Annotated in this window: 108 protein-coding genes and 2 pseudogenes (1 of these 110 running past the window's edge); 49 read left to right on the top strand and 61 right to left on the bottom strand. The window is 38.4% G+C overall.

Going from position 1 to position 115,343, the window contains the following annotated elements; genetic code table 11:
* From surA1 to AC056_RS15485, 3 genes are all read right to left on the bottom strand, one after another.
* Positions 1 to 264: the 5' portion of a surface antigen protein 1 gene (gene surA1 / locus AC056_RS15495; RefSeq protein WP_004702331.1), read on the bottom strand. It extends 54 nt beyond the left edge of the window; the window shows 264 of its 318 coding nt (coding positions 1–264); it begins with the start codon at positions 262 to 264; its stop codon lies beyond the left edge, outside the window.
* A gap of 104 nt (positions 265 to 368) precedes the next feature.
* Positions 369 to 584 carry a hypothetical protein gene (locus AC056_RS15490; RefSeq protein WP_077164121.1) on the bottom strand — a complete coding sequence of 72 codons (216 nt, stop codon included), beginning with the start codon at positions 582 to 584 and terminating at the stop codon, positions 369 to 371.
* 285 nt (positions 585 to 869) lie between these two features.
* The gene (locus AC056_RS15485; RefSeq protein WP_077164120.1) at positions 870 to 1,349 is read right to left on the bottom strand and encodes a CinA family protein; all 480 of its coding nucleotides are present in this window, start codon (positions 1,347 to 1,349) and stop codon (positions 870 to 872) included.
* Positions 1,350 to 1,660: 311 nt separating this feature from the next.
* Here AC056_RS15485 and AC056_RS15480 point away from each other — a divergent pair, with 311 nt between their 5' ends.
* Positions 1,661 to 3,070 (top strand): iron-containing redox enzyme family protein, encoded by a 1,410-nt coding sequence (locus AC056_RS15480; RefSeq protein ID WP_077164119.1) that lies wholly within the window; start codon positions 1,661 to 1,663, stop codon positions 3,068 to 3,070.
* 53 nt (positions 3,071 to 3,123) lie between these two features.
* Positions 3,124 to 5,268: a catalase HPII gene (katE, locus tag AC056_RS15475; protein WP_077164118.1), complete on the top strand. Its 2,145-nt coding sequence runs from the start codon at positions 3,124 to 3,126 to the stop codon at positions 5,266 to 5,268.
* A gap of 172 nt (positions 5,269 to 5,440) precedes the next feature.
* Here the strand turns inward: katE and AC056_RS15470 are convergent, their stop codons facing one another.
* Entirely contained in the window at positions 5,441 to 5,677 is a 237-nt protein-coding gene (locus AC056_RS15470) for a hypothetical protein (protein ID WP_077164117.1), read from the bottom strand.
* 283 nt (positions 5,678 to 5,960) lie between these two features.
* Between AC056_RS15470 and AC056_RS15465 the strand changes: the two genes are divergently transcribed.
* On the top strand, positions 5,961 to 6,572 hold the full coding sequence (locus AC056_RS15465; RefSeq protein ID WP_077164116.1) for a LexA family protein: 612 nt from the start codon (positions 5,961 to 5,963) through the stop codon (positions 6,570 to 6,572).
* Positions 6,573 to 6,643: 71 nt separating this feature from the next.
* Here the strand turns inward: AC056_RS15465 and AC056_RS15460 are convergent, their stop codons facing one another.
* Positions 6,644 to 7,255: a LysE family translocator gene (locus AC056_RS15460; RefSeq protein WP_077164115.1), complete on the bottom strand. Its 612-nt coding sequence runs from the start codon at positions 7,253 to 7,255 to the stop codon at positions 6,644 to 6,646.
* 156 nt (positions 7,256 to 7,411) lie between these two features.
* Between AC056_RS15460 and AC056_RS15455 the strand changes: the two genes are divergently transcribed.
* Positions 7,412 to 7,867: an Lrp/AsnC family transcriptional regulator gene (locus AC056_RS15455; RefSeq protein WP_000376211.1), complete on the top strand. Its 456-nt coding sequence runs from the start codon at positions 7,412 to 7,414 to the stop codon at positions 7,865 to 7,867.
* A gap of 56 nt (positions 7,868 to 7,923) precedes the next feature.
* Here AC056_RS15455 and AC056_RS15450 read toward each other — a convergent pair whose 3' ends face one another.
* A complete protein-coding gene (locus AC056_RS15450; protein ID WP_077164114.1) occupies positions 7,924 to 9,540 on the bottom strand; it encodes a purine-cytosine permease family protein in 1,617 nt (538 codons plus the stop codon).
* A gap of 195 nt (positions 9,541 to 9,735) precedes the next feature.
* Between AC056_RS15450 and AC056_RS15445 the strand changes: the two genes are divergently transcribed.
* From AC056_RS15445 to AC056_RS15435, 3 genes are all read left to right on the top strand, one after another.
* Positions 9,736 to 13,200 carry an ATP-binding protein gene (locus AC056_RS15445; RefSeq protein WP_077164113.1) on the top strand — a complete coding sequence of 1,155 codons (3,465 nt, stop codon included), beginning with the start codon at positions 9,736 to 9,738 and terminating at the stop codon, positions 13,198 to 13,200.
* A complete protein-coding gene (locus AC056_RS15440) occupies positions 13,197 to 14,156 on the top strand; it encodes a response regulator transcription factor (protein WP_077164112.1) in 960 nt (319 codons plus the stop codon). The genes AC056_RS15445 and AC056_RS15440 overlap by 4 nt, the downstream gene beginning before the upstream one ends.
* A gap of 143 nt (positions 14,157 to 14,299) precedes the next feature.
* A complete protein-coding gene (locus AC056_RS15435) occupies positions 14,300 to 14,584 on the top strand; it encodes a GNAT family N-acetyltransferase (protein ID WP_001025680.1) in 285 nt (94 codons plus the stop codon).
* A gap of 106 nt (positions 14,585 to 14,690) precedes the next feature.
* Here the strand turns inward: AC056_RS15435 and AC056_RS15430 are convergent, their stop codons facing one another.
* The gene (locus AC056_RS15430) at positions 14,691 to 14,804 is read right to left on the bottom strand and encodes a hypothetical protein (protein ID WP_014206469.1); all 114 of its coding nucleotides are present in this window, start codon (positions 14,802 to 14,804) and stop codon (positions 14,691 to 14,693) included.
* Between the two features lie 64 nt (positions 14,805 to 14,868).
* On the opposite strand from AC056_RS15430, the gene AC056_RS15425 reads away from it, so the two are divergent.
* From AC056_RS15425 to AC056_RS15405, 5 genes are all read left to right on the top strand, one after another.
* On the top strand, positions 14,869 to 15,528 hold the full coding sequence (locus AC056_RS15425; protein ID WP_213033505.1) for an amino acid ABC transporter permease: 660 nt from the start codon (positions 14,869 to 14,871) through the stop codon (positions 15,526 to 15,528).
* Entirely contained in the window at positions 15,518 to 16,183 is a 666-nt protein-coding gene (locus AC056_RS15420; protein WP_077164111.1) for an amino acid ABC transporter permease, read from the top strand. The genes AC056_RS15425 and AC056_RS15420 overlap by 11 nt, the downstream gene beginning before the upstream one ends.
* A gap of 2 nt (positions 16,184 to 16,185) precedes the next feature.
* Positions 16,186 to 16,917, top strand: coding sequence for an amino acid ABC transporter ATP-binding protein (locus AC056_RS15415; protein WP_001130360.1), 732 nt, complete (start codon positions 16,186 to 16,188; stop codon positions 16,915 to 16,917).
* Between the two features lie 30 nt (positions 16,918 to 16,947).
* The gene (locus AC056_RS15410; RefSeq protein ID WP_077164110.1) at positions 16,948 to 17,808 is read left to right on the top strand and encodes a transporter substrate-binding domain-containing protein; all 861 of its coding nucleotides are present in this window, start codon (positions 16,948 to 16,950) and stop codon (positions 17,806 to 17,808) included.
* 82 nt (positions 17,809 to 17,890) lie between these two features.
* Complete coding sequence (locus AC056_RS15405) at positions 17,891 to 18,757, top strand: cysteine ABC transporter substrate-binding protein (RefSeq protein ID WP_077164109.1); 867 nt, start codon at positions 17,891 to 17,893, stop codon at positions 18,755 to 18,757.
* Positions 18,758 to 18,794: 37 nt separating this feature from the next.
* Here the strand turns inward: AC056_RS15405 and AC056_RS19915 are convergent.
* Positions 18,795 to 18,915 (bottom strand): annotated as a pseudogene (locus tag AC056_RS19915) (hypothetical protein).
* A gap of 76 nt (positions 18,916 to 18,991) precedes the next feature.
* On the bottom strand, positions 18,992 to 19,927 hold the full coding sequence (locus AC056_RS15395) for a LysR family transcriptional regulator (protein WP_002156361.1): 936 nt from the start codon (positions 19,925 to 19,927) through the stop codon (positions 18,992 to 18,994).
* A gap of 91 nt (positions 19,928 to 20,018) precedes the next feature.
* Between AC056_RS15395 and AC056_RS15390 the strand changes: the two genes are divergently transcribed.
* The gene (locus AC056_RS15390) at positions 20,019 to 20,657 is read left to right on the top strand and encodes a LysE family translocator (protein WP_077164108.1); all 639 of its coding nucleotides are present in this window, start codon (positions 20,019 to 20,021) and stop codon (positions 20,655 to 20,657) included.
* A 467-nt stretch (positions 20,658 to 21,124) separates the two neighbouring features.
* Here AC056_RS15390 and AC056_RS15385 read toward each other — a convergent pair whose 3' ends face one another.
* From AC056_RS15385 to AC056_RS15365, 5 genes are all read right to left on the bottom strand, one after another.
* Positions 21,125 to 23,086 carry a family 2A encapsulin nanocompartment cargo protein cysteine desulfurase gene (locus AC056_RS15385; RefSeq protein WP_077164107.1) on the bottom strand — a complete coding sequence of 654 codons (1,962 nt, stop codon included), beginning with the start codon at positions 23,084 to 23,086 and terminating at the stop codon, positions 21,125 to 21,127.
* Positions 23,061 to 23,993, bottom strand: coding sequence for a family 2A encapsulin nanocompartment shell protein (locus AC056_RS15380; protein WP_001107602.1), 933 nt, complete (start codon positions 23,991 to 23,993; stop codon positions 23,061 to 23,063). The genes AC056_RS15385 and AC056_RS15380 overlap by 26 nt, the downstream gene beginning before the upstream one ends.
* Before the next feature lie 235 nt (positions 23,994 to 24,228).
* Positions 24,229 to 25,170, bottom strand: coding sequence for a serine O-acetyltransferase EpsC (epsC, locus tag AC056_RS15375; protein WP_077164106.1), 942 nt, complete (start codon positions 25,168 to 25,170; stop codon positions 24,229 to 24,231).
* Between the two features lie 18 nt (positions 25,171 to 25,188).
* Positions 25,189 to 25,698, bottom strand: a complete 510-nt coding sequence (locus AC056_RS15370) for a rhodanese-like domain-containing protein (protein ID WP_077164105.1) — start codon at positions 25,696 to 25,698, stop codon at positions 25,189 to 25,191.
* A gap of 238 nt (positions 25,699 to 25,936) precedes the next feature.
* The gene (locus AC056_RS15365) at positions 25,937 to 26,674 is read right to left on the bottom strand and encodes an SDR family oxidoreductase (protein ID WP_077164104.1); all 738 of its coding nucleotides are present in this window, start codon (positions 26,672 to 26,674) and stop codon (positions 25,937 to 25,939) included.
* A 125-nt stretch (positions 26,675 to 26,799) separates the two neighbouring features.
* Here AC056_RS15365 and AC056_RS15360 point away from each other — a divergent pair, with 125 nt between their 5' ends.
* Positions 26,800 to 27,720, top strand: a complete 921-nt coding sequence (locus tag AC056_RS15360) for a LysR family transcriptional regulator (RefSeq protein ID WP_077164103.1) — start codon at positions 26,800 to 26,802, stop codon at positions 27,718 to 27,720.
* Between the two features lie 37 nt (positions 27,721 to 27,757).
* Here AC056_RS15360 and yghU read toward each other — a convergent pair whose 3' ends face one another.
* The 3 genes from yghU to AC056_RS15345 form a co-directional block, all read right to left on the bottom strand.
* Positions 27,758 to 28,618: a glutathione-dependent disulfide-bond oxidoreductase gene (gene yghU, locus AC056_RS15355; protein WP_077164102.1), complete on the bottom strand. Its 861-nt coding sequence runs from the start codon at positions 28,616 to 28,618 to the stop codon at positions 27,758 to 27,760.
* A gap of 33 nt (positions 28,619 to 28,651) precedes the next feature.
* Positions 28,652 to 29,278: a glutathione transferase gene (gene yfcF / locus AC056_RS15350; RefSeq protein WP_077164101.1), complete on the bottom strand. Its 627-nt coding sequence runs from the start codon at positions 29,276 to 29,278 to the stop codon at positions 28,652 to 28,654.
* Positions 29,279 to 29,398: 120 nt separating this feature from the next.
* Positions 29,399 to 30,304 carry a LysR family transcriptional regulator gene (locus AC056_RS15345; RefSeq protein ID WP_077164100.1) on the bottom strand — a complete coding sequence of 302 codons (906 nt, stop codon included), beginning with the start codon at positions 30,302 to 30,304 and terminating at the stop codon, positions 29,399 to 29,401.
* Positions 30,305 to 30,414: 110 nt separating this feature from the next.
* Here AC056_RS15345 and AC056_RS15340 point away from each other — a divergent pair, with 110 nt between their 5' ends.
* Positions 30,415 to 30,846 (top strand): CidA/LrgA family protein, encoded by a 432-nt coding sequence (locus AC056_RS15340; RefSeq protein WP_213033504.1) that lies wholly within the window; start codon positions 30,415 to 30,417, stop codon positions 30,844 to 30,846.
* 12 nt (positions 30,847 to 30,858) lie between these two features.
* On the top strand, positions 30,859 to 31,548 hold the full coding sequence (locus AC056_RS15335) for an LrgB family protein (RefSeq protein ID WP_077164099.1): 690 nt from the start codon (positions 30,859 to 30,861) through the stop codon (positions 31,546 to 31,548).
* A gap of 7 nt (positions 31,549 to 31,555) precedes the next feature.
* Here AC056_RS15335 and AC056_RS15330 read toward each other — a convergent pair whose 3' ends face one another.
* Entirely contained in the window at positions 31,556 to 33,046 is a 1,491-nt protein-coding gene (locus tag AC056_RS15330) for a PLP-dependent aminotransferase family protein (protein ID WP_077164098.1), read from the bottom strand.
* Between the two features lie 114 nt (positions 33,047 to 33,160).
* Between AC056_RS15330 and AC056_RS15325 the strand changes: the two genes are divergently transcribed.
* Both AC056_RS15325 and AC056_RS15320 read left to right on the top strand, forming a co-directional pair.
* Entirely contained in the window at positions 33,161 to 33,796 is a 636-nt protein-coding gene (locus AC056_RS15325; protein WP_077164097.1) for an FMN-binding negative transcriptional regulator, read from the top strand.
* 42 nt (positions 33,797 to 33,838) lie between these two features.
* On the top strand, positions 33,839 to 34,432 hold the full coding sequence (locus AC056_RS15320; RefSeq protein ID WP_077164096.1) for a GNAT family N-acetyltransferase: 594 nt from the start codon (positions 33,839 to 33,841) through the stop codon (positions 34,430 to 34,432).
* Positions 34,433 to 34,435: 3 nt separating this feature from the next.
* On the opposite strand, the gene AC056_RS15315 is transcribed toward AC056_RS15320, so the two are convergent.
* The 7 genes from AC056_RS15315 to AC056_RS15285 form a co-directional block, all read right to left on the bottom strand.
* The gene (locus AC056_RS15315; protein ID WP_077164095.1) at positions 34,436 to 35,428 is read right to left on the bottom strand and encodes an AraC family transcriptional regulator; all 993 of its coding nucleotides are present in this window, start codon (positions 35,426 to 35,428) and stop codon (positions 34,436 to 34,438) included.
* 39 nt (positions 35,429 to 35,467) lie between these two features.
* Positions 35,468 to 36,298 (bottom strand): oxidoreductase, encoded by an 831-nt coding sequence (locus tag AC056_RS15310; protein ID WP_077164094.1) that lies wholly within the window; start codon positions 36,296 to 36,298, stop codon positions 35,468 to 35,470.
* 160 nt (positions 36,299 to 36,458) lie between these two features.
* A complete protein-coding gene (locus tag AC056_RS15305) occupies positions 36,459 to 37,646 on the bottom strand; it encodes an MFS transporter (RefSeq protein WP_077164093.1) in 1,188 nt (395 codons plus the stop codon).
* 297 nt (positions 37,647 to 37,943) lie between these two features.
* On the bottom strand, positions 37,944 to 39,362 hold the full coding sequence (locus AC056_RS15300) for a PLP-dependent aminotransferase family protein (protein ID WP_077164092.1): 1,419 nt from the start codon (positions 39,360 to 39,362) through the stop codon (positions 37,944 to 37,946).
* A 93-nt stretch (positions 39,363 to 39,455) separates the two neighbouring features.
* Positions 39,456 to 39,590: a hypothetical protein gene (locus tag AC056_RS15295; RefSeq protein ID WP_023274259.1), complete on the bottom strand. Its 135-nt coding sequence runs from the start codon at positions 39,588 to 39,590 to the stop codon at positions 39,456 to 39,458.
* Positions 39,591 to 39,604: 14 nt separating this feature from the next.
* Entirely contained in the window at positions 39,605 to 40,612 is a 1,008-nt protein-coding gene (gene cydB / locus AC056_RS15290; protein WP_077164091.1) for a cytochrome d ubiquinol oxidase subunit II, read from the bottom strand.
* Positions 40,605 to 42,050: a cytochrome ubiquinol oxidase subunit I gene (locus tag AC056_RS15285; RefSeq protein ID WP_077164090.1), complete on the bottom strand. Its 1,446-nt coding sequence runs from the start codon at positions 42,048 to 42,050 to the stop codon at positions 40,605 to 40,607. The genes cydB and AC056_RS15285 overlap by 8 nt, the downstream gene beginning before the upstream one ends.
* Before the next feature lie 653 nt (positions 42,051 to 42,703).
* On the opposite strand from AC056_RS15285, the gene AC056_RS15275 reads away from it, so the two are divergent.
* The 4 genes from AC056_RS15275 to AC056_RS15260 all read left to right on the top strand — a co-directional run bounded on the left by AC056_RS15275 (position 42,704) and on the right by AC056_RS15260 (position 48,166).
* Positions 42,704 to 43,522, top strand: coding sequence for a hypothetical protein (locus tag AC056_RS15275; protein WP_077164088.1), 819 nt, complete (start codon positions 42,704 to 42,706; stop codon positions 43,520 to 43,522).
* Positions 43,523 to 43,640: 118 nt separating this feature from the next.
* Positions 43,641 to 44,936, top strand: a complete 1,296-nt coding sequence (locus AC056_RS15270) for an acyl-CoA dehydrogenase family protein (RefSeq protein ID WP_077164087.1) — start codon at positions 43,641 to 43,643, stop codon at positions 44,934 to 44,936.
* Positions 44,937 to 45,112: 176 nt separating this feature from the next.
* Complete coding sequence (locus tag AC056_RS15265; protein WP_077164086.1) at positions 45,113 to 46,504, top strand: LLM class flavin-dependent oxidoreductase; 1,392 nt, start codon at positions 45,113 to 45,115, stop codon at positions 46,502 to 46,504.
* A 195-nt stretch (positions 46,505 to 46,699) separates the two neighbouring features.
* The gene (locus tag AC056_RS15260) at positions 46,700 to 48,166 is read left to right on the top strand and encodes an MFS transporter (RefSeq protein WP_077164085.1); all 1,467 of its coding nucleotides are present in this window, start codon (positions 46,700 to 46,702) and stop codon (positions 48,164 to 48,166) included.
* 60 nt (positions 48,167 to 48,226) lie between these two features.
* On the opposite strand, the gene AC056_RS15255 is transcribed toward AC056_RS15260, so the two are convergent.
* Positions 48,227 to 49,411: a hypothetical protein gene (locus AC056_RS15255; RefSeq protein ID WP_077164084.1), complete on the bottom strand. Its 1,185-nt coding sequence runs from the start codon at positions 49,409 to 49,411 to the stop codon at positions 48,227 to 48,229.
* A gap of 443 nt (positions 49,412 to 49,854) precedes the next feature.
* Here AC056_RS15255 and tauA point away from each other — a divergent pair, with 443 nt between their 5' ends.
* From tauA to tauD, 4 genes are read left to right on the top strand one after another with little or no spacing between them, the layout of a single operon-like run.
* A complete protein-coding gene (gene tauA / locus AC056_RS15250; protein WP_077164083.1) occupies positions 49,855 to 50,895 on the top strand; it encodes a taurine ABC transporter substrate-binding protein in 1,041 nt (346 codons plus the stop codon).
* A gap of 9 nt (positions 50,896 to 50,904) precedes the next feature.
* Positions 50,905 to 51,699, top strand: coding sequence for a taurine ABC transporter ATP-binding protein (locus tag AC056_RS15245; RefSeq protein ID WP_077164082.1), 795 nt, complete (start codon positions 50,905 to 50,907; stop codon positions 51,697 to 51,699).
* Positions 51,696 to 52,565 carry a taurine ABC transporter permease TauC gene (gene tauC / locus AC056_RS15240; protein WP_022574940.1) on the top strand — a complete coding sequence of 290 codons (870 nt, stop codon included), beginning with the start codon at positions 51,696 to 51,698 and terminating at the stop codon, positions 52,563 to 52,565. The genes AC056_RS15245 and tauC overlap by 4 nt, the downstream gene beginning before the upstream one ends.
* Before the next feature lie 8 nt (positions 52,566 to 52,573).
* Positions 52,574 to 53,455, top strand: a complete 882-nt coding sequence (tauD, locus tag AC056_RS15235) for a taurine dioxygenase (protein WP_077164081.1) — start codon at positions 52,574 to 52,576, stop codon at positions 53,453 to 53,455.
* A 69-nt stretch (positions 53,456 to 53,524) separates the two neighbouring features.
* On the opposite strand, the gene AC056_RS15230 is transcribed toward tauD, so the two are convergent.
* Together AC056_RS15230 and AC056_RS15225 are read right to left on the bottom strand one after the other, a co-directional pair.
* Entirely contained in the window at positions 53,525 to 54,259 is a 735-nt protein-coding gene (locus AC056_RS15230) for an aspartate/glutamate racemase family protein (RefSeq protein WP_077164080.1), read from the bottom strand.
* Complete coding sequence (locus tag AC056_RS15225) at positions 54,256 to 55,725, bottom strand: NCS1 family nucleobase:cation symporter-1 (protein WP_077164079.1); 1,470 nt, start codon at positions 55,723 to 55,725, stop codon at positions 54,256 to 54,258. The genes AC056_RS15230 and AC056_RS15225 overlap by 4 nt, the downstream gene beginning before the upstream one ends.
* A gap of 396 nt (positions 55,726 to 56,121) precedes the next feature.
* Here AC056_RS15225 and AC056_RS15220 point away from each other — a divergent pair, with 396 nt between their 5' ends.
* Positions 56,122 to 56,862, top strand: coding sequence for a GntR family transcriptional regulator (locus AC056_RS15220; RefSeq protein ID WP_077164078.1), 741 nt, complete (start codon positions 56,122 to 56,124; stop codon positions 56,860 to 56,862).
* Between the two features lie 49 nt (positions 56,863 to 56,911).
* On the opposite strand, the gene AC056_RS15215 is transcribed toward AC056_RS15220, so the two are convergent.
* The gene (locus AC056_RS15215) at positions 56,912 to 57,802 is read right to left on the bottom strand and encodes a LysR family transcriptional regulator (protein ID WP_077164077.1); all 891 of its coding nucleotides are present in this window, start codon (positions 57,800 to 57,802) and stop codon (positions 56,912 to 56,914) included.
* A 200-nt stretch (positions 57,803 to 58,002) separates the two neighbouring features.
* Here AC056_RS15215 and AC056_RS15210 point away from each other — a divergent pair, with 200 nt between their 5' ends.
* The 3 genes from AC056_RS15210 (at position 58,003) to AC056_RS15200 (ending at position 60,891) form a co-directional block, all read left to right on the top strand.
* Positions 58,003 to 58,689 carry a hydrolase gene (locus tag AC056_RS15210; protein ID WP_019458906.1) on the top strand — a complete coding sequence of 229 codons (687 nt, stop codon included), beginning with the start codon at positions 58,003 to 58,005 and terminating at the stop codon, positions 58,687 to 58,689.
* 109 nt (positions 58,690 to 58,798) lie between these two features.
* Complete coding sequence (locus tag AC056_RS15205; protein WP_077164076.1) at positions 58,799 to 60,673, top strand: amidohydrolase; 1,875 nt, start codon at positions 58,799 to 58,801, stop codon at positions 60,671 to 60,673.
* A 56-nt stretch (positions 60,674 to 60,729) separates the two neighbouring features.
* The gene (locus AC056_RS15200) at positions 60,730 to 60,891 is read left to right on the top strand and encodes a DUF1427 family protein (RefSeq protein ID WP_000784879.1); all 162 of its coding nucleotides are present in this window, start codon (positions 60,730 to 60,732) and stop codon (positions 60,889 to 60,891) included.
* A 67-nt stretch (positions 60,892 to 60,958) separates the two neighbouring features.
* On the opposite strand, the gene arsC is transcribed toward AC056_RS15200, so the two are convergent.
* Positions 60,959 to 61,387, bottom strand: coding sequence for an arsenate reductase (glutaredoxin) (gene arsC, locus AC056_RS15195; protein WP_077164075.1), 429 nt, complete (start codon positions 61,385 to 61,387; stop codon positions 60,959 to 60,961).
* An 84-nt stretch (positions 61,388 to 61,471) separates the two neighbouring features.
* Between arsC and AC056_RS15190 the strand changes: the two genes are divergently transcribed.
* The 3 genes and pseudogenes from AC056_RS15190 to arsH all read left to right on the top strand — a co-directional run bounded on the left by AC056_RS15190 (position 61,472) and on the right by arsH (position 63,648).
* The gene (locus tag AC056_RS15190; RefSeq protein WP_077164074.1) at positions 61,472 to 61,801 is read left to right on the top strand and encodes an ArsR/SmtB family transcription factor; all 330 of its coding nucleotides are present in this window, start codon (positions 61,472 to 61,474) and stop codon (positions 61,799 to 61,801) included.
* Between the two features lie 100 nt (positions 61,802 to 61,901).
* A complete protein-coding gene (arsB, locus tag AC056_RS15185; RefSeq protein WP_077164073.1) occupies positions 61,902 to 62,948 on the top strand; it encodes an ACR3 family arsenite efflux transporter in 1,047 nt (348 codons plus the stop codon).
* Positions 62,935 to 63,648: pseudogene (gene arsH / locus AC056_RS15180) on the top strand (arsenical resistance protein ArsH). The gene arsB and the pseudogene arsH overlap by 14 nt, the downstream one beginning before the upstream one ends.
* 57 nt (positions 63,649 to 63,705) lie before the next feature.
* Here the strand turns inward: arsH and AC056_RS15175 are convergent.
* The gene (locus tag AC056_RS15175; protein ID WP_019458912.1) at positions 63,706 to 64,608 is read right to left on the bottom strand and encodes a LysR family transcriptional regulator; all 903 of its coding nucleotides are present in this window, start codon (positions 64,606 to 64,608) and stop codon (positions 63,706 to 63,708) included.
* 101 nt (positions 64,609 to 64,709) lie between these two features.
* Between AC056_RS15175 and AC056_RS15170 the strand changes: the two genes are divergently transcribed.
* From AC056_RS15170 to ahpF, 3 genes are all read left to right on the top strand, one after another.
* Positions 64,710 to 65,270, top strand: a complete 561-nt coding sequence (locus AC056_RS15170; RefSeq protein ID WP_019458913.1) for a chromate transporter — start codon at positions 64,710 to 64,712, stop codon at positions 65,268 to 65,270.
* Positions 65,270 to 65,791 (top strand): chromate transporter, encoded by a 522-nt coding sequence (locus AC056_RS15165; RefSeq protein ID WP_004702206.1) that lies wholly within the window; start codon positions 65,270 to 65,272, stop codon positions 65,789 to 65,791. The genes AC056_RS15170 and AC056_RS15165 overlap by 1 nt, the downstream gene beginning before the upstream one ends.
* Positions 65,792 to 65,965: 174 nt before the next feature.
* Positions 65,966 to 67,531, top strand: a complete 1,566-nt coding sequence (gene ahpF / locus AC056_RS15160; protein ID WP_077164072.1) for an alkyl hydroperoxide reductase subunit F — start codon at positions 65,966 to 65,968, stop codon at positions 67,529 to 67,531.
* Positions 67,532 to 67,586: 55 nt separating this feature from the next.
* Here ahpF and AC056_RS15155 read toward each other — a convergent pair whose 3' ends face one another.
* The 8 genes from AC056_RS15155 to AC056_RS15120 all read right to left on the bottom strand — a co-directional run bounded on the left by AC056_RS15155 (position 67,587) and on the right by AC056_RS15120 (position 81,146).
* The gene (locus tag AC056_RS15155) at positions 67,587 to 69,593 is read right to left on the bottom strand and encodes an esterase/lipase family protein (RefSeq protein WP_077164071.1); all 2,007 of its coding nucleotides are present in this window, start codon (positions 69,591 to 69,593) and stop codon (positions 67,587 to 67,589) included.
* A gap of 113 nt (positions 69,594 to 69,706) precedes the next feature.
* On the bottom strand, positions 69,707 to 70,648 hold the full coding sequence (locus AC056_RS15150) for an ABUW_2363 family tetratricopeptide repeat lipoprotein (protein WP_004702201.1): 942 nt from the start codon (positions 70,646 to 70,648) through the stop codon (positions 69,707 to 69,709).
* Positions 70,649 to 70,753: 105 nt separating this feature from the next.
* The gene (gene cysE / locus AC056_RS15145) at positions 70,754 to 71,569 is read right to left on the bottom strand and encodes a serine O-acetyltransferase (protein ID WP_004702199.1); all 816 of its coding nucleotides are present in this window, start codon (positions 71,567 to 71,569) and stop codon (positions 70,754 to 70,756) included.
* Positions 71,562 to 72,401: an RNA methyltransferase gene (locus AC056_RS15140; RefSeq protein ID WP_077164070.1), complete on the bottom strand. Its 840-nt coding sequence runs from the start codon at positions 72,399 to 72,401 to the stop codon at positions 71,562 to 71,564. The genes cysE and AC056_RS15140 overlap by 8 nt, the downstream gene beginning before the upstream one ends.
* 14 nt (positions 72,402 to 72,415) lie before the next feature.
* Complete coding sequence (dnaE, locus tag AC056_RS15135; protein ID WP_077164069.1) at positions 72,416 to 75,979, bottom strand: DNA polymerase III subunit alpha; 3,564 nt, start codon at positions 75,977 to 75,979, stop codon at positions 72,416 to 72,418.
* Between the two features lie 213 nt (positions 75,980 to 76,192).
* Positions 76,193 to 77,260 carry a type II asparaginase gene (locus AC056_RS15130; protein WP_049065923.1) on the bottom strand — a complete coding sequence of 356 codons (1,068 nt, stop codon included), beginning with the start codon at positions 77,258 to 77,260 and terminating at the stop codon, positions 76,193 to 76,195.
* Positions 77,261 to 77,944: 684 nt separating this feature from the next.
* Complete coding sequence (locus AC056_RS15125) at positions 77,945 to 79,252, bottom strand: dicarboxylate/amino acid:cation symporter (RefSeq protein ID WP_077164068.1); 1,308 nt, start codon at positions 79,250 to 79,252, stop codon at positions 77,945 to 77,947.
* Between the two features lie 463 nt (positions 79,253 to 79,715).
* Positions 79,716 to 81,146, bottom strand: coding sequence for a pyridoxal phosphate-dependent aminotransferase (locus AC056_RS15120; protein ID WP_004702188.1), 1,431 nt, complete (start codon positions 81,144 to 81,146; stop codon positions 79,716 to 79,718).
* Between the two features lie 240 nt (positions 81,147 to 81,386).
* Here AC056_RS15120 and msrB point away from each other — a divergent pair, with 240 nt between their 5' ends.
* The 4 genes from msrB to AC056_RS15100 all read left to right on the top strand — a co-directional run bounded on the left by msrB (position 81,387) and on the right by AC056_RS15100 (position 83,830).
* Complete coding sequence (gene msrB / locus AC056_RS15115; RefSeq protein ID WP_004702186.1) at positions 81,387 to 81,806, top strand: peptide-methionine (R)-S-oxide reductase MsrB; 420 nt, start codon at positions 81,387 to 81,389, stop codon at positions 81,804 to 81,806.
* Positions 81,803 to 82,288, top strand: coding sequence for a glutathione peroxidase (locus AC056_RS15110; protein WP_004702185.1), 486 nt, complete (start codon positions 81,803 to 81,805; stop codon positions 82,286 to 82,288). The genes msrB and AC056_RS15110 overlap by 4 nt, the downstream gene beginning before the upstream one ends.
* On the top strand, positions 82,288 to 83,133 hold the full coding sequence (locus AC056_RS15105) for an AraC family transcriptional regulator (RefSeq protein WP_100291060.1): 846 nt from the start codon (positions 82,288 to 82,290) through the stop codon (positions 83,131 to 83,133). Before AC056_RS15110 ends, AC056_RS15105 begins: the two co-directional genes overlap by 1 nt.
* A 64-nt stretch (positions 83,134 to 83,197) precedes the next feature.
* Positions 83,198 to 83,830 carry a LysE family translocator gene (locus AC056_RS15100; protein ID WP_077164066.1) on the top strand — a complete coding sequence of 211 codons (633 nt, stop codon included), beginning with the start codon at positions 83,198 to 83,200 and terminating at the stop codon, positions 83,828 to 83,830.
* A gap of 60 nt (positions 83,831 to 83,890) precedes the next feature.
* Here the strand turns inward: AC056_RS15100 and dapC are convergent, their stop codons facing one another.
* The 6 genes from dapC to AC056_RS15070 all read right to left on the bottom strand — a co-directional run bounded on the left by dapC (position 83,891) and on the right by AC056_RS15070 (position 90,680).
* Positions 83,891 to 85,060 carry a succinyldiaminopimelate transaminase gene (dapC, locus tag AC056_RS15095; RefSeq protein ID WP_077164243.1) on the bottom strand — a complete coding sequence of 390 codons (1,170 nt, stop codon included), beginning with the start codon at positions 85,058 to 85,060 and terminating at the stop codon, positions 83,891 to 83,893.
* A gap of 25 nt (positions 85,061 to 85,085) precedes the next feature.
* A complete protein-coding gene (glnD, locus tag AC056_RS15090; protein ID WP_004702176.1) occupies positions 85,086 to 87,749 on the bottom strand; it encodes a [protein-PII] uridylyltransferase in 2,664 nt (887 codons plus the stop codon).
* Between the two features lie 27 nt (positions 87,750 to 87,776).
* Entirely contained in the window at positions 87,777 to 88,994 is a 1,218-nt protein-coding gene (gene purT / locus AC056_RS15085; protein ID WP_077164065.1) for a formate-dependent phosphoribosylglycinamide formyltransferase, read from the bottom strand.
* A 102-nt stretch (positions 88,995 to 89,096) separates the two neighbouring features.
* Positions 89,097 to 89,486 carry a tautomerase family protein gene (locus AC056_RS15080; protein WP_077164064.1) on the bottom strand — a complete coding sequence of 130 codons (390 nt, stop codon included), beginning with the start codon at positions 89,484 to 89,486 and terminating at the stop codon, positions 89,097 to 89,099.
* 128 nt (positions 89,487 to 89,614) lie between these two features.
* Positions 89,615 to 89,956 (bottom strand): L-valine transporter subunit YgaH, encoded by a 342-nt coding sequence (gene ygaH, locus AC056_RS15075; RefSeq protein WP_004702171.1) that lies wholly within the window; start codon positions 89,954 to 89,956, stop codon positions 89,615 to 89,617.
* Position 89,957: 1 nt separating this feature from the next.
* Positions 89,958 to 90,680 (bottom strand): AzlC family ABC transporter permease, encoded by a 723-nt coding sequence (locus tag AC056_RS15070; RefSeq protein WP_077164242.1) that lies wholly within the window; start codon positions 90,678 to 90,680, stop codon positions 89,958 to 89,960.
* Between the two features lie 119 nt (positions 90,681 to 90,799).
* Between AC056_RS15070 and AC056_RS15065 the strand changes: the two genes are divergently transcribed.
* Positions 90,800 to 91,267, top strand: a complete 468-nt coding sequence (locus tag AC056_RS15065; protein ID WP_077164063.1) for a hypothetical protein — start codon at positions 90,800 to 90,802, stop codon at positions 91,265 to 91,267.
* Between the two features lie 62 nt (positions 91,268 to 91,329).
* On the opposite strand, the gene AC056_RS15060 is transcribed toward AC056_RS15065, so the two are convergent.
* Positions 91,330 to 91,626: a hypothetical protein gene (locus AC056_RS15060; protein ID WP_004702158.1), complete on the bottom strand. Its 297-nt coding sequence runs from the start codon at positions 91,624 to 91,626 to the stop codon at positions 91,330 to 91,332.
* A gap of 171 nt (positions 91,627 to 91,797) precedes the next feature.
* A complete protein-coding gene (locus tag AC056_RS15055) occupies positions 91,798 to 92,505 on the bottom strand; it encodes a Crp/Fnr family transcriptional regulator (protein ID WP_077164062.1) in 708 nt (235 codons plus the stop codon).
* 91 nt (positions 92,506 to 92,596) lie between these two features.
* On the opposite strand from AC056_RS15055, the gene AC056_RS15050 reads away from it, so the two are divergent.
* Positions 92,597 to 93,121, top strand: a complete 525-nt coding sequence (locus AC056_RS15050) for a DUF962 domain-containing protein (protein ID WP_077164061.1) — start codon at positions 92,597 to 92,599, stop codon at positions 93,119 to 93,121.
* Between the two features lie 41 nt (positions 93,122 to 93,162).
* Here AC056_RS15050 and ychF read toward each other — a convergent pair whose 3' ends face one another.
* From ychF to AC056_RS15010, 8 genes are all read right to left on the bottom strand, one after another.
* The gene (gene ychF / locus AC056_RS15045) at positions 93,163 to 94,254 is read right to left on the bottom strand and encodes a redox-regulated ATPase YchF (protein ID WP_004642544.1); all 1,092 of its coding nucleotides are present in this window, start codon (positions 94,252 to 94,254) and stop codon (positions 93,163 to 93,165) included.
* A 93-nt stretch (positions 94,255 to 94,347) separates the two neighbouring features.
* Complete coding sequence (locus tag AC056_RS15040) at positions 94,348 to 95,007, bottom strand: methionine ABC transporter permease (protein WP_077164060.1); 660 nt, start codon at positions 95,005 to 95,007, stop codon at positions 94,348 to 94,350.
* The gene (locus AC056_RS15035; RefSeq protein WP_077164059.1) at positions 94,988 to 96,064 is read right to left on the bottom strand and encodes a methionine ABC transporter ATP-binding protein; all 1,077 of its coding nucleotides are present in this window, start codon (positions 96,062 to 96,064) and stop codon (positions 94,988 to 94,990) included. The genes AC056_RS15040 and AC056_RS15035 overlap by 20 nt, the downstream gene beginning before the upstream one ends.
* Before the next feature lie 5 nt (positions 96,065 to 96,069).
* Entirely contained in the window at positions 96,070 to 96,903 is an 834-nt protein-coding gene (locus AC056_RS15030) for a MetQ/NlpA family ABC transporter substrate-binding protein (protein WP_077164058.1), read from the bottom strand.
* 13 nt (positions 96,904 to 96,916) lie between these two features.
* Positions 96,917 to 97,747 (bottom strand): MetQ/NlpA family ABC transporter substrate-binding protein, encoded by an 831-nt coding sequence (locus AC056_RS15025; RefSeq protein WP_077164057.1) that lies wholly within the window; start codon positions 97,745 to 97,747, stop codon positions 96,917 to 96,919.
* Between the two features lie 14 nt (positions 97,748 to 97,761).
* A complete protein-coding gene (locus tag AC056_RS15020) occupies positions 97,762 to 99,174 on the bottom strand; it encodes an LLM class flavin-dependent oxidoreductase (RefSeq protein ID WP_077164056.1) in 1,413 nt (470 codons plus the stop codon).
* Positions 99,174 to 100,397 (bottom strand): SfnB family sulfur acquisition oxidoreductase, encoded by a 1,224-nt coding sequence (locus AC056_RS15015; RefSeq protein ID WP_039252783.1) that lies wholly within the window; start codon positions 100,395 to 100,397, stop codon positions 99,174 to 99,176. Before AC056_RS15015 ends, AC056_RS15020 begins: the two co-directional genes overlap by 1 nt.
* 12 nt (positions 100,398 to 100,409) lie before the next feature.
* Positions 100,410 to 101,645 carry an SfnB family sulfur acquisition oxidoreductase gene (locus tag AC056_RS15010; protein WP_077164055.1) on the bottom strand — a complete coding sequence of 412 codons (1,236 nt, stop codon included), beginning with the start codon at positions 101,643 to 101,645 and terminating at the stop codon, positions 100,410 to 100,412.
* Between the two features lie 345 nt (positions 101,646 to 101,990).
* Here AC056_RS15010 and AC056_RS15005 point away from each other — a divergent pair, with 345 nt between their 5' ends.
* The 5 genes from AC056_RS15005 (at position 101,991) to AC056_RS14985 (ending at position 106,562) form a co-directional block, all read left to right on the top strand.
* Positions 101,991 to 102,755: a glutathione S-transferase family protein gene (locus AC056_RS15005; RefSeq protein WP_039252787.1), complete on the top strand. Its 765-nt coding sequence runs from the start codon at positions 101,991 to 101,993 to the stop codon at positions 102,753 to 102,755.
* 540 nt (positions 102,756 to 103,295) lie between these two features.
* Positions 103,296 to 104,189: an amino acid ABC transporter substrate-binding protein gene (locus AC056_RS15000; RefSeq protein WP_004702139.1), complete on the top strand. Its 894-nt coding sequence runs from the start codon at positions 103,296 to 103,298 to the stop codon at positions 104,187 to 104,189.
* Between the two features lie 93 nt (positions 104,190 to 104,282).
* The gene (locus AC056_RS14995; protein ID WP_077164054.1) at positions 104,283 to 105,125 is read left to right on the top strand and encodes an amino acid ABC transporter permease; all 843 of its coding nucleotides are present in this window, start codon (positions 104,283 to 104,285) and stop codon (positions 105,123 to 105,125) included.
* Positions 105,126 to 105,127: 2 nt separating this feature from the next.
* Positions 105,128 to 105,805: an amino acid ABC transporter permease gene (locus AC056_RS14990; protein WP_004702135.1), complete on the top strand. Its 678-nt coding sequence runs from the start codon at positions 105,128 to 105,130 to the stop codon at positions 105,803 to 105,805.
* A gap of 13 nt (positions 105,806 to 105,818) precedes the next feature.
* On the top strand, positions 105,819 to 106,562 hold the full coding sequence (locus AC056_RS14985) for an amino acid ABC transporter ATP-binding protein (RefSeq protein WP_019458936.1): 744 nt from the start codon (positions 105,819 to 105,821) through the stop codon (positions 106,560 to 106,562).
* 51 nt (positions 106,563 to 106,613) lie between these two features.
* On the opposite strand, the gene AC056_RS14980 is transcribed toward AC056_RS14985, so the two are convergent.
* A complete protein-coding gene (locus AC056_RS14980) occupies positions 106,614 to 107,930 on the bottom strand; it encodes a DcaP family trimeric outer membrane transporter (protein WP_191105350.1) in 1,317 nt (438 codons plus the stop codon).
* A gap of 348 nt (positions 107,931 to 108,278) precedes the next feature.
* Here AC056_RS14980 and AC056_RS14975 point away from each other — a divergent pair, with 348 nt between their 5' ends.
* On the top strand, positions 108,279 to 108,749 hold the full coding sequence (locus AC056_RS14975) for an Lrp/AsnC family transcriptional regulator (RefSeq protein ID WP_002050132.1): 471 nt from the start codon (positions 108,279 to 108,281) through the stop codon (positions 108,747 to 108,749).
* A gap of 43 nt (positions 108,750 to 108,792) precedes the next feature.
* On the opposite strand, the gene AC056_RS14970 is transcribed toward AC056_RS14975, so the two are convergent.
* The 3 genes from AC056_RS14970 to AC056_RS14960 all read right to left on the bottom strand — a co-directional run bounded on the left by AC056_RS14970 (position 108,793) and on the right by AC056_RS14960 (position 111,006).
* Entirely contained in the window at positions 108,793 to 109,542 is a 750-nt protein-coding gene (locus AC056_RS14970; protein ID WP_004702129.1) for a YebC/PmpR family DNA-binding transcriptional regulator, read from the bottom strand.
* 162 nt (positions 109,543 to 109,704) lie between these two features.
* A complete protein-coding gene (locus tag AC056_RS14965; protein WP_039252793.1) occupies positions 109,705 to 110,250 on the bottom strand; it encodes a 1-acyl-sn-glycerol-3-phosphate acyltransferase in 546 nt (181 codons plus the stop codon).
* Between the two features lie 192 nt (positions 110,251 to 110,442).
* Positions 110,443 to 111,006: a TetR/AcrR family transcriptional regulator gene (locus AC056_RS14960; protein ID WP_077164052.1), complete on the bottom strand. Its 564-nt coding sequence runs from the start codon at positions 111,004 to 111,006 to the stop codon at positions 110,443 to 110,445.
* Between the two features lie 276 nt (positions 111,007 to 111,282).
* Between AC056_RS14960 and AC056_RS14955 the strand changes: the two genes are divergently transcribed.
* Positions 111,283 to 112,146 (top strand): iron-containing redox enzyme family protein, encoded by an 864-nt coding sequence (locus AC056_RS14955; protein ID WP_077164051.1) that lies wholly within the window; start codon positions 111,283 to 111,285, stop codon positions 112,144 to 112,146.
* A 506-nt stretch (positions 112,147 to 112,652) separates the two neighbouring features.
* Here AC056_RS14955 and AC056_RS14950 read toward each other — a convergent pair.
* Together AC056_RS14950 and AC056_RS14945 are read right to left on the bottom strand one after the other, a co-directional pair.
* Positions 112,653 to 113,369: a helix-turn-helix transcriptional regulator gene (locus tag AC056_RS14950; protein ID WP_077164050.1), complete on the bottom strand. Its 717-nt coding sequence runs from the start codon at positions 113,367 to 113,369 to the stop codon at positions 112,653 to 112,655.
* A gap of 418 nt (positions 113,370 to 113,787) precedes the next feature.
* Positions 113,788 to 114,195, bottom strand: a complete 408-nt coding sequence (locus AC056_RS14945; RefSeq protein WP_031944963.1) for a hypothetical protein — start codon at positions 114,193 to 114,195, stop codon at positions 113,788 to 113,790.
* Positions 114,196 to 115,343 lie beyond the last annotated feature (1,148 nt).

Here is a 115,343-nt window from a genome sequence, read left to right as displayed (position 1 = left end):
GCGAGACTCAGCTTTGAGTTCTTCCCATTTCTTCTGCAAACTACTTTCCATGTCTTCAAACTGAGTTCCTTCCTTAGATTCAGAACGAGCCCGATGACCAAGTTCATAAGCTGTAGAAAAGTCACGATCATAATCTAGATCTGGTGTTGTTAATTGCGCTTCTTGGTAATAAGGTCGGGTAAGATAGCTTTCACGCCAGCGCGAGTCAGAATAGTTATGATCGCCAGCTACTAGTTGAGCATGATCTGTATTTTGATCTGTCATCAGAATTCCCTCATATTTTATTAAATTTTATGCTTATATTAAATTTAGGAAGGTGAGTTCACCTTCCTAAATGATTGACCGCATCAAAGAACAACTACAAACGATTAACGTTGTTGGTTGTTATTTGAATTTTGTTGGCCAGAATCTTTTTGGTTAGATCCTTGTTGTTGGCCGCGGTTATCATTTTGCTGTTGCTGCTGATTATTGCGTTGTTGATCGTTTTGCTGTTGGTTACCGTGTTGTTGTTGATTACGGTTGTCATTTTGCTGTTGTTGTTGCTGATTATTGCGTTGATTTGCTTGATTATTAGTAGTGCTCATTTTTTAATACCTCATATCAATTATGACGATGTGTTTTATCTGAGAGCTTCAGATAGGGTTATTAAAACATGTAGCTTTTAAATGTGTAGGGTAGGGGTGTTACCCCATATTTAAATGTAAATTTAAAAGTTATCAATTTTAAATAACTTGCTGATTTTTAGTGAATGTGATTTTTAGTCATAAACATTATTAATATGAATGTTTAAAAAATTACATTTCAGCACGTAATATTTAAGAAAGATAATAAATATTTAAAAATATATATTTGTTAACTTTTTATATAATTTAAGAGGCTTTTTCATCTAATATAATAAGTTTTATATATTGAGTAATATAGTGCGTCAACTTTCTAATTTTTAAAAAGGCTGGTCCTTTTAAAACGCGTCTAAAATTATAAAAATTATTTTTATAATATATTGAATAAAAGAAGGTTCCTACAGTTTTTTCCTTTGTTTCAGAACCCCCTTTTTTTAAGAGGCCTGTGCAGGCAACATATAGGTCAGCATGCAAAAGTTCCTTTCCTTTATTAATCATTTCAACAGTCACTTGCATTGATTCGGCAGTATATTTTTCAATAAGTTGCTCTGAAATATGCAGGGTGTTTTCGTTTAATCGAAGATCATAACTTACAAGACTACCTATAAGGATATCTCCTGAATAAGGACTCAAAGAAAAACGATAAGCAAAATAGCCAGCAGAAGCGCTTTCAAAAAAAGCAATTTTGATTTTCTTATCTGCTAATAATTTACAACATGAATTAAACATTCTAATTCTCCCTTTAATTATTTTTTAAATGTTATAGAACTATTTGAAATTTTGATTCGTTATTTTTAATGGTTTACTTTTGATGGTTAAATTAATGTAAATTTAGATTAATTTTTGCAAATTTTATATAAAAACAGTGGCTTAAATAATTCTAAAAGTTTAAATGTAATTTTACGTGAATTTGTATATGTTTGAATTTTTTGATTTATGTGGTTTATCTTAATTTTTAATAACGCAAAATAACAAACTTAAAACTTGATTATAGTTCGGGTGACGTATGGTAATTGATATCTCACAAACGGAGAATGAAAATGCCTGTTGTAGTGAAAGAAAGATTATTAGACTTATTACAAGATAATCAAAAAAATTATTATGAATTGTTTGTTTTTTTTCTTGATCCTGATGTTTCAAGTTTTGAGAAAGAGAAAAAGGCAAGAGATTTACTGATTAAAGAGATTGAAAAATTAGAGATAGAGGAAATAGATTTTCCTTCAGATATCAATTCGATTAAAACATGGTGTGAGAACGATAATAAAAAAAATTGTCAGGAATTTCAGGCATATTTAAACCGTAGACAAGCTGGTCAAGATAGAGAGTATTTTCAGAATGTTGCTCAGGCGTTTGAATTTCTCATAAAAGTATCGCCGACTAAAAAGGTCGATGGTGCATGGTTATATAGCTCAGTGCATTATTGGAATGATCCAGTCTTTCATGAGCTCATTATTACTTATTTGGAAGAACTTGGTTTAGGTGAACCGAAAGCGAACCATGTCTGTATTTATGATGACCTTTTACGCAGTCTCGGACTCGACAACTTCGATTTGCTTTTAGAAGACGAATACTATCATCAAGCAGTCGTTCAGCTAGCACTAGGGTATGCACCACCTGAGTTTGTTCCTGAAATGGTCGGTTTTAATTTAGGATATGAACAGCTTCCACTGCATCTTTTAATTTCAAATTATGAGCTTGCCGAATTAGGCATTGATTCTAAATATTTTAATCTACATATCACCATTGATAACATTGACAATGGGCATGCCCATAAAGCCATTAAAGTTATTGAAGATATGTACAACAAATACAGAGATAAAGAGCTTTTCTTTACCAAGTTAAAACAAGGTTTTGCCTTGAATAACCGTGGTGAATCTTCCTCAAATATTATCAAGAATTTAAGTCTTGAAGACTTTGTTCATAAAATCTTGAAAAGAAAGGCACTTGTCGGGCAGTTAATTCATAACGAAACCAGACAGTTTGGCTGCAAAACCATTAATCAATGGCTATCAAACCCTGATGATATTGCAGGTTTAATCACTCATTTAACTGAACAAAAATGGATTAAGTTTAATACCGACCCTGAACAGAGCGTGTTCTGGCGAATGATTAATGAAGAAAATGGAAAAATGTTTGGGGTATTTAACCCTGTAGAGCGCCAAATTATTCATGACTGGATTGCTGGTAGTGATCATTCTTCTAACTTCTTGGCATACAGCCGAGAACTTAAGAATAGCCAGCGTATTCAGGACTATTTATTTAGTTATATCTCTGATGGCGAGCTTGATGCACTGCAACAGCGCGTGCTGCAATCAAGCGATCTTGCAATAAAAATATGCAAACTTACCCCATTTCTAGCCCCTGATTCTCATCATAAAAGTATTGGTCTTTGGAGTACTCGTAAATACGTAGAACTTCTTTTTCCTTATTTAGGTACGTTTAAAAACTAGTTTGATAAACGTTTTCAACTTCAACCCCAAGTTTAACTTTCAAAACATAGGTAATGGACATGAACGACAAAACTAAATTAACTAATAAAACAAGTGAAATGGCTGGCGCCGATGCAGCAAATAAAGCCAATACTACCCAGAAAACTGAACAGTTAGACACAGTAAGAGATGATGCAACCAATGAGGCATTAACCACCAATCAGGGGGTTAAAATAGCGGATAACCAAAATAGCTTAAGAGCGGGTATTCGTGGCTCAACTTTATTGGAAGATTTCATTTTAAGAGAAAAAATCACCCACTTTGACCATGAGCGTATACCTGAGCGTATTGTGCATGCGCGTGGTGTAGGGGCGCATGGTTATTTTCAGGCATATGAAGGAAATGAACGTTTAACCAAAGCTGGTTTTTTAACAGACCCAACTATTCAGACGCCTATTTTTGTACGTTTTTCAACAGTGCAAGGGCCACGTGGTTCAGCCGACACCGTTCGTGATATTCGCGGTTTTGCCATTAAGTTTTATACCCAAGAAGGTAACTTTGACTTAGTGGGAAATAACGCACCTGTCTTTTTTGTGCAAGATGGCATTAAGTTTCCGGACTTTGTGCATGCAGTAAAACCTGAACCCGATACAGAAATGCCAACAGGGGCAACTGCACATGATACTTTCTGGGATTTTGTGTCTTTAGTTCCAGAGTCTGCACATGCAGTAATTTGGGCAATGTCAGACCGTGCAATTCCACGTAACTTACGTTCAATCCAAGGGTTTGGTGTGCATACCTTCCGTCTAATTAATGCCGAAGGTAAATCACACTTTGTGAAATTTCACTGGACACCAAAACAAGGTTTGAGTGCATTGGTATGGGATGAAGCTCAAAAACTTGCTGGTAAAGACCCAGATTTCCACCGTCGTGATCTTTATGAAGCAATTGAGCAAAGCTTTTATCCAGAATGGGAACTCGGCGTGCAGATTGTTGAAGAAGAAGATGAAATGAACTTTGACTTCGATTTGTTGGACCCAACAAAAATTATTCCTGAAGAATTAGTTCCTGTTACGCCAATTGGCCGCTTTGTTTTAAATAGAAATGTTGATAATTTCTTTGCTGAAACAGAGCAGGTGGCTTTCTGTCCGGGCCATGTAGTACCTGGTATTGATTTTACAAATGACCCACTTTTACAAGCACGTCTATTTTCATATACAGATACCCAATTAAGCCGTTTAGGTGGACCAAACTTCCATCAAATTCCAATTAATAAACCAGTGTGTCCATTCCATAACAATCAACGTGATGGCATTCATCAACATACCATCCATAAAGGCCAAGCCTCATATCAACCAAACTCAATTGATGGAAATTGGCCAGTCGAAACTCCACCAGCAGCTTCAAATGGTGGTTTTGAAAGTTATCCTGAAAAAATCAGCGGACATAAACTTCGTCAAAGAAGTGAGACATTCTCTGATTATTTTTCACAGCCTCGACTTTATTACAAAAGCCTTGCGCCGCATGAGCAAAAACATGTGGTCGATGCCTATACTTTTGAGTTAAGTAAAGTTCAAAGAAAATATATTCGTGAGCGCCAAGTTCAACAAATTTTGGCAAATATCGATCTCGATCTGGCACGTCAAGTCGGTGCGAACCTAGGTATTGAAGTGCCTGACTTAACCTTAGATTATAAGAAAATAGCAATTGAAAAATCCGCCAAGTTATCTCTTTTAGCTTTCCCACCTGAGGATATTCAAGGTAGAAAAGTTGCTGTACTTATTCATAATCTTGTGAAGTCAGATACACTTGAAGCTATTAAAAATTGGGCGATTAAAGAAGGTGTGGTTGTTCATTTACTAGCGCCAAGCTTGGCTCCAGTAAAAGACCATAAAGACAGTATTATTGTAGCTGATGGTATGCAAATGGCTGAACCTTCAATTGCTTATGATGCTGTAATTGTTCCAGATGGCGATAATTTAAATGCAGTGATGCAAGATGGGGTAGCGCGCCATTATGTACTTGAAGCTTATAAGCATTTAAAACCAATTGCATTTTTAGGCAATAAATCTGATTTGCTTGAGCCACTCGGTTTGGTTGCAGATGAAGGAACTTTAATAGAAGATGAATTCCAGCATATTGCGGAAAAATTTAAAAAACTGATAAAAGCTCATCGTGTTTGGTCACGAGAACAAATAGCCGCACACGTACCGGCTTAAATAAAGAAGCCCTGAAAGTTAATTTTTTAACTAAATGAAATTGCGGCCTTCACTATGACAATAATGTGGTAATCAAAAACGCGATGCCTCTGGACGTTTTACGTCTTAAGCAGATAGTTTTTGAGAATAGAGGAGGCATTATGCCTCCTCTATTTTTATAATTTTTATAAACTTATGAGTGAGTAAGAGGGTGTAGGCCTTTTACAATATCTGTAAATTCTGAACCATTTATCCAAAAAGATTTCTTTAAAAATAGTGTCGTCATAATACTTTCGGCTGCTTCACTTTCCGGATTTTCACAAAAAATTCCATAGCTTTCACCTAATACCGCATCATTTTCAATAAGACGGATAAAGTAAGCATGTTGCTCATTTGCATAACCTAAAACTGCATCACGTTGATTTTTCATTTCGCATGTCTCCATACCAAAAACTGAATCTAACTCATATTTAAGTGTCCAGAATTTCATTTGATAAAAATCAAAACAGTCAGTAATAAGGACTATTTCACAATAGGTTTCGATTTTCTTCAAATTGCCATTTTCGTTTTAGCATCCCTGTTAAAAGCAAAATGGATTAAAATCTGATCATGAGATTTATTGTTATGCAAAAAATATATTTCGTCAACTTGAAAGTGTAACTTTTTCAAGTTACATTGTTTGTGTAGGATTTGAACGGTGAGATGGAGGCGGTATGCCAAAGAAAAAAGAATTCGAGCATGGCGGTGCACGGGAAAATGCTGGTCGTAAAGCACAGTTTAATGAACCCACCAAAGTGATTCGTGTTCCTGAATCTCAAGTCAACTTTATCAAAAATTGGTTACTGAATAATGTCAAAACTGATAACCAGACAGATTTTAGTTCAAAACTAAAAATACAACAGGTTCATCCAAACAACGATAAAATTTATCAGATTCCTTTGGCAACAGAACGTGTGGCTGCAGGTTTTCCTTCGCCTGCGCAAGATGATATTGAGCAAGCGCTCGATTTAAATGAATATTTAATTAGAAATGAAAATGCCACCTTTATTGTCAAAGCCAATTCGTTGTCTATGTTAGATGCTGGAATTGATATTAATGATCCGCTTATTGTGGACCGTAGTATTCCTGCTAAATCGGGTGATATTGTGATTGCACTCATCGACAATGATTTCACTGTGAAGCGCTTAATGATTGATAGTCAATTTCATCCACCTAAAGTTTGGCTAAAAGCAGAAAACCCTGATTATCAGAATATTTATATTGAAGAGGGGCAAGAACTGATTATTTGGGGAGTCGTGACGTATAACCTCAAACGAATGAGATAATTTTTTTCTTATATTTATTATTTAAGTTACTGACCTGAAATCGAGGCCAGTAACTTTTTGCTGAATGACTTTTAAATTTGCCCAATCAATAAGCACGTTGCGATAACGACCATTAAACCACCCGAAAAACGGCCGACTAACTTTGCTGCTTGTGGTCTGGTTTTCAAAATAGTCTCTGAACCATAACCCACCATTAAGTAAATAATTGCGCAGCTAATCATGTGGACAACACCAAAGGCAAGAATTTGTGTTGTCACTGACCATGAAGCAGTGGTGTCAATGAATTGAGGAAGCAGCGCTAAAAAGAGTAAAAAAACCTTCGGGTTTAAGCCACTCACATAAACGCCTTTGGTTGCCCAGCTCAACCATGACTGAGCCTTTTCAGAACCAGACTGATTTGGAGTAGGAGGGGTAAGTAATAAGTTTATTCCCATCCATAACAAATAAGCAGAACCGGCCACAGTAAGAATCATAAGCGCAGTTGGGTTATTTGCTACAAGCAGACCAACACCAGCCGCTACCAATAAAATCGTAATAAAGTGCCCAAATAGCATACCTGCAACAGCTGGTACGACGACTTTGCCTTTAATGCCTGCCGAAATGGCATAGGCCCAGTCTGCCCCTGGCGTAATAATAAAAAGAATGGAGACACTCCAAAATGCAATAAAAATGTTAAAAGCCATATGCTTATCTCGGCAAACTATTTTCCAAAGGTTTCGCTCGTGGTTTAGAAAAAATCCCTATTTATTCGAGCTTGTTGAAAATAATATGCTCATGTATTTAGAATGTGCTTTTAAATGTTTGCTCATATCACAATCATTTGGGGTAAATTTTTCTAAATGGATCGCACAGATAAAAAGATTCTTGCTGAATTGCAATTAAATGGCCGATTATCTATTACTGAATTGGCAGAAAAAGTCGGTTTGAGCATTTCACCTTGTCACAGACGAGTGAAGGCTTTAGAAGAGTCGGGAGCTATTAAAGGCTATCGGGCAGAACTCGATCCGAATTTAGTCGGTTTTGAATTTTCAGCGATTGTTTTTATTACGCTTAAAGAAGGAGATAAACAGGCCGTCGAGAAGTTTGAAAATGCAGTGATAGACATCCCGCAAATTATTCAGGCTCAGCGTTTGTTTGGTGAGCCAGATTATTTACTACATGTGGTGGCTAAAGATTTACCGGCTTTTCAGCGTTTGTATGATGAAAAATTATCTGCTATTCCAAGTGTACAACGACTCATCTCAACCATTGTGATGAAAGATGTAGTACCTGAACGTTTATTTCCGATTGGCTAAGAATCATCAGATATAAAAAAGAAGCTTTAAAGCTTCTTTTTTAGTTTTAAGAATATTTAAGCATCGAGTGTTTTACACAAAGAACAGATCGTGCCGTTATGTTTGTGAGAGAACATAATATCTGGACGCTCATAACCTTGCTCACATACACGGCAGTGATAAACAGTTGCTACAGGTGTACCTTCAGCATCGTAACGTGGTTCTTTAATGCCGTCATCGTGTGACTTGATGTAGTATTTTCCTTTGGTTAATAAGCCCATGATTGGTGTTAATACAAAGGCAAGTACAAGTGCGATAAGCGGTGAGTAAGGCGCCAAGAAACTACCAAGCAAGCCGAAGAATGCTGCAATTGATAGGCCTGCTGATACAAGGAATGCAACCATACCGACAGGGTTTACGTTGTAGAGCATGTCACGGCGATATTCTGGTTCTTTCGGTGAAAGTTTTAAAACATATTTGTTGATTGAAATGTCTGTTGCAACAACTACAACCCATGCAATCGCAAAGTTTGAATAGAACCCTAAGATTTTACCTAGTACCGCAAACATGTTGCCTTCCATTAAAGCAAGCGCAATTGCCAAGTTCACCATCACAAAGACAATACGACCCGGATAATGTTTGCTAATACGTGTGTAGGCACTTGTCCATGCAAGGGAACCAGAGTAAGCATTGGTCACATTAATTTTAATTTGAGAAATAACCACTAAAATCACTGCGAGTGTTAAAGCTGCCCAACCCGGAAGCATGTCATGAAAAGCTGCATTAAACTGTTGAACAGGTTCCGTGCTGTTTACGCCCGGTATTTTAGTAAGTAAATAGAAACCTAAAAATGCTCCGATAATTTGTTTGATTGCACCTAAAATCACCCAACCCGGGCCCGCTGAAATAACAGCTGCCCACCATGCTTTGCTGTTTTCTTTTGTTTTAGCAGGCATGAAACGTAAGTAATCAATTTGCTCACCGATTTGCATGATGAGGGATAAACAAATACCAGCACCTAACATGATTGCTGCCATGTCTACGGTTGCAAAACCTTCTTTACCTGTAAAAGTAGCAAATTGGCTGACTAAAGTAGGTTCTTGATAAATCAGGTAGGCCACAGGACCAATCATCAGAACGAGCCAAAGTGGAGTAGTCCAAACTTGTAATTTACTCAAGGCTTTCATGCCGTAAATCACCAGTGGAATCACCATAATGGTTGAGATGAGGTAACCAGCCCAAAGCGGAATGCCTAAACCAAGCAATAACCCTTGTGCCATGATTGAGCCTTCAAGGGCAAAGAAAATAAATGTAAAACTGGCGAAAATGATACTAGTAAGAACCGAACCGATGTAACCGAAGCCTGCGCCGCGGGTAATCAAGTCAAGGTCGATGTTATAGCGCGCTGCGTAGTAGGCTAAAGGAATGCCAGTTAAGAAGATAATAATCGCTGCAAATAAAATGGAGAAAACAGCATTGGTTGTTCCGTAAGACATACCAATACTGGCACCAATAGAAAAGTCAGCAAGATAGGCAATACCACCAAGTGCAGTAATAGCGACAACTTTGGGACTCCAGCGCCGAAAGCTATGTGGAGCATAACGTAAAGTATAATCTTCTAAGGTTTCATTCACTGCTTTTTGTGAATCTGTACCTTGCACAGTGTCCAGATTTGGATGTTCAGATACACTCATAACATCAACCTCCCAATCATTTTCGGTCAATCAACACAAATATTGATCATTGTTTTTTGATGCTTTTGAGTGTGTGATTTTTGGAAAAAATTGAAAATACGTTATTTTGCGTATATGTGCGTATTAGAGAAAATCGCCATGATAAATGACTTTTGGCATAAGGATTGCTGGGTTTAATGCAGCCCCATCCAAAACATGAGTGTTATGCCAGATTCTTCACGCCCCCAACAAGCGCCACAACGTGTGATCAAAACACGCCGTGAATATAATATTTGGGTGGCAGATGAAAGTATCGAAGATTATGCGCTCCGCTATGCACCTACCTCAGTACGTAAATGGTCACCTTGGACCGTTACCAATACTGCAATTTCTACAGTTAGCTTTTTGGCTATGGAAGCCATTGGGGCAACCATGCTTTGGCAGTATGGCTTTAGTAATGCAGTATGGGCAGCAATTGTCGTATGTACCATCATATTTTTAACTAGTTGGCCGATCAGTTACTACGCCGCAAAATATAATGTAGACGTCGATTTGCTTACTCGTGGTGCAGGTTTTGGCTACATTGGCTCGACCATTACCTCTCTAATTTATGCCAGCTTTACCTTTATTTTGCTTGCGTTTGAAGCCGCAATTATGGCGATGGCACTTGAGCTGGCTTTGGGTATTCCACAAGTTATTGGTTACTTAATTTCTGCCTTAGTGATTTTGCCTTTAGTGGTCAAAGGTATTGGTTTTATTAATAAAGTTCAGGCAATCACTCAGCCAATCTGGCTCTTATTGCTGTTATTACCGTGGTTTTTTGTACTTTGGAAACAACCACAAATTTTAAGTAGTAGCCTGCATTTTGTTGGTGCGGTTTCAAACTCGACTGATTTTAACCTGTATTACTTTGGTGCGGCGTGCACTCTTATTTTTTCATTTGTGATCCAAATTGGTGAGCAAGCCGACTATTTACGTTTTTTACCCCAACAAGAAAAAAACAGAACTGCATGGCGGTTTGCTGTTTTTTTAGGGGGGCCATCTTGGATTATTTTCGGTTTTCTAAAAGTATTGATGGGCATGTTGCTGATGGTTTTGGCTTTTCAGCTGTTTATTCCTGTCTCTGAACTCGACAATCCGACTTATCTGTATTGGGTTGCCTATCAACAATTTATTCCAAACCCTCAGCTAGCGTTAATATTGACTCTAGCACTGGTTTGCTTGGCGCAAATTAAAATTAATATGACCAACGCCTACGCTGGCTCATTGGCATGGTCAAACTTTTTTGCTCGTTTAACTCATAGTCATCCGGGACGAATTGTCTGGCTTCTTTTTAACGTTTTTATTGCCATTGTTTTGATGGAAATGGGAATTAGCCATGCGGTTGAACGCATTTTGGGACTATATAGCAATATCGCTTTGGCATGGATTGGCGCCGTTGTTGCCGATTTAATTATATGTAAACCTTTAGGTTTAAGCCCAAAGGGAATTGAATTTCGCCGTGCTTATTTATATGACATTAATCCCGTAGGTGTGGGTGCTTTACTGATTGCCTCAGTGTTATCGATGCTTAGCTATTTGGGCTTTTTCGGACTCATGGCAAAAGGCTTGGCGAGCTTTATTGCTCTAGGAAGTGCGGTGTTATGTGTTCCTATTATTGCTTACTTAACCAAAGGTAAATATTACATCGCACGCCAGCCTGAAAAAATTCAGGCGACTTCGGTTGCTAACTGTGTGGTATGTGAAAGGGACTATGAACTTGCCGATATGGCGGGCTGTCCAGCCTATAACGGTACGATTTGCTCTCTATGCTGTTCACTTGAAGCACGCTGCCACGATTTATGTAAACCCGATGCACGTTGGTCAGTACAACTCAAAAAAGCCATTTGGCACTATTTACCAGAACGCTGGGCGAGTCGTTTAAATAGCAGGGTCAGTTTGTATCTATTGCTGACTCTGGGGCTGTCTATTGTTTTGGCGGTGAGTTTAAGTCTGGTTTATATCCAAGAAAAAACCTATTTAGAAACAATTAATGCGGCAGCCGTTCCTCAGTTATTTACGCTGTTTGTGAAAATCTACACCATTTTATTTCTATTGATGAGTGTTGCTGCATGGTGGTTAGTACTAAACGATGAAAGTCGTCGTAATGCCGAAATCGAAACGCATCAGCAAACAGCATTATTGATTGATGAAATTGCTGCCCATGAAGTCACTTCAAAAGACCTGCAAGATGCCAGAATTTCAGCAGAGCGAGCAAATGATGCAAAAAGCCGTTATGTCATTGGCATTAGCCACGAACTAAGAACGCCTCTAAATAGTATTTTAGGCTATAGCCAATTACTTCAAAAACAAGAGCAGCTTTCAGAACAAGGCAAAATGGCGCTCGGTGTGATTAGCCGTAGTGGGCAGCATTTAACTTCACTGATTGACGGTTTACTAGATTTAGCGCGAATTGAAACAGGCAAGATTTCTTTAAATGTAGTGGACGTTCATTTCCCAAATTTTATTGAACAAATTATTCAAATGTTTCAGCCACAGTTTGAACAGAAGAATTTACAGTTTGTTTATGAAATTGGAGATAACCTGCCGCACTATGTTCGTACCGACAAAAAACGCTTAGAACAGATACTTATTAACTTACTAGGCAATGCTTTAAAGTTTACAACGAGCGGCACAATTACTTTGAAAGTCGAGTACCGATTTCAAACAGCATATTTTGAAATTAGAGATACGGGCTGTGGTATTGCCGAGGCAGATTTAGAACGAATCTTTAACCCGTTTGAACGGGGCAGCAATGTCGTGCAAGGCGGATTTACCGGAACAGGACTCGGACTACCAATTGTAAAATTATTAGTCGATTTACTTGGTGGCCAGCTATCTGTGACTAGTCAACTCAATCAGGGTTCACAATTTAAGATTAAGTTTTACTTACCTTCAAAAGAAGTAGTTCATCCGATTTCTAATGTTTACTCTAACCAGATTACGGGCTATCAAGGCGAGCGAAAACGAATTTTGGTTGTCGATAATGAAGCTGTGGACCGAGGTCTAGTCGCTAATTTTCTAAAACCGTTAGGATTTATAATTGAAGAAGCTGAGTCGGGCATTGACTGTTTAAGACGAGTACCTATTTTTCAACCTAACCTGATTTTGATGGATTTAAATATGCCTTTGATGGGCGGGTGGGAGACTGCGCGATTATTACGTCAGAATAATATTACCAATGTGCCAATCTTAATTATTTCAGCCAATGCAGGTGAGCGTGAAGTCAATCCACAAGATGCAGTCTTAAGTGAAGACTTTATGTTAAAACCAATCGATCTCAATTTGTTGCTGAGTAAAATTGGAGACAAGTTGGGCTTGGTGTGGATTGATTCTAAATCAGAGACATCCCTTGAAAATAATGAAGTTCAAGCATTGGATGTAAAAGTGTTTAAGCAAGAGCAAAGCGCTGTTCATACGCCAATCCAACGATCGGAAAATAATGATCTGCTTGATTTAACACAAAGCTTGCAGCAATTAAATGATTTAATTGGACAAGGCTACATTCGTGGAATTCAACAGACTTTAACGCAATGTCGTCAAAATTTTCCAGAGCATAACGAGTTATGGGAACAGCTTGAACAAGCGATTCAAAAGTTTGATTTAAAACACGCGCAACGATTAATTCAGGACAAGCAATGAGTACGCAACATGGTTCTTTTCAGCAAGCTTCGCCAAATGAGCAGGCTGTTATTCTGATTGTGGATGATGTGCCGGAAAATCTGGGCTTGCTACATGAAAGTCTGGATCAGGCCGGTTATCGCGTGCTTGTCACAACGGATGGATTAAGTGCTATTGAAATAGCTCATCGATGCTTACCAGATATGATCTTGCTCGATGGCAATATGCCACATATGGACGGTTTTGAAAGTTGTATACAGCTTAAAGCGAGTCCAATTACGCAGTTTATTCCCGTCATTTTTATGACAGGTTTGTCTGAGACAGAACATATTGTGCGTGGTTTTCAGGTCGGTGGGGTAGACTATGTAACCAAACCTCTGAATATTGAAGAAGTATTAGCAAGGGTAAAAACACATTTGGCACATGCCAAACTATTGCAGCAACAAAAACAGGTGATTGATGCAACGGAAACAGCCATTCTTGCGCTAGATGTTCACGGTAAAATTGTTTGGAAAACCCAAAAAGCCAGTGATTTACTGAATCAATATTTACCTGAATTAGAGGGTTTTGAAGCAGGTTTAAAAGCTTGGTTTTCAGACTTAGAAAATGAAAAAGACCCTAAAAAATTAACCAGCTGTTCTTATTCAACGCCATCCCAGCAATTACAGCTTTTATTGCTTACACCGTGGGAAACTGAACCAAGCGTGGCAAAAAATTATCTGATACAGATTAAGACTTCTACGCCGGCTTTGGAAATGGCTGATATTTTGAAATATTGCCCACAGTTGACTCAACGTGAGGCCGAAGTCATGCACTGGTTGTTGTTAGGCAAAACCAATAAAGATATTGCAGAAATTTTGGAGCTGAGCCCACGGACGGTGAACAAGCATTTAGAGCATGTTTTTGAAAAACTTTGTGTTGAAAATCGAACTGCTGCCGTGGCACACATTAATAGTCTGGTGCAAGAGTTTCATTGAGTTAATTGAAAATTGTATTTAAAAAGCATACAGACTCGCTGCTAAAAACAGGCTATTTTTTTACACTTAGATTTGTTCTTATAGATAAAGATTATACAAAGTCATTTCTAAATAAATATGAGTCGTAATACGAGGAATTCATTGTGAATATTCAACAAAAAGATGATACAAAACACGGCAGCTTTAGCTTACTTGATGGTGAAACCGTTGCAGGCGAAATGACTTATACATGGGCAGGCGAAAGCATGCTAATTATTGATGCCACAGATGTGAACGAAAATTATCGCGGACAAGGTGTAGGTCGCCAATTACTTGATGCCTTGGTGGCTTTTGTTCGTGAAAAAGACGTAAAGGTGATTCCGCTTTGCCCATATGCTAAATCAGTGTTTGATAAAGACCCAAGCATTGGCGATGTACTTAGAAAGTAAGCAATAGATTAAAAATTATTTAAGAAAAATCGGGCGTTGGTGTCCGATTTTTTATTGGTTTTATTATTCATCTTTGTTTTAGGGAATATGTTTTAAGCAGTTGTATTCAACTGATTTGAAGGTTTTCGATTGCCAGATCGAATTTATCAAACTTATAGAAAAGCTTATCTAATAAAAATAGTTTTAGACCAATTGGGAAAAAAATAAACTCGTTGCACAAATATTTAATAGCTGATGAAAGCTAAATATTTATAACGTTTTAATATTATTTTTTGGAATTTTCCTTGAACTGGCAGTATATCCATAGTGTGTTGCCGCAATTTTTCTCTGCAACTTTGACCACGCTGAAAATTTCAATTATCAGCATTATTTTGGCAATTCTTGTAGGGTTAATTTGCAGCATTTTAATCACATATCGCATGCGGGTGCTAAATAGAATTGCCCAGTTCTATATTGAGTTATCTCGAAATACCCCTTTATTAATTCAACTGTTCTTTTTGTATTACGGTTTGCCAAAACTCGGTATAAAAATCGATGGTTTCGCTTGTGGTGTGATCGGATTGACCTTTTTAGGCGGAAGCTATATGGCTGAAGCTTTCCGAGCAGGTTTGCAGTCTGTTGCTAAAGGGCAGATTGACTCAGCAAAAAGTATTGGTCTACAACCGATTCAAATTTTTAGATATATCATTTTTCCTCAAGCACTTGCCATTTCAATTCCGGCAATAGGGGCAAATTGTCTATTTCTGATTAAAGAAAGTTCTGTGGTTAGTGCCATTGCTGTTGTTGAGCTGCTTTTTGTCACCAAAGACTTAATTGGCATGGACTATAAAACCACCGAAGCTTTGTTTTTACTCATCATGGCTTATCTGATTATTTTATTACCCGTGTCTATTTTAACCAGTTATCTGGAGCACAGAAGTCGGAAGGTGAGCCATGGAACTTGATTATCTATTTCAAGCAAGTCACCTCGAACGTTTAATGTGGGGACTTTGGGCAACTGCAAAAATCGCTTTTATTTCAGTGTTTTTTTCTGCAATTTTCGGCACAGTTTTCGGCGTCATTATGACATCTAAAAATATAGTCGTTAAATCGCTGTGCCGTCTGTATTTAGAAGTCATCCGAATCATTCCAATTTTAGTTTTGCTGTTTGTGTTTTATTTCGGCTTTGCAACATGGTTTAACTGGCAGTTTTCAGCAATGTGGGTATGCGTTGTTGTATTTGTTTTGTGGGGTACGGCCGAAATGGGCGATTTGGTTCGTGCAGCTATTACTTCAATTGATCAGCATCAACGCGATTCAGCTTATGCGCTCGGACTTACCCATGTTCAAGCTTTGATCTACGTCATTTTTCCACAAAGTCTAAAACGAGTAACGCCAGGCGCGATTAACTTATTTACCCGAATGGTGAAAACCAGCTCTTTGGCAGTGCTGATTGGTGTGGTTGAGGTCATTAAAGTTGGCCAGCAAATTATTGAAAATTCGCTGTTGATCGTACCGAGCGCTTCTCTTTGGATTTATGGCTTTATTTTTATTTTGTATTTTCTGATTTGCTATCCCTTATCTCGTTTGGCGGCACATTTAGAAAAGGTCTGGGAGTAATTATGCCTTTGCTATCGATACAACAATTACAGAAATCATTTGCACAAAGTCATATTTTACAGGGTATTGATCTGGATGTAGAACAAGGAGAGGTAGTTGTTATTTTAGGTCCATCGGGCTGCGGTAAAAGTACTTTATTGCGCTGTATTAACGGCTTAGAGCCGATTCAGGGTGGTGAAATCCGTTTAACCGGTTCTGGTGTGCTCGGTAAAGATGTGGACTGGACTAATGCTCGTCAAAAAATTGGCATGGTTTTTCAGAACTATGAGCTATTTGGGCATATGAACGTCATTGACAACATTTTGCTTGGACCACTTAAAGTACAAAAACGTCACCGTGATGAAGCTGAACAAGTAGCAGATGAGTTGTTAAAGCGAGTGGGGCTATTTGAGCGAAAACTTGATTATCCACGACAGCTTTCAGGTGGACAAAAGCAGCGTATCGCCATTGTGCGTTCACTGGTCATGCAACCTAAAGTTATTTTGCTTGATGAAATTACCGCTGCGCTTGATCCGGAAATGGTTAGGGAAGTGCTTGATGTAGTACTTAAGTTAGCGAATGAAGGAATGACGATGCTGATTGTGACACATGAGATGTCCTTTGCACGCAAGGTTGCCGACCGCATTATTTTTATGGATAAGGGCAAGATTATTGAACAGGCTTCCCCAGAAGAATTTTTTGAACAGCCGAAAACAGAACGAGCGAAAGCCTTTCTAAATATTTTGTCGTACTAAATTTTTATTATTTGAATCATGAGGAAGTGAATGTTTAAAGGTAATTCAATAAAAATATTAAGCAGTCTTGCCGTTGCTGGGGTGTTGTTAACTGCATGTAGTAAAACACCATCAACTGAACAGGCAACTAATGCTCAAGCAGACCATTCTTTAGAGCAAGTCAAAAAAAATGGAGTTCTACGAGTTGCCGTTTTTGCCGATGATCCGCCGTTTGGTTTTGTAGATAGTGCAGGTAATAATCAGGGCTTTGATGTGGCTTTAGCAAAACGAGTGACCAAAGACTTGCTTGGTGATGAAAAGAAAGTTGAGTTTATTGTGACTGAAGCTTCAAATCGGGTGGAGTTTTTAAAATCAAATCGCGTTGATGTGGTATTCGCGACATTTACGGTGACTCCTGAACGCAAAGAGGTTGTCGATTTTGCTGAGCCTTATTTAAAAGGTGCTTTTGGTATTGTCTCGCCTAAAGCCAAGCCAATTACAGATATTGCCCAGTTAGAAGGTAAGACTTTAATTGTCAATAAAGGCACAAGTTCGGATACCTACTTTACCAAGCATTATCCAAAAGTAAATTTACTCAAGTTTGAAAGAAACTCGGATGCTTTTAAAGCCTTAACCGACGGTCGTGGTGACGCAATCTCACAAGATAGTACTTATGCTTTGGCGTGGGCAGCAAAGAACCCAAATTATGTGGCAGGTATTCAGTCTATTGGTTATCAAGAGTTTATTGCACCAGCAGTTAAAAAGGGCAATACCCAATTGTTGAATTGGCTCAATACTGAAATTAAGCAGCTAAGAACAAGTGGTGAAATTAATAAAATTTATGATGAAACCTTGAAACCAATTTACGGTGACTCGGTCAATCCGAATGTGTTTTTAGATGTAGGCCAATAATTTTCGATATCGCTAGAGCAGTGTCTAAAAGTAGGCGCTGCGATTTTGAATAAGACTTTTACAAGAATGATAGGGTGAAATAATGACAACATTAACATTTCAAAACGTGAAACATATTTTAGCTGCCTCTTTATTGAGTTTAGGTTTGGTTGCATGTGACAAAGGAACTCAATCTAATGAAAAGGCGGCCGATGGCACACAAAAGGTGTCGAGTATTGAACAGATCAAAAAGAATGGCGTGGTACGAATTGGTGTATTTAGTGATAAACCGCCGTTTGGATATTTAGATGCTCAAGGTAAGAATCAGGGTTTTGATGTAGAAATTGCCAAGCATGTCGCTAAAGATCTGCTGGGCGATGAAAATAAAGTTGAGTTTGTTTTAACTGAAGCGGCGAACCGTGTCGAATATTTAAAAGCCAATAAAGTAGATATTATTTTTGCCAACTTTACTGTTACACCAGAACGTAAAGAAGTGGTCGATTTTGCTAAACCTTATTTAAAAGTGGCACTAGGTGTGGTTTCTCCTAAAAGTCATCCGATTACTGATGTGGCTCAACTTAAAGATAAAACTTTACTGGTCAACAAAGGTACAACGGCTGATTCATTCTTCACCAAGACTCATCCTGAAATTAAATTACAAAAGTATGAGCAAAACACTGAAACTTTTGATGCTTTAAAAGATGGTCGTGGTGCTGCACTAGCACATGATAACTTGCTGGTTTTAGCTTGGGCTAAAGAAAATCCAAATTATACTGTTGGCATTACCAATTTAGGTGAGCAGGACTTAATTGCTCCCGCAGTGAAAAAGGGTGATAAAGAGTTGCTTGACTGGTTGAACCAAGATTTAGAGAAACTGGCGAAAGAAGGCGTGATTCATCAGGCTTATGAAAAAACGTTAAAACCAGTCTATGGCGATACGATTAATCCAAAAGATTTGTTGGTTGAATAATTCTAATAAAGAGGATTCTAGATAGTATTTGCTTGAGCTAGGATTCATCTAAAGCCTGCCCATAATTTATAAAGATAATGTTTTTGCAATATTTTTTTATAGATGTAAACAGTGGTCAGGTTCTGTAGATGAGAAAGTTTTTTGGTTACTTTTTTCAAAAAAAGTAACAGAATTAGCTGAGTGCTTTAGAGGTTGAAAGGTAGGATTTCATCGTGATAACTCCTTGACTTTATATTACTTTAATTTAAATAAAGTCGGCTCTGCTGCTAATTTATCTGCCAAATATTGAATCAACACACTCAATTTAGGCGGGACATGCCTCGTCGGTGGGTAAAGTAACCACAGCCCACCACTGTAATAGGTTTTAAAATACCAATCTGGTAAAACCTGAACTAAGGTACCTTGTTGTAGAGCATGGCGTGCAACGAAGTAAGGTAAGCTCGCAATACCTAAATGCTGTAATGCCGCACTCAAACGCACACCTGTATGGTTTGCTGCATAACGCCCACGCACAGCCACACTGATCGATTTGTTTCCTTGCTGAAATTTCCATTTTGAGTCACTGGCTTGTTCGCCCAAGTAAATACATTCATGCTGCTTTAAATCATGAGGGTGGTTCGGTGTACCGTGCTTGGACAAATATTCAGGTGTAGCACAAACCAAGTGATCAATATCAATCAGCTTTCGACCCATAAGGCCACCCGGTGGTTGCTCTGTAATTCGAAGTGCTAAATCTACTCCATCATCAATCAGGTCTACATAGCGATCTTCTAAAAGCATTTGTATATCAATTTTCGGGTAGCGTTCTAAAAACTCGGGTAAATGCGGATGAATCATAAAATGTCCCACAGCTTTCGGAACACTCATACGAATAATACCTTCGGGTTCGACATGAAATTGGCCCGAACTTTCCATGACCGCTTGCGCAGCATTCACCATATCTAAACAACGTTGATAGACTTGTTGTCCACTTTCACTTAAACGAAGTTTCCGTGTAGTCCGATAGAGTAAGCGGGTACCTAAAGCACGTTCTAAACGGGCAATCGCGCGGCTCACAGCAGAAGGTGTTGTACCAAGTTGGCGTGCAGTTTCAGAAAAGCTTTCCGACTCGACAACCTTAACGAAAGTCGCCATTTCATTTAATAGAACCAGACTTTGATTTGTGCTCATGAGGCAAAATTGATTTGGATTTTGATTGGATTATCGCGTCTAAAAAATCGCAATACAATCATTTAGGTGATTTTCAGGAAACTAAATTGTTATGTGGCAGTTGTATGGACATGAGTTTTTAACGCTAGCTCTTATTCATTTTATGGCGGTGATTTTGCCGGGACCAGATTTTGTGATTACGGTAAGACAAAGTGTACGTTATGGCTATTTGATTGGTTGTCTAACCGCAATTGGTATTGGTGTCGGGATTTCAGTGCATGTGTTTTATACACTTGTTGGTATTGGCTTTTTGATTCAACAAAGCGAATGGCTCATGTCACTGATCAGAATAGCGGGGGCAGCTTACTTAGTGTATTTAGGATGTCAGTGTTTACGTAGCCAGCCGAATACTAATATTGAGATAAATGGCCAAGCAGACGGTGATACGCCGAGTTTATTTAAAGCGTTTACAATGGGTTTTCTCACTAATGCATTGAACCCGAAAGCCACTATCTTTTTTCTGGCAATTTTTACGACAATTGTAAGTACGACCACTCCGATGAAAGTTCAGGTTTTTTATGGGGTTTGGATGTGTATGGTTAATGCCATCTGGTTTATGGTCGTGAGTGTACTGTTTGCTCAGCCTATTGTACGTAAAAGATTTTTGGAGTTTGGGGTTTATTTTGAGCGGGTAATGGGAGTTTTATTAATTGGGATTGCGTTAAGGTTGATTTGGGGATTGTTTGTTTAATTGCCGTGAGTATTTAATGGGGATGCAGAAGTACGATTTTAGATTGTATATAGTTTTTACGGCGTTCATACCAGTATTTGCTCGTGCTAAATTTCATCCACAGCCTGCCCATAATTTATAAAGATAATGTATTTGCAATATTTTTTGAAAAATGAAAACAGAGAACAGGTTCTGTGGATGAGAAAGTTTTTGGTTACTTTTAAAAAAGTAACAGAATTAGCTACTTTCTTTGGAGGCAAAACGGTAAGACTCCGCCGTGATAATTACTTTAAATTGTCTAGAGTATTAATGACTCTTAGCTCGAGCCGAAGGCTAATCTAGGAATCGAAATTAAAATAATAAGACTCCGCCGTGATAACTACTTTGACTTGTTACTTCTATATATAACTTTTGACCTAAAGTAGCTTCAATAAATAATCCATAAAAAAGACCGCTCAAAAGCAGTCTTTTCTAGTCTAGAAATAGATTTAATTGCTACGCCTATTACGCGTCAGTTGATGTAAAACCGAAACTAATAAATCAATTTCTTCAGTTGTATTATAAAAAGCTAAAGACGGACGCACGGTCTGTTCTACACCAAAACGACGTAAAATTGGCTGTGCACAGTGGTGCCCAGAACGTACCGCAATGCCATGTTGATTTAAAGCTTTACCGACTTGTTCAGTTGAATAGCCTTGTAAGGTAAAGGACATAACACTGGCTTTGTGATGCGCTGTTCCGATCAAGCGTAAACCAGACACACTGCTCAGTGCATTTTGACCATATTCGAGTAGATCATGTTCATAGCGAGCAATGTTATGAATACCTAGACTCTCAACATATTCAAGCGCAGCGCCTAAACCAACAGCATCGGCAATGTTTCCAGTTCCAGCTTCAAACTTGTTTGGTGCAGGTTGGTAAACTACTTGTTCGAATGTAACATCCTGAATCATGTTACCGCCGCCTTCCCAAACAGGCATGCTTTCTAGTAACTCTGGTTTTGCATAGACCACACCAATACCCGTCGGCCCAAACACTTTATGTCCAGAAAACACAAAAAAGTCTGCATCGAGAGCTTGTACATCGGTAGGGATGTGCGAAACAGATTGAGCACCATCAACTAAAACACGTACACCTTTGGCATGGGCAATTTTAATGACTTCAGCAACAGGTGTGACTGTTCCTAAAGCATTCGAAACTTGAGTAATCGATAGCAGTTTAGTGCGCTCATTAATCAGTTTTGGCAATTCTTCTAAAATAATCTGGCCCGTGTCATCCACAGGAATGACTCGTAATTTCGCTCCAGTTTTTTTAGTGAGTTGATACCAAGGCACAATATTGGCATGGTGTTCTAAGTGAGAAACGATGATTTCATCACCTTCGCCAATATTTTGTTCACCCCATGTTTTTGCAATCAGGTTAATGCCTTCGGTTGTTCCTCGAACAAAGATAATTTCTTTAGAAGAGGGTGCACCAATAAAACGGGCAACTACATTTCTTGCATGCTCATAGGCATCGGTTGCACGAGCCGCTAACTCATGTGCAGCACGGTGAATATTTGAGTTTTCATGCTGATAAAAATAAGCAATCCGGTCAATCACGCGCTGTGGTTTTTGTGTAGTGGCAGCATTATCCAACCAGACTAGAGGTCGACCATTGACGCGTTCCTGTAAAATTGGGAAATCGCGACGTATAGCATGTACATCGAGTGGTTGAGCACTACTTGCTACAAAAGTGGGTTGCGATGGTTGATAGTGACTATAACCTTGTCCACTTTGAGGCAAGTCTAAAAAATAAAATGCAGAGCTTGCCGAACTTTGGGGAGGCGTGTTCGTTGCAAAACGATCTTCCGTCAGCAATGATTTCAGCTGGTCACCATGTGGCAATTGAAAAGACTGCGCAACCGAATAATTATCTTCAACACCTTTAACAGACGGTTCTGCTGTATTGGGAGCAGAAAAATCATTTAAAAAATAATAAGGTGATTCACCTGCACCAGTGGGTAAGCTGGGTTCAATGCGTGGCACATTGGGTTCACTATGAGCAGCTTGTGGCAAATGTGGTTCAAATGGTGGGCGTGGCAAATTAGCTCCACCAACCACAGGCGCAGATGCTACAATTCGGCGTTCAGGGTAGTCTGGCAAATTTGGAATATGCTCAGGAAATTCCGGATTGAGACTTTTCTGAAAGGCGATATTGGGCGCACGACCACTAAGTGCAGAAAATGGTTCACCCGGTTGTGGTGGGTGCGGTGGTGCTCCGACTGGTAAGTCCAAGTTAAGGCCCGATGGAGAAGCTGAACTGCTTGAGCTTGGTAATGCTGAAAAAAACTCATTAGCAAGTCGAGCAATGGTGGACTCATCAGGGAAGTTAGCTGGTGGGTTAACACCAGTCACTTCAGGCCCCGTTGGACTACCTTGCAGATTACTTGTAGTTAACTGGGTAGTCATGATATTTGTCCACCTCCACATCATCTAATACTGCCAATGCATCATCAGTGAGTACTGCAAGTGAGCAATATAACGAGATTAGATACGACGCAATCGCGTTACGGTTGATTCCCATAAAGCGTACTGAAAGCCCTGGTGACTGTTCACCAGCAAGACCTGGTTGGAATAAACCAACAATCCCTTGACGCTTTTCACCAACACGAAGCAGCAAGATTTTAGTTTTGCCATCTTCTACAGGAATTTTATTTGATGGAATAAGTGGAATACCGCGCCATGTAATGAATTGCGAACCAAATAAGCTAACCGTTGGAGGTGGCACACCACGGCGTGTACATTCACGGCCAAATGCTGCAATCGCATCAGGGTGTGCTAGGAAAAATCCCGGTTCTTTCCAGACTTTACGTAGCAAATCATCAAGATCATCAGGAGTAGGTGGGCCATTTAAAGTCGAAATACGTTGGTCATCTGTCACACTTGCCAGTAAACCGTATTCAGGGTTATTGATAAGCTCACTTTCTTGACGTTCTTTAATGGTTTCAATCGTTAAACGGAGCTGTTCTTTAATTTGGTCGTGTGGGCTGCTGTAAAGGTCAGCAACACGTGTATGTACATCTAAAACAGTAGATACACCATTTAAAAAATATTCACGTGGTTCTGGGTCATAATCAACAAAAGTTTGAGGTAAAGTTGCTTCATCACGTTGTGTGCAAGCGACTTGAATATCATCAGTATTATTTACACGGTTTAAGCGGTAGATACCTGCTTCAACAGGAAGCCATTGAAGTAAGTGAGTCAGCCATCTGGGAGTAATTGTAGAAAGTTGGGGAGCAGTTTTGGTTGCATTGGCTAGTTGACGCGCTGCGTGATCCCCAAGTGCAAGTTGGGCTTTGTCTGTATTTTTCGCCATGAATCATTTTTCCTTATTACATTGGCTTTTTGAAAATAAAAATTCTAGGGTGCATATAAACTAGAATTAGTTCTGGTTTAAAATTAAAATAGCGTTGTAATTTAAATACTGAGCTTATTAATGAGTTATCTATTTTCTAAATAAAAATATATTTAAACTAGAAATAAGCATTTTATTAATCTGCACGTTTTTTGTTTATTTATCTCCTTATCTATTTATTTCACATCTATAGTGTTTAACCGGCAATATGATTTTTTTGATAAGACTCATTAGGAGACTGTAAAATCTGACTACCTGCTGCAACACTATGCGTAAGCCAGACATTTCCCCCAATTATGGACCCTCGACCAATCGTAATACGGCCTAAAATAGTCGCGCCTGCATAGACCACAACGTCATCTTCAACAATTGGATGGCGTGTATAATCTTTTTTCAAAGCACCATCATCATTGGTTTCAAAGCGTTTTGCTCCAAGAGTTACTGCCTGATAAATACGGACACGCTCTCCAATCACACAAGTTTCACCAATCACCACACCAGTACCATGATCGATGAAGAATCCTTTACCGATTTTTGCACCCGGATGAATATCAATACCTGTTGCAGAATGCGCCAACTCAGAAATAATGCGAGACAATAAAGGCACTTGGGCATAGAGCTGATGGGCAATTCGGTGATAAATAATCGCAAATATGCCCGGATAGCAGAGCAGTACTTCATCTACACTATGTGCTGCCGGATCACCTTCATAAGCCGCTCGCACATCACCATCTAAAAGGCGCCGTATAGAAGGCAAGGTGTTGGCAAAATCCTGCACAATATTTTGAGCAAGTTCTTGTGGCTGCTGGTCTATGCTTGAATGACCCAAATGACGTTTTGCTTCATAGTTCAAAGCCAGTTGTACTTGAGCATGTAAGGCTGTCAGTACCCGATTTAAAGTATAGGCAATATAAGAATCTTCAGTTTCTTGACGTAAGTCGGCAGGGCCTAAACGCATTGGAAATAAAATTCCGCACAGGTCATCTAAAATAGCTTTTAAAGCTTCTTTAGATGGAAGTTCACGGCCCCCAAATTCTTTGGTCCTGTGTTGCTGCTGACGCCAGTCATGCCTTGCTTGTTGTAAACCTTGTACAACAGCATTAATGTTCCATTGAGTCACAAGCTTTCCTTGATTCACTGAAAATTGATTAAAATATTAGTCTTGTTGCCAAGGAAGTTGATGGATGCGCCAGCCATTTTTCTGGTTACGTTGTTGCTTATCATCTAAGTCGCCTTCGAAGCCTTCAAGAACGTTATAAATATGCTCAAAACCAGCATTAAATGCGGCCTCGGCAGCTTGTGCTGAGCGGTTGCCACTACGACATAACAAAAGAATGGTTTTGTCTTTACCAACTTTTGATTCGAGTTCTTTTAAAAAGCGTGGATTACGGTTAAACGATGTGCCAGTTGCCCAAGCGACATGAACACTTTCAGGGACATAACCCACAAATTTACGTTCTTCATTGGTACGCACATCAACTAAAACAGCTTCTCCTTGTTGTACGAGCTGCCATGCGTCAACAGGAGATAAACTGCCACTAAAATTTAGTTCGTGTTCTTGTGCGTATTGCTGTGCTTGAGAAAGAATTTCTTGGGCTGAAAAAGATGTATTTGAACCATTTGAGATAAAGCTTTGAGGGGCTTCTGTATTTAATTTAGCATTCATTGAATATATCCTTATCTTCGATTCAGATTGTTATTGTTCAATTTACGCGTTTTTAAATATAAGCAAAAATAAGGAATATCTATTTATATATATTATTTTGATAAATAAGAATGGGGGATATTTTTATAAAAAAGTATTAATTAAGCTTATATAGTTTTTTAATTGAAATTCATGGAATAATCATTTTAATAGTTAAGAAAACCGTGTGAATTAAAAATAATCCACACGGTTTTAAAAATTAAGCAAATCCACCATTTACTCGAACGACTTGTGAATTTATCCAACGTCCATCTGGGCCAGCTAGCATGGCAACTACACTGGCAATTTCTTCAGGTGTTCCGATTCTTTCCAAGGGAGCGAGTTTTGCAATTGCTGCCACTTGCTCATCAGTTTTTCCATTATAAAAAAGGTCAGTTCCTGTCGGGCCGGGCGCAACTGCGTTTACAGTAATATTTCGGCCGCGTAACTCATTTGCTAACACATGGACCAAACCTTCTACACCTGCTTTTGAAGCAATATAAGGACCATAGGCCGGAAAAGATTTGGCAATTACACTGGTTGAAAGCGTAATAATCCGACCACCATCTGGCACCGTTTCGGCTGCATGCGCCAAAATTAAAAAAGCGCCACGTAAATTGGTATGAATTACTTTATCGAAATCTGGCAGACCTTCAGGTGTAATTTTTGCCATAGGCATAATGCCGGCACTATGAACTACCACATCTAATTGACCGTTAATGGCTTTAGCTTCTTGAAATAAACGACTCACTTCATGTTCATTTGCAACATCCGCTTGAATAGCTGAGGCTTGACCACCTTTCTCAATAATATGATCTACAGTGGCTTGGGCATGAACCTTATTGCCTGCATAGTTAACAATCACATAAAAACCATCTTGAGCTAAGCGTTCAGCAATAGCACGACCAATACCACGTGATGCGCCAGTAACCAGAGCTCTCTTTTTTGAAATATTCATTTTTAGATTGCCTGTTTGAGTAGGTATGGCTTATTTTAATAATATAGAAATATGGGATAAATCTTGATAACTGGATAAGATAATTCCATATTTATTAATAATAGACAAGGTTAAAAGCGAGCACCATGGATAAATTTGATACCTTGCAACTTTTTACCCGCATTGTAGAGCTGGGTAGTTTTAGTCAGGCAGCCGATCAGCTAAATATCCCACGCGCTACAGCAAGTAATGCCATCAAAGAGTTAGAGAATAATTTGCAGTGTCGTTTGCTAGAACGGACGACTCGGCATGTAAGACCATCACTAGATGGACAAGCATTTTATGAGCGTTGCACACAAATATTATCGGAACTCGATGATGCCGAATCATCTTTACGTAATGTAATTGCACAGCCCCGAGGTTTACTACGTGTCGATTTATCAGGCGCACATGCGACTAAAATTGTTTTACCCAATATCGATCAATTTCACGAGTTGTATCCCGACATTGAACTGGTAATTAGTACAGGCGATCGTTTAGTTGATCTGATTAGGGAAGGGATAGATTGTGTGGTGAGAGCGGGGCGTTTGGATGATTCCACTTTAATTGCTAGACATTTGGTTGATATGCCACAAGTCATTTGTGCAAGTCCTGACTATTTAAATAAACATGGAATGCCAGAGCAACCAGAAGAGTTGTTATCACATTATTGTGTCAATTTCTTTTCGACATCAGGCGGGCGGAATTATCCATTTGAATTGATAGTGAATGGCAAAAAACAAGATTATTTTTTGAAAAGCTGGATCGCGGTAAATGATGCTGAAAACTATGTATTATCTGCCTTACAAGGGGCTGGCTTAATTCAAGTACCGCGCTACCATGTGGCAAATGAATTAAAAAATGGGCGACTGGTTCAGGTTTTATCTGAGTGGGAAATCCCGAAGATGTCAGTTTCTGCACTATATCCGCAGCATCGGCAGCTCTCGCCACGCGTACGCGTTTTTGTCGCTTGGCTGAATGAGTTATATACGAGTTATTTTGCCAACTTTGAATACCCGCAAAAATGAAATATCTTGCGGGTAAGTCAAAAACTGAATGATATTTTTAAGACTGGTTCTGCAATTTATCTTGAGTCTTAGTCTCAAAATCACTCGCATCATGGCGTTCATGCAATTGAGTAGCTAAATCACCAAAAGTACGATTGACCATACGCCCGCGTTGAACCGCAGGGCGCGCTAAAATCGCATCTGCCCAACGTTGAACATTTTTATATTGATCGACACCTAAAAACTCCGCGCCGTTATACACCCAGTTTTTAACAAGACCACCATACCAAGGGAATGCCGCAATATCAGCAATCGAATATTCAGAACCAGCCAAATATTCGTTTTTTGCCAGATGCTGATCTAAAACATCAAGTAAGCGTTTTGTTTCCATTGCAAAGCGGTTAATCGCATATTCAATTTTAACAGGGGCATAAGCATAAAAATGCCCAAAACCACCACCTAAGTAAGGTGCACTGCCCATTTGCCAGAATAACCAATTGAGGCATTCAGTACGTGCAGCAATATCAGTCGGAATAAACGCTTTAAATTTTTCAGCCAAGTAAAGCAAAATTGAGCCAGACTCAAACACTCTTAATGGCGGGTTTTGGCTATGGTCAACCAATGCCGGAATTTTAGAGTTTGGATTAATGTCTACAAAGCCACTGCCAAATTGCTGTCCTTCTCCGATTTTAATCAGCCAAGCATCATATTCAGCATCTTTATGTCCTAACGCTAAAAGCTCTTCAAGCAAAATAGTGACTTTTTGACCATTAGGCGTTGCTAAAGAGTAGAGCTGGAGCGGATGTTTACCGACAGGAAGTTCATGTTCGTAACGCGCACCCGAAGTAGGTTGGTTTAAATCGGTTTTTTCTCCAGTCCATTGCCAAACTTGTGGAGGAATATAGTTTGAATCACTCATTTTTTATCTCATGTTTGGTGTAAATATAAGGATTTATTTATGTCGCAAGGCAAGCCATTTTTGTACAGACGGACGTTGCCATTGCAGTAATGCATAGGTTTTTAAACGCTGTGGTACGGTATCACCATTTTGAATAAGGCGTTGCAACATCAGGGCAAGTTCAGCATCCACAATGCTCCATGAACCAAAAAGAAATTCCGCATCAGACGCAAGAAGTTTTTCTGCAACAAAGAAAAGTTTCTCGGCTGCTTTTTTGCCTTCTTCTGAAAGTGGAGTGGACTTGGGCTGAATAAAAATGACATCGGTTGGACGTTCTGTTCTTAGTGCCACTAAGTCCGATCGAAGCCATGCTTGAATTTGACGTGCTCTTGCACGTGCTTGAATATCTTTTGGATAAATAGCTGTGTCTGGATAGAGCTCTTCGAGATATTCCAAAATGGCAGAAGATTCTGATAAGGCAAAATCGTTATGCTCAAGTACAGGCACTTTGGCAGTTAATGACTTTTCTACATAAGATTTTTCAAACTGTCCTTGCTGGCTTAAGTTGATGGTCGCTATTTCAAATGGAATTTGTTTTTCATGTAGCCCTACAAAAACAGTAAATGCATAGGGGCTTAGAAATTGTGAATCTGTATATAGCTTAAAATGCTCGTTATTCATTGTTATTGTCCATGTCATAAAACAATCGGATCTAGTCTAAGTGAGCTAAGCCAAGATTGGGTAGCTTTTTTGTGGAAAAGCTTTATTGGTTTTTGAATTAAGCCATTTTAATATTCAACGTTAAGGCTTAACGTGCTGGAAATGCTCACGAACAATGTTCAGCCACGCTTGTACCGCTGGTGAGACAGGAAGATTTTTTTTCCAAGCCATGACTAAGTGCCACTGAATATTTGGTTTTTCAAGTGGTACTGCTGCAAATAAAGTAGGGTCAAGCATGTCGGTATAATATTGAGGGAGAAGCGCAATCCCCATACGTTGTAACACCATGTCTGCCAAGAGATGCCATTGGCTGGTACGGCAAGCAATGGTTGGGTAGAAACCATGCTGCTTACAGGCATCGAGAATAATACTGTTTAAAGAGAAATTTTCTGGAAACATTAAAAATGATTGGTGTTGTAGCTCTTCTAGATTTATTTTTTTACGGGTTGCCCAAGTCGCATCCCGACGTAAAAGAACCATTAAAGGGTAGTTACACAGCTCAATGCTATTAAAGATTTGCTCATCAAAAGGCTGCAATAAAACGCCAACGTCTAGTTCATTGTTAAGCAAAGCTTGCTCAATACCACGTGAACCCACTTCCATAAAAGCCAATTCAATATCTGGCAATTGCTGGTGATAATCAAACAGTACTGTTGTTAAGAGCTGCGAGCCTAAAGGCGGAACGCCAAGTTTTAAAGTTCCTGTTTTTAATTGTTGGTAGTTTTCAATTTCAAGAAAGATGTTCTGTTCTGCCTGAAGAAGCTCGATCGCATGTTGATAAATACGTTCTCCAATTTCAGTCAACTCGATTTGTCTTTTACGGCCGTGATCGGGTTTAACCAACAGCTGTACCTGAAGCTGCTCTTCAAGCTGCTGTAATATTTTACTAATAGTCGGTTGAGTCAGATACAACTCTTCAGCAGTACGGGTAAAACTTTTAGTTTTGACCAGTGTAACGAAGCACTGTAATGATTTTAGTGAAAGCATAATAAAGAATAAATTATTCCATTTTAGAATAATATTAACATGAATAATTCATATTTAGCAGCTTTAACCAAGATAGCATAATGGTGTAGTTAACCATCTAATTTCGCAAAATGAGTACTGAATCTGCTTCTGGAACACCCACACAACCTTCACTATTCGTGTTAGTTAAACAAATTTTGATTCTGGCTGGATTTTGGTGGGTCGGATATCTCTTACATCAAAAACTTGGCGTACCTGTCTCGGCAGGTATTTTAGGTATGTTTTTATTGCTTTTATGCCTGTTCTTTAAAATTATCAAAATGGATCAGGTGGCAATGGGAGCAACTGTGGTTTTAGGTGAGCTATTACTGTTTTTTGTACCTGTTGTGGTCGCCGTAGTTCAGTATAAAACTTTGTTTATGACCGAAGGCTGGCAAATTGTTTTGAGCATTGCGGTTGGGACCATTTCGGTCATGCTCAGTACCTGCCTGACGATTCACTATTACAATCGTTTGAAAGTTTATTTACAGGCTCGAAAACGTCTTCAGCATAAGCATATCTAAAGAGCAAATGACATGAATATTTGGTCAATTCTTTGTCTGATCTGGACTTTGGCAGCCTATGTTGTGGCAAAGCGAATCTATCAGAAAAATCCAAAACTTTGGTTATCACCCGCGATTAGCGTGCCTGTACTCACCATCACTTTGATGACGATTTTTGGAATTTCATATCAAACATATGCTGAAGATACACAGTGGATTGTTAATTTATTAGGACCAGCAACGGTTGCGTTTGCTGTACCGATTTATCGTTATCGGGAAACGATTCGTAAAAACCTTGGAGTCCTTTCGATTGCGATTATTGTGGGGATGAGTGTAGGTGTGATGTCTGCCTATGAAATGGCACAGTGGTTTCACTTTAGCCCTGAAGTCACCAACAGTTTGATGGCCCGTTCTATTTCAACACCATTTGCCATGATTTTAGCGGAAGATATTCACGGTTCGGCAGCATTGGTTTCACTATTTACGGTCATTACTGGTTTGGTCGGTATGATTTGCGGCGATGCAATTTTAGCGATTACTAAAATCCGTTCTAATGTGGCAAATGGGGCAGCCTTCGGCAATGCAGCGCATGGTTTTGGTACAGTTAGAGCACAGCAACGCAATAGCGAAGAAGGTGTAATTGCCAGTTTAACCATGGTTATTGCCGGTATTTTAATGGTACTGATTGGGCCATTTGCGATTCATCTATGGTTGCTCTTGTAGATCTTGTCTAAGTCGGATTGTCATGTTGTTGAATAATCTTTGTTAGTTTTTTGATGGCTTGTTTCATTAGCTCTGGCTCAAAATCGCCTAAGCCAACAATTAACCCTGGACGTTGTTGCTTTTTTGAAAATGTTGGTGAAATTGCTTTGATGGCAATGCCTGCATCGAGTGCTGAGCTTGCAACGTCGATGTCATTAATATGATGAGCAAGCCATAACACCATATGCATGCCTTGATCGCCCGGCTGTAACCACGCCAGTTCTTGAGGTATGTATTTTTCAATCAAACCAATAATGTATTCTCGAACTTCTGCATAGACATTTCGAGTCCGTCGAATATGCCGCTCTAAATAACCTTCTTGAATAAAAGCAGCCAAAACGTGCTGGTCAGCAGCAGGTGGGTGCCTATCAATTAATACTCTAAGTCCACAAAAAGGAGCCACCAATTCTTGAGGCAATACTGCATAGCCAAGTCTAAGCGATGGAAATAAGACTTTGCTGAAAGTGCCTAGATAAATGACTTGGTCGGGTGCCATGCCTTGCAAAGATGGGAAGGGCTGACCGTTATAACGGAGTTCACTGTCATAGTCATCTTCAATTATCCATGCATTTTGCTGTTTTGCCCAAGTCAATAAAGCCGTACGTCTTGCTAGACTCATCGGCATGCCAAGCGGATATTGGTGAGACGGTGTCACAAAAGCAGCACGTGCATGTTTAGAAAGCTTAATTCCGGTTTCAACCTGAATACCTTCTTCATCAACAGGAACACGTACCATACGAATGTTTTGTACAGCATGCTCAAAAATGGCTGTTGTACCCCGATAAGCTGGATCTTCAATCCAAACTTCATCTTTTGCTTCAAATAAAATCTGGCTACAAATATAAAGTGACTGTTGAATACCGGGTGTAATCACAATTTGTTCAGGTTCGCAGTGGACAGAGCGGGATCGACGTACATAGTCTGCTATAGCAATTCTTAGTGATAATACCCCTTGAGGTTCACCATAACCCGAAGGAGCACCTGCACCTCGAGATCTAAATTTATTACCGAACTTACGCCAGATATCACTTGGTTGAGTACGGGCAATGGGAACAGACACTGCAAAAGGGGCATGAGGAAGAGGTTTAAACTCTTTAAGCACTTGAGCATAGGAGAGTGCCGACTTCGTCAAAGGGATTGAGTTAGGTGTGGTCTCTTTTTGAGAATGTTGCAGCACAGTTTTTTTAGTTAAAGCATGAGACACATAGGTGCCCGTTCGTGCTTGAGAGTCAAAAACACCTTCAGCTAAAAGCTGATCGTAAGCTTCGATAATCGTTCCGCGTGCGACCCCAAGTGTTTGAGCCAGTTCTCGTGAAGAAGGCAACGGATCGCCAGACTGTAAATCACCACTTTGTACAGCTTCACGCAAAGCTTGGGTCAGTTGAGCACTTATCTTTCCTTGGCTTTTATTAATCTTTGCAATCGACGGAAGTTCAACAACTTTTGCCATTCTTGCCATAATTCTGGTCTACTTAAAAAAATACAAAGTGGTTCTTTTTAATAAACCACATAAACCAGAAAATTTACAACACAAAATATAAATAACCCTGAGATTTACAGTGAGGTTTGAGCCATGTATATCCCCGATGATTATGCAGAAAACCGTTTGGACGTATTGCATTCTCTTATTACAGAATATCCGTTTGGTGTGCTTTTTACGCATGGAAGTAATGGCTTAGATGCAAATCATCTTCCATTTGAATTACAGGCAAGCGAAGGGGAATTGGGTGTACTACGTGCGCATGTGTCTAGAGTTAATCCAGTCTGGCAGGACATTAAAAATGGAGATGAGGTACTCATCGTGTTTCAAGCAGGCGATGCTTATATTTCACCAAACTGGTACCCATCCAAACATGAAGAGCACAGACAAGTGCCGACATGGAACTATAGGGTTGTACATGCTTATGGCAAAGTAACCATTCGAGATGATGAACGATATGTCCGTGGTGTTGTGGCTCGTTTAACCCGTACTCATGAAGCATCTCAATCTGAACCATGGAAAATGTCCGATGCACCAAAGGACTATCTTGAACCGATGTTAAAAGCCATTGTAGGGATTGAGATTGAAATTACCAAGCTGAGAGGCAAATCAAAACTTGGGCAAAACAAAGAACGTCGAGACATTTTGGGCGCGGCAGATGGCCTATCGAAAGCTGGTCATCAAACTATAGCGGACGCTATGTATAGTGTGGCTGAGTTAAATAAATAATTTTGAAAATATAAAACTTTAATATCAATTGAGGAGACAAAGATGTCTTTTACTACATCTGTTGAGTTGGTAGGTGAGCACGTTATTTTAAAGCCCTTAGACTTAACTCAAGCTGAATCACTGGCAGAGGCTGTTTGCGATGGGGAACTCTATAATCTTTGGTATACCCGTGTGCCAAGACCTGAACAAATGACTGCTGAAATTGAAAGACGTCTTGGTTTACAAAAATCCGGCTCTATGCTGCCATTTTATATTGAAGATCGAAAAACGGGGCGGGCGTTGGGCATGACAACTTTAATGCATATTGAAGAAGCCCATCGGCGTGTAGAAATTGGTTCGACGTGGTACCGCAAGTCTGCACAGCGCTCACCTGTAAATACTGAGTGCAAAAAGCTATTGCTGGCCCACGCATTTGAGACTTTAAACTGTATTGCAGTCGAGTTACGCACATCTTCTTTAAATGTTCAAAGTCAAACTGCAATTCTGCGTTTGGGTGCAAAGTTAGACGGTGTACTCAGAAGCCATCAAATTGTAAAAGATGATATTTTACGGGACACTCACGTTTACAGTATTTTGAAACATGAGTGGCCTGCGGTTCGCCAAAATCTGGAATGGATGTTGAACAAACCGCGTTAGGAATTAATGCAGAAGTCTATATTCTTGCGGAGTATTACCCGTCCAGTTTTTAAATGCTCTGCTAAAAGAATTGTGCTCTTGAAAGCCCAATAGAAATGAAATTTCACCCGTGCTCATTGATGATTTTTCTAAATAATGTTGGGCAAGAGATTGACGTGTTGTATCCAAAAGCGTTTTAAAATTAGTTTGCTCTTCTAAAAGTAGCCGTTGTAGCGTACGTTTGCTCATCGCGAGTCGTTGAGCAACATCTTCTATTGTACATAGTCCAGCAGGTAGGTTTTCTAAGAGTATAGCTTTAACTTTTTCGCTAACTGTTGCATCTTCATCAAGCTGTATAAGACTACGTTGCAAGTTTGGCTCGAAAAAAGACCACATGGTCGGGTTGGCTGTTAAAAAAGGACGTTCAGCATCTTGGCGTGAAAAGACAATTGAAATGTGTTCACTTTTTTGTGGAAGTACGCCAAAAAATGTTTTGTACTCTGCTAGATTATTAGGTAAATCGGGCAGTGTAACTTTCAAAGGTATAACCTGATGTCTTGTACATATTCTTGCTAATTGAGCAAAAAAGACCAGTTCTGACATGGCAAGACTTTGCGGTGTTGGTGTAGATACATTATAAAATTTGAGTTCTAGCGTTGTTGTGTCGTTATCAATTGCTACTTGTAACTGCATTGGCCCAACCAGTCTTTTAAATTCAGATAGACGCTGTATTGCAATATTAAAGTTAGGACTACAAATACAAGCAAAAATCGCTGGGTCAAAAAGCTCAACTGTAATCATTTGACCGATTTTTAAAGGTAAGTCATTTATTCCAGCAAGTTGTTCAATTGCGTGCCAAAAATTGAAATATTGAACGGGCGTAAGGCTTGCATCTTTACGGTTGGACAAATCAAGCGGTAGAGATGCCAAACGTAATGCATCTTCAAGATTTATGCCTAGGTCATTCAGTAATAACTTCCAGTTGGTATTTAGGGCAAAATTTGAAGCATATTTCATTTGAGCATCTCAACATTAAACTTATATGGGTCACTTCATTTATTTAATAACTGACATCACCATACGATCAAACACACGGTCGCCAAACCATTTACGTACAAATATCATCAGTTTGGCATATTTGCCACCCACATAACGTGTTTTAGGTGAGGATGCATGAACAGCTTTCATCAGCATATCGACGACAACTTGCACGTCTGAAAGTTTACCTTTTTCTACTGTAGTTTTTGTTGAGTTAGCAACTGCGGCTGCCATATGGCTATACGCACTTTGCCCTGAACGTTCCAGCATAGGTTGGATCATTACATCTGCAAATTCAGTTGCGATAGCACCCGGTTCAATGACAACAACATCAATATTAAATGATTTTAACTCTAAACGTAGACAGTCAGACCAGCCTTCAACTGCATGTTTACTCGCATGATACCAACTACCAAGTGGGGTATAAATTTTCCCACCCATTGATGAAATATTGATAATTCGACCCTGCATTTTTTTACGCATACTAGGCAGAACCTTTTGGGTTAAATAGGCCATACCAAACAGATTCACTTCAAATTGATAGCGTGCATCGGCAAGGGTGGTATCTTCCATAGCACCATACATGCCAAAGCCTGCGCAGTTAACTAAAATATCAACGCCATGGGTTTCTTTTTCAATAGTTTTCACAACTTGGTCGATATCATCCTGATTGGTAATATCCATTTTTAATGTATGAGCACCAAGGGCTTTTAGTTCTTGCATAGCATCAACGCGACGAGCAACGGCATAAACAGTTGCGCCTTCTTTGAGTAATGCTTTGGTAAATGCTTTTCCCATACCAGATGATGCGCCTGTGATGAGAACGATTTTTTCTTTAACTGTGTTCATATTCTGTCTCTCAACTAAAGTTTTAAGGAACTCGCTTTTCGATAGAGACATCATAGGAATTTGAACGATATTTATCCAAATCGAATGGCGACAATGTTTAATCAAAGTACGCCAAATTTTTAAAATATTATTTTCTGGAAATAAGAGCAGATACACAAAGTTAAATTAAAGTTTCTTGCCGTCTTTTGCTTAACCATAGTAATGAGCATGCTGCAATTACTAGCCACGGTATTAAAGCAATATTCATTGCTTCCCAGCCAAATAAATCAAGTAAAGCACCAGCGCTAAAAGAGCAGATTAAACCGACAACAAAAACAGTCATGTCGTTAATGGCTTGGGCCTTGGCTTTTTCAGCCACGGAATAGGTTCCTGTGAGTAAAGAAGTACTGCCAATAAATAAAAAGTTCCATCCCACACCTAATAAAATGAGTGAGATTGCAAACGATGCGAACTGAATACCGGAGAGAGCAAATCCGATATAGCAGGCAAATAATAAAAGACCTGCAAACATGATTTTAAGCACACCAAATCGGGCGATTAAATGTCCAGTAAAGAATGAAGGTAGGAACATACCAAGCACATGAAGCTGAATGACAGTTGTAATCGTGCCTAGTTCATGGTGTGAATGTCGCATGGCAATTGGTGTTGCGGTCATACCTAAAATCATGATGCCGTAGCCTGTGACTGCACCAAACAGAGCAACTAGATAGGTAGGCTGAAAGACAATCTGTTGCCATGGGCGACCAGCAGTAAAGTCAGACTTTTGCTCAACTGTATCAGTAATATGTAGGCTAGATAAAATGCCCATTGCCACAAGTGAAATGATACTAATAATTAAAAATGAACCGATATATTCTAAATGTTGAAATAATGGGCCACCAAAGCGTGCCAAAGTCGGACCGATCAGTGCGGCAACAATTCCACCTGCCATAACCCAAGAAATGGCACGTGAACGGAACGCATCATCTGCTACTTCACTGGCAGCAAAACGATAAAACTGGGCAAAGGATTGGTAGGCTCCGACACATAACGTGCCTAAGGCTAAGAGAGTAAGTGAACTATAAAAGATACCAATGGCGGCAATAATACCGCCAATTACACCTAAAAAAGCGCCGAAAAGAAAACCCTTACGCCGTCCCACATATGCCATCAACATTGATGCAGGGAACATCATTAAGGCTGTACCCAAAAACATAGATGCGATGGGTAAAGTTGCAAGTATCGGTGTATTAGAAATATTTGCCCCAGCCAAACTACCAATCGTCATGACCATGATCGATACGGTTTGGTAAAGTGACTGAGAACTCGCCAAAATAAGAACTTGGCGATGCATCGTATTTTGAAGCATTAGAACCTTTAATTATATGTGTTAATCGATGAGTCTGGATGCTGCGTTTTTAAATAGGAAGAAAGTATCAACAGCTCAGCTTGAAAATGTTGAGGCGTTTTTGGCGGTAGAGATAACAATATTTCTTTGACATAAACTATTTTTTATCAAGTAATTGCAGCTGAATTATCAGACTTAATATTCTATCATCTGATAGTTTGATACAAAACAGTCGAAGCCCCAATTTTCCTAAATAAGTCCATTTACATAGGGGATGTTGTCTTTATTCTCTCGATTTCATTAAGGCGTCGTACCTTCTTATAAACCTGCTTCAACTCTTTGTTGAATGGTTTTGATAACCTGATCTAATGCGCTTTGAATTTTAGTGTTCCATTCAAAAGAACAGTTAATTCTCAAATAATGCTGCTGTGCAGGTAAAACACTAAAGAGAGGGCTTGGTGCAACGCCAATGTCTTGCTGAATCAACTCTTCATAAACTTGCATACTGTCTAGCGTACTAGGAAGTTTGACCCATAGAAAATAACCACTTGGGTAGTAATACACTTCACAAGAGCTTGGTAAATGTTGCTTTAAATAGTGATAAAACTGCTTTTTATAACGTTCAAGTGAAAGTCTAAGTGTACGCAAGTGTTTTTCATAATGATGATGAGACAAAAATTCAACCAATGCATTTTGAATAAGTGCATTGACTGAAATGGTACTCATGAGCTGCAAATGTTGAATATGGTCTGAAAACTTACCCGCATAAACCCAACCAACCCGAAAACCTGCACCTAATGTTTTAGAAAAAGACGAGCAGTGCAGTACCAGATTTTGTTGGTCAAAATACTTCATTGAAAGTGGTTTTTGACCGCCATAAAAAAGCTCTTCATAGACATCATCTTCAATTAAGTAAATTTGGTGTTCATGAAGCAACTTGGCAATTTTATATTTAATGTCATCACTAACAGTAAAACCAATCGGGTTGTGGCTATTTAACATGAGCCAACACATCTTGATTGGATATGTTTGAATGACTTGTTCAAAAGCTTCTAGGTCAAAACCATATTGAGGATGTTCGGGAATGGTAATGACTTTAAGCCCTAAACGCTCTGCGGCTTGCCAAGCGCCGTAAAATACGGTTTGTTGCAATAGAATGTAGTCGCCCGGTTTAGCAACTGCTTGTAATGAAAGATTAAGTGCATCTAACCCTCCTGATGTAATAACAATGTCATCTGGGTCTGTTTGTATGCCTTGCATACAGTAGCGTTGAGCAATCATTTTTCTTAAGGCTAAATTACCGGGAGGTAGACTTGCTGTTTGATCATAGCTTTGTCTTTGACGCGCAAGTTGCCCCATAATTTGAATAAGTTTGGGGGCAGCTAAAAGCTGACTGTCTGGAAAAGCTGACCCAAAAGGCACAACAGACTCATGTTGAATTGACTTAAGATATTTAAAAACTAAGGAATTAATTTCAATTTTAGAATTCAGTGAAACGACCGAATATTGTTCCAGTGGTTTAAGTACAATTTGCTCCGCAACAAAATATCCCGATTTTTCTTTTGAATAGATTAAACCTTGTGATTCAAGTTCTTGGTAAGCATTCATGACCGTCATTAAGCTAAAACCAGAGCGTTGTACCTGATCTCTTAATGAAGGTAATTTTTCATGTGCATTTAAAGTACCGCTCTCAATGAGTTGGCGAATGCTATGGGCGAGTTGTTCTGATTTATACATGTATGAGCTGCACGAAATAAAAAAAGATGCACTGAATCAATAATAAATGCCGTTTGCAGAATCTACAAACGGCATTTGTTTAGAACGATAGATTTACTTTAAGTAAGGGGCTGCATAAATCAATATCACTTTAAACAATCCCGCAATCACAGCTAGGGCAAAAAAACCTCCAAGCCATAGCAGAATAAACCATTGGGTTTGGTTGAGTTTAACGGATGACTTTTTCATAAAACCCTCCATACTTAATGATAGCCTTCATCACCTACACGGACTTTGTCTCTAAATACCCAATAAGACACAATGGTGTAAGCAATAATGATTGGAATCAAAATAAGTGCACCAACCAAAGCAAACATTTGGCTAGAATGAGGCGCCGCAGCCTGCCAAATGGTGACTGATGGCGGAATAATATAGGGCCATAAACTAATCACAAAACCAGTAAATGCAAGGAAAACGAGGGCCAATGTATATGCAAATGGTTTGAGGTCGTGATTCTGCTTTTTACATGCCGATAAAATTAGGCCAACAAACAATAAGACCAAAATAGGTACAGGACTAAAATAGAAAAGATTTGGTAAAGAGAACCAGCGATCTGCAATTTCAGGATGAGTCAAAGGCGTATATAAACTTACAGCGCCAAAAATAATGAGTAGTGCAATAATTAGCTTAGGCATAAGCTCATACATACGTTGCTGTAAGCCTTTTTCAGTTTTTAAAATGAGCCAGCCACAACCCAAAGTTGCATACATAGCAACTACACCAATACCTGTAAAGACCGTAAATGGTGATAACCAATCAAGAGATCCACCAGCATAAATACCATTTTCGGTTTTGATCCCTTGAATATAAGCACCCAAAATAATCCCTTGAAGGAAGCTGGTTAACACTGAACCCCAAATAAAAGCCAAGTCCCACAGATGTTTGGTGCGATGAGCTTTAAAACGGAATTCAAAAGCAACGCCACGGAAAATCAGGGCAATCACCATAAAGATAATAGGTAGGTATAGTGCTGATAAAACTGTTGAATAGACCAGTGGAAATGCTGCATATAGACCAGCACCTCCGAGTACCATCCACGTTTCGTTACCATCCCAGACAGGGGCGACGGTATTCATCATCACATCACGTTCTTGGCTGTTCTTAATGAATGGGAACATGATCCCGATTCCTAAGTCAAAGCCATCCATGACCACATAAATCATGACACCTAAACCGATAATACCGACCCATATTAAAGAAAGATCAATCATGACGGTTCTCCCCAGATTTTTGGTTGCTGTCAATATTTTCATCAACTGCACTGAGTGGGCGCATTGGTGTTTTAAAGTGTCCAACACCACCAGATTCGATATTTGGTGTATCGATAAATGATGGGCCTTTATTAATGAGTTTTAAGGTGTAGTAAATACCGCTACCAAAAACGATGGTATACACCACTACAAAAATAAAGAGACTGAGGCCGACTTGATCTGCCGACACCGTATGAGATAAGCCATCTTTGGTTCGCATAATGCCGTACACTACCCAAGGTTGACGGCCTACTTCAGTGGTGACCCAGCCTGCAAGTAATGCAACATAACCTGCTGGGCCCATTAGTAAAGCAAATTTGTGGAACCACGATGTTTCATAAAGCTTTCCGCTTTTACGCAGCCAAAGGGCAATCAGTGATAAGGTAACCATAAGGACACCAAGGCCAACCATCACACGGAAGCTCCAGAAAATAATGGTTGAGTTTGGACGATCTTCAGGTGCGAAATCTTTTAAACCAGTGACTTGACCATTTAAACTGTGAGTCAAAATTAAGCTACCCAAATATGGAACCCCCACTTCAAAGTGGTTACGTTCTTCTTTCATATCTGGAATAGCAAATAACAGTAATGGCATTGGTTCGTTATGATTGGTTTCCCAGTGACCTTCCATTGCGGCAAGTTTGGCAGGTTGATGTTCACGAGTGTTTAAACCATGGTTATCACCAATCACCACTTGTAAACATGAAGTCACAAGTACCATCCAAAGACCCATCGAGAATGATTTTTTCACCAGTTCATCACGACGGCCTTTTACTAAATGCCATGCAGATGTTCCTACGACCAATAAAGATGAAACCAAGAAGGCAGCAGCACCCATATGGGCAAAGCGGTAAGGGAACGATGGGTTAAAAACGATAGCTAGCCAGTCTTTAGGCACAATAATGCCATTTTCGATCGCAAAACCTTGCGGGGTTTGCATCCAACTATTGGAAGATAAAATCCAGAACATGGAAATACATGTTCCGATGGCAACCATAAGCGTCGCAAAGAAATGGGCTCGCGGGCCAACACGACCCCAACCAAATAGCATAATGCCTAAGAAACCTGCTTCTAAGAAGAAGGCACTTAACACTTCATAGGTAAGTAAAGGACCAGTAATACTTCCGGCGACTCGTGAAAATTCACTCCAGTTGGTACCAAACTGGTAGCTCATTACGACACCGGAAACAACTCCCATACCAAATGCAACGGCAAAGATCTTAATCCAGTATTTAAATAGATCTTTATAAATTGGGTTTTGCGTTCTTAACCATTTCCATTCTAAAACTGCTAAAAAACAGGCAAGACCGATGGAAGTGGCCGGAAAAATAATATGGAAGGATACTGTGAAAGCAAATTGTATTCGCGCTAATTCTAGAGCGGTTAGACCGAGGCTCATAAACTTTCCCCCTGTGAACTAGCTGATGATGATTGAATGAGTTAAATACTTATTTTCAGGCAAAAAAGTACTCTGGCGATTAAACTTACTTCTGTGATAAATGTTCTTAGCAAGTAAAATGCCAACAGGGTAAAGCAATATAATTGCTTGATATTTCAGTAGAATAGTGCGATTGATTGTTTTCAATCTGTTAGCAAAGTTTATGCTTGATGTTGCATTTGTAAAAATGCATGTTGCATTGAAACATTGATGAAATATCTGGCGATATGCAATAGATCGTCTCATGAAAACTACCTACCTTAAGAAGTTTTCTTAATCATGCACTCGCTCTATTTGTATATATAGATACAGAAATTTTTTATAAAACTATAACAGTTCAGTGCTGTTTCGAGGGGGTGCTATAGTTTTTTTTCGATCATCTGTAGCTATATATTCAGTCCTCTAAAGTTCACAATAAAAATGAACAGGATTTACCGTCGACCTAAACCAACCTTCAATACTCAATGTGAACGCTGCTTTAGATTTTTTTAAGCACATGATTATGTTCTTCTTTTCTATTTCCATTGTTGTTTTGTGTAGGGTCCGGTTGCTGCGTGTTTCTTAAAGACCTGAGTGTAAGTGTAGCGCTTCTAAAATAGCTTGGATGTTAAAAAATGTTTATTACTTCTCAACTCAATGTTCTACATAAAATTATTAAAAATCAGTCTATTTCTACCTTGGTAATAGATCAGTTAGAACAGACTTATGTGAACCTTGAAGCAACTTTACTTAGAGCGAAAGTACTCAGAGACTTTTCTAAAACTCAAACGGTTTATTTAATTCAGTCGCATATTGAGCCACAGCAAAGCAGTTTGGCTTATCTATTCTCACCATTTATTTTTGCGAACCTAAACAAAGCTGCTATTTATACAACACCTGCAACACCACCTGTGCTTACTATTCTTAATAAATACTATCAAGCTGACAAGAAGGTCGTATTTAAGATAGATGAAGTTTTAGAAAGCCTAAAAATATATCTAGATTTAGAATTAATAGAGATGGGAGAAGCTGACTTTATTTATTTAAAATTAATCAAAGCATTATGTCGAAGCGATATCTCCACAGTTTTTTTAATAACACATTTAGAGCTTGATTTAGAGGCTTTAAAGCAACTTGAACAGTTCTTAAAAATAAAAATTCATTGGGTCAAAGTTGTAAAAGATGAGGGTCTAAAAGGTGTAGATCAGTTGGATATGCGAAAATTATTATTTAAAAATAAAGATGAAGCATATGTACAGTTATGTGCTCATTTTGCGCAAATGAATGCAGCACTGGTCGGGTTATGCGATACCTTTACTGTTAGTCAAATGACGCACTTAATTGATGATATGTTTTATTCAGAGCATATCTTCGAAAAACTTTCTGTCTATTCAGAATATATGCAAACCTTATTGCAAAGTCAGCATAGTCTTAACAAGAAAGAGATCGCTTAGGGCGATCAGGCTTTTGATTGGCGTTATATCAAGATTGAATACTGTTATAAAAAAATAATCGTTTTCATGTGAAATAAATATTTTATGGTAAAAGCAAAGCAATATTGGTTTTACTTACATGACAAATTTAAATTTTGAGCATCATCTCGGTTCCTTAACACACGCTGCACTAAGTCAGGCCTCAATTATTTCTCGCGTGTGGGGTGAAGGGCCAACTGAGCGTTATGATGAATTGGCAAAAAATTTCAGACCAACTTTTGCCCGTATTAAAGAAGGGGCTTTAATCCGTGAGCAACAGCATATTTTGCCTTATGAACAACTCCAGTGGCTTAAAGATATTGGTTTTACGCGCTTAAGACTTCCCAAAGCTCATGGTGGCTTTGATGCAACTATTCCTGAATTATTTGCATTGCTCATTGAACTTGCTGAAGCCGACTCGAACTTACCGCAAGCTTTGCGTGTGCATTTTGGTTTCACTGAAGATGTCTTGGTAAGTAAAGACAAAGCGTTTCAACAGCGTTGGCTGAGCCGAATTGCCAATGGGGAAACAATCGGTAGTGCATGGTCTGAAGGCGGGAAAGAGTCAATTGATCAGTTCGAAACACATTTATATCGAGACAATGAAGGAAAAATTCGCGTTAAAGGTAAAAAATATTACACCACTGGTAGCCTATATGCAGACTGGGTGGACGTTGGTGTAACAGATTTAAAAGGAGAGTCTGGCTCGGTCGTTGTGCGCCGTGAAGATGAAGGTGTCGAAATTGTCGATGACTGGAATGGCTTTGGTCAGCAACTCACCGCAAGCGGTACAGCATATTTCCATGACGTATTGGTCGATGAAAATGAAATTTTACCTGACGATGACCGTTTTAAATATTCAGCGGCTTACTATCAACTTGTTCAACTGACAATCATTACAGGTCTAGGGCGTGCTGCAACCTATGATGTTTCTCAAGCTGTGGCGAAACGTACACGAAACTACACGCATGCAAATGCCCAATTTGTAAAACAAGATCCCCAAATTTTACAAGTAGTAGGCCAAATCCGTGGCGCGGCTTACAGTGCAGGGGCGATTGTTGAAAAAGTCGCACAAAGCTTACAACGTGCTTACTTAGCTGCATTTCAAAATAATGAGCAGCTTGAAGAAGAGCAAAATGCACTTGCCGAGCTTGAAAGTGCACAATCTCAAACGGTTATTACCGATTTGATTTTAAATGCTTCTACGATTTTATTTGACGCTTTAGGTGCTTCCGCAACAGACAAAGATTTAGGCCTAGATCGATACTGGCGTAATGTACGAACTTTATCTTCACATAACCCGAGAGTATTTAAAAATCGAATTGTCGGTGATTTTAGTGTAAACGGCACATTACCACCGTATCAATGGCGAATAGGGAATGTTGCTAAACAATAAATTATAGTTTTAGATATTAAGCTGCTATTTTAGTGGCTTAATATTATTTTGATTTTTTAAATTAAATTATAAAAATCTATTAGAATAAAATCATATTTTGTTTGGGGTTTATATTATAAAGAAAATATAAAAATTGCTTTAGTATAAAAATTAAATAAAATGCTGGTTGATATTTTATGACTAAGAAAATTAGTTTTAATGCTTTTGAAATGAATTGTATTGCCCATCAATCTCCTGGATTATGGCGACATCCTCAAGATCGATCTGTTGAATATAAAGATTTAGAATATTGGACAGATTTAGCACAAATTCTTGAGCGTGGTTTTTTTGACGGTATTTTTATTGCAGATGTGCTTGGTATTTATGACGTTTATCATCAAAGTGCTGAACATGCCTTAACAGGTGCAGTACAAGTTCCAGTCAATGATCCGCTACAGATTGTGCCTGCGATGGCAGCAGTCACAAAGCACTTGGGTTTTGGTGTCACGACCTCTATTTCTTTTGAACATCCTTATCCTTTTGCTAGACGTATTAGCACGCTAGACCATTTAACCAAAGGGCGAGTTGGATGGAATATCGTGACGTCTTATTTAGAAAGTGGTTCGAAAAACTTGGGTCTAAAAACTCAGGTTAATCATGACAATCGTTATGATATTGCTGATGAATATTTAGAAGTCCTTTACAAACTTTGGGAAGGGTCTTGGGAAGAAGGTTCGGTACTTCGTGACCGTGAAAGCGGTATCTTTGCTGACCATAAAAAAGTGCATCCAATTCAGCACGAGGGTAAATACTTTACTGTACCGGGTATCCATATTTGTGAGCCATCACCGCAGCGAACACCAGTACTTTACCAAGCAGGTGCATCTTCACGCGGACAGAAGTTTGCTAGTCAAAATGCCGAGTGTGTATTCATCGCAGCGCCATCTAAAATTGCTACAAAAAAAGTGGTACAGGGTATTCGCCAGAAATTGGCTCAAGAAGGCCGCGACCCGTACTCTGTCAAAATTTATGCGCTTTTGTCAATTGTCACTGATGAAACCGATGCAAAAGCACAAGCTAAGTTTAAAGAATATCAAAGCTATGGAAGCTACGATGGGGCGTTAACATTACTGTCTGGCTGGTCTGGTGTTGATTTTTCACAATATCAACCAACTGACAAAGTTGAATATATTCAAACCAACGCGATTCAATCTTTATTAGATTCTTATGTAAATGTAGACCCAGAACGTGTTTGGACCATTGAAGAAATTGCAAATTGGAACAGCTTAGGTGGTAATGGACCTGTGTTAGTGGGTTCGGCAGAAACAGTTTCAGATGCTCTAGAACAATGGGTTGAAGATACCGATATTGATGGCTTTAACCTTGCCTATATTTTGGCTCATCAAACCTTTGCCGATGTGGTTGAGTTTATTGTGCCAGAGTTACAAAAACGTGGGGTATATCAAACCTCATATGCACAAGGAACATTAAGAGAAAAACTATTTGGTGCTGGACCATATTTGCCTGAAAATCACCGCGGTGCAAAATATCGTAATCTAAAAGAGTTAAAACTTGCTGAGGCGAGTTAATATTTTGCAAAAACCATTAAATAAATAGCTGGTTAAATACCAGCTTTTATTTTGCTTTTTTATATCGGTTTTACTGCTGAGTTAATAATGAAAAGATAATTCTATAATTTAGATTAAAACATCAGATTAATTTGTTTTTGTATTGTGTGAATAATCATTATTTTGTTCCTGTTATTAAAGTTTAGGAATTATTAAGTGAGCACACAAGAACTCGATCATAACCATCGTTATGAAATTAAATCTCCCGATGATGTTTCACAATTAATTTCAAAATTTGCAGGGAAGGGTAAATCGAATAAAGTTATTTGGTTGGCATTGATTGGGGTGTTTATTGATGCCTATGATTTAACAACACTGTCCTTTGGTATTGAGCAAGTCATCTCAGAGTTTTCTTTAAGCCCTGTGATGACTGGTGTAGTGGCTTCAGCAATTGTCTGCGGAACTATTGTTGGTAACCTGATTGGTGGTTGGCTGACAGATAAAATTGGCCGTTATCGAGTCTTTATGGCGGACATGGTACTCTTTGTCATTGCGGCAATTGTCGCAGGTTTTGCACCGAATGTATGGGTTTTGATTTTAGCCCGATTTATTATGGGAATTAGTGTGGGGATTGATCTGCCTGTGGCAATGTCATACTTATCTGAGTTTTCCAAATTTAACGGTAGTAGCAACAAAGCAGCACGTTTAGCCGCATGGTGCCCAATGTGGTATGCCGCTTCTTCGGTATGTTTTGGTTTAGTTCTGGCGCTTTATTTTCTTTTACCCCCTGAGCATAGCAACTGGTTATGGCGAGCATCTTTAATTTTTGGAGCAGTGCCTGCGTTACTCATTATTTTTATTCGCGGTAAATATTTAACTGAATCACCCATTTGGCTTGCAAACCAAGGCGATTTAAAAGGTGCGGCTAAAGTTCTACAAGAGTCCTATGCGATTCATGCAGTCGCTACAGTTGAAAAAGTAGAAAGAACTGCTGAAAAGAAAAAGCGCGAGGGTTTTGCAGTTTTATTTAATAAAACCTATTTGCCAAGAACGATTGTGGCAATTGTGATTCACATTTCGGTGGCATTTCAGTACACCACCATTGCTTTCTTTCTACCTTCTATTTTAACGCGTTTCTTTCATACTGATGTCTTGACGACGATTACTACAACGCTCGGACTCAATCTACTATTTGCATTTACGGGTGGGCTGTTAGGCGTATTTGTTGCGAGTAGATTTAAATCTCGTCATGTGTTGCTTACAGGCTTTTTACTCCAGTTTATAGCTCTCATTGCCTTAGCATTAATTGGTGAACCCGGTAATAGCTTTTTACTCTACACCGCAATTGGCATGCTCGGTTTATGGCTTTTTGCCGAAGGCTTTGGGCCAGGGGCACAAATGATGGTTTATCCAACCATGGCTTATCCAGCTTCGATTCGTGGCGTTGGGGTTGGCTTTAACCGTGCAGTAACTGGTGTTGCTCAAGCAATTGCTTTGTTTGTTTTACCGATCTGGATGGCGGGATATAAAACCGATGTTTACCTGATTATTTCTATCTTTGCGTTTATTCCTTTAATTGTGATTGGACTACTCATCAAGTTTGAGCCTACCGCTCAAGATGTCGATGTCATCGATGAATCTGGTCCAGAACTTCCTCTCAATAATTCACCTGTAATCGACTAGAGTAAAAATAAATCTCTAAATAAAATAAAGGCCAACATCTGCTGGCCTTTATTTTTAGAATTAGAAGTAATAAGCAAAAATCACAAACGCTTTTTTGTTCCATTTATCATTGCTTCCACCAGCCGCAAGGCCTTCACTGTCTCCTAAATATGGATCATGTTTACCCATTAGTAACTCGGCTTGTACTGTCAATTTTTGATAGTTAAAGGCAATGCCGGGAATAAAACGGGTGGAGTCTTTAAACCCGTCTTGTTCTTTTCGATAAGAACTATAGTTTAGGTAAGGACGAACAGAGGTAATGGGGCCAAACTGCTGAGGGAACAAATAGCTGAGTTCGGCTGAATAAATCTGACCTTTGGTTGCCGAATTAAATGAATAATCGAAACCGCCCAAAGTCAGATGATCTTTATATTCAGTGTCGGCATTATCAATGTCTTGATAACCAGCCAAAAGCTGTAAATTCCATTGATTATAATTGGTATTGCTAAAAACCGAATAGACTTGGCGATCGCCATCTTGCCCTGAGCGTTTGTTTTCAATGGTGGAATACCATGCAGAAGCACCCAGTTGGGTAGAGAAATTTTCTTGTCCTAAGACATTTTTAAAGGTGTGAGCACCACGAACAACAATCGAGTTCTTTTCTTTGGTATTGGTACCTTGCGGTACAGAGTCATCTGCATTGACAGGGTTGATACTAAATCGACTTGAGTCTTTGCTTTTACCTCTATAAGTTCCACCATCAGTAGGATAAAAGGCAAATTGTGCTTCATTGATTCCATCATTGAAATCATATTTCACGCCAAGGTTGTGTACATCTTCCCAGCCAGCACTATTGGCAATGCCTAAATAATAAGTATTTCCCCAAAAGCGGCCCAAGCCAAAAGGAAGTGGGTTTAAGCCAGCAATAATTTTACTATTGTCATTAATTTTATAACCCAACCATGCATCGGTGAGCCAATTTGCATCACCTAAACGCCCGTAATATTCATAAACCCGATAATCTAAGCGGCCAATCCATTTCGGGGAGTTGTAGTCCAGCCATAATACGGCGTCATTAAAAGAAAATTTACTTGTAGAAGGTTCAGAGTCAAAATCATAAACATATTTAGCCCGAACAGTACCACTCACTTTAAGTTGGCCTTCTTCAGCATTACCAAAGGTAAGCGCTGCATGGCTTGAAAGACTAAAGGTAGTCAAAGTCGTAGCGATGAATATTTTTTTTAAATTTTGGGGATGTTTAAACAAAATATATTTTCTCCTCTTAAAAATAAAAAATTAAACTTGCGTCATGTATAAACCAGAAAAAGATTTGTCTAAATCTCAATATTTGCAGAGGTTTTAAGATAAAAAGATAATAAAATCTGATCTTTATAAAAAATGGCGAAAATTGATTAGACGTAAAACATCTAATGCGATAGACCAAAAGAAAAAATGATTAAAGGTGAGTAGGATAAAATACTAGAGAGCTTATGTCAGGCTTTTCCAATCATATGATTTGGGAATAACGTTTTTAATTATTGATATATAAGTATTTTAATTTTGTATCTATTCTATAAGATTACTTAAAATTTTCTTTTTACCAAAAGATAAAAACTTATGAAGAAAAGTTATTTATAAAAATTAGATAAGCAACTCATATTTTTTTATTTTTCATTATAAAGCCGGCTGCATACCATAGGCTTATATTATTGAAAGATCATGAAATTATGAGCACGAAGACCAAACCGCTGATTGTCACGGCAATTGTGATCGTCGCAATTGTTGCATTTATCGTATGGCAAAATAAGAAAGACAATAATACAAGTGCTTCAGTTCGTGACAACAAACCTGTCGTGATTGCCTATCAAACTGGGGTTGACCCAAGCAAAGTTGCGCAGGCCAATGGGGAATATGAAAAACATAGCCAACGTAACATTCAATGGAAAAAATTTGATGCGGGTTCAGATGTTGTAAATGCACTTGCTTCAGGCGATGTCGTACTTGGCAATATTGGCTCAAGTCCACTTGCTGCTGCGGCAAGCCGTGATTTACCGATTGAAGTATTCTTAATTACATCAAAACTTGGTGCGTCTGAAGCACTCGTGGTAAGTAATAAATCAGGCATTAAAACTCCTCAAGATTTAATTGGCAAAACCATTGCTGTACCGTTTGTATCAACCACGCATTACAGCCTTTTGTCGGCACTTAAACATTGGAATATTCCAGAAGACAAAGTAAAAATTATTAACTTGCGTCCACCTGAAATTTCAGCGGCTTGGGAACGTGGTGATATTGATGCTGCCTATGTGTGGGAACCTGCTTTAAGTAAAGCTAAAGCATCTGGTACGGTTTTAACTGACTCAAAACAAGTGGGTGAGTGGGGTGCTCCAACTTATGACTTATGGGTTGTACGTAAAGACTTTGCAGAGAAAAATCCTGATTTCTTAAAAGCTTTTGTTAAAACTACGCTTGAGCAGCTTGAAAAATACAATCAAGACCCAGCCGCTTACGTTAAAGATACTGATAACGTGCAAAAAATTGCGCAGCTCACAGGTTCTGATCCAAAAGATATCCCGCTTTTATTAAGTGGAAATATTTACCTAGACCACGCTCAGCAAAAACAAACTTTAGATGGTGAATTTGCGCAAAATATTTTTGATACAGCGAAGTTCTTAAAAGGTCAGGGCAAGGTCGATCAACTGAAAGCCGATTATAAAGGCAATGTGAATTCTTCATTTTTGCAGCCTTAAGGAGTTGTCATGAGTGTACTAGAAGCCAAACATATTCATCTGACTTTTCCTAAACAGCAAAAGCCAGTTTTACAAGACATTAACCTAACCATTGAAGAAGGTTCTTTAACCGTGATTTTGGGCGAATCAGGTTGTGGCAAAACAACTTTGCTTAATATCTTGGCAGGGTTTCAAAAGCCGAGTTCAGGTGATGTGCTTGTAAATCATGAAGTAGTAAATGGACCAGATGTAACCCGCGCTGTCGTGTTTCAGGATCATGCACTCCTTCCTTGGTTGAATGTTGCAGATAATGTTGGCTTCGCTTTGCAGTTAAAAGGTTTAAAACGCGTAGATATCGAAGCACAAGTGGACGCAATTTTAAAAATTGTAGGTTTAAGTCACGTTGAAAAAGCCAATATTTGGGAACTTTCCGGTGGTATGAAACAACGAGTTGGTATTGCCAGAGCTTTGATTAGTCACGCGCCGTTTATTTTATTAGATGAACCTTTTGCCGCATTAGATGCTTTTACACGTGAAAACATGCAGCAGTTAGTGCTCGATTTATGGATTCAACAAAATAAAAGCTTCTTTTTAATTACTCATGACATTGAAGAAGCATTATTGCTCAGCAATCAGTTAGTCCTGATGACAGCGCATCCAGGCAAAATTGTAGAAACTCTACATCTCGATTTTGCTAATCGATATCGTCAGGGCGAGTCTATTCGCTCAATTAAATCGGACCCACAATTTATTCAGCTCAGAGAGCAGCTGTTTGAAAGTTTAAGGGCACAAAAACAAAGCGGTAAGGAGGCGTTAACCACATGAGTACTAAAGATAACGTCTATGAATATGACAAAGCAGGGCTAAAACTTAAGCCAGATGTGCAAACAGAAAATGCTTCATTTCTATCGTCATTTTTTGAGAAGCATCGCACTTTGGCAGTTAGCATAATTAGTGTGGGAAGTGTGGTCGCACTCTGGTTTCTCATTACTGCTTTGCATATCGTACCTGAACTGTTTTTACCGAGCCCACAGGCAGTCTGGCAAAAATTTATATCGGTCAGCCAAGAAGGCTTTATGAAGGCTACTTTGTGGCAACACTTGGCCGCTAGTATCTCTCGTGTGTTTTTGGCTTTGATTGCTGCCGTGGTGATTGGTGTTCCGCTGGGTTTGTGGATGGGGCTGAACAAATGGGTTCGTGCTGTTCTAGATCCTTTGGTTGAATTATTACGTCCAATTCCGCCGTTAGCGTATTTGCCGTTACTTGTTATTTGGTTCGGTATTGGTGAAACCACAAAAGTACTTTTGATTTTCTTCTCGATTTTGGCGCCTGTCATTATTAGTAGTGCGCATGGTGTGTTAAGCCATCAGCTAAATCGTGAACGTGCGGCATTGTCATTAGGGGCAAGTCAGTCACAAGTCTTTTGGCATGTCATTTTACCAACGGCTTTGCCTCATATTATTACCGGTATTCGTATTGGTCTTGGGGTGGGTTGGTCAACATTAGTTGCAGCAGAGTTGGTTGCAGCGGACCGCGGTATTGGTTTTATGGTGCAATCGGCAGCACAGTTCTTAATTACCGATACGGTAATTCTGGGCATTATTGTGATTGCCATTGTCGCAGTTAGTTTTGAGCTGTTTTTACGTTGGTTACAAAAACAGTTTTCTCCTTGGTATGGTCAGCAGTTGTAGTAAAGAAGATGAATACAGAAGTAGCAAACTTAAATATTGAAGTGATCAAGCCTACCATTGGCGCAATTATTCACGATATTGATTTGAATGCGTTAAATGAACAGACAACGCAACAAATCCAGCAGGCTTTGCTTGATCATCAGGTCATTTTTTTTCGAAAGCAACAATTAGCGCCGCAAGCACAAGCAGACTTGGCACGCAGTTTTGGTAGCTTACATGTGCACCCGATTTATCCTTCAATTGAAGATGTACCTGAAGTGATGGTGCTCGACAGTTGGAAACAAGACTTGCGTGACAATGAACTTTGGCACACAGATGTGACTTTTAGTAAAAATCCACCTTTAGGTTGTGTGTTGCAAGCCATTAAAATTCCACCTGTGGGCGGTGACACGTTATGGTCGAGTAATACAGCAGCTTTTAAAGGGCTTCCGCTAGAGTTACAGCAAAAATTACGTGGTTTAACTGCAACACACGATATTCGGAAGTCTTTTCCACTTGAACGTTTTGCTCATAACGAAGAAGAACGTGAAAAGCTTTTGCAAACATTTAAGCGGAACCCTCCAGTGGTTCACCCAGTGGTGCGTACCCATCCAGTTACAGGTGAGCCTTTGCTGTTTGTAAGTGAGGGCTTTACCACTCGCATTAATGAGTTACCTGAACAAGAAAGTGAGCAATTACTTGATTTCTTGTTTGAACATGCGACCCAAGAGCAATTTCATTTGCGTTGGAAGTGGCAAGATGGTGATATCGCGATTTGGGATAACCGTTGTACGCAACATAAAGCATTATTTGATTATGGCGATGCTCATCGCATCATGCACCGTGCAACCATTAACGGTGATGTGCCATTTTATAAAAATGAACAACAGCCAGAGTTAGCTGAAGTTTAATTCTTTTGTTTTCAGCCGTTTCAATTCCAACGCAGCGTTTTGAGTTGGAATTGAAACAGTAATTTATTTCTAATGTGCTCCAAATCCTGACAATATGCCTGTGTAACTCTTTACAGGAGGTGAGGCCCAATCACCAACTTTGCTGGTTTTTAAATTTAACTGGACTAACATTTCAGCTTGTTTAACGGCTGCTGCAACGCCGTCAATAACAATTACTCCCAACTCGTTTTGTAGCTTTAGACATAAATCACTCATACCTGCACAGCCCAAAACAATCGTATCGCTTTTATCTTCTGCGAGCGCTTTTTTGCACTCATCTCGTATGGTTCGATAAGCATCTGAGTCAGGAAGCTCCAACTCTTCAACTGCAATGTCACAAGCTCGAACATTTTTGCAAAATGGCGTAGCCCCATAGCGATGAGCCAGATGCCAACTCATATTCACTGTGCGTTGTAAGGTTGTGACTACACTAAACCCAGTACTTACATAACTTGCAGTTCGCATAGCTGCTTCGGCAATCCCAATTACAGGTGCTGAAGTGATTTCACGGGCAGCATAAAGCGCAGGGTCACCAAAACATGCAATAACATAAGCATCTATACCTACAAGTTCACCTTGGTGAATTTCCTCTAGCACACCTACTGCACTTAGGGCTTCATCATAATAACTTTCAATTGTTGCAGGGCCCATTTGAGGACTCACTGCAATAATTTGAGTATCAGAATTTGCGACTATCTTTGCTGATGCAGCAATTTTGTCTGTCATGCTTTGGGTGGTATTAGGGTTAATAATTTTAATTTTCATTGTACTTTTACCTTCGTCATTGCTGATTTAGCATGGGCAAGCGGTTGGTTAAGAAATCGATAAATGACAAAACCGAATCCCATCCCAATAAACCATGTGAAATTAGCAAGTGCAGAGAGTTGTGGTAACAGCACACATAGAATAGGAATTAATGAAGCTGGAATTAAGGCATAAAAGGCAGAGTGGTTATAACCATTTTTGTACCAATACAAACCTTTAGTATCTAAGGTATATAAATCATCTACCACGATTTTCTGTTTTTTAACGAGGTAAAAATCGGCTAGCAATACACCAAAAAGTGGGCCAATAAATGCACCTAAAATATCAATGGTGTAATGGATCACTTGAGGGTTATTAAATAAATTCCATGGGGTAATGAAAATCGAACCAACTGCTGCAATCATTCCACCCATGCGCCAGCTAATTTTGCTCGGTGAAACATTAGAAAAATCAAAGGCAGGTGATACAAAATTTGCGACAATATTAATTCCAATGGTGGCAATCATTAAGGTTAAACTGCCTAAAATCACCACAAAGGTACTATCAAGTTTTCCAACCATCTCGACAGGGTCTGTAATGAGCTTGCCGTACACTGGAAGCGTTGCCGCAATACACACCACAGTAAGTAAAGAAAAGCCTAAGAAGTTAATCGGTAGCCCAAGAAAGTTACCCATTTTAATCGCGTTAAAGCTTTTGCCATAACGAGAGAAATCACCAAAATTCAGCATAGGCCCTGAAAAATATGAGACAACAAGCGCAATAGCACCAATCATGACTGGTACAACCGCAAAACCGTCGTATTGAACACCGCTCAAGTTTAAATCAATATTCTGCCAGCCAGCTTTCCAGATGAGCCAGACTGCCATCGCAAACATCACAACGTAGACAGCCGGACCCGCCCAGTCAATAAACTTACGAATGCTGTCCATGCCAGACCAAAAAACAATCGCTTGCAGTAGCCAAAGCAGCATGAAGCCAACCCAACCTAGATAGGAAAGCCCAAGAAAGCCATAAGTTGAAACATCGGCATACACCGACCATTCTGGAAAGAACTTTAAAATTACCAATAAGAAAGCACTTGAGGCTAAATAGGTTTGAATGCCATACCATGCGACTGCAATAAGCCCACGAATAACAGCAGGAATATTTGCACCAAGCACACCGAAGGTTGCGCGGCAAATCACAGGATAGGGCGTACCCGTTTGTTGGCTAGACTTGGCAATCAGGTTTGTAAAAAACTGAACTATGGCAATGCCGATGAGTAAAGATAAAAGTACCTGCCAGCTATTGAGCCCGAGTGCAAAAAGGCTTCCAGCCATGACATAACCGCCGACACTATGAACATCAGACATCCAGAAAGCAAAAATATTATAAGCGCCCCATGTTTGCTTTTTTAAAGGAGCTAAATCTTGATTTGTCAGTTTTGCATCATAAGAAGGTTTAATTATTGCTTCGGTATTATTCATCTTGAACACTCACTTCCTTAAGATGGAGGCACTTTCAGCAGCATTGTTTTTCTGTCTAAAAGAATGAAATTAAAATTGTGTACAATGTGATATTTAAATTGTGCACAATTTTAATTGAGCAAAAGTTATGCCAAATTTAGGAAGTAGCGTTTATGAGTCATTAAAACTGGTATGGATTTTGGATATGAAGAGACAAATTTAGAAAATGAGAAGTGCTTAATTTTTTATAAAAAGTAAGTAAATTTAGGTGTATAAGTGGATATTTAGATGTCTAATATTGGATTGTTTAGCTCAACATAAGTGGTTTGGGAATGAGAGCAATATTCCAAAACGCTTAAGTTAAACTTACACTATTCAAAATAGATAAAGTTCTAAAAAAGGGGGGCATCAATAAAAATGGAGAAATCAATGCCATCGAATGCACCAAAAAAAGCCGTAGAAATGAGTAATGATGAAATTGATGACCATATATATAACGCTATTGTAGATGCTATTTTAAATCGACAACTTGCCCCTGGCGCACGTTTAGTTGAAGCACCTTTGTGTGAAGCATTTGGTGTAACGCGAGGAGTGTTAAGACGTGTTTTTGTCAAACTTGCACATGATAAGGTCATCGAAATTCAGCCCAATCGTGGAGCACTCATCGCAAAACATAGTGCTCATGAAACAAAAGAGGTCTTTGAAGCACGCAGCATGCTTGAAATCGCCACTGTAAAAAAGCTAGCTCAAAAGTCACATAAGCTAGATTTTAGTGAGCTTCGAGGCTTAGTCGATCAAGAGTCGCATGAGCGTTTAGCTGGGAATTGGGCCGAGTGGATTAAGCTATCAGGACAATTTCATTTAAAGCTGATTGAAGCAAATCAAAATACAATTATGACCAGTTATTTGCAGACGCTTATTGCAAGGACTTCGTTATTAATTGGGTTATATGAAATTCCCAAACATAATAATTGTTCGGCAGATGAACACCGTGCAATTTTAGATGCCATTGAACAAGGCGATGAAAAACGAGCAACTCAATTGATGGAAGAACATTTAGAACACTACGCGACGACATTTATTGAAGAAGACAGCACAGCAACAGCAGAGCAAAATTTATTAAATTTATTTAAAAATAAGAAGATTGAAACCATTTAAACTAACTAAAAAATAATGGGCCAATTCTTCTGGAAAAGGCCCAGATTGGTTATTTTATAGGAACGATTTGACGCGTTAAAAAATCAATAAATAATTTTACCTTCTTCGATAAAATCTTACGATTTGGCCATGTGACATATAGGTGAAGCGGCTGACTGGTGTAGTCCTCCAAACATTTCTGTAATTTACTTTCTTTGTAGTAAGGCTCTGCAATAAACTCTGGAAGAAAAACAATGCCGTGGTCTTTCAAACACATATCTAATAATAATTCACCATTATTACAGGTCATCACTGGGAAGCAATTAAAGGACACTTCTTTTTGATCTTTTTGGAAAATCAATTTCTTATGTCGACTGTCTTGATAATAAATCAGAAACTTATGTTCTTTAAGTTCTTCTAATGAGTCTGGTAATCCATGCTGATTGAAATACTCAGGTGTCGCATATAGATAGCGCTGATAGGTATTTAATATTTTACTATTTGCTAAGTTTGGAGGAGAGCCATCTACGCGAATGGTTAAATCAAATTTATTATTATTCATGTCTAGTAGTTGATCAGTCATGAATAAATCAATTTTGATGCTGGGATATTTCTCAATAAAGTCTGAAATGATATTTTGAAGAAAAATATTGCTAAAAGACATTGGTGTATTGAGCTTGAGTTCGCCTTCTGGGTACTGCTGGTTATAGCTAATTTCGTAGGCAGCCCATTCAAACTCACTTAAGATGACTTTGCTATGCTGATAAAACTTTTCTCCACAAGAGGTGAGGTTCATCTGTCTTGTGGTTCGGGTTAACAGTGTAGTTTTTAGGTCATTTTCGAGGTAGCAAACACGTTTGGCCACTAAATCACGAGAGATATCGAGTGCTCTGGCTGCGCTACTAAAATTCCCATGTTCTACGACACTTACAAAAGTGGAAATACAGTCTAATCGATCCATGGTTAAGCAAAAGTTAAAAAAATATATATCAATGATTAAACTATAAAAATTAAAAAGCAATCATTGATTTTATTGTATTCGTACAGCATACAGATTCGAGCTGATTTACTGTCTATTTTTTTACATTTTTATCTGTTTTGATAATAAACATTAGATTTTTTACTTAAACACAAAACTTATCAGTAATAACGGAGTTATTCATGAATAAATCACTTTTAGAACAATTATCACCAACGAATTGTCAGGTTATTTTTATTGATCATCAGCCACAAATGGCTTTTGGGGTACAGTCAATAGATCGCCAAGTATTAAAGAATAATACTGTAGGGTTAGCAAAAGCAGCTAAAACATTCAATATTCCTGTCACCATTACTACGGTTGAAACTGAAAGCTTCTCTGGTCATACCTATCCAGAACTTTTAGATGTATTTCCAGATGCTCCATTACTAGAACGTACTTCTATGAACTCATGGGATGACCAAAAAGTACGTGATTCTCTTGCAAAAAATAATCGTAAAAAAGTGATTGTGTCAGGCTTATGGACTGAAGTGTGCAATAACACTTTTGCTTTTGGCGCTATGCTTGAAGGTGATTATGAAATTTATATGGTTGCCGATGCGTCAGGTGGTACATCGAAAGAAGCTCACGATTATTCTATGCAGCGCATGATTCAAGCAGGTGTTATTCCAGTAACTTGGCAACAAGTATTACTTGAATGGCAACGTGATTGGGCACACCGTGATACCTATGATGCAGTTATGGCAATTGTACGCGAGCATTCTGGTGCTTATGGTATGGGTGTGGATTATGCTTATACGATGGTACATAAGGCACCTGAACGTACAACTTCAAAACACGAAGTACTTGCACCAGTTCCTGCAAAATAAAACAGTACTGATTTAGGTAAAGGCATGTCTAGTATTCAATATTTAAGTGATATTAATACAGACATGCCTTTATTTTTTAGAACGATAATTCACAAGAATGGAGTTCAGAATGACCGAAATAAACCTCATACTCATAAACGGTAAAATCACAACACTAGATCCTCAGAATCCCGAAGTACAAGCAATTGCGATTGCAGATGGTAAAGTCGTACGTACGGGTACAAATGATGAGGTTATGAAGCTCGCAACTCCTACAAGCAAAGTCGTAGACTTAAATGGTCGTCGCGTTATACCGGGTCTAAATGACAGTCATCTGCATATTATTCGTGGTGGCCTAAATTACAATATGGAATTGCGCTGGGAAGGTGTGCCATCCGTTGCTGATGCTCTACGATTACTTAAAGAACAAGCAGATAATACGCCAGCTCCACAATGGGTACGTGTGGTTGGTGGTTGGACTGAGTTCCAGTTTGCCGAAAAGCGGTTACCAACTTTAGAAGAAATTAATAAAGCTGCGCCAGATACTCCTGTCTTTGTTTTACATTTATATGCCAGTGCTTTGTTGAACCGGGCAGCGCTTGATGTATTAGGCTTTAATAAAGACACTCCAGATCCACCCGGAGGCAAAATTGTACGAGATGCAAAGGGTCAACCAACAGGTCTGTTGCTCGCAACTCCATCCGCTATGATTTTGTATTCAACCTTAGGGAAAGCACCAAAATTGCCAGTTGAAGATCAAGTCAATTCAACTCGTCATTTCATGCGCGAACTAAATCGATTAGGCATTACTTCGGCAATTGATGCAGGTGGTGGTGGTCAAAACTACCCTGAAGATTATGATGTGATTAAGCAATTACACGATCAAAATCAAATGACAGTTCGAATTGCTTATAACCTATTTGCTCAGAAGGCAGGCCAAGAGCTTGATGATTATCGCCGCTGGACAGAAATGACATTTCCGGGCGATGGTGATGAATTATTTAGAATGAATGGAGCTGGTGAGAACCTGACGTGGTCGGCGGGTGACTTTGAAGATTTCTATGAACCACGTCCAGATTTACCAGAAAAAATGGAAGGTGAACTCGAAGCCATCGTAGAACACTTGGCTGAAAAGAAATGGCCATTCCGTATTCATGCAACTTACGATGAAAGCATTAATCGTTTGCTCAATGTATTTGAGCGTGTCAATTCAAAACAGCCATTCGCAACTCGATTTATTATTGATCACGCCGAAACCGTATCTGAGCGTAATATTGAACGTATTGGTGCGTTGGGTGGTGGTATCGCCATTCAGCACCGTATGGCATATCAAGGTGAGATTTTCGTAAAACGCTATGGTGCCGAGGCTGCTCAGGCAACGCCACCAGTTAAGAAAATGTTAGAGCTTGGTGTTCCTGTGGGTGCGGGGACAGATGCGACTCGAGTTGCATCCTATAACCCTTGGGTATGTTTATACTGGCTAAGTACGGGTAAAACAGTCGGTGGTTTGCCACTCTATGATGAAAAAAATCTATTAGACCGTCAAACTGCACTTAAACTCTGGACTAAAGGTTCGGCTTGGTTCTCAGGTGAAAAAGATGTCAAAGGTTCACTCACAACAGGGGAACTTGCTGACTTGGTCGTGTTGTCTGATGACTACTTCAAAGTTGAAACAGAAGATATCCAGTGGATTGAGTCTGTACTCACTGTTTTAGGTGGAAAAGTGGTATATGCAGGGGCTGAGTTTAAGCAAGACGATCCGCCGTTGCCGCCAGCATCTCCAACATGGTCGCCGGTAAAACGCTTTGGTGGTCAGTGGCGTTTATCTGAAAATCGTAATGCGCCCTCGAATCAATCATTACAGTCACAAAGTGCATTGTGTGAATGTGCTAGCAGCTGTGGCATGCATGGACACAGCCACGCTTGGATGCTTGATGTTCCTGTAAATGATAAGGACAAAAAATCTTTCTGGGGCGCACTAGGGTGCTCGTGTTTCGCATTTTAAATAAAACAGTATGGGAATCTGCTGATTAAATGGCTTGATTCTCTAAGGTATGTACGATGAAAATGTACTTGTTATCTTTGGCTGTAGGGTTACTTGTTGGTGTCTTATATTATGTTTTAAATGTTAAGTCACCAGCTCCACCTCTTGTTGCATTAGTCGGTTTATTGGGCATGGTGATAGGAGAGCAACTTCTTCCTTTCATTAAGTCTTATTTTTAACCTGTTTCATTCAAAAAGCTAAATGGTTCCATGCCATTTAGCTTTTTATATTAATAAGTATCTTCAATTACTTTATACGGCGGCCTTGTTCGTCAATGATTACTTCACCATCTTCTTTTGCAAAATAGCCTAAATTTTTTGAATCTAAAATATCCAATACAACCTCAGAAGGGCGGCAAAGTCGTGTACCTTTTGAAGTCACCACAAATGGGCGATTAATTAAAATTGGGTACTGAACCATAAAATCAATTAACTGTTCATCTGTCCAGCGGGCTTGTTCCAAATCTAAATCTTTATATGAATCAACATTTTTACGAATTGCATCACGAACAGTTAATCCAGCTTGTGAAATGAGTTGAGTAAGCTCATCTTTACTAGGAGGTGTCTGTAAATATTCAATAACAATGGGTTCAATCCCAGCATGACGAATAAGCGCCAAGGTATTGCGCGAGGTTCCGCAAGCAGGGTTATGGTAAATCTTCACTAGCTCAGTCATGGTAAATTCAGGGTCGAATTAAGATATTGCATTTATATATGGATATCCGTATATTTGCAATAACGAATATATTCTGTTGAAGATATGATCAACCAAGTCGATTTCTTTAAATGTCTATCTGACCAAACTCGGTTAAACATTCTTAAATTAGTTCTAAATAAACAAAATATTTGTGTCTGTGAGCTAACTGAACAGCTTGAGTTGAGCCAACCGAAAATTTCTCGGCACTTGGCCTTATTAAGAACTCATGGCGTATTACTGGATGAAAGAAAAGGCCAGTGGGTCTATTACAGCTTAAATCCTGATTTACCTGTCTGGGCTTTAGATATTTTAAAGGTGATCGGAAATGACGAGAGTGAGACAAGCGTAAAACAACAAGATCAGCCTTTCATCACTACAACGTGCTGTGATTAATCTTCCTAGATTTCTGTCTTAAAAATTCGGATTTCTAGCATAGGTGTATCAATCATTTGTGTATTGAGCAAAATTAATCAATTCTTTCTTCGAGTAGAACATGACCAGACAAGGGCTTTCATTTTTAGATCGAAACCTGACGCTATGGATTTTCATTGCAATGGCTTTAGGTTTAGCCATTGGAGTTTTCTTTCCTCAGGCATCTGTGTCTTTGAATGAACTAAGTGTAGATAACGTTAATATACCGATCGCAATCGGCTTAATTTTGATGATGTATCCACCTTTAGCAAAGGTTGATTACGCTGCCTTACCAGAAGTATTTAAAGATAAGAAAACCTTAACTCTATCGTTGGTACAAAACTGGATTATTGCTCCAGTTTTAATGTTTATCCTTGCGATTATTTTCTTACATCACTATCCAGAGTATATGACGGGCCTTATTTTGATAGGCTTAGCACGTTGTATTGCCATGGTATTGGTTTGGAATGGTTTAGCCTGCGGTGATAACCAATACGTTACAGCGTTGGTTGCTTTTAATAGTATTTTCCAAATCTTATTTTTCAGTACGTATGCTTGGCTATTTTTGACCTTTTTGCCGCCGTATTTTAGTGTGGCAGGGCAAGTCATTGATGTGAATTTCTGGACGATTACACACGCGGTTTTGGTGTACTTAGGTATTCCATTTTTAATGGGATTCTTGACGCGTTTGATTTTAGTCAAGTCGAAAGGGTTGGAATGGTATCAAAGTAAATTTTTACCAAAGATCAGCCCGATTAGTTTAATTGCTTTACTTTTTACTATTGTGGCGATGTTTAGTCTAAAAGGTGGGGATGTAGTGAGCTTACCTTTGGATGTATTACGTATTGCGATTCCGCTCACGATTTACTTTGTCGTTATGTTCTTCATTAGCTTCTTTATGAGTAAACGTATGGGGAATAACTACCCACGTACCACTGCCATTTCATTTACCGCTGCGGGTAACAACTTTGAGCTCGCTTTAGCCGTTGCGATTGCAACATTTGGTTTAGCGTCACCTGTAGCATTTACTACAGTGATTGGGCCGTTGGTTGAAGTGCCAGTTTTAATTTCACTCGTTACAGTTTCTCTTTGGCTCAAGAAAAAGTATTTCTTACATGAACAGTCCTAATAATGATTTATCAAATGTAGCATTAGATCTTCTAGATAAGCCTGCATTTGAGCAAGTTCAAGCGCAGCAGCTTGAGCATCCACCTCGCATTTTATTGCTATATGGTTCTAATCGTGAACGCTCTTATAGTCGTTTTGCTGTGCTGACTGCTGGCCGAATCCTTGAATATTTAGGTGCTGAAGTCAAAATCTTTCATCCTAAAGGTTTACCTTTGCCTGAGGATGCAGGAACAGATCATCCTAAAGTCCAAGAATTACATACACTATTAGCTTGGGCAGAAGGCATGGTGTGGTGTTCGCCTGAACGTCATGGTGCGATAAGTTCTATTTTAAAAGCTCAAATTGACTGGATTCCTTTAGCAGCTGGAGCAATCCGTGCAACTCAGGGTAAAACCCTAGCAGTCATGCAAGTTAGTGGTGGTTCGCAATCTTTTAATGCAGTCAATCAAATGCGTATTTTAGGTCGTTGAATGCGTATGATTACCATCCCAAATCAGTCTTCAGTTGCTAAAGCTTTTTTAGAGTTTGAAGAAGATGGCAGTATGAAACCTTCTTCTTACTATGATCGAATAGTTGATGTGATGGAGGAACTGTATAAGTTCACATTATTAACGCGTGGGCAAAAAGAATATTTGACAGATCGCTATTCTGAGCGCAAAGAATCGGCAGAAGAGCTGTCAAAACGAGTAAATCAAAAATAAATAGTTTCATAAAAAAGTGCTCCACTTGGGGCACTTTTTATTGCTTGGTTTTTACACTCAGGTGATTGTGGGCAAAAGTTTTTGCATAAGTTCAATAAAGTTTGAAACTTTAGCCGAGTTTTCATTTTCTCGTGTAATCAAGTAAATAGGCGCATTCAGTTTTATTGAATCATCAAATTCTCGATAGACAATTCCATGTTCCCAAAAGTTATGCATTGATGCTGGTACAATCGTTATACCAATTCCGGCAGCGACTAAATTTAATGTTGCGGTAGGTCGAGGTGCTTCCTGAACAATGCGTGGACTAAATCCTGCTTGATAGCAGCTATATAAAATATTGTCATATAAGCCTTGCCCTGAAGAGCGACGGTATAAAACAAAATTCTCATCAGATAAGTCAACTAAACGAATTTTCTCTCTTTTTGTAAGTGGATGGTCTATAGGCAATGCTACTACCATTGACTCATCTAATATATGCAGATGTTTCAAACCAATATCACGACTAATCGGCGCTCTTAAAAACGCAATATCAAGCTTTTCTGAAATTAACCAATCTAATTGCTTTTGGCTGCCTGCTTCTTCAAGTTTAGTCTGTACAGCTGGGTACATTTCACGATATGAGCGCAATACCAGCGAAATAAGCGGATGTAAACCTGCGGAACTTGTAAAACCAATATTGAGTTGTCCAGTTTTGCCTTGGCTAACATCTTGGACAAGTTGGGGTATATGTTTAGCATGCTCTAATAAAAGCTGTGCTTCTTTAAATAAAGCTAGACCTGCCTCAGTTGGTTCAATCCCGCGCGGTTGACGAATAAGTAATTGTGTACCGAGTTCTTCTTCAAGTTTTTTGAGTAAACGCGTTAGAGGCGGTTGTTGTATGAACAATCGATTTGCTGCATGCGTAATATTTCTTTCTTCAACCACTACTACAAAGGCGTGAAGCTTATGTAAATCGAGCATAGAAATACCTTTAGGGTATGCTTAGTGAAAATAAAAGCATTTGTAGATATATCACAAAAGTATCATTCTATCTTGGTCAGATAAAGTGAAAAGTAACGAAAATGAACCATGTTGAGATTGCCGTGCGGAAGGAGAGTGTACCCACCTGCACAGAGTTATTTTTAGGTTTTTTAACATTAGGTTTAATTGGATTTGGTGGTGTTTTACCTTTAGCAAGAAAAGTCATTGTAGAGCAGAGACAGTGGCTAAGCCCTGAAAAATTCACTGAGTTACTTGGTCTGTGTCAATTCTTACCAGGGGGCAACATTATTAATCTCTCGGTTGCGATTGGCATGGAGTTTCGGGGTGTTCGTGGTGCAGTGAGCTCGCTCATTGGTCTGATCCTTGCACCTACTGTTATTGTTGTACTTTTACATTATGTTTATGAGCAGTTCCAAAATAATTTAATGGTTAAGCATCTTTTTGAAGGGTTAGGAGCAGCAGCAGCAGGGCTTCTGGTAGCAACTGGCTTAAAAATGTTGAAACCATTATTACGTAACCCGATAGCGATGTGTGTTGTCGTGGCTGCAATTATCAGTATTGCTTTTCTAAAAATTTCTTTGCTTTTGACTATGTTGATTCTATTGGCACTTTATTCATCTATTATTTGGAGACGTGTGTAATGGGAGCAGTTCTACTTGCTTTAGCGATCATTTTTACTCAGTTGTCTCTTATAGCTTTTGGTGGCGGAAACACGATTTTGCCCGAAATGCAGCGTCAAGTGGTTGATATTCATCATTGGATGACTGCACAAGAATTTAGTGCTTTGTTTGCTATGGCTCAAGCAGCTCCCGGACCGAACATGATGATTGTACCATTGGTGGGATGGCATGTAGCAGGACTGTCAGGTTTACTTGTGGCCTCTACCGCTAAATTTCTACCTTCATCTCTTATTACGGTATTTGTAATGAGAGGCTGGTCTAAGTTCAAAGATAAAAAATGGCGCCGTGTTTTACAGCTTGCTTTGCAACCCGTCACAGTGGGGACGGTGCTTGCCAGTGCTTGGATTATTTCTGAGGCAGCAGCAATAAATACTTTACTTATTATTATGGTAGTCATTGCAACTCTATTATCTTTAATTAAAAAAGTTCATCCTTTACATGTCTTGATTGCTGGGGCGGTATTTGGTGTGGTGTTACTTTAGTTTAACCAGTTTGCCGACCTGCGCTGGGATAAGTTCAGGTTGGTTTTTTTTGAATGAAAAGAATAAAATCTAAAAAACCGATTAAATATATAAAAACATACTGTTTTACCTATTTTGTGTTTTAACGTACTATGCATCTATTGAAAGAATTTGGATGCATTGGAGTAAAAACAGATGTTAGATCAAAACATTAAAACTCAATTAAAAGCTTACTTAGAACGTTTAGAAAGTCCAATCGAATTAGTGGCTGCTTTAGATGAATCAGATAAAGCTGCTCAAATTAAAGAGTTAGTGACAGAAATCGCTGAGCTTTCTGACAAGGTGATTGCCCGTTTTGATGGCAACAATACACGTCGTCCAAGCTTTGGTGTGGCTAAAGCAGATGAACAGCCTCGTGTGTTCTTTGCTGGCTTACCGATGGGCCATGAGTTTACATCTTTGATCTTGGCGCTGTTACAAGTCTCTGGCTATGCCCCTAAAGTTTCTGATGAAGTGCTCAACCAAATTAAAGGCCTAAACCTCAAAGCCAACTTTGATGTGTTTGTATCGTTAAGCTGTCATAACTGTCCGGACGTGGTACAGGCGCTTAACCTGATTGCCATTTACAATCCGAACACAACGGCAACCATGATTGACGGTTCATTCTTCCAAGATGAAGTTGAACAACGCAAAATCATGGCTGTACCAATGGTATTTCAAGACAACGAACACATTGGTCAAGGTCGCATGACCCTTGAAGAGATTGTGGCAAAACTTGATACCAATTCAGCTGAAAAAGATGCAGTAGCACTCAATGCCAAAGATGCTTTTGATGTATTGGTGATTGGTGGTGGACCTGCGGGTGCAACAGCTGCAATTTATGCAGCACGTAAAGGTATTAACACTGGTATCGTAGCTGAACGCTTCGGTGGTCAGGTGATGGATACCATGGACATTGAAAACTTCACGTCTGTGCAAAAGACTCAAGGTCCTAAGTTTGCTGCCGAGATGGAAGCACACGTTCGTGAATACGATGTCGATATCATGAACCTGCAACGTGTTAGCAAAATCACGGGTGCCAACCAAACAGCAAATGGCTTGGTTGAAGTTGAACTTGAAAACGGTGCGAAACTTGAATCGAAAACTGTCATCCTTTCAACAGGAGCACGTTGGAGAGAAATGAATGTACCGGGTGAAGCTGAATACCGTACCCGTGGTGTTGCGTACTGCCCACACTGTGATGGTCCATTGTTCAAAGGCAAACGTGTCGCCGTGATTGGTGGTGGTAACTCAGGTGTTGAAGCAGCAATTGACCTTGCAGGGATTGTTGAACATGTGACTTTGGTTGAGTTCGACACTAAACTTCGTGCAGACCAAGTTTTACAAAACAAATTGCATAGCTTGCCGAACACCACTGTAATTATGAATGCCTTAAGTACAGAAGTGTTAGGTGACGGCTCACAAGTGACTGGTCTTAAATATAAAGACCGTGCGACTGATGAAGAGCATGTAGTGGAACTTGCAGGGATCTTTGTACAGATTGGTTTATTACCAAACACTGACTTCTTAAAAGACAGTGAGGTTGAGTTAACCAACCGGGGTGAGATCATTGTCAATGACCGCAACGAAACCAATGTACAAGGTGTATTTGCTGCGGGTGACTGTACGACTGTGCCTTACAAGCAAATCATTATTGCTACAGGTGAAGGTGCTAAAGCATCACTCTCTGCGTTTGATTACATCATTCGCTCTGGGCAGTAAAATTTAGTTCCCAAACGAAAGAGCCAAAGGATTACCTTTGGCTCTTTTTTCATTTTCATGGTTTATATAAACCGTGTTCGACTAAATGTTCTCGTAAAATACGACGTAACTCTAATACAGCTTGTGGTGTTAATTGAATAGAATGTCCACCTGGAAGGACTTTCTCAGACTTTGCACCGTCTAAATGAGCGCTTTTATAAGGAACAATACCATCGGTAATCAAATTTGGATCATCACTTTTGGTAATGTTACCCATAATAGAGTGGAAGACTAATCCTTGGTGCGGATTAATATTTTCTGTAAGTTCCATAAATTTAGATTGATGGCTTAAGTCACTTGGTCCATTTTGAATTAGACCATTATCAATATTACTCAAGAAATCTTTAACATCTAAATTTTCAGTGGTTAGGGATGTCGCTACAGCAGATAAAAAAGCTCCCGGCAAACGAATAATTTTACGAGCAGCTAACGTAAACCATCGATCAGCGTAATCTGTACCTCTGTGAGGTGATGCCAAGAAAATTGCGCGATCAAAGTTTCCAATCGAATGCATTTGCAATCGTTCAGTAACCATAGGGTGTTTCTTGAAACGGTTCTGTTGACGTACAGTCATCAGTTTTAAGGCTGGTTGAGTAATATCACCATCACTGACCAGTAAACGGCTAATAATACCACCCATACTATGGCCTACAAGCACAGCATCATGTGCAGCAGGGTCACTTGGGTTTAGCGAACCAAACGCTTGTTTAAGCAGAGCGTAAATCTGGAAGCGACTTTCCAAAATTGGCATGTTGGTCGAGTAGAAAACTTGCCAAACTTGATAGTTATCTCTTAAAACAGTATCACCCATTACATCGTTGGTGAGCGCAATCCATGCCTCGGGACTACTTGCCAAACCATGTACCAACACAATAATTTTTTTGTTTGGATTATAAGGTTCGAGCATATATAAATGCGGCATGGTTAAATGCTGATCACGATCAATCAGGCTTAAATAAGCCGCTACGCCTAAGTTATTTTCAGCTAACCATAAACCATAAGGTGCAGAGAAGTTCGCAGCTAGAGGGTATTGCTTACCTGCGACATTAATATTATCGGTGCGATAAGGATCATAAACTCGAATTACAAATTCTGGGTTATTTATAATGTCTTGAACAGTTTTGGCATTTTTAGGCTCAGCCACGATCGTTGCAGCTAAATAACGTGCATGGTGAATATTCGGATTCACACCATTTTTATAGCTGTAATTGAGAGGATCTAAAATATATTCATTAATATCTTCTTTTCCTGAGCTCGGAAAAACGGCGACAAACTCAGAACCGAAACCGTCACGACGGTTAATTGTTCTTAACCCTGAAAAATTTAAGTTATAGCTCGAAATTAATTTCTCTAATTTTTGGCCTGATAATTGTCTATGAAACTCAAAGTCGATTGAATAAACACTCTTGCCAATATGGATTTGCGGCTCTACCACATTTTTTTTGGGGTATCTTAAATCATACACACTGACCATTTTGGCAATGGCTTGATTATAAAAGTCGCGTATTTGAACTTGTCTGTTATCAAAAATACGATCGGTCGGCTGACGTTTTGTTGAAAACAGATAGGCATAGCTATAACGAATGCTCTTATCGAGAAAGGTTAATTGTTGGTCTAAGCAATCGTCATATTTATTCTGAATCGCTTTTTGTTCATCAGTCGCTTTGTGTTTAGTGAATCGACTAATTTTACACTCGGAAGAATCTGATAAAGCCATCGCTTTTGCGAGATACATTTCGCTCGCAGTAGATAAAAGCTGTTCGTCTAAAATTTGAGGAAGGTTTTTGAGTTGATTTACACAGGTGTCAGGGGAGTCTGTACAGGTTTTGGCTTCTTGCCCTGACATAGACAAAACGTTAAGACTTGCTTCACTCAGTTTATCTTGCGTAAGAATACTATTACGTTCATTTGCAATAGTAACGTTGAGAGCTTGCTGCTTAACATTGACGACCTGACATCCACCGAGAATTGAACCGAGGATTATGACCGTGAAGAGCGCTGAATTTCTTTTTCTAACAAACATTATGGTCAAATATGTGGATCAGTAATATGCCGATCATACAAATTTTAAAGTTTTTTTCAATTGATCAAATATAAAAAAGGGCTGTCAAATCAGCCCTTTTTTAAAGTTTAAACTTATTTTTTTGCAGGTTGAGCTGGGGTAGCTGGTGTCATAGCTGGGTTTGTTAAAACTTGCCATACATTCCAACGACCTTGTTTTTCAATTTCTTGAATTAAACGGTCAGCTACTTCAGCTTCATCAGGGTATTTAACTTTATAATTTTTTAAAGTCTGAATCGCATTTTTCTTTTGTTCCATTGCAATATAGTTATTTGCAGCGGCTAAATATGCTTCTTGAACATTGCCTTTAATGGCTTTGTCTAAATATGGAATGGCTTCACGCTGACCACCACCTTCAGATAAACCAAAACCAAACCAGAAATTCGTTTCCGGATCGTCTGGGCTAATTTTTAAAAGTCTTTGAGCATATTCTAAAGATTTAGTTGTGTGGACAGTACCTAAATCTAAATTACGTGCAAGTACGCTTGCTTTGAATGCTCGAATTAAAATATCAAATGAAGCATTTGGATTAGCAGCTAAAGTATCTAAGCGCTGAGTCACTTCTTTAAGTTTGCTTTCAAAACCTTTACGTTCCTGACGGTCTGTAAAGCGAGGCGGGTAATGACGAGCTTTACCTTCTACAAGCTGTAAGAAGTCGTCAATTTCTGTCACATCAATTTCATTATCGCCAGCTAAAACTGCGTACTTCACTGAACGTTGTGAACTATTAATTGTAGGTACAATCAGTTTATTTGTATCTAAAGTAAGCGATTTAGTTGGATCATCCTGACGAGTTACTACCATTTTGGTTACAGGCTGAGCAGCAGCATCTTTTAAAGCAACTTCAAATGCTGGCGGAGCATCATAATTAAATGGGTTTAAAGCATAAAATGGAGGAGTAAGGTCAGGTTCCTTGAAAACAAAAGGTTCATTTTTTTGTTCTTTTACAGGCGCCATTGTACACGCTGTTAAACTAGAAGTTGCAAGGAGTAAATACGCCAATGGCTTTAAATTCATAGGATCTTCCGTTCATTTTAGTAAAGTCAGATTTGGTACAGCTAAGTCTAGGAAAACCTAAACCGACATGCAAGGGTAAGCGTGTTACATTATGAATCAAGAATATTACGTTTTTGATGTCTTGTTTTGCGCACCGCATTCACGACGAACTTCTTCAAGAATTTTTAGCTCTTCATCGCTAAAAGGTTGTTCATCTTGGCTTTCTTTTTTGAAAGTTGGGTCAAGTTCGGATAAGCGTTGACACAAATTATTCATACGTGTTTCGTTGTGTTGAATACGATCAAGTAAAACTCGCATTCCTTCTAAAATCGGATCAGATTGATCAGCAGTGGTCGCATACGGGGCAAAACCAATACTCTGAGCATAATCACGACGGCGTGCTTCATCTTGATCTTTGGTTTTATCAGCATCTTTATAAATATAGCGCGCAGGATTACCAACGGCTGTTACACCAGCGGGAACAGCTTTTGTCACCACAGCATTTGAACCCACTTTAGCGCCTTTACCAACTGTAAAAGGTCCTAAAATTTTTGCACCAGCACCAACGACTACACCATCTTCTAGAGTTGGGTGGCGTTTACCTTTTTTCCATGTCGTACCGCCTAGGGTAACTCCATGATATAGCGTAACGTCATCACCAATTTCGGCAGTTTCACCAATCACAACACCCATACCATGATCGATAAAAAAACGTTTGCCGATCTTTGCACCAGGGTGAATCTCAATTCCTGTTGCAAAACGACTAAATGTTGATACAAAGCGGGCAGTCCCTTTGCAATCTTTTTTCCAAAGTTCATGTGCAAGTCTATGCAACACTAGGGCATGAATACCGGGATAATTGGTAAGTACTTCGAGCGTATTTCGTGCAGCAGGATCTCGCGCGAAGACAGCCTGTATATCTTCTTTAAGCTGTTTAAGCATTGGATTGATCCTCCTTGTCCGATGATGCTTTTTTCCATTTGCCGCTTGTGAGGGCTTGAACTCGACTAAAAATACCGCGAAGTAAATGATATTCCATACGATCTAATTGTATACGACCAAATAAACGACGCAAGCGTAAAGGTAATAAACGTGGATTTTCTGGATCTAAAAATTCAATTTCAGTCAGCATTTTTTCCAAATGAGGATAAAACTCTTCCATTTGCTGCTGAGTCACTAAAGGCTCATCCCACTGCATGCTTTGACCTTGTGCAAGTGGCATTTGTCCATCATCAGAAACAAGTTCTTTTTGTTCTAATACTGACATGCGAAGTTCATAACATACAACTTGAATCGCTTGGGCAACGTTCAGTACACCATAATCCGAATTTACAGGAATAGTAAGGTGATAGTTTGCCAAAGCTAATTCTTCATTGGTTAAGCCGCGGTCTTCACGTCCAAAAACAATTGCAATTTGTTGGCCTTGCGAAGCAGCTTTAATTGCTTCTTTTGAAGCAGGGCGTACATCAAGCAATGGCCATGGAATAGTACGACTTCGAGCACTGGTTCCAAAAACTAAATGACAATCTTTAATCGCGTCTTCGAGCGTTTCAACAATTTCGACTTGTTCTAATAAATCTTGTGCACCAGCAGCAAGCGCTTGAATATCTGGATGTGGATAGGTCTTTGGTGAAACAAGAACCAACTTACTCAAGCCCATTGTTTTCATTGCGCGTAAAGCACTGCCAATATTAGCAGGCAAAGTGGTATTGACCATCACAATACGCACTTGTGCTAATTGTTTTGACACAGCGGTGTCGTCAAACAAACTCATAAGATTTCCAGAAATTACGAATATTGAGAAACTTCGCTTTGGTATGAATCCAATGCATCATCAATAGTCATGTCCACAGGAGGTGAGGCAACAGGTTGTGGACGAACAGGGTCTGCTGCTTTAGCTGCCTTAGATTTTACCTGATATTCAACATGAATATTATCTTTACCAAAGTAATCTCTTAGCTTGGCTAGAAGTTCATCTAAAGGAGCGACTTTCCATTGTGGGCCAAGTTGAAGCTCGGCCTGAGCATATGCTTGGTCAAGGTGTAAATTTAGTGCAATATGCTGATGCATATCAACATTGCAATAAGGCAATAAGATATTTTGTAGATCTTTTGCCAAACTTGGTTGCATTAAATCATTGGTTAACTTGATTTGAATGCTATTGGCACGTTTTTGTCTAATTTCATTTAAGTTAAAGGCTTTGTTTAAACGCCCCATTGGACGATCAAAGCCTTCACGCTCATAAATCTCGCCTTCAAAGACAACTACATGTTCAACTTGTATGATATCTTTAAAGCGCTGGAAGCGTTCATGATTACAACTAACTTCAATACGTGCTGTACCATCGTCTAGCACAATAACCACGCGATTTGGGAAGTTGGCTACATCGAGAACCAGACCCGCATAAACAGTTGTTACCCCACGACGAGTCGCAGTAATTTCATTAAGTTTTGCTGGAATAAAGGCTTTGAGTTCTTGACGGTAAACATCAATAGGGTGACCTGTTAAATACAAACCAAGCGTATCTTTTTCGCCTTTAAGACGAACTTCATCACTCCATGGTTTAACTGGCTTAGCGGGTTTACGCTGAACTTCTTCAACTTCACCAAATAAGTCCATAATGCCGCTTTCACGGTTACTACGTGCTTGTTCGGCTGCTTGTACTGCTTCTGGCAGTTGAGCCATTAAACTAGAACGTTCAATACCTAAACAATCTAGTGCACCAGCACGGATAAGCGCTTCTAAGGTTCGTTTATTGATTTTTTTCAAATCAATACGGTGGCAGAAGTCGAATAGGTCTGTATAAGGCCCTTGTTGACGGCGTGAGTCAATAACAGACTGCATTGCCTGTTCACCAACACCTTTAATTGCACCTAAACCATAAACAATAGTTTTATCATCACTGGCATGGAAATGATAAGTCGACATGTTAACTGACGGAGGTAGAACTTCGAGTCCATTATTTCGACAGTCATCAATCAAAAATACGACGCTGTCAGTGTTCTGCATTTCCGATGACATTACCGCTGCCATAAACTCGGCAGGGTAATGAGCTTTTAACCATGCTGTATGGTATGCAACAAGGGCATAAGCAGCCGCATGTGATTTGTTGAAACCATAGCCCGCGAACTTTTCCATATAGTCAAAGATATGGTTGGCGGTGCTTTCATCAATACCTTTTTGTCCAGCACCTTCAAGGAAGATTTGGCGTTGTTTCACCATTTCTTCAGGTTTCTTTTTACCCATTGCACGGCGAAGTAAGTCAGCGCCACCGAGCGTATAACCCGCACAAATCTGTGCAGTTTGCATTACCTGTTCTTGATAAACCATAATCCCGTAGGTTGGCTCTAATACGCCTTCAAGCAAAGGATGAAGATATTCAAAATCCCCACCATGCATACGATGAATAAAGTCAGGAATCAGGTCCATTGGGCCCGGACGATACAAAGATACGAACGCAATAATTTCTTCGAATTTGCTTGGACGTGCCTCTTTAAGCATTCGTTTCATGCCGACGGATTCAAACTGGAATACCGCTGTTGTATTTGCATCGGCAAACACAGAATATGCTTTAGCGTCGTCGAGTGGGACGTGAGATATGTTTAGAGGGTCATTGCTATCGCGATTTTTATTAATATTTTGAATAGCATCTTCAATAACGGTTAAGTTACGTAAACCCAAGAAGTCAAATTTTACCAGACCAGCGGCTTCTACATCGTCTTTATCGTATTGTGCAACACGGCTGGTTCCGTCTTCATCACATAGTACAGCCGAGAAATCGGTAATCTTACCGGGTGCAATAACAACACCACCGGCATGTTTACCAGTATTTCGAGTGATACCTTCAAGTTTTAATGCCATTTCCCAGATTTCACTGGCATCATCATTATCTGGGTTAGATGGGTTAGTGACGATATCTTTAAGCTGAGGTTCCATCTCAATAGCGGTTGCCAAATCTACACCAAGTGGCTTAGTCGGCACCATTTTTGAAATACGATCAGCTAACCCGTAAGATTTACCTAAAACACGTGCAACGTCACGAATCGCACCTTTTGCAGCCATTGTACCGAAAGTTGCAATTTGCGAAACTGCTTCACGACCATAGGTACGTGATACATAGTCGATAACACGGTCACGACCAGCAATACAGAAATCGACGTCAAAGTCGGGCATCGATACACGTTCTGGGTTTAAGAAACGTTCGAAAAGCAAGTCATAACGAAGTGGGTCAAGGTCAGTAATTTTTAAGCTATAGGCTACTAATGAACCTGCACCTGAACCACGGCCAGGACCAACAGGAACGCCATTATTTTTAGCCCACTGGATAAAGTCCATTACGATCAAGAAGTAACCAGGGAATCCCATCTTAAGGATAATTCCAACTTCATAATCAATTCGTTCATCATAAGGTTTACGAATTTCTGGCCAGTCTTCACCACGTTTTTCAACAGGATACAGGTAATCTAAGCGTTCTTCTAAACCTACTTTTGACAAATGCTCAAAGTAAGTGTCGATGGTAAATCCATCTGGAATTGGGTAATCAGGTAAAAAGTAGGTACCAAGTTGTAGGCTAACATTACAGCGTTTTGCAATATTGTAGGTGTTTTCGATAGCACTTGGGATATCAGAAAACAATTCGATCATTTCATCGGAGGTTTTAAAATGCTGTTCAGGACTATATAAGCGTGGACGACGATCATCTGCTAATACATAACCATCAGCAATACAAACACGTGCTTCATGTGCCTCAAAATCTTCTTTTTCTACAAAGTGCACATCATTGTGTGCCACTACACCAACATTATATTTGGCAGCAAGTTTTGCTGCTTCTTGAATAAAGTCTTCTTCACCAGGACGATCAGTACGTGTTAAAGCAAGATAAACACGATTACCAAACTTTTCAATCCACTCTTCAAGTAAAGGTTCAGCTTTTTGTGGGTTAGATGAGCAAAGCATTTGACCAACATCACTGTGTTGACCTAACAGAACAATAATATCTTGATGCTGTTCAAGTACCCATTCTTTTTGTACACAAGGGATACTGAGTTGTTGACCTTCAATAAAACCGCGTGAAACGATTTCGGTCAGGCTTTTCCAGCCAACATTACTCATTGCAAGTAAAGTTACACGATGCTGAGCATCATTAAGACGTATGGTACTACCTAAAATAGGTTTAATACCTTTTTTAAGGCAAGAGTTATAAAACTTTACGGCAGCGTGAAGGTTTGATAAGTCTGTAAGAGCCAGTGCAGGCATTTCATCCTTTACAGCAGCCTTGACCAAGTCGGGTATGCGAACAATCGACTCTGTAATCGAAAATTCTGTATAAATACCGAGATGAACAAACTGCATAAACCAATCCTTAATACGACCGCAGCATAGTTTAGCATGCAAAGTTCAAAGGAAATGCTTAATATTTTGGCAAACTGTTTAGGATTTTAGTATTTAAGCAAATGTTTAGAATATTAAAATGAAAGATTGATCAAAGATTTTAGTTATTTTATCGAGTGAAAATACAAGAAAACAAAAGAACCAGCCCAAACGGATTTGGACTGGTTGAAAAACTTAGTACTGCCAGAACATACGTTGAATTTCTTTAGCATCATTCGTCTTAGTAAGAGCTAAAGCTGCAAGAAGACGTGCTTTTTGTGGGTTTAAGTCATGAGCAGCTACCCAACCATATTTATCGTCAGGTTGTTCAGCATTACGTAATACGAAACCTTGTGGTACACGTGATGAACGGATAATTTGAATACCGTCTTTATCATGAAGTTTTTGTAAAGTTGGAACGATATAGTTCGCAACAGAACCGTTACCTGTACCCGCATGGATAATCGCTTTAGCGCCAGCTTTTGCATATGCTTCATAAGCATCAGGAAGCATAGAGTCTGAACCGTAAACGATTTGTACCATTGGAAGTGCATCACCTTTAATATTTTCAATATTAAATTCTGAAGCATTTGTAAAACGTTTAACAGACTGTCTGAACCAGTATGGTTTACCTTCAACTAATGTACCTAAAGCGCCCCATTGGCTAACAAAAGCATTTGTATGAATGTTAATGCCTTTAGTTACATCGCGTGCAGCAAAAATAGAATCGTTCATAAGAACCATAACGCCTTTATTTTTTGCTTCGTCAGAAGCTGCTAAAGCAACTGCGCTATAAAGGTTAAGTGGTCCATCTGCTGAAAGTGCAGTTGAAGGACGCATTGAACCAACAACAACGATTGGTTTGTCAGTATGAACAACAAGATTTAAGAAAAATGCTGTTTCTTCTAAAGTATCTGTACCGTGAGTGATTACGACACCATTCACAGATGGCTTTTTAACAAGTTCATTTACTTGACGAGCAATTTGTAATAATTCCTTGTCAGTAATACTTTCAGAAGCGATCTGTAATGCTTGAATACCACTTACATTTGCCAAATCTTTGATTTGTGGAACTGCATTGATTAGAGCATCAACTGGAACTTTTGCTGCTGTGTAAGTTGCACTATTTGCTGAGCTTGCACCAGCACCAGCGATTGTACCGCCAGTAGCAACGACAACAACATTGTTTTTTGCGTAAAGTGGGAGAGAGCAGGCCAATAAGCCCATAGCTAAACCGAAAGATTTAACAGTTTTAGTCAACATCGAAAATATCCTTATGAAGTGACGAAGTAGAAGTTTGCCGAATACGCCTGCTTGTCCTAAGCAAAATACATACCATATAAAACATATTCGTAACTTGTCTGAATAAAAAGCATCCCTGAATATCATTTTGTTTCGACAACAATCATTTAGTCATTGCTTTTATTCAGTGCTAATAAATATCATGAAAAAAATAAAAAATCTATTAAGTTTTTCTAATTTATCTCTATTTTTTTAATTTTTGTATAAAGAATACAAATGAAATTTTTGATGATATAAAAATAAAAAATAATAGAATAATTCAAAGACTTGTTTAACAAATAATAATTTTATGTTGTTGTTTTTTATTGATAAATTTAATTATTTTAATGGTGTTGAAAACCATATAGGCAAACTCAATAATAAATTCAGTTGTTTAATGAAAATAATGAATTTAAAAGTGTATTAAAAAATAAGCATTTGATCTGTGTTTTTTAAAAAATAAAATTTGATTGATTGGTTTATATTCTATTTTTAAGGTTTGTTCTTAATAAATTTAATAGTGATTGGAATCTAATGTTTCTACCTTTATTTAATATGAAAATACTCGTAAGTTTCTACTGTTAAATTTTAGAGCAAAAAAAAGAGCAATTTTATAAGGTCATATAAAATTGCTCTGAAATTGGGAGAGTGGGAGAAAATATAGACTTAAGCAGTCGTTTGTTCTTGAGTCGATTTAATTAATACTGTCTCTGGTAATTCTTCAGTATCAGCTACTTTTTCACCTTCAAGTTTAGCCACTACAGCTGTTGCAATACTATTACCGACTACATTTGTTGCAGTACGGCCCATATCAAGGAATTGGTCAATTCCGAGCAGTAATAAAATGCCGGCTTCAGGTAAATGGAACATGGTTAGTGTTGCAGAAATTACGACAATAGAAGCTCTTGAAACACCAGCAATACCTTTACTTGTCACCATAAGAGTCAACAAAATCAAGATTTGTTGAGTAAAGCTAAGGTCAATATGGTAGGCCTGTGCAATAAAGAGTACTGCAAAGGTGGTGTACATCATTGAACCATCTAGGTTAAATGAATAACCCAAAGGTAAAACGAAGCTTGTCACTTTCTTTGGTACACCAAATTTATTGAGGGCATCCATAACTTTTGGATAAGCTGATTCGCTCGAAGCTGTAGCAAAAGCAAGGGTTACAGGTTCACGAATTAATTTGCCTAAACGGAAGATATCCTTTTTGAGTACGATTGCACCTACCGAGAATAAAATAACCCACAGTAATAAAAGGCCGAAGTAGAACTCTGCAATTAAAATACCGTAGTCAACAATTAAGCCTAAGCCTTGTACAGTAATTGCAGATGCAATTGCTGCAAAAACTGCGACAGGTGCAAATTTCATGACGTAATCAGTGATACGGAACATGATTTTGCTAAGTTCTTCGGTCAAGCGAATAATAACCGAGTCTTGTTCTTTGCCTTGATTAACAAAAGCTAAAGCTGAGCCAAAGAAAATCGCAAAAACAAGTACTTGTAAAATGTCATTATTAGCCATCGCCTCAGCAATACTGCGCGGGAATACATGGCTTATAAATGACTGTAGTGTAAAGCCAGTAGTCGCTGGGAGAGTGGCGCTACTGAGTTCTTGAGCTGTCGGTAATACTAAATTTAGTGCTGCGCCAGGTTGGAAAAAATTGGCTAAGCCCATACCGATGGCTAGTGAGACAAAGGAAGCAGTAATGAACCAAGTCATTGACTTGAGTGTAATGCTACCAATTGAAGTCGATTTACCCATTGAAACAATGCCAGAAACAATTGTGGCAAATACCAATGGAGCAATAATCATTTTGATAAGACGTAAAAATATATCTGTGATGATATTAAAATAAGAAGCGATTTGCTTCAGTTGATCACCTTCATTAAAGAAGTGGTGACAGATCCAACCCGTCAATACTCCGAATAAAATGGCAACCACAATATACTTGAGCAATTTCTTTTGCTTCATATGAACCTCTATCCTTTGGGTTCAATCATCTTTTAGATGGGCTAGAGATGATTGAAAAGCTTTCCTTGTAAGTTCAGTTCGATCCTTTGACTGATTTCATCTTCCTAAATCTGCATCAGTGTTAACCGAATCGAATATGATGATGTTATGGAAAGGGATTGTTGCTCTATTTTGAAGCAGTGTGAAATGCAAAAAAATATCAACTCATGCATTTTTTGCATAACAGCTAAAATGGAAAATGAGGAAAATTATAATAATTTAATCGAATGGTAAAAAATATGAGTTTATTTTTAATTGGAAACTAATATAAATTAAATTTATTAAAAATTAATGAAAATCAAAATATTGTGTCGGTTTTTAATGATATTTAAATTGGGTCTTAAGTATTTTTAAATATATGTATGGATCATATAAAAAAGAAAAAGGCATCTAATTTAAGATGCCTTTTTGATTATGCATTTTTTTAACGGCGATTGGCTAAGAAACGACCTAAACGACCAATTGCTTCACGTAATTCATTTTCTGCTGGTAAGAAAACAACACGGAAATGGTCTGGAGTTGGCCAGTTAAAGCCTGTTCCTTGCACTAAAAGTACTTTTTCGGCACGAAGTAAATCTAACATTAACTTTTCATCGTCTTCGATTGGGTAAATATTAGGATCAAGTCGTGGGAAGCAATACATTGCACCTTCTGGTTTAACACAGCTTACACCTGGGATTTCATTTAACATTTCCCAAGCGATATTGCGCTGTTCGTATAGGCGCCCACCCGGACGGATTAAGTCATTAATAGACTGATAACCACCAAGCGCAGTTTGGATTGCATACTGAGCTTGTACGTTTGCGCATAGACGCATAGACGCCAACATATCTAAGCCTTCAATATAGTCTGCTGCACGGCTTTTATCGCCTGTAATTGCCATCCATCCTGAACGGAAACCCGCAATACGATAAGCTTTTGATAAACCATTGAATGAAATACATAGCTGATCGCCAGCTAAAGAGGCAACTGAAACGTGCTCAATTCCGTCATAAACAATTTTGTCGTAAATTTCATCAGCAAATAAAATGAGATCGTATTTCTTGGCAAGCGCCACAATTTGTTCAAGCACGTGGCGCGGATATACTGAACCAGTTGGATTATTTGGGTTAATAATCACAATACCACGTGTATTTGAAGTAATTTTACTTTCAATGTCAGCAATATCTGGATACCAGCTATTTTCTTCATCGCATTTATAGTGAATGGCAGTACCACCCGAAAGATTAACGGCTGCTGTCCAAAGCGGATAATCTGGCATTGGAATGAGCATTTCATCGCCATCATCAAGTAAGCCTTGCATCGCCATTACAATAAGTTCAGATACGCCGTTACCAATATACACGTCATTTACGTGCATATTTAGGATACCTTTTTGTTGGTAGTACTGACAGATCGCTTTACGTGCTGGAAAGATACCTTTCGAATCAACATAGCCAATTGCATTTGGTAGGTTTAAAGCAACGTCATTAATAATTTCTTGTGGTGCTTCAAAACCAAATGGAGCAGGGTTGCCGATATTTAGCTTAATGATTTTATGTCCTTGCTCTTCCATTTCATTGGCGGCTCGTAATACAGGTCCGCGAATGTCATAGCAAACATGCTCAAGCTTCGATGATTTCTTAATTTCCCGAGATGTTGGCATGGATTGGAGAGTAGCAGTATTTTTAGACATAGCTGGATTCACTTTTGCATATCGGTATAAATAACTTTTAAATGTTTTAACTGTTACCAAATTTAGATCATGTTGATCTTTTAGTAATTCAACAATTCTTTCGTGGGTAAAACCCGATTGCTGATACTGTTTGATAACTGGTAATAGTTGCTGGAAAAGCACACTTTTTTTCTGAGACATGTTTTGTCCTATACAACCGTGCCAAACAAGAATAGCACCATCTTTGCTTCCTTGGAAGGAAATAAAACATAATTTTGCTTACTTTTGTTTTTGTGATTTGCTTACTTTTTGCTTACTGTTACTTAGATGATTAAATTCCAACAAATTTTACGTTCAGAGACTAGTGTTTTTTCGACGAATGGCGTAAATATAAAACACGATTATCAATTTATGTTTACATCAGAATAAAAGGTGCATGTCATGGGAAAAGTTAATAAAACAGACCGGGAATGGCAAAGAGAGTTATCACCAGAAGAATATCGGATAACACGACAAAAGGGCACTGAACCAGCTTTTACGGGGCAATACTGGAACACTAAGCAACATGGTACCTATGTTTGTCGTTGCTGTGGCGCTGAATTGTTCTCGTCAGATGCAAAATATGATAGTGGTTGCGGTTGGCCAAGTTTCTTTCGGCCAGTGAATGGAACAGTAATTGAAGAACATGAAGATTTAACGCATGGTATGGTCAGAACAGAAATTGTTTGTCATGATTGCGAAGCTCATCTTGGGCATGTTTTTGAAGATGGACCACAGCCGACAGGTTTGCGCTATTGTGTGAACTCAGCATCATTACAACTTAAAACACAAGAAAAAAATGACGAGGAAACTTATCCATGAGTAACATTTATCAGTTTGAAGCTGAATTGTTAGAAGGTGATATTAAGCAATTTGCTGATTACAAAGGTAAAGTTTTATTAATTGTAAATACCGCCAGTAAATGTGGTTTTACTCCACAGTTTGCTGGTCTCGAAAAACTTTATGAAAAATATAAAGATCAAGGTTTAGAAGTTTTAGGTTTTCCCTGCAACCAGTTTGGTGGGCAAGATCCAGGAAATAATAAAGAGATTGGGGCTTTCTGCCAGCGAAACTATGGGGTTAAGTTCCCTATGTTTGCGAAAGTCGATGTAAAAGGGCCTGAAGCGCATGTAATTTTTAGATATTTAACACGTGAAGCTAAAGGGATTTTAGGCAGTAGTACGATTAAATGGAACTTTACCAAGTTTCTGGTTGGTAAAGATGGTTCAGTTTTGAATCGTTATGCACCTACGACTAAACCTGAAGCTTTAGAAGCTGATATTGAAAAAGCATTAGCAGGCTAATTAATTTAATGAATGCTATTCCTCAAACTTTCGAGTTTTGGCAAGATCGGCGAATGCCTTATGTTGAAACTCGAAAGTCGTGTCGTAGCCGGACATGTTATAAGTCTCATAGCCATCCAACATTTTCAATTGGTGCGGTAGACGAGGGGAATAGCATTTTTCAAAGTTCTTTTGGCACTGCTCAAGAGATCTCAGCGGGTAGTTTGGTTATTGTACCTGCCCATATTGAACATTCTTGTAACCCTAAGCCAAATGAGGCTTGGAGTTATCAAATGCTGCATCTAGATATAATGTGGTTAAGTCAGTTGTATTCTGAATTTCAACAGCAAGGCTTTGATTTGCATCTACCTCAACATAAGCCTCTTATCATAAGGGATGAAACTTTCTATAAAGCTTTTACTGAAATGAATGATGTGCTTTTTGATGAACAAAAGCTAATTCTTGAAAAGGAACAATCACTTCTTGATTGTCTTATGGGCTTGTTGTTGCCGCATTTCATTTTAGAAGAAATACAAAAACCGCAGTACTTATATAAAGATTTTCTAGATTTAGTTGAGGCCGTTACTTCTTCTGAGAGTTTTATTTCCCTTGAAGAACTTGCACAGCAGGTTGGCCTGAGTCGTTATGCAATCATTCGGCTATTTAAAGCAAATGTCGGTCTAACTCCACATGCATTTCAAATTAATTTAAAGATTAACCAAGCTCGGGAATTGCTTAAACAGGGGATTTCACTCGTAGAGCTGGCTCTTAATTTAGGCTTTAGTGATCAAAGTCATTTTCATAAAGCATTTAAAGCCCATACAGGAGTTACTCCTCGACAGTTTCAACTTGCAGTCGCGCAATAATTTACAAGAAATAATAAGTTCCTATTTTTAAGATTTTCCATACTGTTTTATATATGAAGCTGTTATGGACTTTTTTTTAGTTATTGCATTTACTCATTTTTTAGCACTGTTATCACCAGGACCAGATTTCTTTCTTATTCTCACGAGCCTTTTGCAAAAAGGACGCCATTATACTTATGGGGTTATTTTAGGAATCACTTTAGGGAATGCATTAATTTTAGCCGCGTGTTTGTTTGGTTTTATGTTGCTTGGAGATTTGAGTAGTGGCCTCCTTACACTTTTTAAATGGCTTGGTGCGGCTTATCTGGCATATTTGAGTTTTCTTTGCTTTAACGCTGCTAGAGCAAGTGATTTATCATTCTCGACTGAAGAAAACAATTTAATTGATCAAGCCAATATTAAGCAGAACAAAATTAAAAGTTTAATGTTAGGTGTGCAGTCTAGTCTTCTAAATCCAAAAAATATTATGTTTTATAGTAGTTTGATGCTGCTTATTCAATATAAGTTCAGCTTAATTCAAAAACTGCTCATGAGTACATGGATGGTTGGTGTTGTTCTTGCTTGGAATATTTTGCTGGTTGGATTGCTTGCTCAGGGGCGGGTTTTAGACAAAATCAAGCGTTCTGCGACAGGTTTATACTATTGTTCTAGTATTGCTTTTATTATTTTTGCTGTGCTCTTAATTACATATAAATAGTGTATAGCCCAGTTGTATAGTCTTAATCGTTAAAAGACTATACAACTGGTAAGAAGAGACTTAAAGAATCGCTTTTAAGCGTTTAACTACTTCTTCACATTGTGCTAAATCTGCCACTAAAGCCATGCGTACATGGTTAACTCCTGGGTTGCCTTGCTCAGTATCACGAGATAAATAGCGACCCGGTAAAACTTTAATGTGTGCTTTTTCCATTAACATCTTGGCAAAAGTTTCATCGTTATCGACTTTTAACCAATAATAGAAACCTGCATCTGGTTTTTGTAATGGTAGTAAATGACCTAGCTCAGATTGGAATAAGTCAAATTTTGCACGATACTGTTTACGGTTTTCTTCAACATGGTCTTCATCATTCCATGCTGCAATTGAAGCAAGCTGGTGTTGTACTGGCATTGCCGCACCGTGATAGGTACGATATTGCAAATATGGTTTTAATAAATCAGCATCACCAGCTACAAAACCTGAACGTAGACCGGGTAAGTTAGAACGCTTTGAAAGTGAGTGGAATACGATACAGTTTTTGTAGTCATCTCGTCCCAGTTCAGCACAAACTTCTAATAAACCTGTAGGCGCTTGGTCGAACCAAAGTTCTGAGTAGCATTCATCAGAAGCAATCACAAAATTATATTGATCCGATAAAGCAATCAGCTTTTTAAATTGCTCTTTAGAAAGCACTGTACCTGTTGGATTACCCGGAGTACATACAAAAAGAAGGGCTGTCTTTTCCCACACTTCGGCTGGCACAGCATCAAAATCGCCTAAGTAACCGTTTTCTTCTGTGCAATTAATGAAATATGGCTTTGCACCTGCAAGTAACGCTGCACCTTCATAAATTTGATAAAACGGGTTAGGCATTACCACATATGGTGCATCTTCACGATTAATCAAAGCTTGAACAAAAGAGAAAATCCCTTCACGTGTACCAGACACTGGTAAAATGTGGTTTTCAGCACTAATGCTGTTAAGTTTAAAACGCTGAGTCAACCAGTTTGCAATGCTTTGACGAAGTTCAGGTAAGCCTTTGCTGTTTGGATAAGTTGATAGATGGTTGAAGTTATCAATAATAGCCTGTTTAACAAACTCTGGTGCTGGGTGCTTAGGTTCACCAATTGATAGAGGAATCAATGGGAGATTAGCAGGAGTAGTATCCTTAAAAAGCTGGTTTAACTTTTCAAACGGATACGGATGTAATAACGACAAGCTAGAGTTCATTAAACAGTTACCAAGTAGTTGAGTTTCAGTGCTGACAAATTTGATTAGATGCTTCATCTAATGCAGCTTTCAGTTTTTCCGAGAAGAGTTTGACCTCTTCATGATTTAGCGGTTTTCCATCTTTTTTGGTGACAAAGAAAATATCTTCTGCACGTTCACCTAAAGTTGCAATTCGAGCTGAATGGATGTCTAAACCTTGCATCATAAATAAACCACCTACACGTGCAAGTAGGCCAGGATGGTCAAGTGTTGAAATTTCGACCATGTTCTGCTGTAAAGCTTCATTTAATGTTACGTCGACTGTATTTTCAATATCAAAGTGACGCAATTGGCGCGGGATACGGCGTTGCATGAGTCCCGGATATTGATCCGGTTGGCTCAGTGCCTTCACCAATGCAGTTTTAACGGTTTCTTCACGTTCAGGATCAGTCAGCAATGTACCAAAACGATCAAGTACAACATAGGTATCTAAACTAAATGCAGTAATTGCTGTGATAATTTTTGCATCTTGAACGTCTAAATTCATGCGATCTAACACTGCAACTGTAGTCGCAAACAGGTTTGGCTGATCACGTGTATAAATAAAGATTTGAACGGCATCTTGGGCAGCTTTACGATGAGCACGTAAAAGTACTAATGGTTCAGGATTATCACCATGTTTTAAAATTGCTTGTGTATGCCATGCAATTTCATCGGCAGATTCTTTAATGAAGTATTCATCACCAAGTTCTTGCCATACCTTTTCGACATCTGCCAATGCGAAATTATTTACCAGTAATTCACTTGCTGCAAATTTGGTATCTTCAATCAGCATTTGGTAGTCAACAGGGCGGCCTAAGCCAGTACGAATTACATCACGAGCATGCGTATAAAGTTGACGCATGAGGGATGCGCGCCATGTGTTCCAAAGTTTTGGATTTGTCGCATTAATATCCGCCACCGTTAAAGTGTACAGATAATCGAGATGTTCCATATCGCCAAGTTTTTCTGCAAAATCTTTTACGACATCAGGATCAGAAATATCTTTTTTCTGCGCTGTCAAAGACATAAGTAAATGGTTTTGAATAAGCCATGCGATTAATTTACATTCACGCTCTGTAAATCCGTGTGCACGGCCAAACTCAATCGCATCTTCGGCACCAAGTTCACTATGGTCACCACCACGACCTTTGGCGATGTCATGGAATAATGCCGCTATAAAGACGATATCTTGGCGAGCAAGACGCTGAAAAACTGAACTGACCACAGGGAACTCTTTAGCGAATTCAGGTTCTCTAAATCGGTTTAAGTTACGTAGTAATAATAATGTGTGGGCATCGACTGTATAGATATGGAACAGGTCATATTGCATAAGCCCCATAATTTGCCCAAAAGCGGGAATATAGTTTCCTAAAACACCATAACGCTTCATCGCAACCAATGTATCGTATAGGCGATACGGTGAGCGAATAATTGACATAAACAGCGCTTGGTTTTCTGGGTTATTACGGTAACTTTGGTTAATTCTTTTCGCTGCAAGAATCAGTAAACGCAAAGTACGAGCACGAATACCTTCGATATCTGGTCGATTCGCTAAAATATAGAACAACTCTAAAATAGCGCTTGGATGTTCTGCAAATATTTTATGATGTTGTACGGCAAGTTTGTTATCGACAATTTTAAAATGATCATTAATCACTTCAATTTTGCGTTCGTAGTTGGGGAGTCGAGGTGTGATGACAGACTCACTAAAATACGCGAGTAACATTTCATTGAGTGTCGAAACCTGTTGTGCAGTACGGTAGTAGCGCTTCATGAACTGCTCAACACCATAATTGACAGGTTGGCCTTCTTGACGCACATATCCAAACTTTGCTGCAATTTCCCTTTGGTGGTCAAAGAGTAGACGGTTTTCATCACGTTTGGCTAAGCGGTGCAAATGGTGACGAATTTCCCAAAGGAAACTTTCAGCTTCTTCTAGAACGGCTAATTCAAATTCTGAAATGAATCCTAAATGTACTAAATCATAGATACGGTTTACGCGGAAATGACGTTTAGCAATCCAACCGATCTGATTAATATCACGAATACCACCCGGAGCATTTTTTATATCAGGCTCTAAGTTACTTTCTGTGTTGTTATGTTGATGGTAGCGTTTGGCTTGTTCTGCCATTTTCGCGTCATAAAAGGTTTTATCTGTCCAAGTCTGAGAGACAATACGACGAGGCCATTTTGCAAGCTGAGTATTACCGGTAATTAAACGGGCTTCAATGAGTGTGGTTGCAACTGTTAAATCAGTAGCGGCCTGCTCAACACAGCTTTGAATAGTTCGAACACTAATACCAGGTTTAAAGTTTCCGACATCCCATAATGAAGAAATAAAGGTAGAAATTCGCTTTTCATTTTCTTCAGTAATTTCATGTTCTGACAAAATCATGATATCGACGTCAGAATAGGGCAACATTTCACGGCGTCCATAACCACCTACAGCGAAAAGGCCTAGACCTGTCTGATCCAGTTCAGCATGTTTCCATAAAAAGATCAGCGCTTCATCAACTAAATCTGAACGTGCTTTAATGATGTCGCGAATAGATTGCCCATTTTCATATGAATCCTGCAACTGCTTTTCTACATCCGTTCGCCATTGATTAATGGCTTTAATATCATGATGACTTGAGACGTAGTTCAACAGTGGCGATGTATTGATCATGAAAATGGGTCTACCAATAAATAAAAATTAAGAGTTTGTTTGAACGATTACTTGATCAGCGGTTTCTTTCGCTAAAGTACGGGCAAGATCAGTATTTTCAGCACGAGCAGTTGCAACACCCATGCGACGTCGTTTGAAGCCTTCTGGTTTACCAAACAAACGTAAGTCTGTGTCTGGATGAGCTAAAGCTACATTCAGATTGCTATAACTTAAATTGTTGGCATCTACTCCAGCATAAATTACGGCACTTGCAGCAACACTGTGGCGTGCTGTGTTTACAGGTAAACCTAAGATTGCACGTGCATGTAATTCAAATTCACTTTGATACTGAGATGCTAAAGTCACAAGACCAGTATCGTGTGGGCGAGGTGAGACTTCACTGAACCAAACTTTGTCACCTTTAATAAATAGTTCTACACCAAAAATACCACAGCCACCAAGTGCTGTTGTCACTTTATTTGCAATACGTTTTGCTTCTTCAAGGGCTGCAGGAGTCATGGGTTGAGGCTGCCAGCTTTCTACATAATCACCTGCATCTTGACGGTGACCAATCGGGTCACAGTAGTGAGTTTCAATTTCACCAGTTTCAGGGTTTTTAGCACGCACCGTGAGTAACGTAATTTCAAAATCAAAATCAATTTGAGATTCAATAATGACTGTGCCTTGGTTAACACGGCCACCTTGCATCGCATATTCCCAAGCCGCATCAACTTCATCAAAACTTTTTACACGAGACTGGCCTTTGCCAGAAGAAGACATGACTGGTTTTACAAAATTAGGATAACCAATGTCATCACAAGCAGCACGGAAGCTTTCTAAAGAGTCAGCAAAGCGATAAGCGGAAGTAGGCAAACCAAGCTCTTCAGCCGCAAGACGGCGAATACCTTCACGGTTCATGGTCAGATTTACTGCTTTAGCAGAAGGAATGACAGTAGCGGTTTGATTTGCTTCAATTGCAAGCAAAACCTCGGTTGCAATTGCTTCAATTTCTGGAACAATTAAATTCGGTTTAACTTTTTCAATGAGTTGTTTTAATTGAGTTGGATCAGCCATGTTTAACACATAAGAAAAATGTGCAACTTGCATAGCTGGTGCGTGATCATAACGGTCGGCTGCATGTACTTCAACACCAAGGCGTTGTAAGGAAATTACAACTTCTTTACCAAGCTCTCCTGAACCTAACAATAAAACTTTAAATGCAGAAGATTGAAGTGGGGTACCGAGTGTCACGCTCATGCGAATCATCCTGACAAAATTATTTTTTTAAGCATAGCAGAACTTATGGTGGAGTTAAGCCTTATCACACATAAAAAAATGAATTTTGTCAGACAATGATGCAGATAATTTTTAAACGTTAACCTGATAGTTTAGATGCATTTCATCTGCATTTTGACCACGGATGCCCCAATTCTCTTTAGGTGTTTCAAAAATAGTGATTTCAATATCTTGTGGGGCAATTTTGCAATACTGTTCAATATTACGAAATAAAGTTTGAATGAGTCTTTTCTTCGCTTCAGTACTTCTGCCAGCAAACATTGAAAGTTCAATAATGATGTAGTGTTGGCTTCGATCTGAAGGATAGATAAAGTTTTCTGGTTTTAGACTCATAAAGCGTTGAAATCTTTTCTCGACAGGATATTTCAACTCTTCAATAAGAGCCTGATGAATAGCATGAGAAAGCAATTCTCGATACTGCATGATGGTTTGTTCATTTGCATAAATTTTAACTTGTGACATTTTTATCTCTAATCGCTAGATGGTGTTATCTTTTAATAAATTTAAAAAATGAGTTTTCATGCTAGAAGCTATTACTATTAATCACTTCTAGCCTTTATATATTATATAAGGATGATCAGTTTATCTATTTATAAAGGTAAATATGTGTAGATCAAACCATAAACGAGTGCAGCAGTTAAAGTCGCTGGAACAATTTTCTTAAATTTAAAATAAAGAGCTGCTAAAACTATAAAACCCATAAACATTGCGAAGCTCTTGTTGGGAGTTTCAAGTAAAGGGGGCAGAGTTGCAACTACAAGCATCGCGCTAATGGCAGAGATACCAATACTCCCTAAAGCAATTTTTATCCAGACAGAGCCACGTTTCTGATGAGTACCTTGTAGTTTTTGTATAACGAAGAACGGGCCAAAACGTGAAGCAAAATTAGCAATACCGACAATAATACCGACCAATATAATTTCTAAGTTCATATTAGGCTTCAACCTCTTCATGCTGTTTCAGCACATAGTGTTTAAACAAACCAGCTAAAATGCCTGAAAAAATACCAATAAAAATAGCTGCTGATAAGTTAATCCAATAACATGCCAAGGCTGAAACGACCAAAGATACTGCAACGACTAAAGTATGTTTGCGCTCAAAGGCTGCCAGCAAAAAGCTTAAAAATAAAGCGGGTAGTAAAAAGTCTAAAGCTGCTTGTAAAAATTTTGGAAGATGTGCGACTTGATCTGCAAATAAACCACCTAACAATGAACCAGTTGCCCAAGACATCCAGCTGAATAGACTTAAGCCTAACATCCAAGATTCAGACCACTGCTGTTTACGTTGCGAAAGTTGAATCATTCCACTGGCAAAAACTTCATCTGTAAGTCCCCAAGCCCAAACAGCCGTCTTTTTTAGATTTAATTTGTTGGGAATTAAGTTATACAGTGCTGGACCATAGAGTACATGGCGAATATCTAGTGCAATGACTGTTAGCGCTGTTAACCAAATAGATGAACCACTAGCCAAAAGTGCAACCACAAGAAATTGGCTTGCACCAGCATACATTGAACAAGAAAGAAAAAATGCTTCCCAAGGACTGAAACCAAATTGAGATGCAGAAACGCCAAAGGCAAAAGAAACAGGTAAATAGGTGAGTACGATGGCTTGGCTATCTTTGGCACCTTGCAAAAAAGTTGCTTTTTGAGCAGCCATCTGTTGTTGATTTGACACGATACACCTTGGCTGTAAAACAATTATAAAAACTTGAAAGATTGAGTATTGTAGCCGAATTTAATAGCATAGTGCCGAAATGTTTAATTCGGCAGTTTGATATGTTCAAATCAAAGACTCATTTAGTTTATATCGCCATCCTGAGTGCAAGCGCATTTATATTGCAGGGTTGTGATAATGGACATAACCCAGATAAAAAAGTTGAAATTAAACCAGCGCCGAAATTAACCAATGATGCAACAGTCTATGCGAAAAAGGCATGGACATTAATTAACTCTGTTGACCCTTTAGTTTATGGGAAACAGCTTAATCAGATAAATGATAATGTTCGCAAACCACTACGTCAGCTGAGTACGGACTGGCGTATTAATGTAAAAATGACAGATTCGGTAACTGAAGGAAAATATGCACTTTGCCGAAAAGCCTTAACTAGTCTAGATGTATGGGCACGAGAAACACTGGAAAATGAAAAAACAGTTGCTCAAAAACAAACAGACTACGAACGTGATAAACAGCAGTGTAAGGAAGCAATTGATAACCCAAATTTAGGAAATACATCTCCGAAATAATGGTAATAATAAAAAAAGCGAGATTTAGAATCTCGCTTTTTAAACACATAAATTAATATTAATTATGGTTTCTTAGCAGTGTTTGCAGTTTTTACAGCATCTTGTTTCATTTGATGAGTAGCTTGATTTGCTTCTTGTTTAGCGTTAGTCGCGCTAGTCATAGCAGCATGTTTCTTCTCATTCATATCTTTCTTAGCTTCTTTTTTAGCAGTCGTTTTGCCGCTCATAGCAACACATTTACCGCCTTTATGATGTGGTCCAGTTCCTCCTTGGAGTTGAGTTCCTTTTGGACATGCAAATGCCGAAACACTTAACATTGCCAATACGCCAGCTGTAAGAATTGTTGATAATTTTTTCATGTTAATCAGCGCCTTGTTGAGTATTATTGCTCAGTTCGAGTGTAAGATGAAAAATTCTGTTTTGGAATATTTATTTTGTGAAATAGAGTTTGAACAATGTTTTATTTTGCAGTGTTATCTAATTTTTTAATTTAATTTTAAGTTTTTATTATATAGATTTTTTTAATCTATTTAACTAGTAGATTTTGCGATTAAATTTAACTTTTCTATGTCTAAAATTTCAATTTTTCTGAACGCAATTTTAATAATATTCTGCTTTTCCAATAAGTTTAACTCATGATTAACAGTCTGTCTTGAGGTAGTGAGCATATTTGCTAATTGTTCTTGAGAAATATGAATTTGTCTTTCTTGTATAATAATGTGATTACCATAACCTTCCAAAATAAACAAAAGACGTTGAGCAAGTCTTTGAGAAATACTGCGTGTTTGTATAGCAATCTGTTCTAAAAAAACATATCTGAGTTTTTGACTGGTTAAACGAGCAAAGTAGTACCAATAATATGGATTATCTTTGAGTAATTGATTTAATGGTTTCGCAGGAATCTGTAAAACCGTACTTTTTTTCAAGGCAATGGCATCATGTGAACGCGGTTCATGGTCAATCAGAGATATTTCTCCAAACCACATAATTGGCTCAGCAATTGCAGAAAGAGCTTCATTACCATTTACATCGACATAACCCAAGCTAATTGAGCCTTCAAGCACAGTATAAATGCCATCAAAGATATCTTGAGCGCGGAACACATAACTATTTTTTTCAAAAGTAATTTGCTTACCATGTTCTAAAATAAAATTTTGGAATGCTTCTGGAAGCAAACTAAACCATGTATTTTCTCTTAGTCGATTAATATAAATAAGATCCAATATCAGCCCATCCATGAAAAAATCATTACTTTGTCAAATAGCTGACAACTTTAAGTTTTCCTTATTTGTACAGTATGACTATATATAGATGAATAGGGAATCACTCATGACAAATCTGGAGCAACAGCTTAGCAAATATGCGGCTTATCATTTAAACCATCAAAATATTTTGACGCATTTTGTTGGTATTCCACTTATTGTATTTTCAATTTTATGTTTAACTGCGAGAGCTGGAGTGGATATTGGCAGTTTTAAACTGACTTTAGCTGTAATGTTGATTGCAGTTAGTACGATCTATTACTTCATTTTAGATAAAGTATTTGGTTTACTCATGCTGATTATTTTAGTCGCTGTGTATCCATTGGCAAGCCAAATTGCCGAGCTTTCTTTAGGACAATGGTTAGCGGCAAGTATTGGTTTCTTTGTAGTGGGTTGGGTATTTCAGTTTGTTGGACATTATTTCGAAAAGAAAAAACCTGCCTTTGTTGATGATGTGATTGGACTTGCGATAGGACCGTTATTTGTATTGGCAGAATTTATATTTATGCTGGGTTTTAGAAAGCCTTTGCATGCGCGTATTTTACATGAAGCTCGTAGTAAACGAGAGACGATGGATTTAAGTCATTCATAATAAAAAAGCCCCAATATGTTGGGGCTTTTTTTAGCTTTAACTTATACGTTAAAACGGAAGTGCATTACATCGCCGTCTTGAACAACGTAAGTTTTACCTTCTAAACGCCATTTACCAGCTTCTTTAGCGCCGTTCTCACCGTTGTATTGTACAAAGTCATCGTATGCAACAACTTCAGCACGGATAAAGCCTTTTTCGAAGTCGGTATGAATCACACCAGCTGCTTGAGGAGCGGTTGCACCAACTTTTACTGTCCAAGCACGTACTTCTTGTACACCAGCAGTGAAATAAGTTTGTAAACCTAAAAGCGCATAACCAGCACGAATAACCACGTTTAAGCCTGGTTCTTCCATACCCATTGCTTCTAAGAATTCAGCACGATCTTCATCTTCTAATAATGAAATTTCAGCTTCAATCTGGTTGCAAAGAGGAACAACGATAGCGTTTTCTTCAGCCGCAAGTTTTTTAACTGCGTCTAAGTGTGGGTTGTTTTCAAAACCATCTTCTGCAACGTTTGCAATATACATGGTTGGTTTTAAAGTCATTAAACCAAAACCACGAACTAATTTACGTTCGTCATCAGACAAATCAGCTGCGCGAGCTGGTTTACCTTCATCAAGTAAAGGTTGGATTTTTTCTAAAACTGCTTTAGTTGCTACAGCTTCTTTGTCACCGCCTTTAGCAACTTTAGTTAAACGTAAAATTGCTTTAGCAACAGTTTCAAGATCGGCAAGCGCAAGTTCAGTATTGATGGTTGCGATGTCGTCTAATGGATCAATTTTACCATTTACGTGAATTACATTTTCGTCTTCGAAACAACGTACAACATGAGCAATCGCATCAGTTTCACGGATGTTAGCAAGGAACTGGTTACCCAAGCCTTCACCTTTTGATGCACCAGCAACAAGACCTGCAATGTCCACAAATTCCATTGTAGTTGGCAAAATACGCTGTGGTTTAACAATCGCAGCAAGTTTGTCTAAACGTGGATCTGGTACAGGAACAATACCTGTGTTTGGTTCAATGGTACAGAAAGGGAAGTTTTCCGCTGCAATCGCTGCTTTCGTTAATGCATTGAAAAGGGTAGATTTCCCTACGTTTGGCAGACCAACAATACCGCAATTAAAACCCATGAAAACCACTCACAAATGTGTAAATTAAAAATTGTCGCTGATTTTACATGAAAGCCATGACAAAGTCATGGCTAGAGCGGGGTTGTATTGCTTTTAAACTTTACGTTTATCAAGTTGCTGGGCTAATGCATCACCACTCGCTTGTACCAGCATGACTAAAATAATGAGCACTAAAATTACAGCTAACATAATTTGCATATCAAAACGTTGATAACCATAACGATATGCGATGTCTCCTAAGCCACCTGCACCAATAGCACCTGCAATTGCTGATGAGTTAATCATAGTCACAATAGTCACGGTAAAGCCTGCCACAATACCCGGTAAAGCCTCGGGTAAAAGTACATGCCAAATAATTTGTTTACGGTTACAACCCATGGCTTGTGCTGCTTCAATTAAGCCTTGATCGACTTCACGTAAGCTGACTTCTGCAATACGGGCAAAGAAGGGAATCGCCGCAATAGTTAAGGGAACAACAGCTGCCCAAACGCCATAACTTGTACCCACAATCCAGCGAGTAAGTGGAATCAGAGCGACCATTAAAATTAGAAAGGGCACAGAACGAGTAATGTTAATGACCCAACCCAAAGCCTGATTAATCTTTTGAGAGGGGTGAATGCCGTGCTCAGAAGTACTGACTAAAACAACAGCAATAGGTAAGCCAATTAAAAAAGCAATAAATGCAGATGCACCTACCATGAGCAAGGTATCTACAGTTCCAGTAATTAATAAATCAATGAGCTGGTCGTGCATAGCCAAGTACCTCAAATTGTGCAATTGCAGTTGATGCGTCTTGTCGTATAGATGAAAGATCAATTTCTACGTTAGGAATACCGACTAAAAGAGAACCAATAATGTGCCCTTGAATGGTATCGACCTGACTTTGATATAAATTGACGGGTGCTTTAAATCTGGCAAGTAGCTCTTGTATATCGGGTACTTGATGCGCTTCAGCTTCATATTTCAGTTTTACAATAATATGAGTTGAATCTTCATCGGGTAGAGGACTGATTTCAAAAGGCAGAGTGATCTGCTCAAGGTTTAACAATTCTTGAGTAATTTGTTGCTCTGGTCGTGAAAATACAGACCAGACTTGCCCAGCCTCTACAATTTCACCTTGGTCAATCACCACAACTTGATCACAAATTTCTCGAATGACCTGCATTTCGTGTGTGATGAGTACAATCGTTAGACCAAGTTCCTGATTAATCTTTTTAAGTAAAGCCAAAATAGTAGCGGTACTTTCTGGGTCAAGTGCTGAGGTGGCTTCATCACACAGTAAAATTTCAGGATGATGGACAAGTGCACGTGCGATACCGACACGTTGCTTTTGTCCGCCCGAAAGTTGTGATGGATAATGACCAGACTTATCTGCAAGACCTACGAGTGCCAGAACTTCATTTACACGCTCATCGATATCTGCTTTGTTGTAATTGGAAACTTTTAAGGGCAATGCCACATTTTCCCAGACCGTTTTTGCAGACATCAAATTGAAATGTTGAAAAATCATTCCAATTCGTTGACGGGTTTGAATGAGTTCAGCATGACTCAATTCAGCAATGTTTTGTTGATGAATATGAATGCTGCCTGTATTTACTTGTTCTAAGCCATTTAACGTGCGGAGTAGGGAAGATTTTCCTGCACCACTTTTACCAATAATGCCTAAAATCTTACCTTGAGGAATATCAAGGTTAATCTCTTTTAAAGCATGCAGTTTTTGACCCTGCGATTGGTAAAACTTATTTAAGCCACGAATTTTGATATGAGGTAGAGAAAAATCAACTTGTGATCCAAAACTCACCATTGTCATTCTCCTTATTTCCAGCCTTGAAACCACATACCTTGGCCAAAGTCTTTATCCAGAATGTCTTGTGCTTGTTTTGAGTTCTGGAATGCTTTAACAAAGGTTGCAAGTTTTTGGTTTTTGTCTTGGTAATCACGACGGGTCACAAACAAAATTGCATATTTTTTATCGATTGGATCTAAAAATAATGCGCTATGTGGGTCGGTTACCTTTGCCATTTTTAAGTAGTGAGGGAAGCCGAAAATTAAATCGACATCGTTATATGCATGTGCGGTTTGAGGGCCTTCAACTTCAACAAAGCTTAGTTGTTTAGGATTAGCTATAATCTCTTGGGTTGTTGAAAGTTCATTATTTATGTCTTTAAGCTGAATTAAACCTGCACGGTGCAATAAAATTAAAGCACGAGCTAAATTGACTGGATCATTTGGAATAGCTACACGTGCTTTTGAAGGTAATTCTTCAAGTGATTTATATTTTTTTGAATATAAACCGACATGACTTCCTGAGCCCACACCATATGCATGTAAGTCATAGCCCGTTTCTTTAACAGCATTACGTAGAAATACGCTTTGCTGGAAAAAGTTTGCATCAATATCACCGTTTTGTACGGCAACGTTTGGTGCTCGCCAATCAGAAAATTCAACAAGTTTGACATGAATGCCTTGCTTTTCTACTTCATTGGCAACGCTTTGTAATAGCTCAGCATAAGGCGGGCTAATGCCAATCGTTAAAACATCGTCGACTTGTTTATTTTTAATATAACGGTAATCGACGAGGCCCAGAACTACGATTAAAATCGTAATTCCGAGTAACCAAGGCTTATGCTGTTTGAACTGAATCGCCATAATCTTTCCGTTATTACTTCCAGCCAGGGAACCAAAGTTTTGGCCCAATTTCAGCGTCTAACACAGCTTTAACTTTTGGCGAGTTTTGATAGATCTCAACAAATTTCTTTAATTTGTCTCCCTTATCTTGATAGTCATCACGCACTACAAACAAAATGGCATAACGCTTATTGGTATTGTCATCAAGTAAAAGCGCACTATTAGGGTCAGCTGTTTTTGCTAAGCGTAAGTAATGTGGATAGCCAAAAGCCAAGTCAACATCATCAATCGCACGGGCAGTCTGTGGCCCTTCAACCTCAATGAATTGCAAGTTTTTAGGATTTGAAACAACATCTTTGAGTGCAGATAAATGGTTGTTTGAATCTTTAAGCGTAATTAATTTAGCTTGTTGTAAAAGGAGTAGGGCACGACCTTGATTCACTGGATCATTTGGAATGACTACACGTGCGTTTTGTGGCAATTCATCAAGGCTTTTATATTTCTTTGAGTAAAGTCCCACATGTGATGCTGCACCTACTGCAAATGCCTTTAATTTAAAGCCAGTTTCTTTAATTGCATTGTCTAAGAAAGGTTGATGCTGGAAAAAGTTCGCATCAATATCCCCATGATTTAAGGTAATGTTTGGGGTATTCCAGTCAGAAAATTCGACCAGTTTTACATTTAAACCTTGTTTTTTTGCTTCATCGGCAGCAGCTTGTAAAGGTTTTGCAAATGGTGGACTAATACCAATCACAAGTTCATTTGAGCCACTTTGACGATGTTTATTCCATAAGAATAAAGCAACAAAAAGGACTACAACGACTAGGCCTACGCCTAGCCATTTTTTAGAGGCTGTTTGAGCCATGTCTATCTCCAAATTTAAGCAGTTATTTCTTCAATTGTTGTTAAGTTTTTGCTGTTGTTATAGGGACTACATCGGAACGCTTGAACAGGGTGTTGTTCTGGTAATTGATCACCCCGATTAAAAATTTTGTTCCGTAGTGAACCTGCTTTATATGCAGTTTTATAGCGACCACGTTGCTGTAGTTCAGGAATAACCAAGCGAATAAAGTCATGGTGAGACTCAGGTGCAACTGTACGTGTCAAATTAAAACCATCAATATCGGTCTCATCTAAAAGATGAATTAAGTATTCAGCAACTTCTTCGCCACTACCCACGATGAGGGGATAACGGCCACCTAAAACATGTTGAGCTTTTAAGTCATTTTTTGTGATTTGCTGTTCTTTAAATTTTTCGGTAATCGAAACAATGCTGTTACTTTTTTGGTAAGGAATCGCTTCATCGTCGGCAAATTTACTTAAGTCGATGCCTGTTGAACTCGCATAATGCGCGAGGCCTGCTTCAGGACTTGCATACTGACGATATTCATTAAGTTTTTGTACAGCGAGATCATGTGTTTCGGCCACAACAACGGTTATACCGACAAAGACTTTAATGTCATCCGCTGAACGGCCTTGCTGTTCTGCAAGAGCACGAATCTTTTTCACTTGTTCGCGTATTTTTTCGGGTTTGTCACCGCCAATAAATACACACTCAGCATGACGAGTCGCAAATTGCATGCCTTTTGGTGAAGCACCTGCTTGAAACAGTGTCGGGGTGCGTTGCACAGAAGGAGACACCTGAAATACACCTTCACTTTGGTAATATTTTCCGTGGTGGTGAATAGTGTGAACTTTAGATGGATCTGTAAAAACACGCTGTACTTTATCTTTTTTAACGGCGTCGTTTTCCCAAGATCCTTCCCAATATTTATAGCAAAGCTCTAAAAATTCTTCGGCTTGTTCATAGCGAGCATCGTGGTCTTTTAAACCTTTTTGACCAATTAAGCGTTCGGCACTGTCTAGATAACCTGTCACAATATTCCAGCCAATACGACCTTGAGTTAAATGGTCGAGACTCGCAAAGCGTCGGGCAAATTGATATGGATGCTCATAGCTTAAGTTCACAGTGACTCCAAAACTTAGGTTTTGAGTGACTGCCGCCATAGCTGAAATGAGTGTAGATGGGTCATGGCTAGGAAGCTGAATGGACTCTTTTAAAGTCAGATCAATACCATTTTGATAGACGTCATACACACCTGTAATGTCTGCAATAAACAAACCATCAAATAAACCACTTTCTAATGTTTTGGCTTGTTCTGTCCAGTAGCTCAGTTCATTAAAACGATGTGATTCATCACGTGGATGTGTCCATAAGCCATGATTAATATGCCCAACACAGTTCATATCAAATGCATTGAGTAAAATTTCTTTCGCTTTAAGATCTGCCATTACAATGTCCCCCGACGAGGCGGTAGAACACCGTTAAGAACATAGTTTCCAATAAAGTAATATTTCCATCGTGCAGCATCATGTAAGGTATGTACGCGCGCATTGCGCCAGAAACGGTCTAGACCATCCTGTGACTGACTACCACGGCTTCCTGCAAGTTCTATCAGCTTAGAAGATGCTTTGAGTGCGATATCGCTACTATGAGCACGTACTTTGGCCACATCAATTGAAGCTTTTGCAATACTTTCAGGTGTGGTTTCAATTTTTGCGGCATCAATTGATTGAGCTGCCTGTTTTAATAACACTTCACTTGCTCGTACATCAACAGCAATGCGTCCTAGCTCATAAATCGTCAAAGGATCTTGATTTGCAGTTTCTACATTTGAATCAATCCATGGGCGTGCTTGATGCACTCTTTGCAAACTTTCTTCAAAGGCTGCACGTGCAATGCCTACCTCAATTGATGCATGCATAATTTGTGCAAAAGGGCCCACTAAGGTTGGTTGTAAAAATGCAGTATCAAAAGGGATAACATCATCTGCATCGACAAAAACCTGATCAAATTTAACCGTGCCGCTACCTGTGGTTTTCTGACCAAAACCAGACCAGTCATCAACAAGTTTTAATCCTTGTGAACCACTTTTTACAAAGGCTAAATATTCTCGGCCTGCATCATCTAAAACTAAGGTTGGAATTCGGTGAGCAAATAAACTTCCTGTGCAGTAAAACTTTTCACCCTGAATCAAATACCCATTTTCGTGAGGACGGATATTGGTTTGTTTATGGGTTGAAGTTTTAGTTTTAAACTCAGCAAGTGCATTACCAAAGCGAGTGCCATTTAACACTTCGCCATACAAACGTTGTTTTTGAGCTTCTGTACCTGTATTGCGCAATACTTCTAAAGCATAAAAATGATTTTGTGGAATTTGTCCGATCGAACCATCTGCACCGCTTAAAAGCGCAATCACTTTAGCAACGGTATGGCTTGAAACTTCGGCACCGCCATATTGCTTTGGCACTGTAATTGCCCAAAGACCAGATTGGCTCAAAGCATCGATTTCGGTATACGGTAAAATTCGTTTAGCGTCTCGCTCAACTGCGGTTTTTTTAAATTGCTCAGCAAACTGTTTGGCAACTTCTAATGCTTCAGCATCATTTTGAATAATGTGCGCTTGACCAGATGCCGATGTTTGTTTGGTTTGAACCGATTGATATGAAGTCATGACAATTTCTCCTTAAATCCAAGCATGGCGGGCAGGGAAATGACCATTAAGGTAATAATTGCCAATGGCATGTAATTTCCAGCGAACAGGGTCGTGTAAGGTATGTACACGGGCATTTCGCCAATGTTGATCTAAATTATGTTGGCTTAAGCTTGAACGACTACCACCCAGCTCCAGCAATTTTTCTGAAATTTGTAGAGCCGCATCATTGGCATAGACTTTTGCTTCAGCAACCAAAATTGAAGCTTTTGCTACCTGTTCGTCAGTCACATTTTCAAGTTGGTCAAGTTCATCTAAATATTCAGCAGCTTCATCAAGTAGTAAAATTGCAGCGTCGAGTAAAATATTTAACTTACCTACTTCTTGCAGGGTGTAATGTTCAAAGCTGGCTTTTTCAACATTTGCATCAATAATTGGACGTGCTTTATGAATAGTCGATAACGTATCTTCAAATGCAGCTTCCGCAATCCCAACATCAATGGCTACTTGTAATAACTGAGAATAGGCACCGCGATAAGTAGGAGTTTGAGCCAATAAGCGTTCGTCAAAAATAAGCTCAGGATTAACTTCAACATGATTTAATTTAACCGTGCCACTTGCTGTCGTACGTTGCCCAAAACCATTCCAGTCATTAATGACTTCAATACCTTGAGCATCCGACTTAACAATCACTAAAACAACATGACCTTCGGAATGAACCGCTTTAATTGCGAGCCAATGCGCAAAACTTGTTCCAGTCGAATAAAATTTTTCACCGTTTAAAATGTATTTACCGTTTTCAATGGTAAGCGTGGTTTTTAGCGTTTTTGAGTCATGTGTATTACGTTCTGGTCCACCATTAGCAAGACGTTTGCCTGCCAATATTTCTGAAAAAATAAATTGTTTTTGTTGTTCTGTGCCCAAGATCTCGACGAGGTTTAACAGACTAATTTGATTTTGTGGAATTTGACCAACATTGGCATCGCCTTTACTTAAAATACGAAAGACTTGAGCCAAAGTTTTATTGGACACAAAAGCACCGCCATATTTTTTTGCAATGCGAATTCCACCTAAACCTTTTTGACTAAAGCTTTCGATTTGCTCAAAAGGAAGTTGGCGTTGTTGATCACGTGTATTACGACCCTCTAAAGCAAAATCAGCCACTTGATAAGCAGCATTAATGGCTTGTTGATCATTTTGAATGACTTGGACGTATGCCGTCGTTTTAGATAGAGAATTAGACATAATGACACCTTGTATTGCTGTCATTACCTTACAAAAGAAATATTTTTCCACTAAACGAGGACTTATGCTCAGCTTATGAATAAAAATGCAAAGCACTTTTTTTGATTTTTAATAAATAAATATAGATATGGAAATGTATTAAAAATCAATTGATTATGAAATTTATTGTCTAAGCAAATTACTAAAGTGGTTTTATTATGAAAAAGAGCTATAAGTACGGTAAAAAAAGATATAAAAAATATAGACCTAACTGTCAGTGAAAAATGAGCACAATATCCATTGTTTTCATTAAAAATAGCTTCTAAAGTATCTATTTACCTAAGACGATTTTTGTACGAATAGTCAAATAAAAATAAACGTGGAGATTTTATGCGGGTTTTGTATCAGTTTCCTTTGTCTCATTATTGTGAAAAAGCTCGCTGGTTGTTAGACCATAAAGAACTTGATTACGTTGCACATAATTTGATTCCAGGCTTCCATCGTGCATTTGCACAACTCAAAACTGGGCAAAATTTATTGCCAATTTTGAAAGATGACCAACGTTGGATTGCTGAATCAACTAAAATTGCACTTTATCTGGATGATACCTATCCAGAGCATGTACTTTTGCGCCGTGATGAACAACTTCGACAACAAACGCTCAAGATAGATAGCTTGGCAGATGAACTTGGTGTACATGTACGTCGTTGGGCACTTGCTCATACTTTAGCCCACGGAGACCATGCTCTAGAAATTATGATGGGTGAACAAGGTTACTTGCGCCAGTTTGAAAAAATATCAAAACCTTTCCTCAAAACTTTAGTAAAGAAGAACTATAAACTTGAAGAGGAGCTAGTAAGTCAGTCAAAAGAGCGTATGGATGAACTTATAAATGAGTTGAATCAGTACCTCATTGAAAACCAAGCACGTTATATGGTTGGAGACCGCTTAAGTCTCGCAGATATTTCAGTATGTTCTATGCTTGCACCTTTACTTGAAATAAAAGGTACACCATGGGAACCCGAAGAGGATGAAGAGGTGTCGCCAGAGTGGAGCAATTATCAGAAAGCTTTACTTGATTTGCCCCTTGGACAATATGTTTTAAGAATATATCAAACAGAAAGAAATGCACGTGTTGATTGGCGAGGCATTTAATCTATAGGTTTTCTAAAAAAGCTCGAAATAAATCGGGCTTTTTTTATATTTGTAGAAATATTTTAATTGTAAAAAACATGACTATAAATTTTATAAATGAATTTTATTAAAACATTTTTATTTATTATTTTGAGGTTTGTTTTGTTTTTTAATTACAAACTTAGACTTTTAGTCTAAATGCCTAATAAAGTTAATTTTTCTTTTTATTAATAAAATAGTTTTTCTAAAAACAGTTTTTAGAAAAAATTAAGCCACTTTATTGTGCATGTGTTTACAATGTAATCAAAAATTGCCACATTTAAGTGTAATTAGATGAGCTTAATAATAGACAGAAGATTAAAATATAGATTAAAGTAAGAAACATGTGAGCAGTTTTAAAGGTATTAACTCTGCGAAACAGATAAATAATAAGTGAAGCAAATGGATGAAGTCCTACTTGGAAAAGTTGGCTCGATAATTGCAATTTAATAATAAATCACTCTATTTCTCTATAAGAATGATTCTGTAGACAAATAGAGGAATGATCATCAAGGAGTTCTTATGAAACGTTCTGCAACCTCTCTCATTGTTTCAACAATTATGCTTTGTACGGTTGGTGCTACTTCTCAAATACAGGCAGCAGACACATTAGCAAAAATCAAAAGTACTGGAAAAATCGTTATTGGTCACCGAGAATCATCCGACCCAATTTCATACGTTGTTGGAGGTAAACCAGTAGGTTATGCAGTCGACATTTGTAACCAGTTCGCAAATGATATTAAGAAAGAATTGAAAATGCCTGGTTTAAAAGTTGAATACAAGGCAGTCACTTCATCAACACGTATTCCTGAGCTTTTAGCAGGAAATATTGATATGGAATGTGGTACGACTACAAACTCTAAACAGCGTCAGCAACAAGTTGGTTTTTCAACGAACTACTATGCAACAGAAGTGCGCATGGCTGTTAAAGCAAACTCCGGTATTAAAAGTCTAGCTGATTTAAATGGTAAAGCAGTTGTTACGACTCAAGGTACAACATCTGACAAGTACATTAAAATGAATGAAAAAGGTCAGTCACTTAATGTACAAAACATTTATGGTAAAGACCATTCTGACTCATTTGCCATGATGGCATCTGGCCGTGCCGCAGCATTTGTAATGGATGACAATATCTTAGCTGGTCTAATTGCTAAGTCATCTACACCAAAAGCATTCGCAATTGTAGGGCCAGTACTTTCGTCAGAACCTTATGGCATCATGATTGCTAAAGATGATCCAAAATTTAAAGCAGTTGCCGACCGTACCGTAAATAATTTATGGAAAACTGGTCAAATGGACGCTTTATATAAGAAATGGTTCTTATCTCCAATTCCACCAAAAAATACTAATTTAAATATGCAGCCAAGTGCATCTTACAAAAAGCTTAAAGCCCACCCAACAGATGCAGGGATCTAACACGTTCCTTTTGTCCTAAATTTACTTGTGCAAGTGTAAAACCTCATTTGCACAAGTGGTCTATTTTCTAAGATATTCATTTAAGGGGCAAACATGTCAGTCGGCTCGCTAAACTGGACTATATTCTGTGCGGAGTCTAATGAATATGGTGTCGATAAAGCCGCATGGGCAGAATCAGTTTGTAAAGTCATTGGTAGCTCTAGCTACAATGCTTTTTCTGAGGCGCCCACATGGTTACAAATGTTAGGTTCTGGTGTCTTTACTATGGTATGGACTGCTGTTGTAGCCTTTCTTATCGCATTTTTATTAGGTTCTCTCCTCGGGGTAATTCGTACTTTACCCAACAAACCGCTTGCATTTATCGGCAACTGTTATGTCGAAATATTCCGTAATATTCCTTTAATTGTACAGTTATTCTTCTGGGCTTTTGTATTCCCAGAGTTCTTACCAGATAGTTTAAGTGCCGGAAGTGGAGACGTTGTAGCAGGTGGATGGTGGAAAAACCTTCTAAATCATCATCCTGCTGTTATTGGTGTTTTTGCTTTGGGACTATATACCGCAGCACGTGTTTCTGAGCATGTAAGAGCGGGGATTAACACAGTTTCTCGCGGACAAAAGTTCGCAGCTTCTGCAATGGGTTTTACAACGGCGCAAAGTTATCGTTATGTGATTTTACCGGTTGCATACCGCACTGTATGGCCAACTATTACTTCAGAAGCAATGAACGTTTTTAAGAACTCAGCAGTTCTATATGCGTTAAGTGTTTTGAACTTCTTCGCTTATACCAAAACCATGCGAGAAGAGACTTCTCAGGACATTATCATTCTTATTCTGTCTACACCAGTTTATTTAATCATTACCTACACCATTAAATTTGTGATGGCATGGATTGAAAAACGTATGGCTGTACCAGGTTTAGGTTCGGGAGGAAAATAATTATGGATTTTTCTCTATTACATAATCCTGATGTTATTGCTGCACTCAAAGAAGGTTTTATCTTCACGCTTACGGTAACGGTACTTGCGATGATGGGAGGGATCCTGATTGGAACTCCATTGGCAATGATGCGTTTATCTAACAGCGCAATCGCAAGTAACTTTGCGAAGTTCTATGTCGATCTATTTCGTGGTATTCCATTAATTCAGGTCATCTTTATTTTCTATTTTTTGTTGCCGAAAATATTTGAGTTTCAATCAGATACTTATTGGGGGCCATTATTTTCGAGTGTTGTGACCTTTGCGATTTTTGAAGCTGCATTTTTCTCGGAAATTGTACGTTCCGGTATTCAGTCTATTTCAAAAGGTCAGGTCAATGCAGGCTACGCTTTAGGTTTCACCTATGGTCAATCTATGCGTTATGTGGTGTTACCGCAGGCCTTCCGTAATATGCTCCCAGTATTACTTACTCAAACCATTATTCTCTTTCAGGATGTGTCATTAGTCTATGTGATTAGTGCACCAGACTTCTTAGGTCGTGCAGATACATTGGCTAATACCTATGGTCCTGAAACAAAAGCAACATTCTACTTAATCGTCGCTGTGGTGTATTTCTGTAGCTCGTTTGTGCTATCGCAATTAGTCAAACGCTTACAGAAAAAAATTGCCATCATTCGCTAATTGGAGATTTTAAATGCCAATGATAGACATCCAACATATCTCTAAATGGTATGGTGATTTTCAGGTTTTAACAGATTGCACGACGAGTATTGAAAAAGGTGATGTCGTTGTTGTTTGCGGGCCATCTGGTTCAGGAAAATCAACGCTCATTAAAACCGTAAATGCTTTAGAACCATTTCAGCAAGGTGACATTATTGTTGATGGGGTTTCATTAAAAGATCCAAAAACTGATCTTGCAAAATTCCGTTCTCGCGTAGGAATGGTGTTTCAGCACTTTGAACTTTTTCCGCACATGACAGTTTTGGAAAATTTAACGATTGCTCAAGTGAAGGTATTAAAACGCTCAGTTGCTGAAGCTCGGGAAAAGGGACTTAAGTATCTGGAACGAGTTGGGTTACTTGCGCATAAAGATAAATTTCCAGGACAACTTTCTGGTGGACAACAACAACGTGTTGCAATTGCTCGCGGGTTATCTATGGACCCAGTCTGTATGTTGTTTGATGAACCTACTTCGGCACTCGACCCTGAAATGGTAGGAGAAGTGCTTGAAGTGATGGTACAACTTGCAAATGAAGGTATGACCATGATGTGTGTTACTCATGAAATGGGTTTTGCTAAACGAGTATCGAACCGTTTAATTTTCATGGATGAAGGGAAAATTCTTGAAGATTGTCCAACCAATGAATTTTTTGATAATTTAGAGGCTCGTCACGAGCGCGCTAAACTTTTCTTAGAGAAAATTCAGGCAATGCATTAATTGTGACAATAAAAAAAGAGCCTTTAAAGGCTCTTTTTTTATATCTAGCTTTTAGAAATTATATTTAGCAAGTAAATTTATACGTGAGTAATCGCCTTTATCACCTGCAAATGTTTCACGCTGGCCGTAAGTGTATTCTGCACCTAAGTCAATATTCTTAACTGGGTTCCAGATTAAATTAACCAGCGCATTATAAATTTCTTTGTTATAGCTGGTGTTATTTAAATTAGTATTGGCATATGTGCTGTCATCTTTATACTGAACTCCACCAATTGCGAAAGTAGAACGTAATATTGGATTCCATTTGCGTTGATAGCCAATAACAGCGCTATCAAATTCTCCTAAGTTGATATCTTGACTAACTGTGTCATATGCATAAGCAGAGTTGCTATAAGATAAATATCGACCATCGCCTTTAACATGATAGTAATTCGCCATAACACTATCTTGAGGGGTAATATCATACTTTCCGCCTATGCCGACACCCCAACCAAATTTTTCTTCAGATGAACTATCTTTAGGTGCGACACGGTTTTCGTGAGCAAGCCCATGAAGTTGTAATAAGCCTTTATTATCGGCAGTTTTAAAATCATAACGCGTTGTTAGAGCAGGGAAACGGCTTCCACCCGCAACATTTCCTACTTTTTCAACATCGCCACCTTCTAAAGCAAATAAGATTTTTTGTTGCGCATCAATCGGCTGGGTATAGCGGACTTGTACGGTACGGGTTGTTCCTGTGCCCACTGCACCTGTAAAGTCTAATGTTTCTGGAGATGTATCGGTATTTACGAAAGGTGAAGTCGTTTGACCTGCTAACCATTTACCTAAAGACATATAAGCATGGCGTACACGGAAAGTTCCACTGCCATTGTCGCCATTCCCCCCCATAAAGTCGGCTTCAATTTTTCCGGTTAAATCACCATATTGGGTAGGTCGAAGAATATCTAGGCCAATACGTGTAGTTGCAGCAGATACATTTAAAGAATCTTGTCTTGGATCATCTTTATTTAATGGGTAATTGGCTGCATTTGAAATGCTTCCATTTGAACCTTTAAAGTCATAAGTTGCATCTACTCGTACGTTTCCATAGAGCTTAACTTGAGTTTGTCCATCAGGCATTTGCATCCATCCTGGTTTGCCTTGTGGAGCAGGTGGATTTGCCACAGTTGCAGTTTGTGGAGCTGCTGGAGTATTAGCTGCAAGTGCGGTTTTTTGCTGACTCGATAGTTGCTGAACCAGTTGTTTTAATTCACCGACCTCTTTGCGTAAAGCATCTACTTCTGCATCAGTAGCAGCATGGGCTGGCACCATTATACCTGTTAGGCTAACAGCACTCATGGCAAGAACTAAAGTTTTGATTTTTTTCACAGGTATTCCCCACATTGGATATAAAATTTTTCCAATATCTGCATATCAAAAACAGTGCCAACTTTTAGAAATTCTGAAAAGTAATTGATTTTATTTGAAAAATATTCATTATTGTTAAATAATATATTGTTTTACTAATGTGCTAAATGAAAAGTTGAAAGGATATAAGGCTATAAACCATTGCAAATGCGCTATAAACGTCATACTACTGCACAGTTAACAGGCACAGATTTGAGTCAACATATTGAAGTAAAGCTTAATTCTTTTTTTAATCGTGTTTGATTTTTAAAGTAGACTTGGCTTTAGGATATACTGTTCACTTATAAAGAGTACTGATTGGAGAAAAGAATGGAGTTAGACCGTTTTGATAAACAAATTCTGGAAATTTTGTCTCATGAAGACCTGAATTTGAATGAGCTCTCAGAACGGATTAATCTTTCAGTTAGCTCTGTTCATCGCCGCATTAAGCACTTAATTGAAGCTAATATCATGGGACAGCTTAAAAGAGAAATTAACTTTAGCAAATTGGGTTTTACCTTGCATATTTTGCTACAAGTCTCTTTAAGTAAACATGATAGCGAGACCTTCGATAAATTCCTTTCTGAAATTGAAGCTATTCCTGAAGTTACAAATGCATTTTTAGTTACAGGTCAAAGTGCCGATTTTATTCTTGAATTGGTCGCACGTAATATGGATGACTACAGCGAAATTTTATTAAGACGGATTGGTAAAATTGACAATGTCGTCGCTCTACATTCGAGCTTTGTGATTAAAGAGTACAATGTGTTTAACTGTTATAACTTATTAAATAAGCTATAAAAAAACGCACCAATCGGTGCGTTTTTTAATTTCAATGTTTGGTTTAAGCATCTAATTGAGCTAAAACTTCATCTGAGAATTCAACGTTTGTATAAACGTTTTGTACATCATCAAGATCTTCAAACATATCGATCATTTTGAGAATTTGTTTTGCTTGGTCAACATCTGTAATTTCCGCTTTAGTTGAAGGGCTCATTACAACTTCAGCGTTATCAGATTTTAAGCCTGCAGCAGCAAGAGCATCTTGAACATCACCAAAAGTTTCTGGTGAAGTAATGACTAAAATTTCATCTTCTGAAACTTCAATATCTTCTGCACCAGCTTCTAGAGCAACTTCCATGATTTTATCTTCTAAAGAGACATCTTCAAAAGTAATTTCACCACGCTTAGTAAATAGATAAGATACAGAACCCGCAGTTCCTAAATTACCGTTTGTTTTACTAAAACAGTGACGTACATCTGGCACTGTACGGTTTAGGTTATCTGTCATTGTTTCAATAAGAACAGCAACACCACCAACGCCATAACCTTCGTAAGTTACTTCTTTTAAATCATCATTATCTTCACCACCCACACCGCGTTGAATTGCACGGTTAATGGTGTCACGTGTCATATTGACAGAAAGTGCTTTTTCGACAACAGCACGAAGGCGAGGGTTACTAGCAGCATCTCCACCACCAAGTCTGGCAGCAGTCACAATTTCACGAATATATTTAGTAAAAACTTTACCGCGACTTGCATCTTGTTTAGCTTTACGATGCTTAATATTGGCCCATTTAGAATGACCCGCCATGGAAGTGAACTCCAAAAATTAAAAAATGCAAAAGTGCCAGAATATTATCATAGGCATGGTTTTCTTGAAAACTGTTGTCCTATGTTTTGTTAACCAATTAAGCACGCTTTGAGAGGCTAAATTTAGCTAAAAAAATAGACTCGAAGTTTGCGACTAAATTGGTTAGCTAATCTTTACATCAATATCATATTGCGCATAGAGTTCTTTAATTGTTTCAAGATCCTTTTGCAAATCTGAAGGGTAAATTTTGCCTAAAATACCGCCTTTTTTTGTTCTTGCATTTGCGTACATCAGTACGATTGGCACATTAGCAGCTTTAGCAATATGCCAGAATCCAGTACGGATAGGTCTGCGTTCAGATCCATCTTTTGCTCGTGTTGCTTCAGGTGCAATGACTAGATTAAATGTATCGTGACTTTGAAATTTTTCGACCATTTGAGAGACAATATCTTTACTCGCTTTTCGATCTACGGGTATTCCACCTAGTTTCTCAAGAATAGGCTTCATTGGACCTTTGAAAAGTTCCTTCTTTATTAAAGTATGAATTTTTAGGTCTAACATTTGAAACAGAGCAATAGATAAGATTGCATCTAGGTTAGAAGTATGCTCAAAACCAATAATAACTTGTTTTTTCTCAAGAATTGTAGGATCTACATCATAGGTCCAACCAACTGCTTTAAAGATAGAATTGCCTAAAAACTTTTTCATAGAGATATGGGAGACAATAAGGATGCGGAATTCTAATATGAGTTTGTCCAAAAAGGTAGAAAATTATCGCTGCAGTAAATTTCATTTATTTTAATATTAATACTCAATAAAATTTATATTTATTAGTGCTATATTTTAACTAGTCAATATAAAAATATATAATATATTGGTTTGAGATTAACTTTTATCAGTTCAACTAAGATTTTCAGTTTTAATTAAATACTCGATATATTGCCATTTTTTGTTAGGATCAATCAAATCCTTATCAATCGTTGCATCAATGATAATCCCATCAATAACTGAGATAAGCATATGAGTAAGCGGAGTAGGATTTTCAATACCAAGCTCTACTAATAAACTATTTAATAAATTGATTAACCAATTTGTATATTCTTGAAATGGTTCTCGAATTGAAGTGTATTGTTTAGATACTTCAATAAATGCCTTCTTAAATAGGCAGCCGTTAAAGTTTTCACTGTTAATCCAGTCGATATACCAATTAAAAATCAGATGTATTTTTTCAAGTGGCTCTGCATCTGGGTGTGCATTCAACCTTTCATAAATAGAATTTTGTATATTAATGTTTCTATGCTCTAGGCATTCCATGATTAAACTTTCTTTAGAGGGAAAGTATTTATAAAAAGTCATCTTGGCGACATTTGATTCAGCAATAATTCTATCTACACCCGTAGCGTTATAACCTATTTTATTAAAAAGGTTTAAAGCAGTATTTATAATATCTTCTTTTTTTGACATTATTTTTCCATATAGTTAGAACTAATTATGAGTTGGCATAGCTTTTGATTTTTTAATCAATTTGATCATAATCAAAAACATAATTTGATTCAAGTTAATATTATAAAAATAATCTTTATTATTTTTAAATTTTTTTAAATATTCTATTTGATTTAATATAATTTTAATTCTAAGATGGATTTTTAACAAAAGGAGTTTGGATTTTAGCGTAATTCTTTGTTTTTAAAATAAAATATGGAAATCAGATAACTTTAATAAGTTTAACGAGAGTGAATTATGCCAAAAAAATTTGAGAACTTTAATAATCCTAGGAAAAAGGCACTCGCAGGGATGAAACAAAGCATTTCAGCTGAGCTTTGGGATAAAAATCTAAATTTTTTAAACCAATTAAGAGTTAAGATTTCAAAACATCCTGTTTCTCATCATCCTGCAATAGAAATTTTAAACAATGGAGAAATCAGTAAACAAAATTTAAAGCGTATTCATTTAGAGTATCGCCATGCAATTGTACAAACTTTTACAGATGCTTTATTAATAGCTCAATATCAGGCAAAGCAATTAGAACCTAAATTGCATGCTGGAGCCAAAATGTTCCCGCGTTTTCTTTTAAGTCTGAATATATTTGATGAGTTCGGATTCAGGCCTGGTGCTGACCGAGATGGTTATTATCAAGGAAACCCTGAATATGCTCATTATCCATTATTTGAAGATGTTTTGAATGATTTTGGAGTAACTGAAGAGGAGCGTCGCAACTATAAGCCAACAGAAATCGCGCATCAGGTGAGAGATTTTTTAGAGAATTCTTATAATGACTATAAAGCTGTTTCTGCTTTATTAGCTGTGGCTGAAGAAGAGGTGATTTTGTATAGTCCACCTTTGCGTAAAGCAACCAGTGCTGTCGGTATAGATGTCGAGGGTGGTGGTTATTACCATGTTCATGGCATTTCTGAAGATGAAACTGCCGAGGCAGCAGATGATGATCATGAAGAAGATTTATGGTTCATTTTGATGCAGGCTTGTACTGAAGAAGACTATATTTATTTAGAAAATCTATGCCTTGAATATTGTAATTTGTGGGAAAAATTTTGGGATGTTCAAATGGAGATATCAAAATCAATGCCTAAACAAAATTTGGCTTAAGAATATCTCAAATATTGAACTCATAATTTATAATAAACATAAATACTAAAAGGAATATTGAAAATATGGAAATAGCAAAACTCTTTTAGTCTTTAAGTGAGCAATCTTTGAATCGTGTGTGCTATTCATTTGTATTTTAAGATATTCAGAATTATAAAACCCCCAAAATTAAATTTTTAGGGGGTTAAATTTGGCTAGCCAATAAATTAGAGAACTTAAATATTTTTATTTAAACATAGATTAATCAGTTGCTTATGATGTTTTTCTATGGAGTTTTTAGTTTGGTTTAGTGCTATTTAGGGGCAGATGTATTCTGGTCATTGTAAAATCGGAATATCCTTACAATGAGATTGTATTTGCATAATATTGTTGGTCAATTCAATCAATAAATATGAGTTTATCCCTAATATATTAATAATTTATAAGAGTTTACGATTGGCGGTGGATCTACATTATTTTTTAAATGTTAATTTATATTAGCTTGCTAAATTGATTTCGATGCAAATTTATAGCAATCCTAGCATTATTGCTCGAATGACTGCTGAAATTTTATTGTTTACATTGAGTTTTTGCATTGCATTCACCACATGAAAAGTTACGGTTCTCTCACTAATAGATAGAATTAGCGCGATTTCTGAAGCGGTTTTTCCTTCTGCGCTCCAACGCAATACCTCTTTTTCTCTGTTAGATAACTTAAGATTTAAATTACGGAACTCTTTGTCATTCACGATTTTGGCAAGACTACTATGCAGCATTTGAGCAAGCCAAAACATTTTTGAGGATTGCGATTTTTGTTCTTGTTCAGAAATTGGATCGGCTGATCTGGCAAGTGTGAGCATGCCTTGCGTACCAATTAAATCTCGACATGATTGTGACCAACCCACGCTCAAGCCGAATGATTGTGCTTCTTCCCAAAAATCTTTTGGTGATTGTTTGTTTGCTTTTTGGCTAGACCAAATAAGTGGTTTTAATGAGCTTAGACAATGGCGCACTGTTGGATCAATAACAATATACCGATGCTGAGCATAACGTTGCTGCCATTCTTCGGGATAGTTATTTAATAAGATTAACTTAGGTTGAGTAATAGAGAGTGGGATATGCATACCATACGCACAATAGTTATATCCCAGCTGCAAGCTAATGGATTTGGCTGTATCAAACAGCTGATCCGTATCTTTTGCATTTAAAGATGCAGAAAGCAGATCTTCTTGCCAATTTTCCATGTTTTCCCCTTGTCCTTAATGCATAAAATTTTATTAAAAATATTTGATTTTTATGGTCAAGTATTCACTTGATAGGGTTTTTATAACTACAAATTATTGGTATTAATTGATTGATAAATAAACTGCATGAGTGGTCCTTGCTGCTTTGACTTCGGTCTCACCAATTCACCATTAATAATATAATAGGTTTTAAGTTGTATATTAATTATACATTATATTTAATCTTTAATTAAAGCTAAGTTTTTAGCTGCGAACAAAAGCTAACCATGAATAAGAAATAAAAGCTTCTGTCTTTTAATTATAAATGATGCGTTTATTTTGATTGCCCTTAAATATGAAAATTCGTGTAGATGACAAAAAGTATGAATCTGCTGCACTATAAAATTATAGTGCAGCAGATTGATATGATTGGTTAGATTTAACAAGAACCCCAAACAACACCAGACCAAACAGGATTGTTGTTAAGATAGAGTGTAATTTTTAAACCTTTAGGGATACCCCATGTTGTACAAACATCACCACAGACTTTTAGTGTGGCACCAATTGGAATACTAATAGGAGATGGGAAGCAAATTTGCCCAATGATTGGAAAGTTGAAGCATATTTTGTTTGTTTTTGGATCATAAGAAGCTGAAACACAAGCTTGAAGGTTTAATGCTTGAACTCCAGCTGAATCTAGTTGGCTTTTGAGGCCTTCTACAGTTATATTATTTTCAGCTGTTAAGTTATTATTGTCACTTGCTAAATTAGCGTTTGCAGGTTGATTTTCAAATCCGACTTTTGTGTAGTCAGGGATCACATCTTTTTCACATTGACATTTGCTCATTTTAATACTTCCTTTTAAATCTTCGTACTCATCTGGCTTTTCCGAAATTCGCCCCATTTATTTTTTGTGGTTTCTGGAATCCACAGTCACTCCGGTATGGAATGATTTCTTGTAGGTAGATGCATTTATAAGATTCCGTGATATCAATACATCTGCTTATTCTTTGATCAAAATTTAATGGTTTTTTTGAAAGAAAATAACTGTAATTTTTTACGGTTTTTAAGCAAAAAATGATGTTTTGAGCTTTGAAAGGGGTAAGTTCAATCAGTTGAACTTTTTAACGATGATAAGAAGGTGTAATGGTTTAATGATGTAATTTTCAATGTTGTTTTTTCACAATCATTTATATTCGGAACTAAGAAAAAATTCTTTAAAAACAAATATTTTTTAGTTTAATATGCAAAATATGACTTATTAAATAATGAAATAGACTAGTTTACTCATGATGGGTAATTGTCATAAGTGAAAATTTTTAACTACAGTCTGACGTGTTATTAGTAGGAAGTTGAGAACATTCATAGGGAGATGAATATAAATACTTTTATTGTCTATCATGCACAGTTCAAGAAAACATTATGAAACCGCTTGTGCTAATAGGAAAAGGGGTAAGTAGCTGAAATTTTAAATTTTCCGAAGATAGATCGTTTTACTTTCTTTTTTAGTAATGAGGTATTGAATGATAGGACAGATATTTAATACTGATAAGAAAGACAAGATATTTAAAAATTAAATAGTGTGAAGTTTGACCTATAAACCAACGGATTATTAAAATTATGAACCACTGAAAAGATATAAAGATCCAGATGTTCTGAAAAATAGAAGACATTAAAAAACCTCATAACCTAAAAGATTATGAGGTTCGAATTTGGTGGGCCCACCGTGACTTGAACACGGGACCAACGGATTATGAGCGGAGACAGGTTTTTATAAATTTATTATATAAAACAATATTTTGTGTCTTGCTGAAATAGTCAGAGCGATTAAAATCAAGGAGACCACAGATAAATTTGGAAGTGTAAGAAAATTAAAGCTTTTGGCTTTTTTAAGATAAAGATGACCCAAATCTCAGTTTTTCTAGGGATAAGAATAATAAGCAATTTTTTGTTCAAAAAAATCACGAAAACCGCAAAAAGACTGCTGTTTACTGC

This window comes from Acinetobacter genomosp. 33YU (assembly GCF_001990725.1).
In the GTDB taxonomy this organism is placed as follows: domain Bacteria; phylum Pseudomonadota; class Gammaproteobacteria; order Pseudomonadales; family Moraxellaceae; genus Acinetobacter; species Acinetobacter seifertii.
The sequence above is the reverse complement of the archived record's forward strand: the minus strand, read 5'-3'. Positions and strand labels throughout refer to the sequence as shown.

Bases quoted from the DNA above. Each gene is read 5' to 3' on its own strand.
- arsC (WP_077164075.1), bottom strand. From the start codon at position 61,387: ATGACTGAGCTAGTGAAGATTTACCATAACCCTGCTTGCGGAACCTCG.
- AC056_RS15315 (WP_077164095.1), bottom strand. From the start codon at position 35,428: ATGAAATATGCTTCAAATTTTGCCCTAAATACCAACTGGAAGTTATTA.
- AC056_RS15070 (WP_077164242.1), bottom strand. From the start codon at position 90,680: ATGGCTGCTCAAAAAGCAACTTTTTTGCAAGGTGCCAAAGATAGCCAA.
- AC056_RS15325 (WP_077164097.1), top strand. From the start codon at position 33,161: ATGTATATCCCCGATGATTATGCAGAAAACCGTTTGGACGTATTGCAT.
- AC056_RS15405 (WP_077164109.1), top strand. From the start codon at position 17,891: ATGACAACATTAACATTTCAAAACGTGAAACATATTTTAGCTGCCTCT.
- AC056_RS15265 (WP_077164086.1), top strand. From the start codon at position 45,113: ATGACTAAGAAAATTAGTTTTAATGCTTTTGAAATGAATTGTATTGCC.
- AC056_RS15230 (WP_077164080.1), bottom strand. From the start codon at position 54,259: ATGAAAATTAAAATTATTAACCCTAATACCACCCAAAGCATGACAGAC.
- AC056_RS14960 (WP_077164052.1), bottom strand. From the start codon at position 111,006: ATGTCAAAAAAAGAAGATATTATAAATACTGCTTTAAACCTTTTTAAT.
- AC056_RS15390 (WP_077164108.1), top strand. From the start codon at position 20,019: ATGTGGCAGTTGTATGGACATGAGTTTTTAACGCTAGCTCTTATTCAT.
- dapC (WP_077164243.1), bottom strand. From the start codon at position 85,060: ATGAACTCTAGCTTGTCGTTATTACATCCGTATCCGTTTGAAAAGTTA.
- AC056_RS15465 (WP_077164116.1), top strand. From the start codon at position 5,961: ATGCCAAAGAAAAAAGAATTCGAGCATGGCGGTGCACGGGAAAATGCT.
- AC056_RS15415 (WP_001130360.1), top strand. From the start codon at position 16,186: ATGCCTTTGCTATCGATACAACAATTACAGAAATCATTTGCACAAAGT.
- AC056_RS15220 (WP_077164078.1), top strand. From the start codon at position 56,122: ATGGAGAAATCAATGCCATCGAATGCACCAAAAAAAGCCGTAGAAATG.
- AC056_RS15200 (WP_000784879.1), top strand. From the start codon at position 60,730: ATGAAAATGTACTTGTTATCTTTGGCTGTAGGGTTACTTGTTGGTGTC.
- AC056_RS15300 (WP_077164092.1), bottom strand. From the start codon at position 39,362: ATGTATAAATCAGAACAACTCGCCCATAGCATTCGCCAACTCATTGAG.
- dnaE (WP_077164069.1), bottom strand. From the start codon at position 75,979: ATGCAGTTTGTTCATCTCGGTATTTATACAGAATTTTCGATTACAGAG.
- AC056_RS15365 (WP_077164104.1), bottom strand. From the start codon at position 26,674: ATGAATATTTCAAAAAAGAGAGCTCTGGTTACTGGCGCATCACGTGGT.
- AC056_RS15005 (WP_039252787.1), top strand. From the start codon at position 101,991: ATGCGGGTTTTGTATCAGTTTCCTTTGTCTCATTATTGTGAAAAAGCT.
- AC056_RS15330 (WP_077164098.1), bottom strand. From the start codon at position 33,046: ATGGCAAGAATGGCAAAAGTTGTTGAACTTCCGTCGATTGCAAAGATT.
- cydB (WP_077164091.1), bottom strand. From the start codon at position 40,612: ATGATTGATCTTTCTTTAATATGGGTCGGTATTATCGGTTTAGGTGTC.
- tauC (WP_022574940.1), top strand. From the start codon at position 51,696: ATGAGTACTAAAGATAACGTCTATGAATATGACAAAGCAGGGCTAAAA.
- AC056_RS15015 (WP_039252783.1), bottom strand. From the start codon at position 100,397: ATGACTTCATATCAATCGGTTCAAACCAAACAAACATCGGCATCTGGT.
- glnD (WP_004702176.1), bottom strand. From the start codon at position 87,749: ATGATCAATACATCGCCACTGTTGAACTACGTCTCAAGTCATCATGAT.
- AC056_RS15080 (WP_077164064.1), bottom strand. From the start codon at position 89,486: ATGTCACAAGTTAAAATTTATGCAAATGAACAAACCATCATGCAGTAT.
- AC056_RS15360 (WP_077164103.1), top strand. From the start codon at position 26,800: ATGGATAAATTTGATACCTTGCAACTTTTTACCCGCATTGTAGAGCTG.
- AC056_RS15410 (WP_077164110.1), top strand. From the start codon at position 16,948: ATGTTTAAAGGTAATTCAATAAAAATATTAAGCAGTCTTGCCGTTGCT.
- AC056_RS14965 (WP_039252793.1), bottom strand. From the start codon at position 110,250: ATGAAAAAGTTTTTAGGCAATTCTATCTTTAAAGCAGTTGGTTGGACC.
- yghU (WP_077164102.1), bottom strand. From the start codon at position 28,618: ATGAGTGATTCAAACTATATTCCTCCACAAGTTTGGCAATGGACTGGA.
- AC056_RS14985 (WP_019458936.1), top strand. From the start codon at position 105,819: ATGCCAATGATAGACATCCAACATATCTCTAAATGGTATGGTGATTTT.
- AC056_RS15385 (WP_077164107.1), bottom strand. From the start codon at position 23,086: ATGACTACCCAGTTAACTACAAGTAATCTGCAAGGTAGTCCAACGGGG.
- AC056_RS15010 (WP_077164055.1), bottom strand. From the start codon at position 101,645: ATGACAGCAATACAAGGTGTCATTATGTCTAATTCTCTATCTAAAACG.
- cysE (WP_004702199.1), bottom strand. From the start codon at position 71,569: ATGCTTAAACAGCTTAAAGAAGATATACAGGCTGTCTTCGCGCGAGAT.
- AC056_RS15035 (WP_077164059.1), bottom strand. From the start codon at position 96,064: ATGACAATGGTGAGTTTTGGATCACAAGTTGATTTTTCTCTACCTCAT.
- AC056_RS15470 (WP_077164117.1), bottom strand. From the start codon at position 5,677: ATGAAAAATCAACGTGATGCAGTTTTAGGTTATGCAAATGAGCAACAT.
- AC056_RS14950 (WP_077164050.1), bottom strand. From the start codon at position 113,369: ATGGAAAATTGGCAAGAAGATCTGCTTTCTGCATCTTTAAATGCAAAA.
- AC056_RS15110 (WP_004702185.1), top strand. From the start codon at position 81,803: ATGAGTAACATTTATCAGTTTGAAGCTGAATTGTTAGAAGGTGATATT.
- AC056_RS15125 (WP_077164068.1), bottom strand. From the start codon at position 79,252: ATGAAGCAAAAGAAATTGCTCAAGTATATTGTGGTTGCCATTTTATTC.
- AC056_RS15215 (WP_077164077.1), bottom strand. From the start codon at position 57,802: ATGGATCGATTAGACTGTATTTCCACTTTTGTAAGTGTCGTAGAACAT.
- AC056_RS15440 (WP_077164112.1), top strand. From the start codon at position 13,197: ATGAGTACGCAACATGGTTCTTTTCAGCAAGCTTCGCCAAATGAGCAG.
- ychF (WP_004642544.1), bottom strand. From the start codon at position 94,254: ATGGGTTTTAATTGCGGTATTGTTGGTCTGCCAAACGTAGGGAAATCT.
- AC056_RS15335 (WP_077164099.1), top strand. From the start codon at position 30,859: ATGAATATTTGGTCAATTCTTTGTCTGATCTGGACTTTGGCAGCCTAT.
- AC056_RS15455 (WP_000376211.1), top strand. From the start codon at position 7,412: ATGGATCGCACAGATAAAAAGATTCTTGCTGAATTGCAATTAAATGGC.
- AC056_RS15370 (WP_077164105.1), bottom strand. From the start codon at position 25,698: ATGAATGCTAAATTAAATACAGAAGCCCCTCAAAGCTTTATCTCAAAT.
- AC056_RS14975 (WP_002050132.1), top strand. From the start codon at position 108,279: ATGGAGTTAGACCGTTTTGATAAACAAATTCTGGAAATTTTGTCTCAT.
- yfcF (WP_077164101.1), bottom strand. From the start codon at position 29,278: ATGAATAACGAGCATTTTAAGCTATATACAGATTCACAATTTCTAAGC.
- AC056_RS15165 (WP_004702206.1), top strand. From the start codon at position 65,270: ATGGGAGCAGTTCTACTTGCTTTAGCGATCATTTTTACTCAGTTGTCT.
- AC056_RS15205 (WP_077164076.1), top strand. From the start codon at position 58,799: ATGACCGAAATAAACCTCATACTCATAAACGGTAAAATCACAACACTA.
- AC056_RS14945 (WP_031944963.1), bottom strand. From the start codon at position 114,195: ATGAGCAAATGTCAATGTGAAAAAGATGTGATCCCTGACTACACAAAA.
- AC056_RS15000 (WP_004702139.1), top strand. From the start codon at position 103,296: ATGAAACGTTCTGCAACCTCTCTCATTGTTTCAACAATTATGCTTTGT.
- AC056_RS15395 (WP_002156361.1), bottom strand. From the start codon at position 19,927: ATGAGCACAAATCAAAGTCTGGTTCTATTAAATGAAATGGCGACTTTC.
- AC056_RS15420 (WP_077164111.1), top strand. From the start codon at position 15,518: ATGGAACTTGATTATCTATTTCAAGCAAGTCACCTCGAACGTTTAATG.
- AC056_RS15270 (WP_077164087.1), top strand. From the start codon at position 43,641: ATGACAAATTTAAATTTTGAGCATCATCTCGGTTCCTTAACACACGCT.
- ahpF (WP_077164072.1), top strand. From the start codon at position 65,966: ATGTTAGATCAAAACATTAAAACTCAATTAAAAGCTTACTTAGAACGT.
- AC056_RS15310 (WP_077164094.1), bottom strand. From the start codon at position 36,298: ATGAACACAGTTAAAGAAAAAATCGTTCTCATCACAGGCGCATCATCT.
- AC056_RS15190 (WP_077164074.1), top strand. From the start codon at position 61,472: ATGATCAACCAAGTCGATTTCTTTAAATGTCTATCTGACCAAACTCGG.
- AC056_RS15305 (WP_077164093.1), bottom strand. From the start codon at position 37,646: ATGCTTCAAAATACGATGCATCGCCAAGTTCTTATTTTGGCGAGTTCT.
- AC056_RS15480 (WP_077164119.1), top strand. From the start codon at position 1,661: ATGCCTGTTGTAGTGAAAGAAAGATTATTAGACTTATTACAAGATAAT.
- AC056_RS15140 (WP_077164070.1), bottom strand. From the start codon at position 72,401: ATGAGTTTGTTTGACGACACCGCTGTGTCAAAACAATTAGCACAAGTG.
- AC056_RS15040 (WP_077164060.1), bottom strand. From the start codon at position 95,007: ATGCACGACCAGCTCATTGATTTATTAATTACTGGAACTGTAGATACC.
- AC056_RS15175 (WP_019458912.1), bottom strand. From the start codon at position 64,608: ATGCTCGATTTACATAAGCTTCACGCCTTTGTAGTAGTGGTTGAAGAA.
- AC056_RS15285 (WP_077164090.1), bottom strand. From the start codon at position 42,050: ATGAGCCTCGGTCTAACCGCTCTAGAATTAGCGCGAATACAATTTGCT.
- AC056_RS15130 (WP_049065923.1), bottom strand. From the start codon at position 77,260: ATGTTGACTAAAACTGTTAAATCTTTCGGTTTAGCTATGGGCTTATTG.
- AC056_RS15025 (WP_077164057.1), bottom strand. From the start codon at position 97,747: ATGGCTCAAACAGCCTCTAAAAAATGGCTAGGCGTAGGCCTAGTCGTT.
- AC056_RS15275 (WP_077164088.1), top strand. From the start codon at position 42,704: ATGTTTATTACTTCTCAACTCAATGTTCTACATAAAATTATTAAAAAT.
- AC056_RS15170 (WP_019458913.1), top strand. From the start codon at position 64,710: ATGAACCATGTTGAGATTGCCGTGCGGAAGGAGAGTGTACCCACCTGC.
- AC056_RS15380 (WP_001107602.1), bottom strand. From the start codon at position 23,993: ATGGCGAAAAATACAGACAAAGCCCAACTTGCACTTGGGGATCACGCA.
- AC056_RS15460 (WP_077164115.1), bottom strand. From the start codon at position 7,255: ATGGCTTTTAACATTTTTATTGCATTTTGGAGTGTCTCCATTCTTTTT.
- AC056_RS15065 (WP_077164063.1), top strand. From the start codon at position 90,800: ATGTTCAAATCAAAGACTCATTTAGTTTATATCGCCATCCTGAGTGCA.
- ygaH (WP_004702171.1), bottom strand. From the start codon at position 89,956: ATGAACTTAGAAATTATATTGGTCGGTATTATTGTCGGTATTGCTAAT.
- AC056_RS14970 (WP_004702129.1), bottom strand. From the start codon at position 109,542: ATGGCGGGTCATTCTAAATGGGCCAATATTAAGCATCGTAAAGCTAAA.
- AC056_RS15050 (WP_077164061.1), top strand. From the start codon at position 92,597: ATGACAAATCTGGAGCAACAGCTTAGCAAATATGCGGCTTATCATTTA.
- AC056_RS15100 (WP_077164066.1), top strand. From the start codon at position 83,198: ATGGACTTTTTTTTAGTTATTGCATTTACTCATTTTTTAGCACTGTTA.
- AC056_RS15345 (WP_077164100.1), bottom strand. From the start codon at position 30,304: ATGCTTTCACTAAAATCATTACAGTGCTTCGTTACACTGGTCAAAACT.
- AC056_RS15210 (WP_019458906.1), top strand. From the start codon at position 58,003: ATGAATAAATCACTTTTAGAACAATTATCACCAACGAATTGTCAGGTT.
- arsB (WP_077164073.1), top strand. From the start codon at position 61,902: ATGACCAGACAAGGGCTTTCATTTTTAGATCGAAACCTGACGCTATGG.
- msrB (WP_004702186.1), top strand. From the start codon at position 81,387: ATGGGAAAAGTTAATAAAACAGACCGGGAATGGCAAAGAGAGTTATCA.
- AC056_RS15020 (WP_077164056.1), bottom strand. From the start codon at position 99,174: ATGGCAGATCTTAAAGCGAAAGAAATTTTACTCAATGCATTTGATATG.
- AC056_RS15150 (WP_004702201.1), bottom strand. From the start codon at position 70,648: ATGAATTTAAAGCCATTGGCGTATTTACTCCTTGCAACTTCTAGTTTA.
- katE (WP_077164118.1), top strand. From the start codon at position 3,124: ATGGACATGAACGACAAAACTAAATTAACTAATAAAACAAGTGAAATG.
- AC056_RS15485 (WP_077164120.1), bottom strand. From the start codon at position 1,349: ATGTTTAATTCATGTTGTAAATTATTAGCAGATAAGAAAATCAAAATT.
- AC056_RS15225 (WP_077164079.1), bottom strand. From the start codon at position 55,725: ATGAATAATACCGAAGCAATAATTAAACCTTCTTATGATGCAAAACTG.
- AC056_RS15055 (WP_077164062.1), bottom strand. From the start codon at position 92,505: ATGGATGGGCTGATATTGGATCTTATTTATATTAATCGACTAAGAGAA.
- AC056_RS15490 (WP_077164121.1), bottom strand. From the start codon at position 584: ATGAGCACTACTAATAATCAAGCAAATCAACGCAATAATCAGCAACAA.
- AC056_RS14990 (WP_004702135.1), top strand. From the start codon at position 105,128: ATGGATTTTTCTCTATTACATAATCCTGATGTTATTGCTGCACTCAAA.
- AC056_RS15340 (WP_213033504.1), top strand. From the start codon at position 30,415: ATGAGTACTGAATCTGCTTCTGGAACACCCACACAACCTTCACTATTC.
- AC056_RS14995 (WP_077164054.1), top strand. From the start codon at position 104,283: ATGTCAGTCGGCTCGCTAAACTGGACTATATTCTGTGCGGAGTCTAAT.
- AC056_RS15120 (WP_004702188.1), bottom strand. From the start codon at position 81,146: ATGTCTCAGAAAAAAAGTGTGCTTTTCCAGCAACTATTACCAGTTATC.
- AC056_RS15295 (WP_023274259.1), bottom strand. From the start codon at position 39,590: ATGAAAAAGTCATCCGTTAAACTCAACCAAACCCAATGGTTTATTCTG.
- AC056_RS15445 (WP_077164113.1), top strand. From the start codon at position 9,736: ATGAGTGTTATGCCAGATTCTTCACGCCCCCAACAAGCGCCACAACGT.
- AC056_RS14955 (WP_077164051.1), top strand. From the start codon at position 111,283: ATGCCAAAAAAATTTGAGAACTTTAATAATCCTAGGAAAAAGGCACTC.
- AC056_RS15245 (WP_077164082.1), top strand. From the start codon at position 50,905: ATGAGTGTACTAGAAGCCAAACATATTCATCTGACTTTTCCTAAACAG.
- tauD (WP_077164081.1), top strand. From the start codon at position 52,574: ATGAATACAGAAGTAGCAAACTTAAATATTGAAGTGATCAAGCCTACC.
- AC056_RS15060 (WP_004702158.1), bottom strand. From the start codon at position 91,626: ATGAAAAAATTATCAACAATTCTTACAGCTGGCGTATTGGCAATGTTA.
- AC056_RS15320 (WP_077164096.1), top strand. From the start codon at position 33,839: ATGTCTTTTACTACATCTGTTGAGTTGGTAGGTGAGCACGTTATTTTA.
- AC056_RS15155 (WP_077164071.1), bottom strand. From the start codon at position 69,593: ATGTTTGTTAGAAAAAGAAATTCAGCGCTCTTCACGGTCATAATCCTC.
- AC056_RS15450 (WP_077164114.1), bottom strand. From the start codon at position 9,540: ATGAGTGTATCTGAACATCCAAATCTGGACACTGTGCAAGGTACAGAT.
- purT (WP_077164065.1), bottom strand. From the start codon at position 88,994: ATGATTCGCATGAGCGTGACACTCGGTACCCCACTTCAATCTTCTGCA.
- AC056_RS15030 (WP_077164058.1), bottom strand. From the start codon at position 96,903: ATGGCGATTCAGTTCAAACAGCATAAGCCTTGGTTACTCGGAATTACG.